Source organism: Denitratimonas organivorans (genome assembly GCF_037478135.1).
In the GTDB taxonomy this organism is placed as follows: Bacteria; Pseudomonadota; Gammaproteobacteria; order Xanthomonadales; family Xanthomonadaceae; genus Denitratimonas.
In genome coordinates this window covers 56,588-171,930 of record NZ_JBBHDV010000002.1, presented here as the reverse complement: position 1 = coordinate 171,930, position 115,343 = coordinate 56,588, and the positions used below count along the sequence as shown (strand labels likewise).

Sequence of the window (115,343 nt, the reverse complement as noted above, 5' to 3'; positions counted from 1 at the left end):
CGCCGTTGGCCAGATAATGCACGGTGCCGAACGATCCATCGGCGAACTGCAAAGTAATCGTGGCCTTGTCGTCGGCAATTTCCACCGCCGGATGCGCACCCATCGCCACCGCGTGATGCCCCACGATCGGCGCCCCGGCCAGATGCCGCAGCAGGTCGATGAAGTGGCAGCCCTCGCCCACGATGCGCCCGCCGCCCACGGCCTTGTCCTGGGTCCAATGGTCGGCTGGAATCGCACCGGCGTTGACGGTCATGACGAAGCTCTTGGGCTCGGCCACGGTGGCCAGCAGCTGTTTGATCTTCACCACCTGCGGGGCGAAGCGGCGGTTGAAGCCCACCATCAGCAGCGGTCTTTCGCTCCCTCTCCCGCCTGCGGGGGAGGGTTGGGGTGGGGGTCCGCTTTTTGCTGCGACCTCAATCTCCACCAGTTCCTCAAGTGTCAAACACAACGGCTTCTCGCAGAACACATGCTTGCCCGCGCGCAGCGCCGCCAATACCTGGCGCGCATGCGCATCGTGCCGGGTGGCCACCACTACGGTGTCGATGGCAGGATCTTCCAGCACCGCCGCCGCATCGGTCGAAGCCTGGGCAAAGCCATGCTTCTTCCCGTAGTGCACCGCACTCACACCGCCGCTGCTCACCACGGTGCGCAATGACGCACCGGCCGCCTTGAACGCCGGAATCAGCACCCGCCCTGCATAGTTGCCCGCGCCCAAAAACGCCACGGATGCAGAGCCCCTCTCCCCCCGGGAGAGGGGTTGGGGTGAGGATTCGCCACCCAACTGAACCGTCCTGCGCCCCAACCCCGCCGCATCATCTCGTGGGTACTGCAACACAATCCCGAGCGAAGGCTCGCCGCTGGACAGCAGCTCGTACGCTTCCACCGCCTGCTCCAGCCTGAAGCGATGCGAGACCAGCGGCGCCACGTCCAGTTGGCCCGAGGCCATCAGATCCAGCACGGCCTCGAAGTTGCGCTGCTCGGTCCAGCGCACGAAGCCCACCGGATAGTCGTTGCCGCCCTCCTCGTAGGAAGGGTCGTAGCGGCCCGGGCCGTAGCTGCAGCTGACCTGAAACGTCAGTTCTTTCTCGTAGAAATCGGCACGCGACAGCTCCAGCCCCACCACGCCCACCAGCACTATGCGGCCACGCTTGCGGCACATCTGCGCGGCCTGGCTGACCGGCTCGTTGCTCTTGGTGGAGGCGGTGATGATCACCGCGTCCACGCCGCGGCCGCGGGAGAAAGCCTGGGCTGCGGCCAGCACGTCTTCGCCCGCGCCGGGATTGACCACCTCGGCACCGAACTGGCGTGCCAGCGCCAGCCGCGCCGGATCGAAGTCGATGCCCAGCACCCGGCAGCCCTGCGCGCGCAGCATCTGCACGGTGACCAGGCCGATCAGGCCCAGACCCGTGACCACCACGCACTCGCCCATGGTCGGATTTACCAGTCGGATGCCCTGCAGGCCGATGGCCGCGAGCACGGTGAACGAGGCGGCCTCGTCCGACACGCCGTCCGGGATCTTGGCGCACAGGTTCTTCGGCACGCACACCACCTCGGCGTGCTTGCCGTTGCTGACCACGCGCTCGCCCACGGCGAAGCCTTCAACACCCCGGCCCAGCTCTGCCACCACGCCGACATTGCAGTAGCCCAGCGCCAGCGGCTGATCGAGCTTGCTCTGCACCGCTTCGATCGTGGTAGCCAGCCCATCGGTGCGTACCTTGTCCAGCACCATGCGCACCTTGTCCGGTTGCTGGCGCACCTTGTTCAACAGATTGGCCTTGCCGAAATCCACCAGCATGCGCTCGGTGCCGGCGGAGACCAGCGTGGTCGAGGTATGGATGAGCAGGCTGCCGGTAGATACCTGCGGAGTGGGGACATCAGCCAGCTGGGTGGTGCCGTCCTTGAGGCTTTGGAGGATCTGTTTCATCAAATGCTCAATCGAATTGTGCGACGCGGCTATCAGCAGCCCCAGTTCCGCTGGCAACTTTGGTGTAGGAACTCTGGCCAAGGCGATCCATCTCTACTGCCTTGAAGTGGCGCATCATGTAGACGTGCGACCGCAATCGAGACCATGCGTATCCAGTCCACCCTGCTCGCCAAAGGCCACGGAACAGGTAGTAGTACACAAAAACACCGAAGAACCTGAAGGGAACGCGGTCAAACCACTTCTTCACCCACATACGACGCTGCAGCGGGGTTCCCAATAGCGCGGGCGTTTGTGCAAATCCGGACTTCGCCACAATCCGAGCAGCCTCTGCCGACGAGTACTGATTCTGCTTGTGGTACCAGTGATGAAGGTTCGGGCTGTCGTGATGCTCCATTACTCCCGAAACCTTCAAGACCCGCCCCTCAACAATCGGATGCTCATTGACAGCAACATCGGTAAACCTGCACTGCCCGGTTTTCCACACTCGCAGAATGTTCTGCCGCACAGGCAACGCCTTGCCCATGAACCACAGCCTTCGATCCAGCGAGAAGCCATCCGCGCGCCCTTCTGCGACCGCTTCTTCAATTGAACTCTTCAGTTCCGCAGTCAACCGCTCATCTGGATCCAGCTTCATCGTCCATGGTGCAGTAATCGGCAGGCTCTTCAGTGCAAAGTTCCACTGGTCACCGAACCCACGGAATTTCCTCTGAACCACATGCACACCATTAGCCAAAGCGATATCCACCGTGTCGTCGGCGCTGTAACTGTCTACCAGGAACACCTCCTGTGCCCAACCTTTAAGGTTATCCAAAACCGCTGCCATATTATGGGCCTCATTCAGTGAGATCATAATTACAGCAATCGGAACAGGCCATTTTTCTTCTCGGACTGCCATTGCCACTACTTTCCTTCTTTCTTCAGAACAAAGTAGAGACATGATTGACGTCCGGTCAAGCGACCCACCCACTTAAATGGAAGTGAAAATACGGCCAGAGCTATCCGAAGCGTCGAACTCAGCGTCGATTGCTTTGTAGATGAGGCATGTCCAGTAGATTCCACATTCGCAACTTCCGGACGAAGGAAAGTACGAATTGCGGAGATCAAGTGTGCGGCAAACTCTCCACTCCATTCATTCGTACGGATCAATTCAAGGCTCGTTCCGTTTGGAACAAGGTATTCAACAGCCGAGCTCCCAATCATCGTGACATGATCGATCGGCTTGTACATTGACCAGTATCTTCCGCATAGCTTTGCAGTCAGTGCCTGAGCATTTGGCGTTATCACAAGAAGCCTTCCACCAGGGGCAAGTGCGTCCACAACACATTCAAGAAACTCACCAGGCTGATAGATATGCTCGATTACATGCGACAAAATTACAATGTCAAACTTTTCCTCAAACATCCCCTTTTTATAGTATCCGGAGACCACGTCCAAATCGAACAACTCAGTTGCCGCTTTGCTATGAGAGGCGCTCGGCTCCACCCCTCTTACTTTAAGCCCTGCACGCATCCCCGCAAGCAGGAACCCCCCCATCCCACAGCCTATATCGAGCAGTCGCCCCCCCGCCCTCACCTCAGGAAAAAACTTCCTAAGCAGCTTCTCCTTTCCATCTACATCCATGCGCACAAGTAAGTCCGATAAATCAGTGTTACCAGACTGATAGCCGGGATCATACGAAGGATTGAGATTCCAATACTCCAATTCACTGATGATTTTTTGAACAGAACAGCAAATCCCACATCTTCCCCATTTAAATGATAACCAAGGGCGTCGCCACTCGAGCAACGCACTTCCGCATACACGACAGGTGCCTCCCATACCGCTCATCACATACTCCCCACCTCGTGAACACAGGGCGGACGCGTCCCACCTTCACCAATCCATTGATAGGCAGCCTCCATACTCGCGGCGATCGCATCCCACGAAAAGTCCCGTTGCATCCAAAGGCGACCTTTCGCACCCATGTCGTGGAGTTGACTTCTGGGGAGCGACATGGCGATATCCAGGGTGGCACGCAGACTGTCCACGTCGTTGGGAATCCACCAGCCACATCCTTCAGTTTCCAGCCCCGACCATGGCGCACCGCGAGCCACTATGGCAGGGCATTCGTATGCAAGCGACTCGGCCACGGCCATACCGAAATTTTCCGAGTGTGTGGGCAGCACAAACAGGTCCGCATTGCGGTAGGCGGCTGCCTTGTCCTGTCCGTACAGAGGTCCTGGAAACACGACTCGACGTGCACCGATACGTTCGACCTGCGCCTGTAGCCCAGCGATGTAGTCGGCTTCCCCTGGGCCTACGATCTTCAGTTGCCAATCCTGATGGCGGTGTTCAAGTGGTGCCCAGGCATCCAGAAGCCGCTCAATGCCTTTCGTGGGGTGGATGCGAGACAGGAATAATAGAGTTCGCACGCCCTCACTCTGTATCCGAGTGGCGAGCATTGGGGGAAGGTCGATCCCATTTGGGATGATGGCCACGGGCGCAGTGAAACCGGCTCGACGGATGTCGGCGTATTCTTCCCCGCTGGTCGCGTGCAACAGATCAGCCCTCGAAAGCGCGCGCTTCTGCACCGGCCACAGCAGTTGCTTGCGCCGCTTGCTGAGCGAAAGCGCCCATTCGGACAAGGTGCCGCGAGGCGAAGTCACCAGTTTTGCCCGCTTTCCAGGCACCACCCAACCCGAAGCAACATTCACCATCGACCACAGGCTGTGGTTGTGCACGATATCTACCTGCCTCGCTGCCCCCGCCAATGCCCGGGCATGGCCAGGCGAAATAGCAAAACGACGCAGCACAGGCCACTGTGGGTGCACGGACAGCTCTACCCCTGGGATCTCCCGCCCGGCATGCAGGCACGACAACGTCACTTGGTGACCGCGCCCGGCAAGCGATTGACAAAGGCGCGGTACTGAGTAGGACGGGCCGGAGGCTTCGACGTTGATATGGGGCAAAACGTGAATCAGCTTCATGACGCAATGCTTCGGTATATCGAAGCATAGTGCTCAGCTACTCGCCGAGATGAGAATCGTTTCGCATTGTGGAAGCCCGCTGCCACCAATCTGTCCCGGAGCGCAGCATCTCGCATCAGCGCAATAACGCTTTGGCGAATACTTTGTACGTCAAACGGATCCACAAACAGAGCAGCATCTCCGGCAACTTCGGGCATTGGCGAAAGACTACTGGTAATGACAGGGCGGCCCACAGCATTTGCTTCTACAATTGGAAGACCAAAACCCTCATACAGAGAAGCGAACATCAGCAGGTCTGCCTGCTCATACTGACTCAACAACTCCCCTCGGCTCAAACCAACATGATTCTCAATCGTGACCCTGTGTTGGGCCAGAACAGCTTCCTGTTGTGCTGTCAGCTTGCCGACTATGACCAAGGTGCAGGGCAAGCCAGCGAGAGCTTCCGCTACACGCTCCAAATTCTTGTTCGGCTTGGTACCGATCTGCAAAATGCGCGGATGCGTGACGTTGAAGGCTTTGGGCAAAGGCCTGAACTCGTCGGATACTGGGTTGTGAATTACGACAACCTTCCCCGGGTCACAGCGAACAGCTGATAGAAGAGACTGCTTGGTCTTCACGGAAATGGTGACCACCAGCCGGCTACGCTTGATCGGAAGCCAGTACCAGAACAACCACAGTAGGAATCGTTTCAGTCCACGCGACCTGTCCAGTGCCACTAGGTCGTGGACCGTCAACAGGGTTCGCTGGCGGTTGAGGAAGTAGGTTAAGTAATGGGTGTCACCAGTGACGTGATTCACATCAGCTTGCACCTTGCGCGCAGCCCATGCGTCGCGCAAGCGTGGCAATAATCCTGAAGATGGCTCCCTGCATATCCAGACGTTTGCGTGAATATCGCCAGGAAGCGCCTCCCGCACGTCGTCGTATAGGCGTTCAATGCTGAACACATTGGACCGCGGCTGGCGCATGTAGTGGGTAACGTTCAAAGTCACTTCCGATGACTATTAGTCACTACGTCACAAACGGCCTTCTCGATGACGGCTGCTGCGCTAGGAATGTCGTGCTCTTGTGCGATCTCACGGCTGGCTTGCTGCATTCTGATCAATGTGCCCTTCTCCGTCAGCAGTCTGAGCATCGCCCGGGAAAGAGCGTCTATGTTGCCCGGCGGATAGATCAGTGCATTCACATTAGGCTGCGCTAACACCGTATCCCCAACACACCCGATACCTTCGGCCACGATTAACGCCAGGCCGGCAGCGGCAGCTTCCGTTGCAATTAGTCCGTATGGCTCCGATTCCGATGTAAAGGCAAAAGCATGCGCCTGCTGCAGCATCTGTGGCATAGCCGATTGATTCACAAAACCAGCAAATTGCACGCGCACATTTGAAGGAAGTTCGATCGCCATCTCCTTGACCGAATCAAGCAGCGGACCATCTCCCGCAAGTACTGCATTGATTTTCACATCAGACCCTTTTGCAACAGCATCAAGGGCTAGGATAAAATCCTGCGGGCGTTTGCGATGCATAAACTTTCCGGCCCAAATAAAATCGAACTCTCTGTCCGATTCCGGATCAGGCGCCTCTGCTGAGAACCGAGAAACATCGACAGAAAAAGGTTGTCGGAAGATCGTTTTTTCAGGGGCCCCATACCGCTTAACGTACTCAACGTTTGCCTCGCTAGTGCAGAGAAAGGCATCAACGTTCACGAAGAATTTCCTGACGATAAAATACTTCGCACATGCCTTCAGTCGATCTCGTGGGTTGTTGGCGTTTGAATCGCTTGTGTAAAGGACTCGAGTGCGATTCTTGGCTGCCCAGCGCACCGCCTCCCAGTTCATCCGGCTTGCATACCCGTACACTAAAAGAGCGTCAGGACTCAGGTTTTGCAGAGTTTCCTTGAGCCCTGGTGAGCTCTTTTGGATAAACGAAAGCCCTTGAAGGTCAATCCCGGGTTGAAGGATGCTATGCGGATAACCATCTAGAAGCGGGATATCCCAAGAGATGGTTCGACCAAAATTGACGTCGTGGTAGGCGTTGGCTCCCGTGTCGCTCAGGTAAACCACATGCACATCAATATTATCTCGTGCGACCAACTCTCTATAGAGTGGCGCATAGTACTGAATAGGGTGGCTGACAAGGATCACCAATCTATACTTCATGAGTCGCCAGCCCTACTGAGAAATTGTAGATGAAATCATTCCTTTCTCGACCATTGCTTCTGTTATCGCCATTGCGCGATTAACGTGGCCGTATGCCGGAACACAGCGAGTGTAGGCACGCTCCGTCATTCGCTCTCGAATAGATGGATTTGCCAAATAGTACTTAACTTTATCGCTCAACTCTTCTTTCGACGAAAAGACGTCGATCTCAGTTCCTACGTCAAATAGGTTACGAACCTCATCATTATCTATGTGCAACATGAAGCCCTTGCATGCCGGAATTTCAAACGTCCGCCTGGATACCAGATCCTGCCACTGGGAGTCCGTCTTTCCGAAATGGAGTGCAATATTTATCTTGGTCATCTGAATTGACTTGGCATAGCCAACGCCCGAGACCTCGCCAAGAAATGACTCTTTCGGTAGATCAAGCTCAGATTCCCACCTGTTGCCAATTATTATAAATCTCGCATCTCGATTATCTTCTATCAATCCCGACATCCATTCCTTCTTGTATTCCGAGAAATTCCCCGCATACAGAACATCGGAATCCCTGCTATCGTCATTTAGGTGGGAATAGATTGGAGAGTGAAGTCTATCCGTGTATCCGTGAGGCACCCATACGGTTTTTTCTCTTCCTATACGCTCTTGTAGCCATTCAACATGGAAAGATTTGGTTGTCGCAAATAAGTCATAGCCCGAAAGTGAGTCCAAGTGCAGTTGAGGGTGATTGAATGATACGTCTGGATAATAGACAGCAGCGTGGGATGAATGCAATTTCAGATCCCTAAGAAACCCATTTGTCACCCCTTGGCCTTTTACAAAGAACACGACGTCTGGCCGTAAAAATTTACATTCCTTGAGAACCGCCTCTCGATAGGACTTTTCCCACCCCATAGTGGCAACACGAGAAGCAATTCGCGAAATTATTGACTTTCGCGATCCTGATGAAAATTGACGAATATCTACTTCTTGCACGGCCCATCCGGCCCGTCGAAAGCCATCCGCCAATCCACTTTCGGTTGAGCCAAGGCGAAAGTTACCGGCAAATACCATGACCGGCTTTCGCATCATACCGTTATTCTCATTACTCATATTATATTTGGCCTCCTCGGGATCTGACTCTCTACTGGCCGTGTGCGGCGTAACCCCATTGCCTTGGTGGCCGCCCCCAGCATCCAGATAAAAACAACCGTAAAAATGATGGCTGTGTAGGCATACACCACATGGTTTTCATCAAAACGGAGTGTCCAGTACAGGGTGATGAAGCAGAGTGCCTGGTGCGAAAATCCAGAGTCGGTGCGTAATACCCATTTCTGCGCCCCCGCCAACATGACGCCGTAGATAATGCTGCCAAGGACCACACCCAACCACCAACCACCCAAGTACATCTCCGTAAAGAAGCCGGCGGCAGTGGCAGAAGTTATCTGAGACAAGGGGATGTGCCCCCCAAGAATGCGCGCGGTATGCATGGCCCCAGGTTGCAACACTGGTTTGCCCCGCCATAACGCTCGAGGGATCACGCTCGCAGGAATTGGACCAAATACCTCCATAGGTTCATGACCTTTATTATCGGCCAAAGTTGTCGTTGTGGCGTGTGCAATAGTTTGGTTGATTCTGGAACTGATGCTATTTATCGCATCCGTGGATTGTTCAGTGTCAACCTGGTCACTAAAACCCTCAATCAACTCTCCTCTTGATACATCCAACTGCCCTGCGCTTCCCCAAGTTGCCTCCCGCACGTATTGCACATATAACTGTGAAAAAGCCAGCAGAACGAATCCCATTATTATTGCCGCCACTCGAGCCACAACATTATTGAAACCCATCCAATACAGAACTGCGGCAGGGATGAAGGGAAACAACATCTCCTCTTTCATCCCGCTTCCAATAGCTAAAATGAACATCGGCAATGCCAGCAAACTAGCTGTCACTACTTGGCGCACCACCTGCTCCTTGACTCTTGCGATGAAGTAGATGGCGGCGACACCAAAGCCAAACAGCAAAGAAAGTATCTGACTAAATGGGCCAAAACTTATTCCAAACAATTTATCGGTGACATCAACCATCATCGCCGAAATATAAACCAGCCATGCCACCCTGACAGGTACTTGGCGAACATTTTCAAGGAACGAGAACTGCTCGACCCGACTCCCAACACTGAGTCGCCAGCTGCATGCCACCAGCAGCATGCCTGTCACCGTGATCAACTCCCCTTTCAATAGAAGGTCGATTACTGGATCAGATATTGGAATCGCCCAGTACCGGTACATGTTTTCAACACGAGTCCCATAAACCACCGCATCAACTGCAGCGTGCAGTCTGAAAGCCGTCCCGATCAATAGCAGCGCCGCACCAAAACTAACCACCCTTGCCCGCCCCCAACGCCCAAACCGCCAACAGGTCAGCAACGCCGCAGCTCCTCCCAGGTGCACCACGGCAAGGCTCAGGTGGTCGGCTATTCCTACTCTAGAAAAAAGAAATGCCAACAGCAGAAAGGATCCGTAGACAACTCCCGAAAGCAGCAGCGTCTCAATGAGGTGCCTAGCATTGAAGTGGATGGACTTAAAAGTCGGCCCCATCGACTTCTGCAAGGGGCTGCTTGACATTACACCTGCCATAGCAACCCCATAAATATTCTCACAGAACCCCTCACAGGAGTACCTACGTAGTGCACAATCCCTCACCCCTCAATTTGTCTCGCCCCGTATTGCACATGTGCTTTCCGCTTCCCATAAGCTGATTAGCCCTATCCCTCACATCCGAGGACTCCCTGAAAGCGAAGCAGACAGACGCTCTCCGGTCGAAGTAACACTCTTGCCGTTCTACCATCAACCATTTTTCGATCTGAGACGCTACAAGCCTTATTTGGAAGGGGTTCTGTGCTTGACGAGCAATCCTCATAGCTAAGAGATAGGGCTAACCAGATCCCATGAATCCAATTGATAGATTGGATTCAACAAGTACCGGAGTCATGGTCATGCCCATGTCCTCGCCATACCGTAAGTGCTTTCGTTGTCATGACCGCTATATTTGTGATGCGCTACAACATCGACTATACGCAACCGACGCTCTTTTCGACCCCACAATTCCACGTACCCAGCTATGACATACGCTGCTCTCGTCCCGTTTGAACGAGGCTAGCAAAAAACTTTTCAAGTTCAACGGAGAAATCATCCCAACGCCAAGCAGGCAACTGATTTGACGCCGTCGGAGCCGCTCGCTCCTTCCATAGCGTATCGAAAGCCGTCACCAGTTCATCGAGAGTCGCACATTCATGGAACCCGGTAGTGCTACCCCCAGCCAATTGCCTGCTCTCCGGATGTTCACGGGGGAAACACACCACCGGTCGACCCGCGACCAAAAGCTCTAGTAACTTGTGATGAAAAGACACATCACTAGTAAGATAACAATTCATTAACGATTGTTGCGTCATTCGTGCTAGTTCCTCCAGCGGTCGTTGCCCCATGTTCATCACAGTACACGGCAGCAGAATTTGATGCACAGCCTCATTGAATTGCCGGGAATCCGTACCCGCGTACACTAGTCGAAGGCGCTCCTGACCACATACCGGCAGTGCTTCTGCCCACTGCTTCAATGCTGAGAGGAGCACATGCAGCTTCGTAGTTGAGCGGATACTTCCAACCAGCAAAACATCGCGAAATCGATCACTCTGATCATTCGCTGGAACCTGGTAGAATGCCTCGGCAACACCACTATAGATGACTTTTTTAGGCTTCGACTTGCCCCAGGACTCGGCAGCTTGCAGATGCAGCCACGCATTTGAAGTCATGCCCGCTGCGTCCCGGAAACGCCATGCCACCGCGTGGCGCAAACCCTTCGGAATATATCCGTACCAATTGTCCTTGATGTCAGCCACCCAAGGGCAACCCACCCGCTGCGCCAGCCACTGCCCAAGTTGGAGATTGCTGGTGTTGCCGAATGTGGCCCAGGCCAGGTCGGGATCGAATGCCTCGGCTATCTTTTCGAGAATGGGCCATGCGTTGGCCACCCACTGACCGTGAACACCATCGCCACCCAATAGACGCCAAGCGGTCCTTATCCTTCGTATCAGCGGTGGCAGACTCTCCGCCCCTTGTGGGCGGGTAGACACGGCGTGTTCGCCTACCGACAGTACCAGCGGCTTGGTCCAGTTGTGGGTGACGATCACCGACGTGATTTCACTTGCATCTAGGCAATGTCCCGGCTGTACGGGGGATTCGCCGGTTAGCAGCACGACTTGGTGCCCTCGCGAGGCCATTGCTTTGGCAAAGTAGTACATGCGCATCGCGGACACGTGTGGCGTATCTGGGTGGACATGATTGATAAAAACCAGCTTCATGGCTGTTCCTGTTGCATACGCTCCCGGCTGGCGCGCAATGGCTCCAAAAAGTGCAGTTTCCATTGCTCGACCATGAACGGATGCCATAGCGTCCAGCCCAGGCCCAGTTCGCCTTGTTCCACCCGGCCCAGCGCTCGTTGCCACCAGCCGGCAATCCAATAGGGGCTGTCACGGAAAGCCGCGCTGTTGAAGATGTCACGGACCTGCGCCAACAACGCGGGTGACTGGAACCACAGATCCTGTGGCGGGCGGAAGCCCTGCTTGTTCCAGCGCGTGCGGATGCCCTCGGGCAGGATGCCGCGCATCGACTCGCGCAACAGGCGCTTGGTCTGAATTTCACCCATCAACAGGTGCGGCGGCAAGCTGGCCACGAACTCGGCGATACGATGGTCGCAGAACGGTAACCGTACTTCACGCGAATGTGCCATGGAGTTACGGTCACCGTAGCGCAGCAAAGTGGTTAAATATCGCCCAAAGGTATCCTGGGCCAACGCACTGGCCAATGGGTTGAACGAGGACAACCGCGGCAGAGCCGCATCATTAGCGACCTGATGGGCTAGGCCCGGTCGTAGCCCATACAACAGGCTCGTGCCGATGCCCAAGCGATTGGACAACACGTGCCGGACACGGAATGGCAGCCGGTCGCGTAATGCGCGTGCCGGAGGCACCAGTGCAAGCGGGTAGCGCTCGCGAATACGCGGCAACTCCCGTGCCAGCCGGCGGCTATCACCTTGCTCCCGCAAAGCTTCCACGTAGCGCGCGAAATACTGCTCGTAGCCGCCCAGAGTCTCGTCGGCACCCTGCCCATCCAGCAGCACCGTCACTCCGTGCTGGCTGGCCAGCCGGAACACGTTCCATTGCGCGTATTGGCTGGAACTGCCCACCGGCAGTTCGTTGTACCAGACGAACGTGGGCAACTCGGCGATGAACCCGTCCACGGTCGGCTCTACTACGTGGCTGTGCACACCGGTGGCATCGACCACCTGGGAGGCGTAGACCCATTCGTCGGCGGCGGTTCCGGGGAAGCGGCCGGTGAAGGTGTGGTAGTCGGCGTCCTGGCCCAGCAACTGACGAGCAATACAGACGATAGCGCTGGAGTCCAAGCCACCGGACAGGCACGAACCCACCGGCACGTCGCTGCGCATGCGCAGCCGCACCGCGTCCACCAGCAACTCGCGAAAATGGGTGAAGACCTCGCGCTCGTCCAACACCACACCGCCACTGCCCGGCTGCAAGGCCCAGTACTGCCAGATGCGGCGCTTTAGGGTGCGGACATCCACCTCCATCGCCTCGCCGGGCAACAGTTGCTGGACATCGTTGAAAACGGTCTGACGGTCACCGTCCAGCCCAGTGCTCGGCCTATAGGCAGCGCGCACCAGGCGCAGTTCGTCATAGTCCAGCGACAACCCCGGATGCTGCAGCAACGCCTTGTACTCTGAGGCGAAGGCAAAGAAGTCGCGGCCGACACCGAACAGGAACGGTTTTTCCCCGTAGCGGTCGCGGGCACAGAACAGCACGCCGCGTAGCCGGTCATAAAGCACAAAGGCGAACATGCCATTGAAGCGCTGCAGGCAGTCCGTACCCCAGCGCTTGTAGGCCTCTAACAATACCTCGGTATCTGTGTGGGAGCGGAATACTGCTCCTAATGCCACAAGTTCTGCCCGGACTTCCAGATAGTTGTAGATTTCGCCATTATACGTCAGCACGAAGTCACCGCTGGCGTCCCTCATTGGCTGTGCGCCTGCATCGGACAGGTCGAGAATGGAGAGGCGACGGTGACCCAAAAGAATATGCTTGTCCTGATCGAGCACCATCTCCCAAACACCATACCCATCTGGACCCCGATGGATCTCGGCATCCAGCATGGCACCGAGGACGCAGCTGTCAACGGGCGAACCAATGATCCCTGCAATTCCACACATTATTAAATAATCTCAAAAAAAATAGAGGTAGTTATTGCTTGATACTGTATGCTTGCAGTGACTCCACCATTAAATACATACACTCGCGCAACTTGTACTCTCAAAACCCTGCAGTTCAGCGTTCGCTCACATTGCCCTTAGTCACGACATGTACAAAAAACGCCAGAGCACCAAAAAATGTCGAAAGGGCATACCCAAACGCTCCATACATAGGAACCAGAAGCAGCAGGCTAACAAACAGGATTGTTAGAAACGGGCCATGCATCCAGAGCTGGCGCCACATCCTCCCGGCCCCAACCAGTTCCTGCATATAGACATTGGCCACAACCATCGGAATGGTGGACAGAACGATCAGACTGAACGCCATCCGCCCTCCAGAGAATTCTTGGCCATAGAGACCCAGGATCGTTCCCCCACCAGCAATCACTGCCAACCCAACAGTCGTGGCGATCGCGAAATTGAGCAATGCAAGACGCCGGCGCAACTGGTGCGACTGCTGCCCATCGCCGGTGGCATGCAGGCGGCTGAACCTTGGGATTGCCACAGCGCTGATCGCAGACAGGAATAACAAGACCGGGCCGCGCCATTGCAATGCCGCGTTCACCACCGCCACCCCTTCAAAACCTGAATCCTGTCGCGACAGGATGAACATCCCGAACCAGGTGACTCCCCCAACCACCAAACTCACCAACATTCCCGGTAGGGCGAAGGACGACACCAACGTACTAAAGGAAACACCCTCCCCCCTCTTCGGAACCGAGAGGTCCGACCGCTTGCGACGAATCACTCCGTTCAGAAGGGCGAACTTGAGAACGACGCCTCCGAGGGTAACCAGCAACACCCCAGTGAGTCCGAAGTGGCCGCCGGCAGGAACTATGCTGAACAGCACCAGCAATGCTGTGGCGGCGTTCACCTTGGCAATTGGCCCGAACAGCTCAAGCCCCTGCGCCACACCGTTCTGAATTCCGCTGACGATGGATGCGCCGACAAATACGGCACCTAGCAATACGGCCAGTTGATAGGAAGATGATTGCAGCAGGTATTCGGATATGTTTTCTGTAAAGGGAATTGTCAAGAGCAAGATCGCTCCTGCAACCATCCAGCCGAAGCGGCTTACCACAGAGATTACGGCTGCGACCTTGGCTTGCGCATCTTGCTTGTAGCGAGCAACAAAAACGGTTGCTGTCAGACCCATCTGCAGGCCCGCCGTCGAAGCGACCAAGCCGATCGTGCCAAACAGTAGCCCGTAGACACCATATTCGGTAATCCCGAGCGCGCGGGCAATCAATATGGTCTGAACCATCGCCGCGATGCGTTGAAACCCAGTCAAGCCGGTATACCAGGCCGCGTTGCGGCGGAACTCGGACTTGAGTTGTCCTCGGACCCACGAAGAGAGACGTCTCATACTCCGTAGTATTCCCGGTACCACTCCACGAACCGTGCTATACCTTCATCCACCCCTATCTGAGGTCGGTAATCAACCATGGTGCTGAGCGCCGACACATCCGCCTCGGTATCCGGCACATCCCCCGCCTGCAACGGCAGCATCTCCATCTGCGCCTTGCGACCCAGGCACTGTTCCAACACTTCGATGTATCGCAGCAACTCCACCGGCTGTTCGTTACCGATGTTGTAGATACGGTATGAGGCGACGCCGCTGGTGGCGGGATCGGGGCTCTCGCCGCGCCAGCCTTCATCCTTGGTCGAAACCCTGTCCAGGGTGCGGATCACACCTTCGACGATGTCATCCACGTAGGTGAAGCTGCGCTTGTGGTGGCCGTGGTTGAACACCTTGATCGGTTCACCAGCCAAAATCGCCTTGGTAAACAGAAACAGCGCCATGTCCGGCCGGCCCCAAGGGCCGTAGACGGTGAAGAAGCGCAACCCGGTGCAGGGGATGTCGTACAGATGGGCGTAACTGTGCGCCATCTGCTCGTTGGCCTTCTTGGTGGCGGCGTAGAGGGTAAGCGGGTGTTCGGTAGGCTGGTGTTCGGAGAACGGCATGCTGCGGTTGGCGCCATAAACCGAGCTGGTCGAAGCGAACACCAGATGTTCCACGCCGTGATGGCGACAGCCCTCCAGCACGTGCAAGAAGCCGGTGACGTTGCTGGAGACGTACACATGCGGATTTTGTGCGGCGTAACGCACACCGGCCTGGGCAGCAAGATGGATGACACGCTGTGGTTTGTGGTGGGCGAAGACTGTTTCGATAACCTCGCGATCAGCGAGATCGGCATGCACATGCGTATAGCCGGGTTGCCCCTGGATCCGCGCCAGCCGCGCCTTCTTCAGGCTGACATCGTAGTAATCGTTGAGATTGTCGAGACCGATCACCTCGTCGCCTCGTTCAAGCAGGCGCATGGCAACGTGGGAGCCGATGAAGCCGGCAGTGCCGGTGACCAGGATTTTCATGCGTTCACCATGCCTCAGCACTCCTTGCCTGTGGCATCTGCGGCCACTTGCTGCTTTTCCATCCCGCGAAAGTCCAGGCAACGCGACCCGAGCCGGCCACATGGCGCACATGCGCAGTACGCAGCCACGCCATTTGATTGACGTGGCGCACTGCCTCCAACAGGAACTGGCTGTGAGCATGGTTGCGTTGCGCCCCACTATGCAAGCGGCGGATATCGCTGCCCAGATGACGAGCTTCCCAAGGCTGGGCGGCCCGATCCTGCTCGGGCGTGCGCAGAACCACATCGTATTCCAGCCCTATGGCACCGCAAAGCTGCCAGAGGGTTTTGAGAGTGAGGTTGGCGCCACCACCCAGTACCTTGCTCATGCGGCTGGGCTGCCAACCAAGCTTTTCGCACAACTGGACGCGGGTCATGCCTGCCTCCTCAAGTGCGCGGGCAAGATCGATGGCAACCTCTTGGGCCTTGATATCGAAATGGAAGTCGGCATCGTTCCAGACCTCCTCGAACATGGCGGCGATTTCAGCCTTGGCTTGTGTCATGGGTCGGCTCTTGGGAGGTCGTTGGGGTTATCAAATTCAGTGGGCGCAAGCGCACTGAATTTCTCTGCATCGATGAGAGCGGCAGCTTGCGTTTCGAGAGCGGACTTTTCCGCCTTCAACCGCCTGTCTTTGCGCTTAGCCATTGCGTGGAAACCGCACCGAGCGACCACGCCCAATGCCGTAGTAGGCCAGGCCGGCGTTTTCCACCAGCGTCGGGTCGTACAGGTTGCGGCCATCGAAGATCACGGCGTGGCAAGCCGGGATTTGAGGCGGGCGAAGTCGGGGCTGCGGAACTGCTTCCACTCGGTGACGATGACGAGGGCGTCGGCACAGTCCAGGGCTTGCTGGTCGGTCTCGCAGAGTTGCAGGTCGGAGCGATCACCGAAGATGCGGCGGGTTTCCTCCATCGCTTCCGGGTCGTAGGCACGGACGCGGGTGCCGGCGTCCCACAGGTGCTGGAGCAGGCGGCGGCTGGAGGCTTCGCGCATGTCGTCGGTATTGGGCTTGAAGGCCAGGCCCCAGACGGCGATGGTCTTGCCGCGCAGGGCGTCGGCGTTGCCGTAATGGCGCAGCATCAGTTCGTACAGATGGTTCTTCTGCGCATCGTTGACGGCCTCGACCGCTTCCAGCAATTGCGGGCGCATGCCGCATTGCTGGGCGGTGCGGGTGAGCGCCTGCACGTCCTTGGGGAAGCAGGAGCCGCCGTAGCCGGCACCGGGATAGATGAAGTGCCAGCCGATGCGCGGGTCCGAGCCGATGCCCTGACGCACGTTTTCCACGTCGGCGCCGACACGTTCGGCGATGTTCGCGATCTCGTTCATGAAGCTGATTTTGGTCGCCAGCATGGCGTTGGCGGCGTACTTGGTCAGCTCGGCCGAGCGCACGTCCATGGGGACGATGCGGTCGTGGTTGCGATTGAAGGGAGCATAGAGCTGGCGCAAGGTCTTGATCGCCTGCTCGTCATCACTGCCGATGACGATGCGGTCCGGGCGCATGCAATCGTTGATGGCATCGCCTTCCTTCAGGAATTCCGGATTGGATACCACGCTGAAGGCGATGTCGGTGCCGCGTGCGGTCAGTTCCTCGGCGATCGCGGCGCGGACTTTGTCGGCGGTGCCAACCGGCACGGTGGACTTGTTGACAACGAGAACCGGCTTCTGCACATGCCTGCCAATGTTGCGCGCCACAGCAAGCACGTATTGCAGATCGGCACTGCCGTCTTCGTCGGGCGGCGTTCCCACGGCAATGAAGACAATGCCACCATCCTTGACCGCGTCGACAGCGGCAGTGGTGAAATGCAGGCGCTCATCGGCATGGTTGGCTTTGACCATGGACTCCAAGCCTGGCTCGTAGATGGGGATGACGCCTCTATTGAGCCCATCGACCTTGGCCTGATCAATATCCACGCACGTAACGACATGGCCAACATCGGCCAGACATGTTCCGGTGACGAGGCCAACGTAGCCCGTACCGAAAATAGTGACTTTCATTCAAACACTCCAGTACCGGTTCGGATCACAGGCGCCCATCCACCACGTCGATAGGCAACACATATTTCACGTCGTACACGATGGAGTCGGGCTTGCCGAATGCCCTAATACCTTCACCACCGAGAGCACGAAACTGGTCGTGCCCAACAGCAACGACGACGGCATCGTAGCTTTCGGGCTGTGGCTGAATCAGATTCATGCCATATTCTTGAAGGGCTTGCTCGGCACTGACCCATGGGTCGTGGATATCCACGCTGGTATTGTAGCCACGCAGAGCCTCGATAATATCCACCACTCGAGTATTGCGCAGATCCGGGCAGTTTTCCTTGAAGGCCAGCCCGAGCACAAGAATACGTGCCCCTACCGGGTTGATTCCCTTGCGCAGCATCAGCTTGATGGTCTGGTCGGCCACGTAGCCGCCCATGCCGTCGTTGGTGCGCCGACCAGCAAGGATCACGTCCGGATGGTGGCCAACTTCCTGCGCCTTGTGGGTGAGGTAGTACGGATCCACGCTGATGCAATGGCCACCGACAAGACCAGGACGGAATGGCAGGAAGTTCCACTTGGTACCAGCAGCCTCCAGCACCTCCAGGGTATCAATGCCGAGCTTGTTGAACAGGATGGCGAGATCATTGACCAGTGCGATATTCAGGTCACGCTGGGTGTTCTCGATGACCTTGGCGGCTTCAGCGACCTTGATGCTGCGGGCCTTGTGGGTACCTGCATTGATGATGCTGGCATACAAGGCATCGACAAAATCCGCCGCTTCCGGAGTGGAACCAGAAGTCACCTTGAGGATGTTGGTGACCCGGTGTTCCTTGTCACCCGGGTTGATACGTTCCGGACTGTAGCCAACAAAGAAATCCTTGTTGAAGGTCAAACCACTCGCCTGCTCCAAAATCGGTACGCATATCTCCTCGGTGCACCCGGGAAACACGGTGCTCTCGTAGATCACCGTATCACCGGGCCGGAGCACTTTGCCAAGGGACTCGCTGGCCTTACGCAGCGGAGTCAGATCCGGACGTCGAGCGTTGTCGATGGGCGTAGGCACGGTGACGATGTAAACGTTGCAGTCGGCAATGCCATCAGGTTCGCTGGAAAAGCTGAGGCGCGCGGCCTGGGCAAGCAATTCCGGCTCCACTTCCAGGGTGCTGTCATGGCCGGCGCGCAGCTCCTGGATTCGGGCGGTGTTGATATCGAATCCGATGGTGTCGTACTGCTTGCCGAACTCCACCGCCAGTGGCAGGCCGACATAGCCCAGCCCTACGATGGCAATGCGGGTGGTCTGGGGATCAGGAATGGTGAGCGTCATTGGGTTGGCAGTTTGAGGATGAAGTGAGGTATGGAAGGGCTGTTGGCGTGACCCGGTGACAGGTCGGGCGCCAGGCTGCAATCTGGCACGCTACCGCCCTGCGATTGCAAAGGGCATTTCCGCAAGCCCGCATTATCTGGTTGTAAACCGAGCACCTGCGCTACGTCAGCCGGCAGGCATTGCTCCGAGAGGTTGCAAAAATTCCAGCGGCACCGCCACGCGCTGCTCGGCACCCAGCAGGTGCAGAAGCACGATGGCACGTTGTTGACCATTGTCATGGGCATAAGCACCGCGCAAACCCGCCAACGGGCCGTCAACGATGCCCACCCCATCACCTGGTTGAAAACTCGGTGGCATGGGTTCGATTACGCCATCCGGGCCGGTGTCCTGCTTCAGACGGCCGATGATGTCGTCAGGCACCTGCGCCAGCTGATCGGCAAAACGAACCAGCCCAAGTACACCGCGAGTGGATCGAACCGGCGCAAGGTCCTGCGCCAGCGGGTCGGCTTGCAGGAACAGGTAACGCGGGAAAAGTGGCTCCACCCGGGCTTTTGACTCGCGCTTGCGTATTCCCGATGCCATCTGGCGGATGCGTGGCAGGAAACATGCGAACTGCTGGCGTGACAGGTGCTCCAGCGCCTGCGCTTCGGCACGGGCTTTTGTGTGCACGCAGAACCATCGCAAGCCCCCCTCCCCTCCACGCATTACATCTGCTCCGGTGAAGAGGTGTCCCGAGGGGCATCAAGCTCGCTTCGAAGAGCTTCGATCTCGGCGCGCAAGCGGTCGTATTCATGCACCTTGCGGGCGAGAAAGGCGCGCGTCATTCGGGCCTTGGCCTCGATGCCGCGTGGTGTCAGCAGGTAGGCGTAGCCGAGCTTTTCCGGGTTGCGGGCAAAGCTCCCGGCCTTGACCCAGCCTTTGTCGATCAATGCGCGAAGCACGTAGTTGATCTTCCCCAGCGACACGCCTGTCTCACGTGCCAATTCACGCTGGCTTGCCTGTGGATGATCGGCAAGCCGGCGCATGATGGCGATATCGAGTTCGTCGTTGGACATGCTCGCCGGACCAGGGTGTTCAATGATTGAACGGCCAGCGCAGGCTAGCGACCAGGTGCGGATTTGGCAAGCCATGCCTGTCGTCAGTGAGGTCATTACCGGATCAATCTGCCTGTGCACCGTTGCATCCTGATTGCATCTGCCCGCCCGCTGCCTGTACGTGCAATCAGGATTGCGCTTTATCCGTATCCGCCATTCGGCACTCAACCTGTGTCTTGCGCGGCCAGCGCAGATGGCTGAAGAACGCCACTGCCCGGTCCGTGCGCGAGGTCAACCAGTAATAGCCCAGGGACATCAGCACGAAAGCCAGCGCCAGCAGCAGTTGTGGCACATGCAGCAACAGGGCCACGGCCGCCAACAGGCCAGTAGCAAGACTGAATCCAACCAGGGTGAAAACGGTAGCGGAAACACTGAAGCCGCCCTGGCGCATCAAATGGTGGATATGTCCACGGTCGGCGGCTGCGGGCGAACGCCCCGACCGGATCCGGCGCACCATCAACACCAGGCAATCCATGATCGGAATCGGGATGAGCCAGAGCGCCAGGATCGGCCCGACCGGGTGGCCGGGATTTTGAGTCAAACGGAAGGCGAAGCAGGCGATGGTGAGTCCGAGCAGTGCACTGCCGGCATTGCCCATGAAGATCCGTGCCTGCGCACGCCCAGGCAGGCGCATGTTGAAGAGCAGAAAGCCCGCCACGGCACCCATGATGAACCCGATCCGCAAGAACACGGTGTCGTTGCCGGAATAGAGCGCTGCTGCTCCCATCATGGCGAGCGCCGCCAGCACCAAGGAACCGGCCAAACCGTCCTCGCCATCGATCATGTTGACCGCGTTGATGATGCCCACCGTGGCGAACACCGTGAACGGCACCGAGAGCACACCCAGATCGAATGATCCGAACCCGAACACGTTGCCGACCTGTTCGATTCGGATTCCGCCCACATAGATCATGATGAGCGCAGCAATGATCTGGGCCACGATGCGCTGATGCCAGGGGATGTCGTACCGGTCATCAACCGCGCCTACCACGGTGATCAGGATCGCGGCCAATCCAAACCCGATCGAAGCCCGGCCAGGATCGCCAGGCAGCAGCACGAACGTCAGCGCACAGGCCAGCAACATGGCCAGACCGCCGATTACCGGAGTTGACTGTGCGTGTGCTTTACGACCAGCGGGATGATCCACCAGACCCAATCGCCCGGCATGCGGCAACAGCAGCACAATGAAAATCACTGCCAGCACAAACGTGCCCGCGCCGCCGATTGCTGTTTGCAACATCGGTGACATTTGACGCCCCCTGTTTCTGAATAGCTTCCAGGTTGGGTCAGAGCCGGCAATGCCTGTTCTGACGCCACCCAGCTCCATCTAAGCCAACTTCAGCCATGCCTTCAGGGTTAATTCGATCCCTTCCAGCGGGGCGGACTTTATCACAAGCTCGTGTGAAATCGAGAGAAACAGTGACTCGGCTCAAACTTTTACAAAGTTGCAACTGATTAGACCCAATACACCAGCTGCATGAAGCTGCTCTCCGCCAGGCGTGAGCAGGCATTTGAACGGTGCTCCTCGAACGCCAATCAGCATGCAGCCACCTGGCTTGCATGACAGGATTCGCCCTGCCCCGCGTTGGGCGTTGCTTTGCCCAGCTTGTTGCGCTTGCGGCAGGACTTGCCCGCGATGAGGTTTTCCCTGCAACCCCGCCGCCTGATCGCTGGCAAGTCAGATCCCAGCAAAGCCCACCCCAAGGGCTTGCTCCGCTGATCTTGGTGCATTGGCAGGCCTCCCAAGGAACGCCTGAACAAGCCGCCGGGATGACGTTGAAAGACTTGACCTGAGGCTTCCCAAGTGCAACTCCTCGCTGTCTGGCGGGGTCGCTCATCGCCGGAACAAAGGCCCACAGCGATTGGACACAGCAGCCTCGCCACCAAGGCTTGACCTTTTCTGGCCGAACCGATCTAATAGCCTGCTTCCCGCCACCGCGCGGGCCGGCAGCCACCACGGTTGTTCCGGCAGCAAGGCCAAGTAGCTCAGTTGGTAGAGCAGGGGATTGAAAATCCCCGTGTCGGCGGTTCGATTCCGTCCTTGGCCACCATCCCCAAAGCCTTACCCCGTAACGCTTTCAGCGATTCGCATGACATGTCGGATCGCCTCTCCGTTTTCGCGAATCCCGCACTTGGTGCACCGTTTGGTGCCCATTTGTACCACGCTATAACGGCAGTCAAGGCGAAGTTCCCTGTTGCCGTCGCATCTGCACATGTGCACTCCGTGAGTCCTCAGTGAGTACGCACGGCGGCGTCACTGCGCATCTGTGTGGCGTCCGACTCTCGCTCGGTACTGCCGTGGCATTACACCGTCATTGCCGTGGCATCGTCCAGGCGGATCAGACCGCACAGCAGGCGGAAGCCCCTTCGTAGCCCCTCAAAAGCGTTGAGCGAACGTTGAGAGGATGCACCAGCGACCCGCACCCCAGAAAAAGCCCGGCGCAGTGGCCGGGCATCGGGTGGCGTACCTGGGTGCCGGCAAGCCTCTGCGATCAGGCAGCGCCCAGGAAGCCCTGAAGCGCCGCACGGGCTCGTTCCGCATCGGACGCGGTGCCGATACTGTCCAGCGTGGTCATGGCGCTTTGCACAGTCAGCACGCTGGCATTGCCGCCCATCGCCGGCCTGTCTTCCAGCTCGCGTACTTCGTCGCGGGTCAGCGCCCGACAAGAGCGGGCGCAACATCGCCGCGTCGGTTCGCGCCCGACTGCTCAACAAGGCCCGCGCCGAAAAGCTCGACTTCAACCTACTGCTCACCCGCTACGCACTGGAGCGGATGCACTGCGGCAGTTACCCTCGGAAGGGGCTATGTTGAGCGGGTTGAAATCTCAGAAGTTCGACCTGGTGCAAGATCTGCTCACCGGCAGGATGCCGGTGAAAACCGAAGAACCCGAACCCATGGAAACCGTCGCATGAGCACCGTCGCCATCCCCGCTTGGAATCCGCATGGCTTACTGCCACCCATCGACGTGCTGAACCCGACCAGTGTCGAGCGTTCGCCGTACCGCGTGGTGCTGACGGATGTGGTGGTGCGCTTCGCCACCTTGCCGCAGCGCCGGCAAGTCCTGCGCGGCTGGCTGGTCTATCGCGCAACCTTGCACGGCATGGGCCTGACCGATGGCTTCCAATGGCTCGACGGAAGTTTTCTGGAGCAGGTGGAAATGCTGGAAAACCGCCCACCGCAGGACATGGATGTGGTCACATTCCTGAATCCACCTGCCGGTTTTACGCCAACACAACAGCAAATTGCCGCGCTGGACAATCAAGCGGCCAAGCGGGCTTTCCAAGTGGACAGCTACTTCGTTGACCTGAACCTGCCTGCCAATGAGCTGGTCGAACGCAGTGCCTACTGGTACAGCATGTGGTCGCACCGCCGCAATCAGGCCTGGAAAGGGTATCTTGAAGTCGACTTGAACCCGGCACACGACCAGCAGGCCACCGAGTATTTGAATCAGCAAGACGCTTTGGGGGCGCAGCCATGAACACAGACCAACGCAACTTCCTGCTGGCCGAGCGCGAAACCGTTAAGCGGATGCTGCCAAAAACGCCCACCACAGCGCTCCTGACCCGGATGAGCGATGAAGCGCGGCTACGTAACATCGAAGCCGAACTGGCGGCTTTGCCTGCGGACGGGCGCAGTCCTGCCCGTGCCCGCCTGACCTTCAACGGCCTGCCGGTGATCGACAGTCACGGCATCTTTGCCGACTTCGGCATGAAGGCCGTGAGCAGTTTCACCGACACGGTGGCGACCGTGGCTGCATCCTTGTCCGCACCTTTGGCGGCGATGGGCCCGATCCCCAACCGTGACCAGAACCAGTTGTTGATCACCAACACCGCTATCGGTTCGTTTGGTTTCGACCTGGAGGAATACCGCGCGCAGGAACTGCTGGATGATGAAAGCGCCGTCGCCGTCGCGCTGGATCGCACCCAGAGCCTGTTACAAGCCACGCTGGGACAGGATGACGAACTGGCCGACATCGCCTCGGAAACCGACCCTCGCGCGTTGGAGAAGGTACGTGGTTTCCTGCGCGTGCTGGCCGACAACGAAGCCATCTGCACCCTGCAATACGGCGACAAGGCCATGCGCTTCTCTGACCCTGGACAGGTGCGGCGCAGTCTGGAGCGTCTGGCCGCCGACAACCTGCACGAAAGTCTGGAAACGCTAGAGGGCGAATTCGTCGGCGTGTTGCCGGTGGCGCGCAGCTTCGAGTTCAAGCTGTCAGGCAGCAACGAAATCGTGCGCGGCAAAATTTCGCCCCAAGTGGGCAACGTTGAAATACTCAACGACCACCTGCACCAGCGTGTGCGCGTTGAGGCTATGCGAACGCAGATTGGCAATGGTCGCCCGCGCTTCCTCCTGACACAGATTCCACACTGGGCCGCAGATGCTGTGCCGGCGAGCAGTTGAGGGCGAATGACGCAAGAGCGCAGGCGCTGTCAGACAAGCAGTGACGCCAGGTTGACGGCAACGCATTCAGGTCTGAAGTCGGCTGGAAAGCCAAGCTGACCTACTGTCTGGATGCACCGCACGCAGTCATCCTGCCGCCGCTTGCCGCTATCATCCCGCGACCACATCCGTACGCGGGGGAATGGAACGATGAAGCGGCAAACCGCCTTTCCTTTGATTGTCATGGGCTTGTGCCTGGTGCTGTTGCTGGCAGCCTGCAGCAACGGCCCGCGCAAGCGCGTGTTCGCGCCCAATGCCAGCGTGCAGGAACTGGTGCTGCAGGCCGACGGCAGCTGGCTGATCCAGTTGCGCATCCAGAGTTTCAGCAATGTGCCGCACACCGTCTCGAACGTGTCGGCGCAGCTGCTGGTGGACGGCATTGAGGCCGGCGGCATGCAGCTGGTGCCGCCGGTGGCGATCGGCCCGTTCAATGCCGAGGTGGAAGAGTTGCAACTGCAACCCTCCAGCGAAGCCGCAGCGCGCGTCAGGGCCGCGCTCGATGACGGCCGCAGCGTGCGTTACGAGCTGCGCGGCACGCTGGAAAGCAGCGAGCCGGACAAGCGCCGCGACGATTTCACCTTTGAAGGCCAGCTGTGGCCGGTGCCGGGCCTGTCAGGCGTGATGCGCTGACCTTTCAACCGATCCGAGGAACCCGATGAACGCCTATTCCGCCCCGCTGCGCGACCTGCGCTTCGCGCTGCACGATGTGCTCGAACTGCCCGCCCTCTACGCCCGCCTGCCCGGCAGCCAGGACGTCACCGCCGAACTGGTCGACGCGGTGCTGGAAGAAGGCGCGCGCTTCGTCGAGGAAGTGCTGGCGCCGCTGCACCAGAGCGCCGATGCCGAAGGCTGCCATTTCGATCCGGCCGACGGCAGCGTGCGCACCCCGCAAGGCTTCAAAGCCGCCTACGAGCAGTGGGTCGAAAACGGCTGGGGCGGGCTCACCGCACCGGAAGCCTGGGGCGGACAGAATCTTCCAGAAACCATCGGTTCGGCGATCAAGGAAATGGTCGACGCGGCCAATCTTTCCTGGGGCAACTACCCGCTGCTTTCGCACGGCGCCACCGAGGCGCTCAAGCACCACGGCGAGGAATGGCAGCGCGAAGCCTTCTTGCGCCCGATTGTCGAAGGCCGCTACACCGGCACCATGTGCCTGACCGAACCGCACGCAGGTTCGGATCTGGGCATGCTGAAAACCCGTGCCGAACCGCAGGCCGACGGCAGCCACGCGGTCACCGGCACCAAGATCTTCATCACCGGCGGCGAGCACGATCTGACCGACAACATCATCCATCTGGTGCTGGCGCGTCTGCCCGATGCACCGGCCGGCACCAAGGGCATTTCGCTGTTCATCGTGCCCAAGTTCAAGGTCGGCCGCGACGGCGTACAGGGCGAACGCAACGCGGTGCGCTGCGGCAGCATCGAGCACAAGATGGGCATCCACGGCTCGGCTACCTGCGTGATGAACTTCGATGGCGCGCAAGGCTGGCTGATCGGTGAACCCAACCGTGGCCTGGCGGCCATGTTCACGATGATGAATTCGGCCCGCCTCGGCGTCGGCCTGCAGGGCCTGGGCCTGATGGACCGCGCCTACCAGAACGCCCTGGCGTACGCGAAAGACCGCCTGCAGATGCGCTCACCCACCGGCCCCAAGGCGCAGGACAAGCCGGCCGATCCGATCATCGTGCATCCGGACGTGCGGCGCATGCTGCTGACCTGCAAGGCGCTGTCCGAAGGTTCACGCGCACTGGCGCTGCACGGTGCCAGCCTGCTGGACGTGATCGAGCGCAGCGACGATGCCGCCACCCGCCAGCACGCCGATGAACTGCTCTCCTTCCTGACCCCGATCATCAAGGCCTGCCTGACCGAGTGGGCGGTGGAAGCCACCAGCCACGCGCTGCAATGCTTCGGCGGCCACGGCTATATCCGCGAATGGGGCATGGAACAGATCGTGCGCGATACCCGCATCACCACGATCTACGAGGGCACCACCGGCATCCAGGCACTCGACCTGCTCGGCCGCAAGACGCTCCAGACCCAAGGCGTCGGGCTCAAGCATTTCCTGACGATGATCGTGGAGTTCTGCACCGCGCATACGCAGAACCCGGCGATGACCGAATTCATCGCACCGCTGGCCAAATCGGCGCAGGACTGGCAGCAGCTGACGCTGGAAATCGGCAAGCGTGCCGGCCAGAACCCGGAGGAAATCGGCGCCGCCTCGGTCGATTACCTGTTCTATTCCGGCTACGTGGTGCTGGCCTACTGGTGGGCGCGCAGCGTCGCCGCCGCCGATGCTGGCAACCAGCCCGAAGCCTTCAAGCGCGCCAAACGCGACACCGCACGCTTCTACTTCCAGCGCATCCTGCCACGCACCCACTCGCACGCCGCCGCGATCCTCAGTGGTGCCGACAACTTGATGGCGATGGCGGTTGAGGATTTCTGAAAGACACTGCCTTGCCAGACCTTTGAAAACCCGGCCATGCGCCGGGTTTTTCTATTGTTGCCACCATCCATGGCGGCAACCCCAAGAGGTCCGTCGCTAACACGACACCAGAAACCTGCTCCATACAGTTTTTTGGCGCGAAGCGGCGCATAGTGATGGGGTCCCCATCACTGCCGAACCACCATGCGCCCGTCCGACGCCGATGCTTCCGACTACCTGGTCCGTGCCGCCACCGCCGCCGACGATGACGCCATCCTGGCGCTGTGCGCGCGGTTCGCGCAGGCACCGTTGCCGCGCTTCCGCCAGCGCAACAGTTATCTGGCGCATTTGCGGCGCGATATCGCGACGGATCTGGAAGAGCTTCCCGCCGGCACCGTGGTGCTGGTGGCCGAAGACGGCGGCGGCCATTGCGTCGGCTTTGCGCGGCTGCGGCTGGTGACCGATTCGGTCGATGGCACGCGCAATGCGCATCTGGCCGATCTGGCCGTGGCCGCCAACCACGAAGGCAAGGGCGCGGCACATGCGCTGCTGGAAGCGGCGGAGGACTTCGCCCGCGAACAGCATTGCGCGCATCTGCAACTGTTCGCCTTCCCGGAGCACGAGCAGGCGCTGCGGCTGTACCGGCGCGCCGGCTTTGAAACCGACATGCTGCGCCTGATCAAGCCGCTGCGCTGACCTGCGCGACGAGCCGCTGATGCCAACAGGTTGCGCCTGGCCGGGCCGCCGGGCCAAGGCTTGGTGTGGGTTGAACCACCCTTGCCACGGCATCTGGCAAAAAAATCGCCAGAAATCGATCATTTCGTAACCAGCCTGGTTTATGCTCGGGCATCAAATGGCCACTTTGAGCATCTCCAGTCCAACACCCGGCCCCAGCGCCGGAAACGTGCGCCGGTTCCCTTCCGGCAACGAACGTCATTTGCCGCGCGTGCTGTCACTGGACGCCCACGGCCGCATCCTGGACTGGATCTCCTGGCGCGAAGCCGCGCATCTGTATGCCCGCGATGCAGTCGCCTGGACCCTGGGCGACCCGTGCCTGACGCTGCGCGGCGGCATCAACCGGATTTCCGGTCAGCAGAGCCTGATGGACCTGCACCCTATCGTCGCCTCGCGCGGACGCGCCCGGGCCTGCGCGATCTCGCCGGCACCGGCGCTGACCAACATCGCGCTGTTCGCCCGCGATGCGCAGTTGTGCCTGTACTGCGGCCGCCAGCTCACCCGCTACCAGCTCACCCGCGACCACGTGGTGCCACGCTCGCAAGGCGGCAAGGACATCTGGGAAAACGTCGTCAGCGCCTGCCTGCCCTGCAATACCCGCAAGGGCGGCCGCACCCCGACCCAGGCCCATATGCCGTTGCTGGCGGTGCCGTATCGCCCGAGTTGGGTGGAGCATCTGATCCTGTCCAACCGCAACATCCTGGCCGACCAGATGGAATTCCTGCGCAGCCACCTGCCGAAGAAGAATCCACGCGGCGCGCTGCCGGGTCACTGAATCGTCGTTGCCCCGCCGCCACCTGCAACGCCACATCAAACAGGCCCGCCGACCCGGATGCGCCCCGCCGCCGACGCCATCCGCTCGCGGCGGGTAGGCACGGAAACCTCATCGCAGCACCTTGCTGATTGACGCAAACCCGCGTATCACCAACAATTTGCGTTCGCCAAGCCAGCGCGGGCCCGATCTGCGGTCCTCGTCCCGGCCACGACACAACATCTAACAAGACGTCCCCCGCTCGATCAGGCCGCATCACCGGCCGGCACGGCGCAGGGACCGCAGGGGGAAATGCGTGAGCAATCGAACGACGGTGTTCTTCACCGGCATGGATTCGTCCGACGCCGAGCAACTGGGCAAATTGTTCCAAGATGTCAGCCGGCGCGCCGGCAACCGCTGGCTGCTGGCCTCCGATGCCGATAGCGCCGACGTGCTGGTGATCGATGTCGACACGCTGTACGGCCACATGACCTGGCTGCGCTCGCACAACACCGGCCAGACCGTGGTCGCACTGACCACCGGCGAAAAGGCCGATACCGACCACGTGCTGCAGCGCCCGGTATCGCCGGATGCGATGACGCGCCTGCTGCAGAAATTGTCTGGCGGTGCGCCTGCACCTGCCGCAACTGCGTCCGCAGCACCCGCCAGGCCCGCGACGCCGCCGGCACCCGCATCCTCGCCAGCTCCTTCCGCGGCGGCACCTGCCCGTTCCACAGCTGCGGCCTCTGCCGCACCTGCCCCGGTAGCGACGGCGGCGGCGACGGCTTCAGCAGCGGCAGCGCCCGCTTCGCCATCAGCACCAGCCCGGCCGGAAACACCCGTTCCTCCGGCAGCACCGGCAGCACCGGCAGCACCGGCAGCACGCAAGCTGATCGATGTGCTGCTCGCTGGCGAGGCCGACGATGGCCCGCGCCGGCTGGAGCTGCCCGGCGTACCGCCGCTGCTGTTCGATGTTTCGCAGAAGATTTTCCTGGCCGGCAGTTCGATCAAGGGTTTGCTGCCGCACACCCAGATCAACCTGCCGCCGAATGCGCTCAAGCCGGTGCCGGCCGCCGAATTCGACGCGCAGCGCGCCAGCCTCGGCCATCAGCCGCTGGCCCGTCTGTTGTGGCTGGCGGCGCTGGGTGGTGGCGACGGCAATATCCCCGGGGGTGCGCCGGAGGCACGCTACAAGCTCGGCAAGTGGCCGCAGATTGAACGCGAATTCCCCAAGCATTTCCGCATCGCCACGACGATGATGAAAGGCTTCCAGACCCCGGCCGAGATTGCCGAGCAAAGCGGTGCGGAGCTTGCCGAAGTCAATGACTTCATCACCGCCAGTCTGGTCTCCGGCCATGCCGAGATCGAGGGCGCCGCCGGTACCGCCGAAGCACCGGCGGCGGCACAGAAAGGTCTGCTGGAACGGCTGCGCGGCGCGCGCTGATACGCATCGGAGCTGCCTGCCTGCACGCGGACGGCGCTCAACAGCGAAAAGGGCCGCGCCCGGCTTTCGACAGCGGTTTGAGCCGCTGACCCGGCTCTTTCGCAGGTTTTCGGGAAACCCGATTCCGGCGTTTTCCGGGACACCGTTGCGAGACCGGATCAGCACTTTACCTGGGCTGCAACACCCGCTCCGACATTGAAACCTTCCTGCGACCGACGCGCGACACAGGCCCGGCTCGCCGCACCATCCCAGCCACGCCGATGCGTCGCTCCCGCCCTGCCGCGCGAGGCCGGATCTGGCGCCTGCATCCAGCATCAAGCCCCATGCGGACTGCCACCAAACCACCCGTTCCTGCCCGATCCGGGCTGAACCTGTGCAGCACCGCGCCCGCTGCCGCCTTGCCCCCGCCACGCCGGGGCGTGACAATCCCGTTTCACAGTTGGGCCTGACATGATTGATTCCACCCGCTACCCGCACCTTTCGCGCATCGCCACTCCGGCTGATCTGCGCCAGTTTCCGGAAACGGACCTGCCTGCCATCGCCGCCGAACTGCGCGGCCACCTGATCGATACCGTCGCCCAGGTTGGCGGCCATTTCGGCGCCGGTCTTGGCGTCATCGAACTGACCGTGGCGCTGCATTACCTGTACGACACGCCGGAAGACCGCATCGTCTGGGATGTCGGCCACCAGACCTATCCGCACAAGATCCTGACCGGGCGCCGCGACAGCATCCACACGGTGAAGCAGAAGGACGGCGTGGCGCCGTTCCCCAAGCGCGACGAAAGCCCGTTCGACACCTTCGGCGTAGGCCATTCCAGCACCTCGATCTCGGCCGCGCTGGGCATGGCGGTGGCCGCGCAGCGTCTGGGCCAGGAGCGCCAGGTGGTGGCCGTGATCGGCGACGGCGCGATGACCGCAGGCATGGTCTACGAAGCGCTGAACCACGCCGGCGGCATGGAGCCGGAACCGGACATGCTGGTGGTGCTCAACGACAACCGCATGTCGATCTCGGAAAACGTCGGCGGCCTGACCAAGATGCTCGGCCGCCTGTCCGGCAGTCGCACCCTCAACGCCCTGCGCGAGGGCGGCAAGAAGCTGCTCGGCGACAAGCACGGTGGCCCGGCGCGCTTCGTGCGGCGCTGGGAGGAACACTGGAAGGGCATGTTCGTGCCGTCCACGCTGTTCGAACAGATGGGCTTCCACTACACCGGCCCGATCGACGGCCACGATCTGCCGGCGCTGGTCGCCACGCTGAAGACACTCAAGGGTCTGAAGGGCCCGCAGCTGCTGCACATCATCACCACCAAGGGCAAAGGTTACGAACTGGCCGAAGGCGACCAGATCCAGTACCACGCGGTCGGTCCGTTCGATCCGAGCGTCGGCGTGGTGGCCAAGCCCGGCCCCGCCAAACCCACCTACACCCAGGTCTTCGGCGACTGGCTGTGCGACATGGCCGCTGCCGATACCCGTTTGATGGGCATCACCCCGGCGATGCGGGAAGGCTCCGGCCTGGTGCGCTTCTCGCAGGAATATCCGGAACGCTATTTCGATGTCGCCATCGCCGAACAGCACGCCGTCACGCTGGCCGCCGGGATGGCTTGCGAAGGCGCCAAGCCGGTGGTGGCGATCTATTCGACCTTCCTGCAGCGCGGCTACGACCAGCTGATCCACGACGTGGCCTTGCAGGATCTGGACGTGCTGTTCGCGATCGATCGCGCCGGTCTGGTCGGTCCGGATGGCGCCACCCATGCCGGCAGCTTCGACCTGTCGTTCCTGCGCTGCATCCCGAACATGGTGGTGATGGCGCCGGCCGACGAAAACGAATGCCGTCGCCTGCTGACCACCGGTTTCCAGCACGAAGGCCCGGCCGCGGTGCGTTACCCGCGCGGCACCGGCCCCGGTGTGCCGCTGGAAGCCGGGCTGGAACCACTGCCGATCGGCCAGGCCGACGTGCGCCGTCGCGGCCGTTCGCTGGCGATCCTATCCTTCGGCACCCTGTTGCCGGTGGCCGAAACCATCGGCCGCGCGCTCGATCTGACCGTGGTCAATATGCGTTTCGTCAAACCGCTGGATGCCGAGCTGCTGCGCGAACTTTCCCGCCACCACGAAGGCTTCGTGACGCTGGAAGACAATGCTGTCGAAGGCGGTGCCGGCAGCGCCGTGGCCGAGTTCTTCGCCGCCGAAGGCATCACCACCGCGATGTTGCAGCTGGGCCTGCCGGACGCCTTCCTCGACCACGCCAGCCGTGAGCAGCTGCTGGAACAGTGCGGGCTGGATATCGATGGCGTGCAGGCCGCGATCCTGAAACGCTGGCCGCAGTTGCAGCCCACCGCGACGCAGCAGGTGGCTTCGGCCTGAGCGTCACCCGGCAAGCAGAAAAGCAGCCTCGACAAGTTAGGTCGGATCAAGCCGCGGAGCGGCGGATCCGACAGCCATCCAATATCGCCCCATCCATTGGACTACAGCCGCCCCTGCTCCGGCCCCTCATCCACCTGCGCGAACAGCGTCTCCGCATCGATCCGCACATCCAGGCAGGGGAACGCTACGCCCTGCTCCGGCGCGAACGGATGCAGCACCCACAACCCGTCGTCACCCTTGCGGTAGACATCGCTGCGGTTGCCGGATTCGGGCCGGCCGCAGCCAGTCCGGCACCGGGATGCCGCGTTCGGCCAGGAATGGCGGGTTGAACAGCTTGGCCTGATAACGCGTGCCCGGATCGGCCAGCACCGTGACGATCACGTGCCCGGGCCCCAGTTCGCGTGCCAGCCGGATCGCGCCGGCGAGGTTGACGCCGGAGGAGCCGCCCACGTTCCAGCCTTCCTCGATCAGCAGCGCATGCAGCAGCGGCACCGATTCGGCATCGGGGATCGACCAGGCCAGATCGATCGGCGCGCGCGCAAATTCGACCTTGCCCAGGATCTCGCAGCCGGTCAGTTCGGAAGCACGTTTCAGGCGGATCAGCGGGGTATGGCCGATTGCGGCGGGGAAGTCGGCAAGAATGCTCATCGGTTCACGGGGCTGGATAACGGATCGCGCCAGCGGCACAGACACTGGCGCGCAATCTTCACACGCTAGGCAGAAGCGGCGCTGCGGCCAAATAACCACTGGTAGGCGGCTTATGCCCTTTACCCTGCGCGCTCGCCCGCACGGCGACGACGACGAGCGCCACTGGTACTTTGGTACAGCATCGCCGCGCATCAAACCGGGGTAGCGTCGCATTGCGACCGGACATCCGATTCCGGCGCGATCCTGGGGAGGAAAACCGATGAAGACGATCCTGGCCGCCATCTTCGGCGCGGCGATGCTGTGGGCGGCAAGCGCGGGAGCCGCCTGTGTCGACAACGTCGTGCTGGTGCACGGCAATGCCGGCAAACCCGCCGACTTCGACAACACTTACAACGAGCTGCGTGTGCGCGGTTATGCCGCCTCGCAGATCTTCCGACCGAACTGGGGCAGCAAGACCTGCCCGGCCTGCAACGATCACAGTGGCAGCGAAGAAACTCCGATCAAGAATGCGCTGATCGACGCCATCGCCAGCTCCTGTACCGGCAAGATCGACGTGATCGGCCACTCGATGGGCGTGACGCTGGCTGCGCACCAGATCAACAAATACAGCCTCAAATCCTACGTCGACAGTTTCGTCGGCATCGCCGGCGCGTATCGCGGTCTGTGGTCGTGCGGCAGCTATCCGTGGAACGTGTGGACCTCCACCTGCGGCTCGCAGGGGTTGTCGATCAAGAGCCCGCTGCTCAACAGCCTGGCCGGCAAGAAGCCCGCTTCGCGCGCCTATTCGATCAAGTCCAACATCGACCAGATCGTCTGCTCCACCGGCGTGTGCACCGTCGGCGGCGTGCACTCATCCACCGTGCCCGGAGAAAACGCCAGCTACACCTTCGCCACCGGGCATTTCGGCGTGCTGACCAACACCGCCGTGTTGCAGGCCAACCTGATCCAATAGCGACAGCGGCATACTGTGGCCGTGCCGCTCCGGCACGGTCACGTTGCCGGAATCCGTCTTGCCATGAGCCGCGCCACACACGCCACCCGCAGCCTGGATGCCGCGCGCATCGACTACCGCCTGCACGCCTACGACTACGATCCAGACGCAGCCAACATCGGCCAGCACGCAGCTGCCGCCACCGGCATTGAGCCGGCGCGCATGTTCAAGACCCTGATGCTGGAACTGGATGGCAAACCGGCCTGCGCCATCGTGCCGGTGGCGCGCGAACTGGCGTTGAAGAAACTGGCCGCCACCCTCGGTGGCAAGCACGCCTGCCTGATGCCGGCCGCCAGCGCCGAACGCATCACCGGCTACCACGTCGGCGGCATCAGTCCATTCGGACAGAAAAAGCGCGTGCCGGTGGCGCTGGACGACAGCGCGCTGGAGTACCCGACAATCTGGTGCAATGGCGGCCAGCGCGGATTGATGATCGAACTGGATCCGCGCGTGATCGTGCAACTGCTGGATGCACGCAGCGGCGCAATCAGTAGCGGCGGCTGAAGCCGGATTACGGCGCCTCGTCGCCCATCGCGTACAGCCGCTTGCGTGGCGCACCGCTGATTTCCGCTGCCAGACGCGCGGCCTGCGAGGGCGGAAGATGTTCGCGCAGCAACGAGAACGCACGCCGGCCCAGCACCAGCACGGTATCGTCATCGCCTTCCGGCGCGCCTTCGACGATCAGCACGAATTCGCCGCGATGCTGATCCGCATCCTGTGCCAAGCGTTCGACCAGCTCCGGCAGGGTGCCGTCCAGCACGGTTTCAAAACGCTTGGTCAGCTCGCGCGCCAGCACCGCGTGGCGCTGCGGACCGAATGCGGCGGCGGCATCCTCCAGCGTGGCGGCGATGCGGTGGCTGGATTCGTAGAAGATCAGCGTGCGCAGTTCGGCCGCCAGGGCCTCCAGCCGTTCGCGCCGGGCAGTGGCCTTGTTCGGCAGAAAGCCCTCGAACACGAAGCGGTCACTGGCGATACCCGCCACCGACAGCGCCGCGATCGCGGCACAGGCACCGGGCACCGGCGTCACCACGATGCCGGCCTCGCGCGCGGCGCACACCAGACGGAAACCCGGATCGGAGATCAGCGGCGTGCCGGCATCGGATACCAGCGCGATATCGGCACCGGCCAGCATCCGTGCCACCAGCTGCGCCGATTGCGCGGCCTCGTTGTGGTCGTGCAGCGCGATCAGCGTGGCGCGGGCGCCGAACGCGGCCAGCAACTTCTGGGTGTGGCGGGTGTCTTCGGCCGCGATCGCATCGACGCTGCGCAAGGTTTCCAGCGCACGCGGGGAAAGATCGCCAAGGTTGCCGATGGGTGTGGCCACCACGTGCAATCGGCCGGGCGTGGAGTCGGACATCGGGGAAAGTTTCCTGACGACAGCGGAAGAACACCGCACAGCGGGCCGGCCTGAAGTAGCGGCACGGGCGCGACGGAACGATTGGGTATCATTCTACCCTTGCCTTCCCGATGAGCCCGCCGCCATGCCGCGAACCGCACCGCGTCTTTTCCTGCCACTGCTTGCCTTGGCCCTGCTGCTGGCCGGTTGCGATTCGATGCCCACCCGTGCCACCTCCGACGCCGTGGCCCAGGCCGAGCATGATTACGAACGCGGGGATTTCGCGCGTGCCGCGCATGGCTTCCTCGATGCCGCCGCCAGCCAGCGCAACCAGCGCGATGCCCTGCACCTGCGCGCGGCCGAAGCCTGGCGCCAGGAAGGCGATCTAAACCGCGCCGCCAGCATCCTGCAGGACATCTCCACCCGCCGCCTGGACACCGATGCACTGCAACGCCTGAGCCTGTTGCAAGCCGAAATCGCACTGCACCGGCAGCAGCCCGAACAGGCCCTGTCACTGCTGGACCAGGCCGCGCCGACGCTGGCACAACGCTACCGCCCGCGCCTGCTGGAACTGCGCGCGCGCGCCGCCGAGGCCAGCGGCAATCCGCTGTTCGCCGCGACCGCACGGGCCGAACTGGCCGCATCGCTGTCACCGGAAGAACAGGCGATCAACACGCGCGACATCCAGGCCCTGCTGATGCAGCTGGACGATGACGCGCTGGCCTTCGGCGCCGCCGCGCTGCCGGCCCGCCACCCGCTGTATCCGCATGCCGCACGCGCGCTGACCGCGCGCGGCCTGCCGCTGCCGCGCCCGTACACCGACATCGCGCTGGACGACGCCCTGCCCGGCATGGATGCCGATGGCTACCAGCCGTTCGCCCGCATCGCACTGCTGCTGCCGCTGGACGGCAATCTCGGGGCCGCCGCCCAGGCCGTGCGCGATGGCTTCATCGCCGGCTATTACGAAGAAACCCGTAGCCGCCCGAACGTGCGCATCTACGCCACCGGCAACAGCCCGGAAACCGCACTGGCGGCCTATCGCACGGCACTGGCCGACGGCGCCCAGGCCATCGTCGGCCCGCTCGGGCGCGAAGACGTGGCGGCGCTGTTCGAAGCGGATCGCGAAGGCCAGGTGCCGCTGCTGGCGCTGAACCGTGGCGGCACCACGCCACCGCCGCCGGGCAGCATGAGCTTCGCGCTGGTGCCTGAAGACGAAGGCATCGCCGCCGCCAACCGCATCGCCGAGCGCGGCGGCCTGCGGGTGCTGGTGATCCGTGGCAGCGACGAATACGGCCAGCGCGCCGCCGATGCGCTGGCACGCCGCATCGAACAGCGTGGCGGCCAGGTGGTCGCAGTTGCGCACCTGCCGGATGACCAGCCCAATTACGGCCCGGCGCTGTCCAGCGCGATCGCGCAGATCGGTGCGCAGGCGGTCGCCGCCGATGGCGATCTGCGGATCGAACAGAACCGCATCCAGATCAATGCCGATGCGATCTTCTTCACCGGCCGCGCCGAGCAGGCGCGCCTGCTGGTGCCGCAACTGCGCGTGGCCGGCATCTACAGCCTGCCGATCTACGCCACGTCGCAGATCACCGCCGGCGCCGGCAATGCACGGCTCGACCGCGAACTGGACGGCATCGAGTTCACCGAAGCACCGTGGCTGATCAGCGAAGTCGACGGCCGGCCCACGCGTGAGGCGATGAGCGGGCTGGACAGCAGCCATGGCGGCGGCGCGCGGCTGTTCGCGTTCGGGCTGGATGCGTTTCACCTGATCGGCCATTTCCGGCATCTGGCGCAATCGCCGCAGACCGTGCTGGAAGGCGCCACCGGGCAGCTGCGTTTCGACGGCTTCGGCCAGATCCTGCGCAACCCGGCCTGGGCACGTTTCCAGGGCGGCCGGGTACAGCCGGTGCGCGAAGCCGGGCTGATCGGCGATGACCTCCAGTTCCGCCAGCCCTGAGCCTGCGGAACAGCAGCAGATGGCCACGCGCGACATCGGCCAGGCCGGCGAAGCGGCCGCGCGTGAACATCTGGAACGCGCCGGACTGGTGACGCTCGCGGCCAATGTCGGCTATCGCTTCGGCGAACTGGATCTGGTGATGCGCGAGGGCCGCAGCCTGGTGTTCGTGGAAGTGCGGCTGCGCCGCAATACGCGCTTCGGCGGCGGCCTGGCCTCGGTCACCGCCACCAAGCGCCGCCGCATCGCGCTGGCGGCCAACGCCTTTCTTGCCGCCAATCCGCAGTTTTCGCAGTGGCCCTGCCGCTTCGACGTGGTCGCGCTGACCGAAGCCGGACCAGCCCCGCAGATCGAATGGATCCAGGCCGCCTTCACCCTCGACGACACCGGCTGACACCCCTCACTTCATGCCATCGCCGCCGGTCACCCCGGCGCCGCCGGAAGTGCTCCCTGCTGTGGCAGCATGGCGGTACCACCACCGGATGCCGCCATGCACGAACTCACGTTGAAACTGGATAAGGAACAGGCCGGCAGCATCGCACTGCCAGCACGCGTGGGTCCGTATCGCATCCTCGGGCTGCTGGGTGAAGGCGGCATGGGCCGGGTCTATCTGGCGCGCGAGGAACACCCGCCGCGCGAAGTCGCCCTGAAGGTGGTACGCGGCCTGTCCGGCAATGCGCTGGCCCGCTTCCAGCGTGAAATCCAGACCCTGGCCCAGCTCGAACACCCCGGCATCGCGCGGCTCTATGCCGCCGGCGAGGATGTCATCGGCGGCATGCCTATCCCGTGGCTGGCGATGGAGCTGATCCGTGGCCCGGACCTGCGCAGCCACATCGAACGCGAACGCCCCGATCCCGATGCCCGCCTGCAACTGCTGATCGCGTTGTGCCGCGCGGTGCAGCATGCCCATGCACACGGCGTCGTCCACCGCGATCTGAAACCCGGCAACATCCTGATCGATCCGCAGGGCCAGCCGCGCATTCTGGATTTCGGTGTGGCCCGCCTGCGCGACAGCGACGAGGAAATGACACAGGCCGGCCAGGTCATCGGCACCCTGCCCTACATGAGCCCGGAGCAGCTGGCCGGACGCGCTTCCGACGTCGACGCGCGCAGCGATGTCTACGCCCTGGGCGTGATCGCCTACGAACTGGTCAGCGGCCGTCTGCCGCACCCGCGCCTGACCACATCCACACTGTTCGAGGCGCTGGACATCGTGCGGCGCGAAGACCCGCCCCGGCTGTCGCAGCTCAGCCCGCAGGCACGCGGCGATCTGGACCGTGTGGTGATGAAGGCGCTGGCAAGTGATCCGGCGCAACGTTACGCCAGCGCCGGCGAGTTCGCCGACGACCTGCAGCGGCTGATCGACCACCACCCGGTGCTGGCCCGCGCCCCGACCCTGGCCTACCGCGCCAGCCGCTTCGTGCGCCGCCACCGCGCGCTCACGGTGGCGGCGGGCATCGTGTTTTTCGCACTCGTCGCCACCACGGTGATCAGCACCCTGGCGGCGCAGCGTGCACGGCTGGCCCAGGCGGACGCCGAATCGAGAGCGCTGGAACTGTCCGCGGTGAATGACTTCGTCGAACGCATGCTGACCGAGGCAGATCCTGAACTCGGTGGCTCGCCGGACATGCCCTTGCGCCAGGTTCTCGAAAGCGCTGCACTGGCGTTGGACACGGCGGCATCGCAACCCCGCACCGCAGGACAGGTCGCCCTCCTGCTGGGACGAACCTGGAGCGGATTGGGGGAAAGCGGTACCGCCCAAGGATTTTTCGATCAGGCACAGAACTGGCTGGATCAGGGTTTCGGCCCTGCCAGCCGGGAAGCAGCCGAAGCGCAATTTGCCCGCATCCAGGATTTTGCGCGTGGCGGCAAGCCCGCCGATGCGGTGGAACAAGCCTGGGCGCTGGAGGCAACCCTTGCCCAATCCAACGCGGAGTGGGCCGCGCACCTGGCTCTGCGGGTTCGTGTGGTGCGCGCCCAGGCGCTGGAAGAAGTGGGAGACGTCGAAGCTGCGGTCGAACTCGATCGCTCCCTGCTTGCCGATCCATTGCTCGCACATCTGGATGACAGCGACATCATCACCGACGTGCTCCGCCACAATCTGGCCTACGCGCTGCTGCAAACCGGTGGCTTCGTCGAGGCCGAAAGCCTGATCCGCCAGACGCTCGACTCGGAATCCACCCGTCTCGGACAAGACCACCCGCAGACGCTCTACACCAAGAAGGTGCTCGGCCAGACCCTGCATCGCCAGGGGCGACTGGAGGAAGCCGCCCAATGGTATGCCGAGGTCTACGAAAAGCGGCGCGTCCGGTATGGCGACGACCATCCGCTGACGCTGGGTTCCGGGGCACAACTGGCCGCCGCATACAATTCGCTGGATCGTCCCGCAGAAGCCGAGCCCCTGTTGCGCCGGGCACTGGACACCCGCATCGCACGCGGCGAAGGCGACTCGCATGATGCCCTGATCGATCGGGTCATGTTCATTTCGACGCTTGACAAACTCGGCCGTGCCGACGAAGCCCTGGCACTGGCCGACGAAGTCATCGCCATGGAGCGCGGCACGCCGAACCGCGACACCCTGATGGCGCGCAGTGCGCGCGGCACGCTTTTGCTCAAGGCCGGTCGAGTCGTCGAGTCACGAGCCGCTTTTGCCGAATTGCTGCGCCTGGCGCCGGACATCCTTGGCCCCAACTTCCCGAACTGGCCGGTCATGCTCTCCAGCGCCGCCGCTGCCGACCTTGCCGCCGGAGCGGCCCATGCCGCACGCGACAAACTCGAACCCGCGCTGGCCATGCTTCAGGCTCGCCAAGGCCCGGATCATCCACGCACCAGGGAGGCGTCCACACGTTTGATTGATACGTACCAACGATTGGGCATGGAAGAACAGGCCGCCGCACTTCAGGCAGAAGCCGCCACCGCCACGCAGTAGAAATGCGCGTGTGCTTCAGCCAATCCACGCCGGCATCGGCGGCATGCTGCCAGCATCGCCGCCACCCATCGCCCATCCTGCCGGCATACCGGCAGGCCCGAACTCATGGCACCGGCAGCGGCCGGCTGGCTTCGGACTGGTCGATGTGGATCAGCACGTCATACCGTTCCAGCACGGCCTCCAGGTCGTAATACGCGCTGGCCGGAAGTTCGGGCTGGTAGACCGAGCCGACCTGCAGGAAATTGCGCGGCTGCGTCAGCCAGGTACGCAGCTCTGCAGCGGGCAACAATCCGAGATCCAGGATGTATTGATCCTCCCCGGCGGAATGCAGCAGTTCATTGACCGAACCGGCCAGCGGCGGCAGCGGATGGCTGTGCTTCGCCAACCCGACACCGGGCGCCTGGGCCATGAATTCACCGTGTGTCCACGAGAAACCGATCGCCTGGTATTCGTCCCCCAGCGTCTCGCGCAGGAAGCTGCCCATGGTCGGGAAACCCTCGCCGTGGGGGCTGGTGGTCACGTGCAGATTGTGTCCCCACAGCGCCACCCGGATGCCTGGCTCGGTGAGGGATTCCAGCCGCAGGACGTTGTTGGCAAGGCTCCGTTCCCGGTGATGGGACTGATCGATCCATTCCGCGTTGTAGGCCATGAACATGGCGGCGTGGGAATCCAGCAGGTTCCCCAGCAAATACATGTGCAGCTCGAAATCCGCCTCCGAACCGACCTCTACCAGTTCAGCGCGCCGCTCCAGCAGGGTGTCCGACAGCTCTTCCAGACCGTTTCGCAAGGTGTCGTACTGGTCCTGGTCCATCCCGGCATACAGCTCCCAGGCGCCCATCATCGATACGCGCAACGGCCCGACCGCCTCCTCGGCGGCATCGAGCAGATCGGGCGCGGTCCGGGTCAGATATTCGATCAGCAGGTCGGGCTGCAAACCCACCGTGGCCGAATCCACCCCGATGTAGCGCAGCCGTTCCTGCTCCGGCCGGCCGGCGTTGTAATCGGCCATCCACTGGATCAGGTCGCGCACCTCCTCGGTGTACCAGGGCCAGTAATGCATGCGCGCCAGCATGATGGCCTCCAGATCGCCTTCGCCGCTCTGCACGTAACGGTCCAGGTAAATGCCCTCGGCCACGTCCGATTCCATCGCGAACACACGCACGCCGTGCTCCTGGACCAGCCAGCGGAAGATGCGGTGCTTCATTTGGAAGAACTGGCGTGTCCCATGCGTGCCCTCGCCCATGCCCACGACCCGCGCCTGGGCCACGCGCGACAGCGGCGCCAGATCAGCCGGATTCGCGCCCGGATCGGTGCTCTGCAACGGATGCAGGGCGCTGTCCAGTTGCGCAGTACGGACTTGTGCCGGGTTAGGCGTTGCCGGCGGCGGACTGGGCAGCGGAGGCGGGCTGGAGTTGGAAGAACCGCTGCAACCGGCCAACAGCGATAGAAATACCGGCAGCATGAACAGCACTGCCCGAATATTGCCGACAGCGACGGGATGGGAATGGCCAATCATCGTGGGACCCCGGCTTTGAGTGGATCGGGCGGCCAACGAGTGTAATGCAGGTTCCGACAAGCAAACCGGCCATTTGTCAGGCTGATTCGCGCGCTCGCTATTGGAACTGGGCCGGCGCATTCGGTTATTCCACTGCCTTGCACTGCGCGTAGAATGCGCCGTTGCCACCCTGACCAGATTCGCAGCTCACCCGGCCAGCACCCCGATCATCAGCGCATTGGCCAGGTCGATGAAGAAGCCACAGACCAGCGGCACGATCAGCATCGCTTGCGGGGCGTTGCCGTACTGGCGCGTGACCGCGCTCATATTGGCCACGGCGGTCGCAGTGGAACCCAGCGTGATGCCACCGAAACCAGCGCACACCACGACCGCCTCGTAGTCGCGCCCCATCAGGCGGAACACGACGAACACGGTGAACAGCACCACCAGCAGCACCTGCACCGTGATCACCGTGGCGACAAAGCCCAGCACGTCCTGCAGCAGCCAGACCTGCAGGCCCATCAGCGCCATCGTCAGGAACAGGCCCAGGCAGATATCGGAAATCAGCGCCACGCCGGGCTGGATCGCCGGCCAGTTCCAGAGCCGCCCGACACGCGGACGCAGCAGGTCACCGATGCTGCGGATCAGGATGCCGGCCATCAGGCAGCCAACGAAATCCGGCAGGTTCAGCCCGGTCAGATCGATCAGCGCACTGATGCCCTGCCCCACGATCAGCGCCATATTGAGCCAGAACAAGGCATGCAGCACGCCCTCGTAACGCAGGCGTGCACGCGGCTCCTGTTCGTAAGCGGTGCCGATTTCCAGCGTCGCCACGCCCGAGCCGGCGATGCCGTGGCGTTGCATCAGGAAACCGGCGATCGGGCCGCCGACCACGCAGGCGGCGATCAGCCCGAGCATGTTCGAAGCCAGCCCCAGCTCCCCGGCGTTGGCGATGCCCAGGGTGTCGGTGAAATACGGCGCCCAGGCCAGCGTGGTGCCGACCCCGCCGGTCAACGACACTGATCCGGTCATCAGGCCGGCGCGCGGGTCCATGCCGAAGGCGCTGGCCACCGCCATGCCCACGCCGTTCTGCAGCAGGATGAAACCACCGGCCAGCAGCACCAGGATCAACAGCGGCCAGCCGCCCTGGCGCAGCGTGCGCACATCCGAGTTCAACCCGATCGCGGCGAAGAAATACAGCAGCAGCACATCGCGCGCATCCAGTGTGAACTGCACTTGGCGGCCGAAGCCGTAATACAGCACGCCCACCACGATCGCGCAGAACAGCCCGCCCACCACCGGTTCGGGAATGCTGTAGCGCCGCAGCCACGCGAAGCGCTGGTTGAGCCGGCGCCCGACGAAGAACAGCAGGATCGCGATCGTAGTCGTGACCAGGCCATCGGCCTGCAAAACGTGGGGTATGTCCAGTTCGGGCATCAGTTCGGAAATCCGCGCGAAAGCGTCTGCGAATGGGTGAGCCGCGCGTCAGCGCAGGATCGAATCGGGCATCGCGCTGCAGGCGAACACCAGGAACTGCTGGAACGCATGCGGCACCTGTGGCAGGCGCTCGTCGCGGCGTGACACCAGGCCCACCTCCATCGGCGGCACCACATCGGCAATCATACGGCTGTCGATCTTGCGCCCTTCCAGCGACCAGGGCCGGTACACGATATCGGACAGGATCGTCACGCCGAAACCGTAGGCCACCAGTCCGCGCAGCGCTTCCAGCGTGGAGGTGCGGAAGGCGATGTTCGGTTCCTGCCCGGCCGCCTGCCAGTAGCGCAGGGTCGAGGCCTCGCCTTCGTCCACGGTCAACAGGATGTAGGGGTAAGCGGCGATGTCGGCCAGCCGGATCTGCGGCAGTTGCCCCAGCGGGTGTTCCTGCGCCATCCACAGCTGGCGGCGCGAGCGCGCCAGCACCTGGCGTCGCAGGCTGCCGGGCGCGGCATCCATGTTGGAGGTGATGCACAGGCCCACGTCCAGATCGCCGTCGGCCACACCCTGCTCGATGCTGGGGCGGTCCATGTCGATCAGGTCCAGTTCCACCTTCGGGTAGGCGCGGCGGAAGCGTGCCAGCAGGCCGGGCAGGAAATACCCCAGCACCGTGTACGAAGCCCCGACCCGCACCACGCCGGACAGGTCTTCACCGAAGAACAACGGTTCGCTCAGCGCATCCAGCAGCGTGTCCAGCGCGTGCCGCACATGCTGGTGGAAGCGGTGCCCGGCGGCCGTCAGTTCGACGCCATGCGGCAGCCGCTCGAACAGATCGGCACCCAGGATCGCTTCAAGCTGGGCGATCGCCGTGGTCACCACCGATTGCGAGACATGCAGCCGCCGCGCTGCCAGCGAGAACTGGCCGGACTCGGCCGCAGCGGCGAAATAGCGCAGTTGCTTGAGCGAAAGGTTGCCGGGAATGGACATCTGTTTTGCAGATACCTCGTAGGAGTTATATCAATTTTACGATAACTGGCCGTACTTCTAGACTTGGTCCCAAACGCGCCGCTTCCGGCAGGCTCCGGCCTGCCCCTGCGGATGCTCCACCCGCAGCAAAGGATCCACGCCATGAGCGATTCCGTCTCCCTGCATCTGCACGTGCCCGAGCCCAGCGCCCGGCCCGGGCAGACCACCGATTTCTCCTATCTGAAGCTCAGCCCGGCCGGCGCACTGCCCGGATTGCCGCTGGATGTAACCCCGCCGGAAACCACCGACTACACCCGCGGCCTGATCCGGGTGCTGGACGACGACGGCAACGCCGTCGGCGACTGGGCCAGGGACATTTCCGACGACATTCTGCTCAAGGGCATGCACGCCATGCTCAAGACCCGCGCCTACGATGCGCGCCTGCTGATCGCCCAGCGCCAGAAGAAAACCTCCTTCTACATGCAGTGCCTGGGCGAAGAAGCCATCGCGGTCGGCCAGACTTTGGCGCTACGCGACGGCGACATGCATTTCCCCACGTACCGGCAGCAGGGCATCCTGCTGGCCAAGGGCGTGTCGATGGTCGACATGATGTGCCAGGTGCTGTCCAACGCCGCCGATCCGCTGCGCGGGCGCCAGCTGCCGATCATGTATTCCTACAAGGAACACGGCTTCTTCTCGATCTCCGGCAACCTGACCACGCAGTACATCCAGGCGGTGGGCTGGGCGATGGCATCGGCGATCAAGGGCGATACCAAGATCGCCGCGGCCTGGGTTGGCGACGGCGCCACCGCGGAAGGTGATTTCCACGCCGCGCTGACGTTCGCCGAGGTCTACCACGCGCCGGTGATCCTCAACATCGTCAACAACCAGTGGGCGATCTCCACCTTCCAGGCGATTGCCGGCGGCGAACACACCACGCTGGCCACGCGCGGCCTGGGCTACGGTATCCCGTCACTGCGCGTGGACGGCAACGACTTCCTCGCGGTGTACGCGGTCTCACGCTGGGCTGCGGCGCGCGCCCGCGCCAGCCTCGGCCCGACGCTGATCGAATGGATCACCTACCGTGCCGGCCCGCATTCCACCTCGGATGATCCGTCCAAATACCGCCCCGCCGACGATGCCGAACGCTTCCCGCTCGGCGATCCGGTCGCACGCCTGAAGAAGCACCTGATCGCACGCGGCCTGTGGAGCGATGAGCAGCACGAAGCCACCCGCGCCGCCCTCGACGAGGAAGTGGTGCAGGCGCTGAAGGAGGCCGAACGCCACGGCATCCTCGGCAGCGATAAGCGTCCAGGCGCGGCCGACATGTTCGAGGACGTCTACAAGGACATGCCCGACCATCTCCGCCGCCAGCGCCAGCAACTTGGAGTCTGACCCGATGAGCGACAACCCGATTTCCCCGGGCGGCAGCCCGATGACGATGATCCAGTCGCTGCGTTCGGCGATGGACGTGATGCTGGAGCGCGACGACAACGTCGTGATCTTTGGCGAGGACGTGGGCTATTTCGGTGGCGTGTTCCGCTGCACCGACGGCCTCCAGGCCAAGTATGGCAAGCACCGCGTGTTCGATACGCCGATTTCCGAAAGCGGCATCGCCGGCGCGGCCATCGGCATGGGTGCCTACGGCCTGCGCCCGGTGGCCGAGATCCAGTTCGCCGACTACATCTATCCGGCCTACGACCAGATCGTGTCCGAAGCGGCGCGCCTGCGTTACCGCTCCTGCGGCATGTTCACCGCGCCCATCGTGTTCCGCACACCCTGCGGTGGCGGCATCTACGGCGGCCAGACCCACAGCCAGAGCCCGGAGGCGATCTTCACCCACGTGGCCGGCCTGCGCACCGTGATGCCGTCCAATCCGTACGATGCCAAGGGTCTGCTGATTTCCTCAATCGAATGCGAGGATCCGGTGATTTTCCTGGAGCCCAAGCGCCTCTACAACGGCCCGTTCGACGGCTACCACGACCGCCCGGTAACGTCCTGGGGCAAGCACCCGGACAACCTCGTGCCGGAAGGCTATTACAACGTGCCGCTGGACAAGGCCGCGATCGCGCGCGAAGGCAAGGCGCTGACGATCCTGACCTACGGCACCACCGTCTGGGTGGCGCTGGCCGCCGCCCGCGATGCCGGCATCGACGCCGAAGTCATCGACCTGCGCAGCCTGTGGCCGCTGGATCTGGACGCCATCGTGGATTCGGTGAAGAAGACCGGCCGCTGCATCGTGCTGCACGAAGCCACCCGCACCTGCGGCTACGGAGCCGAACTGGTCGCACTGGTGCAGGAGCACTGTTTCTACCATCTGGAAGCCCCGGTCGAGCGCGTCACCGGCTGGGACACGCCCTACCCGCACGCGCAGGAATGGGACTACTTCCCCGGGCCGGCCCGGGTCATCGACGCGATGCATCGCGTGCTGGAGGACTGAATCATGGGACAGCATGTCATCAAGATGCCCGATATCGGCGAAGGCATCGCGGAAGTGGAAGTGATCGCCTGGAAGGTCGCGGTCGGCGACAGCGTCGGTGAAGACCAGGTCGTGGCCGAGGTCATGACCGACAAGGCGATGGTCGAAATCCCCTCGCCAGTGGCCGGCACCGTGCTCTCGCTCGGCGGTGCGCCTGGCGAAATGATGGCCGTGGGCAGCGAACTGATCCGTCTGGAAGTGGAAGGTGCGGGCAATGTGGCTGGGGGGGCGGGAATCGGGAATGGAGATTCGGGAATGGCAAAAGCGGGGGCGGCTGCGGCTGATGCTGCCCCGGCTCAAGCCGTGCAAACCGTGCCTGAAACATCTCAGGCAAAGCCTGTGCCCGCACCGGCGTCCGTTGCCCCCGCCTCTACGACTCCCCATTCCCCACTCCCGATTCCCGGTTCCGCGCCCACACGCGGAACCTTGCAGCCTGGCGAACGTCCGTTGGCCTCGCCGGCGGTGCGTCGTCGCGCCTGGGATCTGGGTGTCGAACTGCGCTACGTGCCGCCCACTGGCGCCGGTGGGCGCATCACCCATGCCGATCTGGATGCCTATGCCGCCAGTGGCGGGCAGACCCGCAGCGGTGGCAACAGCGGCAGCGGTTACGCGCGTCGCGGTGGTGAAACGCAGATTCCGGTGATCGGCCTGCGCCGTCGCATCGCGCAGAAGATGCAGGATTCCTGGACCCGCATTCCGCACATCACCTACGTCGAAGAAATCGACGTGACCGAGGTCGAGGCGCTGCGCGCCACGCTCAATACGCGCCATGGCGCCGAGCGCGGCAAGCTCACGCTGTTGCCGTTCCTGGCCCGCGCCATCGTGCTGGCGCTGCGCGATTTTCCGCAGATGAATGCGCGTTTCGACGACGAGGCCAACATCGTCACCCGCTACGGCGGCGTGCAGCTGGGCATCGCGACGCAAAGCGAGGTCGGGTTATCGGTGCCGGTGGTGGCCCATGCCGAAGCGCTGGACCTGTGGCAGACCGCCGCCGAAATCGCACGCCTTGCCAACGCGGTACGCACCGGCAAGGCCACGCGCGAGGAACTGAGTGGTTCGACCATCACCATTTCCAGCCTCGGCCCGATCGGCGGCATCGCCTCCACCCCGATCATCAACCACCCGGAAGTGGCCATCGTCGGCGTCAACCGCATCATCGAGCGGCCCTGCTTCCGCGGCGGCCACGTGGTCGCGCGCAAGCTGATGAACCTCTCGTCCTCGTTCGACCACCGCATCGTCGACGGCATGGAAGCGGCCGAGTTCGTGCAGGCGATCCGCGCCCTGCTGGAAAACCCGACCCTGCTGTTTGTGGAGTAACCGGATATTCAAACGAACGCCGGATAACAATCCCCTCTCCCCCGCCGGCGGGGGAGGGGGAGCCCCAACTTTCAGGTAGTCCCAACGTCATGGCACACACAATCGAAACCCAACTTCTTGTCCTCGGCGGCGGCCCCGGCGGCTACGTCGCGGCGATCCGCGCCGGCCAGCTCGGCATTCCCGCCGTGCTGGTGGAAGCGGCCACGCCCGGCGGCACCTGCCTCAACATCGGCTGCATTCCGTCCAAGGCGCTGATCCACGCCGCCGAGGAATTCGCGAAAGTTGCCGCGTTCGCGGCCGGCGATTCGGCACTGGGCATCAGCGTGCAGGCACCGGCCCTGGACATAGGCAAGACCGTGGCCTGGAAGGACGGCATCGTGCGCCGTCTGACCGGCGGCGTGGCGGCGTTGTTGAAGAAGAACGGCGTGCGCGTGGTGTCCGGCCTGGGCAAGGTGGTCGACGGCAAGACGGTCGAAGTGGCAGGTGCCGGCGATGGCGGCCAGCTGCTGCGCATCCGCTGCGAACACCTGCTGCTGGCGACCGGTTCAGTGCCGGTGGAGCTGCCGTTCCTGCCGTTCGGCGGCAAGGTGATTTCCTCCACCGAAGCGCTCTCGCCCAAGGCCTTGCCGAAGAAGCTGATCGTCGTCGGCGGTGGCTACATTGGTCTGGAACTGGGCAGCGTCTACCGCAAGCTCGGCTGCGATGTGCTCGTGGTCGAAGCACAGGACCGCATCCTGCCGGCCTACGATGCCGAGCTGACCCGCCCGGTCGCACAGCATCTGGAAAAATCCGGCGTCGCCCTGCTCACCGGCCACAGCGTGCTGGGGCTTTCCGATTCCGGCGCGCTGCGCGTGCGCAGTCCGGACGGCAAGGAACTGGCGCTGGATGCCGACCAGATCCTGGTCGCCGTCGGCCGTCGCCCCAAGACCGATGGCTTCAATCTGGAATCGCTGCACCTGGACATGGCCGGCCGCGCCATCAAGATCGACGACCAGTGCCGCACTTCGATGCGCAATGTCTGGGCCATCGGCGATGTCGCCGGCGAGCCGATGCTGGCGCACCGCGCGATGGCGCAGGGCGAAATGGTGGCCGAGATCGTCAGCGGCAAAAAACGCCGTTTCGAACCGGCCGCGATCCCGGCGGTGTGCTTCACCGATCCGGAAGTGGTCGTGGTCGGCCTGTCACCGGACGAGGCCAAGGCCCACGGCATCACGATCAAGACCGCGCTGTTCCCGTTCGCCGCCAATGGCCGCGCGATGACGCTGGAATCCTCCGACGGCTTCGTGCGCGTGGTCGCACGCGAGGACGACCACCGCATCCTCGGCTGGCAGGCCGTGGGCGCGCAGGTGTCCGAGCTGTCCATCGCCTTCGTGCAGTCCATCGAAATGGGCGCGTCGCTGGAAGACATCGCCGCCACGATCCACCCGCACCCGACCCTGGGCGAGGCCGTGCAGGAAGCTGCACTGCGAGCCCTCGGCCACGCGCTGCACATCTGAACCGGGCGTCGCAGCGCTGATCCACGCCCGCCGCTGCCGCAGCGGCGGTGCTGATTCCCCGGCCGGCCGGCAGTTACCATGGGCCGGCCGGATATCCGGATCGCGGCCTGCGGCTCGCAGTTGCCCGACGCATTCCCTTCTTCCGCATCGAGTTTTCCCATGAGCATCGACTTCCAGGTTTCCCCTTCCGCCCATCCCCGCAGCCAGGCCGAGCGCGACGCGATCCTCGCCAATCCCGGCTTCGGCACCCATTTCACCGACCACATGGTCGCCATCGACTGGACCCAGGCCGACGGCTGGCACGATGCCCAGGTCCGCGCCTACGGCCCGCTCAGCCTGTCGCCGGCCTCGGCGGTGCTGCACTACGCGCAGGAAATTTTTGAAGGGCTGAAGGCCTTCCGCCACGCCGACGGCTCGATCTGGTCGTTCCGCCCGGAAGCCAACGGCGCCCGCATGCAGCATTCCGCGCGCCGCCTGGCGCTGCCGGAACTGCCGGTCGAAACCTTCGTCGAATCGATCCGCCAACTGGTATCCATCGACAAGGACTGGGTGCCCAGCGGCGGTGAGGCCAGCCTCTATCTGCGCCCGTTCATGATCGCCAACGAGGATTTTCTCGGCGTGCGCGCGGCCCAGCGAGCAGCCTACTACGTCATCGCCAGCCCGGCCGGCGCGTACTTCAAGGGCGGCGTCAAGCCGGTATCGATCTGGCTCTCGCGCGACTACTCGCGCGCCGGCAAGGGCGGCACCGGATCGGCCAAGTGCGGTGGCAACTACGCCTCCTCGCTGCTGCCGCAGCAGCAGGCCATGGCCAACGGCTGCGCCCAGGTGCTGTTCCTGGATTCGCAGGAAGGCCGCTACATCGAAGAACTGGGCGGCATGAACGTGTTCCTGGTGCAGCGCGATGGCAGCGTCATCACTCCGGAACTGAGCGGCAGCATTCTGGAAGGCATCACCCGCCTGTCGGTGATCCAGCTGCTGCGCGACCGCGGCGTCAGCGTCACCGAGCGCCGCATCGACGTGCAGGAATGGATCGACGGCATGCGCTCGGGCGACATCGTGGAAACCTTCGCCTGCGGCACCGCCGCCAGCATCTCGCCCATCGGCGTACTCAAGGGCACGGACTTCTCGGTCGGCAACGCCGACGCCGAACCGGGTGAACTCACCATGTCGATCCGCAAGGAACTGACCGACATCCAGTACGGCCGCAGCGAAGACCGCCACGGCTGGCTGACCAAGCTGGCCTGAAGCTGTCCGCAGCGTGTTTCCCGAATGCCAGCCGGAAGCTTCCGGCTGGCATTTCTGTTTCAGGACCGCACATTTGCCAGCGTCCACTCCGTCGATCCGTCGATCCAAAACGAAGTTTGATCCTGCTCAACCTCGCCGTCAGGCTTTGCACCTAGTCTGCGATTGATGGCGAGCAGCGCGGCATTCCGGGCTGGCATCATGCCGGATCGCGGTGACGAAACCGGATGTCGGCAGCATGACTGGCACCGGATATTCGCCGGCAACCGCAGACCGCTTCCATCCGAGCCATCCAAGGAGTTCCAGTGACCTCACCCGCCCCGTCTCCCGATGACCTGACATTGCTGCGCAACCGCACTTTCGACGAACTGGCCGTGGGCGATGCCGCCAGCGTCGAACGCGTGTTGACGCGCGAAGATGTCCACGCTTTTGCCGCGCTGGCCGGAGTCGCCGTCGAGCGGCAGCAGGCAGCGTCACAGGACAACGTGGCGCGCGGCACCTGGGGCGGCGCCCTGATCGGCACGCTGATCGACACCCGCCTGCCGGGCCCGGGCAGCGTGCATCTGGAACAGGCGCTGGCTTTCCACGCGGCGTTGAAGGTCGGTGACCGCCTCAAGGTCAAGGTGCAGGTGGAAGTGCTGGATGCCGCCACGCGCCAGGTCGTACTGGCCTGCACCTGCGTCAACCAGGACGGCATCGTCGTGATCGACGGCAAGGCACGTGTGATTGCGCCGAGCGAGCGCATCGAACTGCCGCGCGCCGGCCTGCCCGAGATCCGCCGCGACAGCAACGGCAACGATGGTCTCGGCCGCCTGCTGGCGCATGTCGCGCCGCTGGCCGCGATCCGCGTCGCCGTGGTGCATCCCTGCGATGCGCCAAGCCTGAAGGGCGCACTGGATGCGCGCAGCGCCGGGCTGATCGAGCCGGTGCTGGTCGGCCCGCGTGCGCGCATCGAGGCCGTGGCGCAACAGGAAGGTTTCGACCTGTCCGGCGTCGTGATCGAAGACGCCGCGCACAGCCACGCCGCCGCCGCGCGCGCCTCGCAACTGGCCTGCGAAGGCAAGGTCGAGGCGCTGATGAAAGGCAGCCTGCACACCGACGAACTGATGACCGCCGTGGTCGCGCGCGATGCCGGCCTGCGCACCAAGCGCCGCGTCAGCCATTGCTTCGTGTTGCAGACACCGCATTATCCACGCCCGTTCATCGTCACCGATGCGGCGATCAATCTCGCGCCGGATCTGATGCAGAAGGCTGACATCGTGCAGAACGCGATCGACCTGGCGCACGTGATCGGCGTGCCGGACCCGAAGGTCGCGATCCTGGCGGCGGTGGAAACGGTGATGCCTTCGATGCCGGCCACGCTGGATGCCGCCGCGCTGTGCAAGATGGCCGACCGTGGCCAGATCGTTGGTGGCACGCTGGATGGCCCGCTCGCGTTCGACAACGCCGTCTCGCCCGCCGCCGCGCGCACCAAGGGCATTGTCTCGCCCGTCGCCGGCCAGGCCGACATCCTGGTCGTACCCGATCTTGAAAGCGGCAATATGCTCGCCAAGCAGCTGATGTATCTGGGCCAGGCCGCCAGCGCCGGTATCGTGATGGGGGCCAAGGTGCCAGTGATCCTGACCAGCCGCGCCGATACCCACGAAGCCCGCATCGCCTCCTGCGCGATCGCGCTGATGCTGGCGCACCGCTATCGCGTCAGCCCGCCGTAAGCAGGTTCAACTTTCTTTCCAGACCCGAGGACACCGCAATGAAATACAGCTTCAAGGGCGACACCGCACTGGTCACTGGTGCCGGCTCCGGCATCGGCGCGGCGACGGCGAAACTGCTGGCTGAAAACGACGTGCGCGTCGTGGTCTCGGACATCGACGCCGACACCGTGGCGCGTGTTGTGGCCGAGATCATCGCCGCCGGCGGCGACGCGGTGGCGCATGTGGGCGACGTTTCGCGCCCGGAAGACGCGCAGTCCGCCGTGGTGTTGGCGCAGGAATCATTCGGCGCGCTGCACCTGGCGTTCAACAACGCCGGCATCGGCGGCACATTGAAGCCGGCCGGCGAGCTGGAACCGGCCGAGTGGCAGCGCGTCATCGACATCAACCTCAGCGGCGTGCAGTACGGCCTGCGTTATCAGATCCCGGCGATGCTGGCGGCCGGCGGCGGCGCCATCGTCAACATGTCCTCGATCCTGGGCGTGGTCGGCGATGCCAACGCCACCGCGTATGTGGCCGCCAAGCACGGCGTCACCGGCCTGACCCGCGCCGCCGCGCTGGCCTATTCGGCGAAGGGTGTGCGGATCAATTCGATCCACCCGGGTTATGTCGAAACTCCGATCCTGGATGGGCTGGATGCCGATACCCGTGGCGCGCTGGTCGGCCTGCACGCCATCGGCCGCCTTGGCCGCCCGGAAGAAATCGCGCATGCCGCCGCTTTCCTGCTGTCGGAAGCGGCCAGCTTCATGACCGGCGCAGGGCTGGTCGTGGATGGCGGCTACACCGCGCGCTAGAAAACACCTCCCATAGAAAATACCTTCCACCGTAGGAGCGCACCCGCAGGGGGCGCGAATGGGTCTGCCCCGGAAATCATCATCGCGCCCCCTGCGGGTGCGCTCCTACAACCAGATTGCGGGGTGTTGCGGCACTCCGATCCACCCGACACAGGCTTTGCCATGCCTTCCAACGAAGATCTGATCCTCGTCCTCAACTGCGGCTCCTCCAGCATCAAGTTCGCGCTGTTTCCCGCCGCCGAGCCGCTGCCGCGCATCCCGCTGTGGAGCGGCAAGGTGCAGGGCATCGGCGGGCCGACACCCGATTTTGGCGAGACTGGCATTGAACCTTTCCCGGTGACACTGGATGCCGAGCACCCGCACACCGCCGCGCTGGCGCTGATCCGCGAACGCGTCATGCAGCGGCTGTCCGGGCGCCGCATCGCCGCCGTCGCGCATCGCGTGGTGCATGGCAGCAGCAAATACTTCACACCCACCCGGGTCGATGCGGCGCTGATTGCCGAACTGCGCGAACTGATTCCGCTCGCGCCGCTGCACCAGCCCTTCCCGCTGAAAGCCATGAGCCTGCTGCTGGAACAGTACCCGCGCATGACCCAGGTGGCCTGCTTTGACACCGGCTTTCATCACAGCTTGCCACTGGTGGAGCAGGTCTTGCCGCTGCCGTACTCGGCCTTCGAACGCGGGGTTCGGCGCTACGGCTTCCACGGCCTGTCCTACGCCTACATGGCCACCGCGTTGCCCGAGCGTCACGGCGACATCGCACGCGGACGCACCATCGTCGCGCACCTGGGCAGCGGCGCCAGCCTGTGCGCGATGCGGAACCTGGAAAGCGTCGCGACCACGATGGGTTTTTCCGCGCTCGACGGTCTGATGATGGGCACCCGTACCGGCGCACTGGATCCGGGCGCGCTGCTGTACCTGATGGAAATCGAGAAGCTCTCGCTCGAAGAAGTCGGCCGGATGCTCTACCACCGCTCCGGCCTGCTCGGCGTTTCCGGCATTTCCGCCGAGCCGCGCGTGATCGTGCGGCACGAGAATGACGAAGGCGAAACCGGCGAACGCGCGCGCCTGGCGCTGGCGCTGTACGTGCGCCGCATCGTGCGCGAAATCGGCGCGCTGGCCGCTGTGCTCGGCGGGTTGGACCTGCTGGTGTTCACCGCCGGCGTCGGCGAACACAATGCCTTCATCCGCGAACGCGTCTGCCGCGACCTGGCCTTCCTCGGCATCGAACTGGACGATGCCGCCAACAGCGCGAATGCCACGACGATTTCGTCGGCCGTCAGCCGCGTCCTGGTCGGTGTGGAACCAACCAACGAGGAATGGATCGCGGCGCGTCAGGCGCAATCGCTGCTCGTTGGTTGAAGTCGTCTCGTTCTGCAGGTGATGGATCGGGAAGCATCCCGCCGTTGGGGTTCGCTGTGCTCACCGCCAACCTGTGCACAGGACCGGCAAGCTGTGCACACAAAAGCGCGCCGGATTTCCTGGCCGCACCGGGTTTTCCATAGGTCGGGCTGAGCGCAGCGATGCCGGACGCGGGAAACGTCACAGCGCTCGTCACTCCGGTTTCTTCTGCGCCCTGGCCTGCTCGCGTGCGATGCGCAGGGCGTCGAGCTTTTCCTTCAGCTTGATCTCCAGGCCACGCTCCACCGGGTGGTAATACTGGCGTTCGCCCAGTTCGTCGGGGAAGCCTGTCTGGTCCAGCGCGATGCCGCCTTCCGCATCATGGTCGTACTGGTAGTTCTTGCCGTAGCCGATCTGTTTCATCAGCTTGGTCGGCGCGTTGCGCAGGTGTAGCGGCACCGGCAGCGTGCCGCTGCTGCGCACCTCGGCGCGGGCCTGGTTGTAGGCGCTGTAGACGGCGTTGGATTTGGCGGTGGCGGCCAGATAGATCGCGACCTGGGCCAGCGCCAATTCGCCTTCCGGGCTGCCGAGGCGGTCGAAGGTGTTCCAGGCGTCGATCGCCATCGGCAACGCGCGCGGGTCGGCCAGACCGATGTCTTCGACCGCCATGCGGGTCAGCCGCCGCGCCAGATAGACCGGATCGCAGCCACCATCGAGCATGCGCGTGAGCCAGTACAGCGCGGCGTCCGGGTTGGAGCTGCGCACGGACTTGTGCAGTGCCGAAATCTGGTCGTAGAACTGCTCGCCCTGCTTGTCGAAGCGCCGGCTGCGGTCGGCCAGCACCTGCGCCAGCAGGGCTTCATCGATATGGCCATCACCGGTGCCGGCCAGCTCGGCGGCGATTTCCAGCAGCGTCAGCGCGCGCCGCACATCGCCATCGGCGGCCTGCGCGATCAGCATCAGATTGTCTGGGGAAATCATGATGTCCTGCCCGCCAAGGCCGCGTTCGGCATCGGCCAGCGCGCGTTGCAGCGCCTGCACGATGTCCTCTGGCGAAACCCCTTCCATCACATGCACACGGCAGCGCGAGAGCAGTGCCGAGTTAAGTTCAAAGCTGGGATTTTCGGTGGTGGCGCCGACGAAAACGATGCTGCCGCGTTCGATATGCGGCAGGAAGGCATCCTGCTGCACCTTGTTGAAGCGGTGCACCTCGTCCACGAACAGCAGCGTGCGCTGTCCGGCCTGGAACGCGCGCTCGGCCTCGGCCAGCACTTCGCGCACCTGTGGCAGGCCGGACAGCACGGCCGAAATCGCATGGAAACGGGCCTCGCCATACTGCGCCAGAAGCAGCGAAAGCGTGGTCTTGCCGCAGCCCGGCGGCCCCCACAGGATCATCGAATGCAGGCGGCCGGATTCGATCGCGCGGCGCAGCGCCGATCCTTCCGACAACAGGCGCCGTTGCCCGACCATATCGTCCAGCGAACGCGGCCGCATGCGCTCGGCCAATGGTTTGAGCGCGGCAGGCGCATCGAACAGGGAAGGCGTGTTGCTCATGCGGGGGATTCTATTGGCTCCGCGCATCGGCGGGGTGCTGGGCGATGTCGGGACGGCGCATCTTCTCCGGTGGTGGACGCGATACGCATGGGATGGCCAAGCAAGTCGAACCTCCGGTTGTTGGGGTTCGCTGCACTCACCGCGAGCCTATGCGTTCGGATGCCGGAGTCGATATAGGTCAGGCTGAACGCAGCGATGCCCGACAGCGGGACTCAGGCCGTACTCGCCTTGTTCACCACGTCGCCCAGCGCATCCAGCACGGCGGTGGCATAGCAGCCGGGCGGCAGCATGAACGCCAGTTTCAGCACATCATCGCCTTGCCACTGCCAGCGCAGTTCGCGTACCGGCAGGCGCAGGGCGCGGCGTTCCTGTTTCAGGCGCGCGGCAACAAGACCGGCGGCAAGATCGGGCACCTCCGCGACAACGGCTTCCTCGATCTCGCGCACCTGTTCCTGACTGCGCAGTTCGCCCTCGCCCCACAGCGCACCGCCGGGATGGATGTCCTGCGCTTCAAGCCGCGCGACCAGAGTATCGTCCAGCGGTTCCGGCCCGAACACGCTGTTGCTGCCATCCAGCACGAACACTTCGCCCGGCAATGCGCGATCCCAGGCACCGAGGCGCACGCGTTCGGCCAGGATGCGGTTGAAGATGTCCGAGCGCGCCGCCGACAGCAGGATCGATCGCTTCTCGCGCGGCATCCGGCGCCCGGCGAACATCGCGCGCGCCGCCGCTATATTGCCGCCTTCACGCCCGAAACGCTGCTCCCCGAACCAGTTGGGCACGCCGCGCGCAGCGATCTGTTCCAGCCGCGCATTGATCGCCTCCGGATCACCGGCAAGCTCGCGCAGCAGCAGTTCGAAACGGTTGCCGCGCAGTGCGCCACGCGGCAGTTTGCGCCCGTGCCAGGTTTCTTCCAGCACGCGGAAATCCGGATGTTCCAGCCCTTCCAGCGCCGGCCGCACGCGCTTGGGCAGGTGCACGCTGAACATCTGGCGGGTCACTGCGTGGCGGTCCTTGATGCCGGCCCAGCTCACCGCGTGATCGGCCACGCCGGCCCAGCGCGCCAGTTGCTGCGCCACCCAGAAGGTGTTGGCACCACGCTTCTCCACCCACAGAAACAGGTGTTCACCCTGCCCGTCCGGCGTGAATCCGGGGATTTCCTCGACGATGAAATCCGCCGGCGTGCTGCGGATTGCGGCGCTCAGCAGCGGTGGGCCGAAGGCATCCGGGCGCGGCACCGGGGCGGGGTTCTGGTCAGACATGGAAGTCACACGGCAAAAGGCAGCCGGCAATGATGACACGCGGCGGCGGGTTGGCAATGGTGTGGCCGATGCAGGGGTTGGCCGGTGTTTTCCGGTTGCGTGGCAAAACATGTGGTCTGGGCAAGCCCTTGACCGATCCCAGCGCATCGGAGGTCCGGATCATTGGGAAGGTCTGGATTCATGGGGAAGGCCACACCCGGATACGGCTTCGCCTTACCCGGGCTACCGCATGCTCAGAATGCCGGCAGCACGGCGCCCTGGTAGCGGCTCTGGATGAAGGCGCGCACGTCTTCGCTGGTCAGGGCCTTGGCCAAGGCCTGCACGCGCGGGTCGTCGCGGCTTTCCGCGTGGCCGACGAGGAAGTTCACATACGGCGAATCACTGTCCTCGATCGCCAGCGCGTCTTCGGTCGGGTTCAGTCCGGCATCCAGCGCATAGTTGGTGTTGATCAGCGCCAGATCTACCTGATCCAGCACACGCGGCAGCATCGCCGCGTCCAGTTCGCGGAACTTCAACTGCTTCGGGTTGGCGGTGATGTCGCGCAGCGTGGCCAGCGCGTTGGTCGGATCAGCCAGCTGGATCACGCCGGCGTGGTGCAGCAGGATCAGCGCGCGGCTGTTGTTGCTCGGGTCGTTCGGGATCACCACATCGGCGCCTTCCGGCAGTGCATCGAGCGCATCGAAACGGCGCGAATAGGCGCCGAAGGGTTCGATATGAACGCCGGTCAGCGTCACCAGCTGCGTGCCGCGATCGCGGTTGTAGGCGTCCAGATAGGGTTCGGTCTGGAAGTAGTTGACGTCGATGCGCTTCTGCACGACCTGGTCATTGGGCTGCACATAGTCGCTGAAGATGCGCACCTCCAGCGTCACGCCCTGCTCGGCCAGCAGCGGCTTGACCACCTCCAGGATCTCGGCGTGCGGGATCGCGGTCGCGGCCACGCTCAGACGCGTATCCGCGCCATCGCGTTGACCGCCACCGCAGGCCGTCAATGCCAGTGCCGCGCCGGCCAGGACCAGACTGACGAGAATCGGGCCGGCGAGAAGCAGGGAACGCGGGGAATGTTTCATGTCAATTCATCCAGTTAACGTGAGTCCCAGGACCTGCCCAGGAAATGCAAAAAAAACCGCTCCCTCTCCCCTGCCAACGGCGGGGGAGAGGGCTGGGGTGAGGGGGGCAGTTCGCGATAGCAATAAACAAAAGCACCCGCGCCTGTGGCGCTCGCCCCCTCACCCTGACCCTCTCCCCCGCAAGCGAGGGAGAGGGGAATGCTATTGAATTCATGATCTCGGGCGATTTTCGACTCGCGGGCGTTGAAGCAAATCAACGCCGGCTGAAGCGCGCCACGAGGCGGTCGCCAACGAACTGCAGCGCCTGCACCAGTATCAGCAGCAGCACCACGGTGACCAGCGCGACATCGGTATGCGAGCGCAGGTAGCCGTCGCGGTAAGCCAGATCGCCGAGGCCGCCGGAACCGATGGCGCCGCCCATCGCGGTGAAGCCGATCAGTGCAATCGCGGTCACCGTCGCGCCGGCCACCAGCGCCGGCAGGGCTTCGGGCAGCAACACGCGCCACACCAGCTGCCAGGTGGTCGCGCCCATCGCCAGGCTGGCCTCGATCACGCCGCGATCCACTTCGCGCAGCGCGGCTTCCACCAGCCGTGCGTAGAACGGTGCTGCGCCGACCACCAGCGGCAGGATCGCGCCACGCACCCCGAGCGAGGTGCCGACGATCCACAGCGTCAGCGGAATCATCGCGATCATCAGGATGATGAAAGGCACTGAACGCAGCAGGTTCACCACCGCCGCCAGCACGCCGTGCAGCACCGGCTGCGCATGCAGCTGGCGCGGCGCACTGAGGAACAGCAGCACCCCCAGCGGCAGGCCGAACAGGATCGTCAGCGGCAGCGAGGCGCCGAGCATCAGCAGCGTATCGACCGTGGCCCAGCCGATCTCGCCCCATTTGGCAACGGAAAGATGCTGGAAGAAACCGTCGCCGTTCATGCCCGCAATACCTGCACATGGACCCCGGCTGCCGTCAATTGCGCCTGCGCCGCGTCGATATCCCCGCCCAGCAGCGCCACGGTCAGCTGCCCATACGGGGTTTCACGGATGCGGTCGATGCGGCCGGACAGCAGGCTGTAATCGATGCCGGTGGCGCGTGCGACCTGCGCCAGCAGTGGCTTGTGCGTGTCTTCCCCGAGGAAGGTCAGGCGCAGGATGCGGCCCTGCACCTGGGCGAAGGCTCGCGTCTGGGCTTCTTCATCAACGTGCTCGGCCTCGGCGACGAAACGGCGCGTGGTGGGATGCTGCGGGTGCAGGAAAACATCGGTGACCGCGCCGCTTTCGACCAGCCGGCCGGCATCCAGCACCGCGACCTTGTCGCAGACCCGGCGCACCACATCCATCTCGTGCGTGATCAGCACGATGGTCAGGCCCAGTTCGCGGTTCAGGCGCGCCAGCAGATCCAGCACCGCGGCCGTGGTCTGCGGATCAAGCGCGCTGGTGGCCTCATCGCAGAGCAGGATCTTCGGCCCTGTCGCCAGCGCCCGCGCGATGCCCACGCGCTGTTTCTGTCCGCCGGACAGCTGCGCCGGGTATTTGTCGGCCTGGCTTTCCAGCCCGACCAGCGCCAGCAGTTCGCGCACCCGCGCATCGGCCTGCTGCGGCGTGCGACCGGCCAGCTGCAACGGAAAGGCGATGTTCTGCGCCACCGTTCTGGCCGAGAGCAGGTTGAAGTGCTGGAAGATCATGCCGACGCGCCGACGCAGCGCGCGCAGGCCGGCCGCGTCCAACGCGCCGACCTCTTCGCCATCGACCAGCAGGCGGCCGCCGCTGTGCGGCTCAAGCCGGTTGATCAGCCGAACCAGGGTCGATTTGCCGGCACCGGAATGCCCGATCACGCCGAACACCTCGCCGGCACCGATGTCCAGATCCAGCGGCTGCAGCGCGACGAATTCGCCCTGCGGCCCGGAATAGGATTTGTGTACCGCCCGGAACTGGATCACGCCGGCTTCACCTGCGCCCGGAAAAGCCGTGCAGCGTAACAGCGCACGACGTTTGTGCCTTGTTCCCGGAAGCCAGCTGCTTATGCGAACGCGTCATGAGCTGCGCCCGGCAGCCGGCCCGAGCACGGCCACCGCCTGCGCCGCGATGCCTTCGCCGCGACCGGTGAAACCAAGCTTTTCCGACGTGGTGGCCTTGACTCCGACCGCATCGGGCTCGACACCCAGATCGGCGGCCAGATGTTCACGCATCGCATCGATATGCGGCGCCAGTTTCGGCCGCTCGCAGATCACCACCGCGTCGATATTGCCGACCCGCCAGCCGCGTTCGTGCAGCATCGCCACCACCGCGCGCAGCAGTTCGCGGCTGTCCACGCCGGCCCAGCGCGCGTCCGAAGGCGGAAAATGCCGGCCGATGTCGCCCAGCGCCAGCGCGCCCAGCAGCGCATCGCACAGCGCGTGGATCAGCACATCGCCATCGGAATGGGCCAGAAGACCATGGCTGTGCGCGATGCGCACGCCGCCGATGACGACATGGTCGCCAGGGCCGAAGGCGTGCACGTCGTAGCCGATGCCGATGCGGGGCAGATTCATGATTGCGGGTTCCTCAGCAGGAATTCGGCCAGCGCCACGTCCTGCGGTGTGGTGACCTTGATATTGTCGGCGGCGCCAGCCACCAGGCGGACGGGGACGCCGGACCTTTCCATTGCCATGGCCTCGTCGGTGACCTGTACGCCGGCCGCGGCGGCATCGCGCAACGCGGTGGACAGTACGCCACGGCGGAACATCTGCGGGGTCAGTGCACGCCACAGTCCTTCGCGCGGCACCGTGGCTTCGACATGGCCGTTGTGATCGGCGCGCTTGAGGGTGTCGCTCAGCGGTTGCGCCAGCAGTGCGCCTTCACCATGGCCGGCGGCATCCAGCAGCGCGTCCAGATCCGCATGGCGCAGGCACGGGCGCGCGGCGTCATGCACCAGCACGAAATCGGTTGCGGCCACATCCTGCGGCAAGGCTTCCAGGCCAGCCAGCACCGAATCGGCGCGTTCGGCACCGCCAGCGGTGGTCAGCAGCGGCGTGCCTTCCAGTTCCTTCCAGCCGGGCCAGTCGCGGTCACCGGGCGAGAGCACCACCATCAGGCCGGCCACGCGCGGATGCGCGGCCAGACGCCGCAGCGTGTGTTCGATCAGCGGTTTGCCGGCCAGCGCCAGATACTGCTTGGGCAACGGCGCGCCGATGCGGGTGCCGCGCCCGGCAGCCGGCACCACCACCCAGAAGCGCTGCTGCATCATCGCCGAGGTTCCGGTTCGGGCGGCACCGGCTCGACCACGCGGTAGAAGGTTTCGCCCGGCTTGATCAGGCCCAGTTCGGCGCGCGCGCGCTCTTCCATCGCGGCCTGGCCTTCGCGCAGTTCTTCGACCTCGGCCGCGAGCGCGGCATTGCGCCGTTCCAGTTCCTCGTTCTCGCGCGCCTGCGCCTCAACGCGGGCGCGCAGATCTTCAACCTCGCGCACCCCGCCGCTGCCGACCCAGTATTTGATCTGGAGCAGCACGATCAGGGCCAGCAGCACGAGGGCAGTCAGGCGCGCCATGCGTCATCGTTCAACCGTTCGCCAGGCTGACGAAGGCATTGAGGCCAGCGTAGCGGGCACCGGCGCCGAGGGCTTCCTCGATGCGCAACAGCTGGTTGTACTTGGCGACGCGGTCCGAACGGCAGAGCGAACCTGTCTTGATCTGACTGGCGCTGGTGGCCACCGCGATATCGGCGATGGTGGTGTCCTCGGTTTCGCCGGAACGGTGAGAGACCACGGCGGCGTAGCGGTGCGCATCGGCCATCGCGATGGCTTCCAGGGTTTCGCTCAGCGTGCCGATCTGGTTGACCTTGATCAGGATCGCGTTGCCGATGCGCTTGTCGATGCCTTCGCGGAAGATCTTCGGGTTGGTGACGAACAGGTCGTCGCCCACCAGCTGGACGCGTTCACCCAGGCGCCGGGTCAGCAGTTCCCAACCGTCCCAGTCGTCCTCAGCCATGCCGTCCTCGATCGTGATGATCGGGTACTGGCGCGCCCAGTCGGCCAGGAAGTCGACGAACTGCTCGGCCGACAGGCGCTTGCCTTCGCCGGTCAGCAGATACTTGCCGCTGTCGTAGAACTCCGAGCTGGCCACATCCAGCCCGAGCAGCACATCGTCACCGGCCCGGCAGCCGGCCTTGTTGATGGCTTCCAGAATGGTGTCGATCGCCTCGACATTGGATTCCAGATCCGGCGCGAAACCGCCTTCATCGCCCACTGCAGTGGACAGGCCGCGACCCTTCAGCACTGATTTGAGCGCGTGGAAGATTTCGGTGCCGGCGCGCAGCGCTTCGGAGAACGAATCAAAACCGACCGGCAGGATCATGAATTCCTGCATGTCAACGTTGTTGTCGGCATGCGCACCGCCGTTGATGATGTTCATCATCGGCACCGGCAGCGTGACTTCGCGGCCCTGCGCCAGGTGCTGCCACAGCGGCATGCGGCGCGAGGCGGCGACCGCATGCGCATTGGCCAGCGAAACGCCGAGCAGCGCATTGGCGCCGAGCTCGCTCTTGTTGTCGGTGCCGTCCAGATCGATCAGGCGCGCATCCAGGCCGGCCTGATCGGCTGCATCGAAACCGGTCAGTGCCGCTGCGATGGTTTCATTGACGTTGGCCACCGCCTTGCGCACGCCCTTGCCCAGATAGCGGGTCTTGTCGCCGTCGCGCAGTTCCACCGCCTCGCGCATGCCGGTGGAGGCACCGGACGGCACCGCGGCGCGGCCGAAGCTGCCATCGGCCAGTGTCACTTCGGCTTCGAGCGTGGGATTGCCGCGGGAGTCGAGGATTTCGCGGGCGTGGATGGTCTTGATCGTGGTCATGGATTGAATACGTCGGGTCGAATGGAAAGGTAGATCTGTTGCCGCCGCTGCGCGAGAGCGCGTGCTTCACGGCGTTCGCGCCGCCAGGCCGGGATGCCGACCAGCAACGCCGCCAGCGCCACCGAGAGCGCCAGCACCGGCACCGTGGTCAGCGTCGGCACCAGCCATTGCAGCAGCAGCGGGAAAACAAGCAGGGACAATGCCACAAACACCAGCACATCGCGGACGAAGGCCTGGAAGCGCCGTTCCAGCGCCGAGGTTTTCAGTTCCAGCAGGGCCAGGTGGGTGTCGCGGCCTGTGGGAGGCTCCATGTCATTGTCCTCGAATCGGAAAGTCCAGCCGGCCTTCGCCGTGCCTCAGGCCAGCTCCAGCAAACCACCGCGCTTCACCACCGCATCCAGTTCCTGCATCGTGGCCAGCAGGTCTTCCATGCGGCCCAGCGGCCAGGCGTTGGGGCCATCGGACAGGGCCTTGTCCGGGTCCGGATGGGTTTCCATGAAGACACCGGCCACGCCCACCGCGATCGCGGCGCGTGCCAGCACCGGCACGAACTCGCGCTGGCCGCCGGACTTGCCATCGGCGCCGCCGGGCAATTGCACCGAATGGGTGGCATCGAACACCACCGGGCAGCCGGTATCACGCATCACCGCCAGCGAGCGCATGTCCGAGACCAGGTTGTTGTAGCCGAAGCTGGTGCCGCGTTCGCACACCATGATCGCCTCGTTGCCGGTGGCCTGGGCCTTGGCCGAGACGTGCTTCATTTCCCACGGGCTCAGGAACTGGCCCTTCTTGATGTTGACCGGACGTCCGGCGGCGGCGACCTTCTGGATGAAGTCGGTCTGGCGGCACAGGAAGGCCGGCGTCTGCAACACATCCACGACGGCGGCCACTTCATCCATCGGGGTGTATTCGTGCACATCGGTCAGCACCGGCACGCCGATCTGGCGCTTGACCTCGTCCAGGATCTTCAGGCCAGCTTCCATGCCGGGGCCGCGGAAGCTGGCGCCGGAGGTGCGGTTGGCCTTGTCGAAACTGGATTTGAAGATGAAGGGAATGCCGAGCCGGCTGGTGATTTCCTTCAGCGTGCCGGCGGTATCCAGTTGCAGCTGCAACGACTCGATCACGCAGGGCCCGGCGATCAGGAAGAACGGCCGCTCAAGGCCGACATCGAATCCACACAGCTTCATGGTGTCTGCTCCACAGCGGCGACGGCGCCAGCGCCGGCCGTTTCAACATCGCCCTGCCCGGCCTTGTGGCGGCGCGCGGCACGGATGAAATCCACAAACAACGGATGCCCATCGCGCGGCGTGGACAGGAATTCCGGATGGAACTGCGCCGCGATGAACCAGGGGTGGGCGGGAATCTCGACCACTTCCACCAGCAGATCGTCCATCGACTTGCCCGAGAACGACAGCCCGGCTTCCTTCAGCGCGGTGCGGTAGTGGTTGTTGAATTCGTAGCGGTGGCGATGGCGTTCGACGATGACATCGCTGCCATAGATTTCGCGTACCCGCGAGCCGGGCTTGAGCCGGCACTGCTGCGCGCCCAGGCGCATCGTGCCGCCCAGATCCGAAGCTTCGTCGCGCTGCTCCAGCACGCCGCTGGAGGTACGCCATTCGGTGATCAGGCCGATCACCGGATGCGGGGCCTGCGGATCGTTCTCGGTGCTGTTGGCGCCTTCCAGCCCGGCCACGTTGCGCGCGTATTCGACCACCGCCGCCTGCATGCCGTAGCAGATGCCGAAATACGGCACCTGCTGCTCGCGCGCATATTGCGCCGCCAGCACCTTGCCCTCGAAACCGCGATCACCGAAACCACCGGGCACCAGCACGCCATCGGCGTCTTCCAGCAGGCCCAGCCCTTCGGTTTCCAGTTGCGCCGCCTCGACCCACTTGAGCCGGACCCGCGTGCGCTGTTGCAGGCCGCCGTGGCGCAGGGCCTCGGCCAGCGATTTGTAGGCATCGTGGTGATCGACGTACTTGCCGACGATGGCGATGGTGACTTCGTCCTGCGGATGCTCCATCGCATCCACCACCGCGCTCCATTCGGACAGATCGGCCGGGCCGGCCGAGGCCAGGTTGAAACGCTCGACCACGATCCGGTCCAGCCCCTGGCTGTGCAGCCACAGCGGAATCCTGTAGATGTTGTCCAGATCGATGACGTTGATCACCGCCTCTTCCGGCACGTTGGTGAACAGCGCGATCTTGCGCCGCTCGGCCTCGGGCAGCGGCTGCTCACTGCGGCACAGCAGCACATCGGGCTGGATGCCGATGGAGCGCAGCTCCTTCACCGAATGCTGGGTCGGCTTGGTCTTCAGCTCACCGGCCGCCGCGATCCACGGCACCAGGGTCAGATGCACGAACAGCACCTTGCCGGCGCCACGCTTGGTGCGGATCTGGCGGATCGCCTCCAGGAACGGCAGCGACTCGATGTCGCCCACGGTACCGCCGATCTCCACCAGCGCCACGTCGTAGCCTTCGGTGGCCACATCGATGCTGCGCTGGATCTCGTCGGTGATGTGCGGGATCACCTGCACCGTGCCGCCAAGGTAGTCGCCCCGGCGCTCGCGCCGGATCACGTTGTCGTAGATGCGCCCGGTGGTGACCGAGTTGCGCCGCGCCATGCGGGTGCGCACAAAGCGCTCGTAATGGCCCAGATCCAGATCGGTTTCGGCACCGTCATCGGTGACGTAGACCTCGCCGTGCTGGAACGGGCTCATCGTGCCCGGATCGACATTGATGTACGGGTCCAGCTTCATCAGCGTGACCTTCAGGCCACGCGACTCGAGCACAGACGCAAGCGAAGCGGCGGCGATGCCCTTGCCAAGCGAGGACACAACGCCACCGGTAACAAATATGAGGGGAGTCATGGGGTATGGATGCAGCCGGAAAGCGCAATTCTACCGGGTAGCGATGACCGGGGCGAGGTGCAGGCTGAATGCCTGCATGCGCGGCATGCATTCCGGCCCGCCCGAAAACTGCCACGGGGCTTGATTCCTGCGGCGAATCCGTGACCCGATTGCTGTATTCGCACCGGTAATGGCGCGGACACCACGTTGAGAAACTCCGGCAACAAAAAAGCGGGCCGAAGCCCGCTTTTTCTTCAACAGCCTGCGAAGTGTGGAACTCAGCCTTCGCCGCCGTCTTCGTTCACGGCCTTCATGGACAGGCGGATGCGGCCCTGCTTGTCCACTTCCAGCACCTTGACCTTGACCACGTCGCCTTCCTTGAGCACGTCGCTGACCTTTTCCACGCGCTCGTCGGAGATCTGCGAAACGTGCACCAGGCCGTCCTTGCCGGGGGCGATGGTGACGAAGGCGCCGAAGTCCATGATCTTGGCAACCTTGCCTTCGTAGACGCGGCCGGGCTCGACATCGGAGGTGATCTGCTCGATGCGGGCCTTGGCGGCCTGCGCGGCGGCGGCGTTGACCGAGGCGATGACGATGGTGCCATCGTCCTGGATGTCGATCTGGGTGCCGGTTTCCTTGGTGATGCCCTGGATCGTGGCGCCGCCCTTGCCGATCACTTCGCGGATCTTGTCCGGGTGGATCTTGATCGTCAGCAGGCGCGGGGCGTAGTCGGACAGCTCCTGGCGCGGTGCGGTCAGGCCCTTGGCCATTTCATCCAGGATGTGCAGACGACCGGCCTTGGCCTGGTTCAGCGCCACCTGCATGATTTCGCTGGTGATGCCTTCGATCTTGATATCCATCTGCAGCGCCGAGATGCCCTCGGAGGTGCCGGCCACCTTGAAGTCCATGTCGCCGAGGTGATCTTCATCACCCAGGATGTCGGACAGCACGACGTAGTCGCCGCCCTCCTTGACCAGACCCATCGCGATACCGGCCACCGGGGCCTTGATCGGCACGCCGGCATCCATCAGCGCCAGCGAGCTGCCGCAGACCGAGGCCATCGAGGAGGAGCCGTTGGACTCGGTGATTTCCGAGACGATGCGGATGGTGTACGGGAACTCTTCCAGCGACGGCATCACCGCCAGCACGCCACGCTTGGCCAGACGGCCGTGGCCGATTTCGCGGCGCTTGGGACCCATCATGCGGCCGACTTCACCGACCGAATATGGCGGGAAGTTGTAGTGAAACAGGAAGTTGTCCTTGGACTCGCCTTCCACCGCGTCGATGATCTGACCATCGCGCGCGGTGCCCAGCGTGGTGATGACCAGCGCCTGGGTTTCGCCACGGGTGAACAGGGCCGAGCCGTGGGTACGCGGCAGCGTGCTGACGCGCACCGCGATCGGGCGCACGGTGTCCAGCGCTCGGCCGTCGATGCGCACCTTGGTGCTGAGCACCGACTGGCGCATGGTCTGGTATTCCAGCTCGCCGAATTCGGCGGAAAGCTCGGCCGCATTCCAGGCGTTGGCCTCGATCTGCGGGGTCAGCTCTTCCAGCACCGTCTTCTTCAGCGCGGAAATCGCGTCGCGGCGCGCAAGCTTGTCGCGGATCGCAAAGGCCTGCGTCAGGCGATCACCGATGGCGCCCTTGAGCGCATCGATCACGCCCTGGTTACGGGCCGGTGCCTGCCATTCCCAACGCGGCTTGCCGGCTTCGGCTGCGAACTCGTTGATCGCGTTGATCACGGTCTGCATCTGCTCGTGGCCGAAGGTCACCGCGCCGAGCATGACGTCTTCGCTCAGCAGCTTGGCTTCGGATTCGACCATCAACACCGCCTTGGCGGTACCGGCCACGACCAGTTCCAGATCGGACGATTCCAGTTCGGTTCTGGTCGGGTTCAGCAGGTACTGGCCGTTGGCGTAACCGACCTTGGCGGCACCGATCGGGCCGTTGAACGGGATGCCCGACAGCGCCAGCGCGGCCGAGGTGCCGATCAGGGCCGGGATGTCGCCCTCCACTTCCGGATTCAGCGAAACCACGGTGGCGACCACCTGGACTTCGTTGCGGAAGCCTTCCGGGAACAGCGGGCGGATCGGACGGTCGATCAGGCGCGAGTTCAGGGTTTCACGCTCGGAGGGACGCGCCTCGCGCTTGAAGAAGCCGCCGGGGATGCGGCCGCCCGCGTAGAACTTTTCCTGGTAGTCCACGGTGAGCGGGAAGAAGTCGACGCCTTCGCGTGCCGTCTTGCTGCCCACCACGGAAACCAGCACCACGGTGTCGGACATCTTGACGATGACCGCACCGCCGGCCTGACGGGCAATTTCACCCGTTTCCAGCGTGACCTGATGATTCCCGTACTGGAATGTCTTGGTTACTTTCGCCACGTTTCTATATCCTTGCGCGCTTAACGACGGAGGCCAAGGCGCTCGATCAGCGTCTTGTAACGGTCCACGTCCTTGCCCTTGAGGTAAGCCAGCAGGCTGCGACGCTGGTTGACCAGCATCAGGAGTCCGCGGCGGCTGTGATGATCCTGCTTGTGGGTCTTGAAGTGCTCGGTGAGCTGTTCGATGCGCGCCGAGAGCAAGGCGACCTGGACTTCCGGAGAGCCGGTGTCGTTCGGGCCGCGCTTGAAATCTTCAATGATCTTCTGGGTGTCGATTGCCATGGGGTAAACCACCTTGTGTTGATGCGAGACCGGCAGGAACACAGGGCCCCATAGCCATGTGCACCGCGTGGATCGCCGCTGGGAAACGCCCTGGAAAGGGACGAAATGAAATGGTAAAGCCTGAGAATTATAACTGGCTGCCTGGCTTCACGCCACCGCTGCCGCCATCGCCGTGGACCACCGCCCAGCGGAACAGACGCTGGATGCGCAGCTTGCCGGCGGCATCGGCGGATGCCAGCCCCAGCGCGCGGGCGTGCGTATCGCAGACCACCACGAGCTGGTCGGGTGGCAATTGCGGCGCGCGCAGAACCTGACCCTGACCGAAACGGCGTACATCGGCGGCATCCAGCTTCAGAGTCGGATAGCCGGCCAAGCCGGCTTCAACCGGCAACAGCACCGCATCCAGCGCTTCCCGCCCCTGTCCGGCCAGGGATTTCAGTTCCTCCAGGGTTTGCATCTGCGGCTGGCGGAACGGTTCGACCCAGAGCCGGCGCAGCACCGTCACATGGCCGCCGCAGCCCAGTGCATCGCCGATATCGCGCGCCAGGCTGCGGACATAGGTGCCCGAACCGCATTCGACTTCCAGTTCCAGCCAGTCCGGGCCGGTGTCTGTCAGCGTCAGCGAGAACACCTCGACCTCGCGCGCCGGCACTTCGAATTCCTCGCCGCGGCGGGCACGCAGATACAGCGGCTCGCCATCGCGCTTGAGCGCCGAATAGCGCGGAGGCACCTGACGGATACGGCCACGGAACTGGGCCAGCACCTGCTCGATGATTTCGTCACTGAGCGGCGGCACCGGGCGCTCGCGGGTGACGTGGCCTTCGGCATCATCGGTATCTGTCTCGATGCCGAGCTGCACACGAGTGTGATAGGCCTTGGCTTCCGAGAGCAGCAGGCCGGCGATCTTGGTGGCCTCGCCCAGGCAGATCGGCAGCAGGCCGGTGGCCAGTGGATCGAGGGCGCCGGTATGACCGGCCTTCTCCGCTTCGAACAGCGTGCGCACCTGCTGCAGCGCCTGGTTGGAGCTCAGGCCCAGCGGCTTGTCCAGCAGCACGATGCCATGGATGTCGCGCGCAGGCGGACGGCGGTATTGCGGGGGACGGCGAGCCATGGGGAACCTGTACGTTGCGACAGGCGGCTCAGCGGTCCTCGCGCAGCAGTTGCTCGATGCGCTCGCCCCGGTCGACCGAGTCGTCGTAGTGGAAATGCAGCTCCGGCACGGCACGCATGCGCACGCGACGGCCCAGTTCGAAACGCAGTTCGCGCCCCAGTTCCTTCAGTGCCGCCAACGCTTCGGCCGCCCGTGCCGGATCCAGCGCGGTGACGAAGACCTTGGCATGCGCCAGATCGCGCGTGACCTCGACATCGGACACGCTGACCGACGGCAACCCATGCTCGCGCACGGCGGCGTGCACCAGCTCACCCACATCACGGCGGAGCTGGGCGGAAACACGATCGGTGCGCAGGAAGGATTTGGTCATTGGGAGAGATCGGGATTTGGAATTGGGGATTCGGGAAAGCGGGGCGGGATCTGGGGCGGAAATGCTCTTTCCAATCCCCAATCCCGAACCCCCAATCCCGGCCTCACAGCGTCCTTGCCACCTCGATGCGTTCGAAGCACTCGATCTGGTCACCCGGCTGCACGTCGTTGTACTGCTTGACCGCGATGCCGCACTCGGTGCCGGAACGCACTTCGTCCACGATATCCTTGAAGCGGCGCAGCGATTCCAGTTCGCCCTCGAAGATCACGGTGTTGTCGCGCAGCACGCGGATCGGCTTGTTGCGCTTGACCACACCCTCGGTGACCATCGAACCGGCTACGGCGCCGAACTTGGAGCTGCGGAACACCTCGCGCACCTCGGCGATGCCGATGATCTCCTCGCGCACTTCCATGCCCAGCAGGCCGGATGCCACCTGCTTCACCTGGTCGATCACGTCGTAGATGATCGAGAAGTAGCGCAGATCCAGATTGTTGGCCTCGATCACCTTGCGCGCCGATGCGTCGGCACGCACGTTGAAGCCGATGATCGTGGCCTTGGAGGTGGCGGCCGAATTGGCGTCGGACTCGGTGATGCCGCCCACGCCGGCGATGATGACATTGATCCGGATCAGGTCGTTGGACAGAGCCGTCAGCGATTGGCGCAGCGCTTCCACCGAACCCTGCACATCAGCCTTGATCACCAGGTTCAGCTGCTGCGGCTGGCCTTCGCTCTGGCCCATCTGCGCCAGCACGTCTTCCATGCGGTTGCCGGCCTGTTTGACCAGGCGCGATTCACGCTGCTTGGTTTCACGCTGCTGCGCGACATCCTTGGCCAGGCGCTCGTCCTCGACCACGACGAAATCATCGCCCGCGCCCGGCACGCCGGACAGGCCCAGCACCACCACCGGAATCGATGGTGTGGCCTCGGGCACCTGACTGCCGGTTTCGTCGAACAGTGCGCGCACGCGACCGTACTGGATGCCGCAGACCAGGTAGTCGCCCTTCTTGAGCGTGCCCTGTTGCACCAGCACCGTGGCGACCGGGCCGCGACCCTTGTCGAGCGCGGATTCGATGACGACACCGCTGGCGCGTGCATCGCGCACCGCGCGCAGTTCCAGCACTTCGGCCTGCAGCAGGATGGCGTCGAGCAGATCGTCGATGCCGGTGCCCTGCTTGGCAGAAACCGGCACCATCTGCACATCGCCGCCGAATTCTTCGGCCAGCACGTCGTGCTGGATCAGTTCCTGCTTGACCTTGTCGGGATTGGCGTCGGACTTGTCGATCTTGTTGATCGCCACCACCAGCGGCACGCCGGACGAGCGCGCGTGCTGGATCGCTTCCACCGTCTGCGGCTTGACGCCGTCATCGGCGGCAACCACCAGCACGATCACGTCGGTCAGCTTGGCACCGCGGGCACGCATCGCGGAGAACGCGGCGTGGCCCGGGGTGTCCAGGAAGCTGATCACGCCCTTCGGGGTGTCTACATGGTAGGCGCCGATGTGCTGGGTGATGCCGCCAGCCTCGCCAGTGGCGATCTTGGTGCGGCGCAGGTAGTCCAGCAGCGAGGTCTTGCCGTGGTCGACGTGGCCCATGATGGTGACCACCGGCGGACGCACTTCGCCTTCGCCCTGGATTTCCTCGACCAGCGCGGTCAGTGCCGATTCGGCATCGTTGTCGCTGGCGCGCACGGCCGTATGGCCCAGTTCCTCGACCACCAGCACTGCGGTGTCGTGGTCGATGGTCTGGTTGATCGTGGCCATCACGCCCATCTTGAACAGCGCCTTGACCACCTCGCCGCCCTTGAGCGCGAGCTTGTTGGCCAGTTCAGCCACCACGATGGAATCGCCGATCGCCACTTCACGCACCACCGGTGCGCTGGGGCGCGAGAAGCTGTGCTGGCCACTGGCGGCGCCACGTCCTGCTTCACGCCGGGTCGGCTTGCGGTTGCGTGCGCCACGGCGTGCGCTGCCGGTATCGGACAGATGCAGCTCGCCGCGCGAGAAACGCCCGCCTTCCGAATCGCGTGCCGCACCAGCGCCACGCGCCGGCCGGGCCGGCCGCGCGCCCGGCTTGTCAGTGCGCGGCGGAGGCGGCGGAGGCGGCGTTTCGACACGCGGCTCGCGCTTCGGGGTCAGGGTTTCGACGATGCGCTTGCGCTTGGGCGGATCCAGGGTTTCGATGATGCGTTCGCGCTTCGGCGCCGCCGGCACCTCGTCCTCGACCTCAGCCACGGGCTCGGCCACAACTTCTTCCACCACGACCGGCTCGGCCGCCTGACGTGCGGCTTCCTCGGCTTCCTGGCGGGCGCGCTCGGCGGCCTCGGCCTCCTCGCGTTCGCGGGCGGCGGCTTCGTCCTTGCGCTTCTGGTCGGCATCTTCCAGCGCGGCCTTCTCGGCCTCGTTGCGGGCCTGGGACTCGGCCAGCTTGCGCTGCGCCTCTTCACGCTCCTCGTCGACCGGCGCTTCGATTTCGGCGCGCTTGACGTAGGTGCGCTTCTGCCGGACCTCGACGTTGACCGTGGCCTTGCCCTTGCCGGCGGGCACGGTCAGCTCCTCGATCTTGCGGCGCTTGAGCGTGATCTGGCGCGGTGCGGCCGCGTCGGTGGCCGGATCGGCCTTGCCCTGGGCGCGGCGCAGAAAGCCGAGCAGCTTCATCTTCTCGGTGGGGGTGACCACCTGATCGGGGCTGTTGAAGCTCATGCCGGCCTCCGCCAGCTGCTCCAGCAGCCTGTCGACCGGGGTGCCGACCAACTTGGCGAGGGATCGTACGGTGACTTCAGACATGCGACTTCCTATGGCTTTGGCCCGCGCAGCAGCGCTGCGGGCGCGTGAATTATCGGTGAGCGGCGCGATCTGCGCGCGTTCACTCGAACCAGTGCTTGCGTGCCTGCATGATCAGCGCGGCGGCGGACTCTTCGTCGAGGCCTTCGACATCGAGGATTTCATCAACGGCCATGTCGGCCAGATCATCGCGCGTGACGATGCCGCGACGTGCCAGTTCATAGGCGAGCTCTTCGGTGATGCCCTCCAGTGCGAGCAGATCCTCGGCCGGTTGGTTGCCGGCCAGTTCCTCCTCGACCGCCAGCGCTTCATGCAGCAGCGCATCGCGGGCCCGGGCGCGCAGTTCCTCGACGATGTCCTCGTCGAAACCCTCGATCGCCAGCAATTCGGCGGCCGGAACGTAGGCGATCTCCTCGATCGTGGAGAAGCCTTCCACCACCAGAATCCCGGCGATTTCCTGATCCACTTCCAGCTTGTCGATGAAGACCTGACGCGCCACGGCCTGTTCGGCCTCGCTCTTGGCGGTGACCTGGTCCTGGGTCATCACGTTGAGCTGCCAGCCGGTCAGCTTGCTGGCCAGACGCACGTTCTGGCCACCGCGCCCGATGGCCTGGGCGAGCTTGTCCTCGGCCACGGCGATGTCCATCGAGTGCTTTTCCTCGTCGACGATGATCGACTGCACTTCGGCCGGCGCCATCGCATTGATGACGAACTGGGCCGGGTTGTCGGACCACAGCACGATGTCGATGCGCTCACCGTTGAGTTCGTTGCTGACCGCCTGCACGCGCGATCCGCGCATGCCGATGCAGGCGCCGATCGGATCGGTGCGGCTGTCGTGCGCCAGCACCGCGATCTTGGCGCGGTCGCCCGGATCACGTGCAGCCGCCTTGATCTCGACCAGGCCCTGGCCCACTTCCGGCACTTCGAGCTTGAACAGTTCGATCATGAATTCCGGCGCGGTGCGCGACATGAACAGCTGCGGGCCGCGCACTTCCGAACGCACCTCGGCCAGATAGCCGCGAACCCGGTCACCGGCGCGCATGGTGTCGCGCGGGATCGCCTTGTCCTTGCTGATATAGGCCTCGGCGTTGTCGCCCAGGTCGATGAACACGCTGCCGCGCTCGACCCGCTTGACCACGCCGGTCAGCAGCTCACCGACGCGGTCGGCATAGGCTTCCACCACCTGGGCGCGCTCGGCCTCGCGCACGCGCTGCACGATCACCTGCTTGGCGGCCTGTGCGGCGATGCGGCCGAACTCGGCGTTTTCGACCTGTTCTTCGATGAATTCCTCGACCTGCGCATCGGCGCGCACATCGAGCGCATCCATCAGGCGGATCTGGCGCGAGGGCGATTCCATCACCACATCGTCGGCCACGATTTCCCAGCGACGGAAGGTTTCGTATTCGCCACTGCGCGGATCGATCTTGACCCGCATCGTCACTTCTTCGTCCGGATAGCGCTTCTTGGCGGCGGACGCGAGCGCGGCCTCCATCGCCTCGACGATGACCTGGCGCGCAACGCCTTTCTCGTGCGCCACGGCCTCAATGACGTTCAACAATTCCTTGCTCATCTGCATCGCTCCGGCGGGCCGACTGCGGCCCCGTAGAGTTGACGGAAAATTCGGGGCGGCCGATCAGGCACCGCGTTTGTTTGAACCGGCAGCGGCCGCAGCGCGCCCGGGCTTGGCCGGCTTTTCGAAGACCGGTACCAGTCGTGCTTTCTGGATCGCCTCGCAGGCCAGCTCAACCGGCTGACCGTCCTGTTCCAGCGTCACGCGGGCATCGGCCACGGCAAGGATACGCCCTTGGAAACGGCGCCGCCCGTCCTGCGGAAACTCCAGCGTGACCTTGGCCTGCTCGCCGATGAAACGGGCGAAATGCTCCGGCTTGAACAGCGGCCGGTCAAGACCGGGTGAGGAGACTTCCAGCGTGTAATGGCTGTCGATCGGGTCGTTCACATCCAGCAGCGCGCTGACCTCGCGGCTGACCGCCTCACAGTCTTCCAGCGTCACCGCGCGGCCGTCCACATCGATATACAGGCGCAGCACGGCATTGCCGCTGCCGGCATTGAATTCGATACCCAGCAGTTCCAGCTCCAGCGCATTCACGACCGGGGCCAGCAGGGCTTCGATCTGGTTTTCGATCTGCGACATGCAATGCACTCAAAGACCCGGCACCTGGGTGCCGAACAAAAAAAAGGGGCACAAGGCCCCATTTTGATTCCAGTCCGGATTCATGGAAGCCGCGTTGCCGCGGACTTCTGTGAAAACCCGTGAACGGGCTTTCCTGGGTCCAGAAAATGTGAAGAGCCTCCGCAGAGGCTCATCACATTACCGAACTGGTAGCGGGGGCAGGATTTGAACCTGCGACCTTCGGGTTATGAGCCCGACGAGCTGCCAGACTGCTCCACCCCGCAGCAGCGAGACAGGCATTCTAGGCTGACATCACCGCGATTGCAAGCCATGCGAAGATGGAGAGTCTGCCGGCTTAGACATGGGCCGGATACCGTCGTGCTTGTAAGCGGATACCGTTTCAGCTTTGCTTGACCACCCCGACGAGCGCGCATGCATGTCCGAAAGCCCTGAAATCCCTTATGCACAGCTGGGTCCGGACACGGTCATCGATGCGGTGCAGTCGCTCGGCCATGACTGCGATGGCCACATCCTGCCGCTGAACAGTTACGAAAACCGGGTTTACCGGGTCGGCATCGAGGATGCGGCACCGCTGGTGGCCAAGTTCTATCGCCCGGGCCGCTGGAGCGATGCAGCCATTCAAGAGGAACACCATTTCACGCAGGAACTGGCCGGCGCGGATCTTTCCGTGGTGGCGCCATTGCTGCATGACGGACAAAGCCTGTTCCATTGGCAGGGCTTCGGCTTCGCGCTGTTCCCCTGCCAGGGCGGCCGCGCACCGGAGCTGTCCAGCGATGACACCCTGCGGCAACTGGGCCGCACTCTGGCGCGCCTGCATGTGGTCGGCGCGCGCCAGCGCTTCCACCATCGCCCGCAACTGGACAGCGAACGTTTCGGCCACGAGCCGCTGCGTTTCCTGGCCGCTTCAGGCTGGCTGCAGGACAGCGTGCGCGACAATTTCCTGTGCGTGGGCCGCGCACTGCTGGCCGAAATCGACGCGGTGTTAGGACGCCACGGCCCGATCACACCCCTGCGCCTGCACGGCGACTGCCACCCGGGCAACATCCTGTGGCGCGACGGGGTGGCGCATTTCGTCGATTTGGACGACTGCATGGGCGGCCCGGCGATCCAGGATCTCTGGATGTTCCTGTCCGGCGGCGCCGCCGAGCAGCGATGGCAACTGGAACGGCTGCTGGAAGGCTACGACGAGTTCCGCGACGCGCCCTGGCACGAGCGCCACCTGATCGAAGCTTTGCGCAGCCTGCGCCTGCTGCATTACCACGCCTGGATCGCACGGCGCTGGAGCGATCCGGCCTTCCCGCGCGCATTCCCGTGGTTTGCCGAAGCGCGCCACTGGGAGGATGTGCTGGTGCAGATGCAGGAACAACTGGCCGCGATGCGTGAGCCGATGTTCGAATGAGTCGCCGCCCACGCACCCCATCAAAGACAGCAACAAGGAGAGCCCCACCGATGCGCCTTTCCATAATCCTGCCCGCGCTGCTGCTCGTCACCGCCAGCGCCGCCCGTGCCGACGACACCCCGCCCGCCGCACCGGTGCTGGCCCAGGTGCTGGCCGAATCCACCACCTTCGACTGGCGCCAGCCGAAGGCGGAAGACACCTTGTATATGGACCTGCCCGGCGGGCGCGTGGTGATCGAACTGGCGCCGCGCTTCGCGCCCGAACACACGGCCAATATCCGCACCCTGGCGCGCGAGGGCTACTGGAACGGGCTGGCCATCGTGCGGGTGCAGGACAACTACGTTGTGCAATGGGCCGATCCGGGCGCCGGCGATGCCACCACACGCAAGCCGCTGGGCACCGCCAAAGCCCGCCTTCCGGCCGAATTCGAACACACCGGCACTCTGCCCGGTCTTGCGCTGATCGACAGCCGCGATGCCTACGCCGAACGGGTCGGCTTCGTCGAAGGCTTTCCGGTCGGACACGATCCGCAGCGCGGCGCGACCTGGCTTGCGCATTGCTACGGCATCGTCGGCGCCGGCCGCGACAATGCCGCCGACAGCAGCAGCGGCGCGGAACTGTATGTGGTGATCGGCCACGCCCCGCGCCATCTGGACCGCAACATCACGCCGGTCGGGCGCGTACTTTCCGGCATGGAACTGCTTTCCGCATTGCCGCGCGGCCCGGCGCCGATGGGCTTCCACGCCGATGCGGCGCACCACGTGCCGATCACTGCCATCACCCTGGCCTCGGAAATCCCGGCCGCCGAGCGCCTGCCGATCGAAGTCTTCCGCACCGACACGCCCGCCTTCCAGCGCCTGGTGCAGGCACGGCGCGAGCGGCATGAGGAATGGTTCGTGGATCCGGTCGGGCGGATCGAACTGTGCAATGTGCCGCTGCCGGTCAGGTTGCGGGCCGATAGTGCGAAATAGCCGGTCAAACCAACAGGCTGCCAGACAGGGCGGACCGGGGCACGCCGACGTGCACGCCCCGGCCCATGCCGTGATGCTGCCGGCTCAGAACGGCTTGGCCAGCACCAGCCAGACGATGGCCACCAGCGCCAGCACCGGCAGTTCGTTGATGATCCGCATCGCGCCCGGGCGCGGCAATGCGCCACCGGCACCAATGGACTTCAGGCGCCGGCCGCAGACGATGTAGTAGACGAAGACCGCCACCACCAGCGCCAGCTTGGCGTGCATCCAGCCCGTGCCCATCGCCACCATCGTCGGGAAATCCGGCAGCACCCGGTAGCCGAACCACAGCACCAGCCCAAGGATGAGGGACAAGCCGAACATCACATGCCCGAAGCGGTACAGCCGCCGCCCCATCAGCACCAGACGCTCGCGCACCGGCGCCTGGTTGCCGGCCTCGCCGAGGTTGACCAGGATGCGTGGCAGGTAGAACACCGCCGCCATGAACGCGATCACGAACACCAGATGAAAGGTCTTGATCCACAGGTACAGGGTCATGGCGTCGGCCTCCGGGCAAAGGGAGGCAGTGTATCCCATTGCCGGCGGCGCCAGATGCCGCTACAATTGGCGGTCTTTGTTGCTTGTCTCCGAGGGTTTCGTCATGAAAGTGCTGTCTTCGCTGAAGTCGGCCAAGTCCCGGCACCGCGACTGCAAGGTCGTCCGTCGCCGCGGCAAGGTCTTTGTGATCTGCAAGAGCAATCCGCGCTTCAAGGCGCGTCAGCGCTGAGATCGCACGCGTCCGCCGCAAGGCGGGTCGCTCTGAAAGGGCCGCAGATTGCGGCCTTTTTCATTGCTGCGCCAGAACGGAAGAACAGTGGCGGCTTTCACCCGGCGCGAATTGCGACATAATGTGACAGCGACGCATCATCCCGACCTGCGAACCGGAGTTCTCCCATGAAACTCGCGCTGCCTCTTCTCCCCGCCCTTGCCCTGCTTGCAACCTGTCTGGCGCTACCGGCACAGGCACAACGTGCCGACACCTTGCTGGTGGACCGGGCCAAAGCCAGCAAGTCCCTGGACAACGCGCCGGTACGCGGCACCACGATGGCGCAGGTCGAAGCCCGCTTCGGTGCACCGACGCAGAAGCTGGAGCCGCGCGGCGGCCAGCAGCCGCAGTGGCCGGTGATCCACCGCTGGGTCTACCCGGACTACACCGTCTACTTCGAGCGTTCGCACGTGATCGACGTGGTCGCGCGCCAGGCCTCGCCGCGCGAGATCGGACCCAAGCCGGTCGAATAAGTATCATGTCCGGCTGGCGCCGAGCGCTTGCCGGACCCGCCCAGCGCGGACCCTTTCCGGCCACGGATGCCTGTGCATCCGTGGCTGTTTCGTTTTCATCTGGAGCATTTTATGCCGCATTGGCGTTTTCCTGCCGAATGGGAACCGCAGGCCGCGATCCTGCTGGCCTGGCCGCACGCTGGCACCGACTGGGCGCAGCGTCTGGCGCAGGTCGAAACCACGTACTTGGCGCTGGTCGGCGCGATCACCCGCTTCCAGCCGGTATTGCTGTGCGTGGCCGGGGAACAGGTCGAACAGCGCGCGCGCGAATTGCTGACCCAGGCCGACGCCGACATCACTGCGATCCGCTTCATCCGGATCGACTACGACGACACCTGGCTGCGCGATTCCGGCCCGATCACGCTGCTCGATGACTCCGGTGCGCCGCGCTTCCTGGATTTCCGCTTCACCGGCTGGGGCGGCAAGTTCGAAGCTGGCCGTGACGATGCGCTGATCGCCGGTCTGGCCGAACGCGGCGTGCTGCGCGCCGACGCGGTGCAGCGCGTCGACTTCGCGCTGGAAGGCGGCGCGATCGAAACCGACGGCCGCGGCACCCTGCTCAGCACCTGGCGCTGCCTGGCCGAACGCCACGGCGAGGATGCGCGTGAGCACGTCACCACCGTGCTGCGCGATTCGCTGCGCCAGCAACGCGTGCTGTGGCTGGAACACGGTTATCTGGAAGGCGACGACACCGACGCCCATATCGACACCCTGGCGCGACTGGCACCGGATGACGCCATCGTGTTCCAGAGCTGCGACGATCCGGCCGATTCGCACTACGCCGAACTGGGCGCGATGGCCGACGAAATCGCCGCGCTGCGCACGGATGAAGGCCAGCCCTACCGGCTGTTCCCGCTGCCGTGGCCGCAACCGGTGCTGGACGAAGGCCGTCGCCTCGCCGCTTCGTATGCCAACTTCCTGATCATCAATGGCGCGGTACTGATGCCGGCCTACGGTGATCCGGCCGACGAGCGCGCCGCAGCGGTACTTGCGAACGCCTTTTCCGATCGCCAGATCATCCAGGTGCCGTGCCGGCCGTTGATCTGGCAGAACGGCAGCCTCCATTGTCTGACCATGCAAATCCCGGAAGGAGCCCTTGCCGATGTCTGATTCCCGCACACTGCGCGTGGCCCTGGTGCAGGAAAGCAACCAGGGCGACGCCAACGCCAACCTGACCCTGGTCGAATCCCGTGTCGCACAGGCGGCGCAGGCCGGCGCCAAACTGGTGCTGTTGCAGGAACTGCACAACGGACCGTATTTCTGTCAGCACGAATCGGTCGATGAATTCGACTTGGCCGAACCGATCCCCGGCCCCAGCACCGAGCGTCTTGGTGCGCTGGCGAAAAAGCATGGCGTGGTGATCGTGGCCTCGCTGTTCGAGCGCCGCGCCGCCGGCCTTTACCACAACACCGCCGTGGTGCTGGAAAGCGACGGTACGCTGGCCGGCAAGTACCGCAAGATGCATATCCCGGACGATCCGGGCTTCTACGAAAAGTTCTATTTCACCCCCGGCGATCTGGGTTTTGAACCCATCGACACCAGCGTCGGCCGCCTCGGCCTGCTGGTGTGCTGGGACCAGTGGTATCCGGAAGCCGCGCGCCTGATGGCGCTGGCCGGCGCGGAACTGCTGCTGTACCCGACCGCCATCGGCTGGGACCCGAACGACGACCAGGCCGAAAAAGACCGCCAGCGTGATGCCTGGATCCTCAGCCATCGCGGCCACGCCGTAGCCAATGGCCTGCCGGTGCTCAGCTGCAACCGCATCGGGCACGAACCCTCGCCCCTCGGCGCGGCGGGCATCGACTTCTGGGGTCACAGCCATGTGCTTGGGCCGCAAGGTGAATTCCTCGCGCAGGCCGGCACCGGCGCCGAACTGCTGGTCTGCGATGTGGATCTTGCCCGCAGTGAAAACGTGCGCCGCTGGTGGCCGTTCCTGCGTGACCGCCGCATCGATGCCTACGGCGACCTGCTGCGCCGCTACCGCGATTGAGATTGTTGATGACTTCCCTGCCCGACGCTCCTGACGACAACACCTCCGACACCACCGCAGCCACCCGTTCCGGCATGGATTCATCGGCGGCACTGGACCCGCTCGACGGTCAGCCGATCATCGAACTGGAACGCGATGGCGTGCACTACACCCTGCTGGGCACCGCGCATGTCTCGCGCGCCAGCATCGAGGCGGTGATCGCGTTGATCCAGCAGCGCGAGTTCGACGCGGTTGCAGTCGAGCTGTGCGAACCGCGCTACCAGGCCATGACCGCGCCCGAATCGATGGCGCAGCTGGATGTCTTCCAAGTCATCCGACAGGGCAAGATCGGTCTGGTCGCGGCGAACCTGGCGCTGTCGGCCTATCAGCGCCGTCTGGCCGAACAATTGGGCGTGGAACCAGGTGCGGAAATGCGCGCCGCGATCGAACAGGCACGGGGCCGGGAACTGCCGGTCTGGCGCATCGACCGCGATGTCGGCGTCACCCTGCGCCGCACCTCGGCCGCAGTCGGCTTCTGGCGCCGGATGACGCTGATGAGTGGGCTGGCGATGAGCCTGATCATCAAGGACGACGTGGACGAGGCCGAAATCGAGCGGCTCAAGCACGGCGACATTCTGGAAAGCAGCTTCCACGAGTTCGCCAGCCGCGATGAAACCCTGTTCAAAGCCCTGATCGACGAACGCGACCGCTACATGGCCGCGCGCCTGCGGGCCGAATCAGACGCGCGCCCGGGCCTGCGCGTGCTGGCCGTTGTCGGTGCCGGCCATCTGGCCGGACTGGCGCGCTATCTGGCCGAAGACAGCACCCCGCCTGATGCCGAAACCGCCGCGCTCAGCGTGGTGCCGCCGCCCAAGCCCTGGGGCGCGTGGTTCGGCGCGGCGCTGACGATCTTTTTGCTGGGCGGATTCGCCTGGGGTTTCTGGCAGGGCGCCGATGTCGGCACCGAATTCGTATTGCGCTGGGTGCTTTTCACCGGCATCGGCGGCCTGATCGGCTGCCTGCTGGCCGGCGGCCACCCGTTCAGCCTGATCACCGCCTTCGTGGTCTCGCCGCTCACGCCCTTCCATCCGGCCCTGTCCTCGGGCATGGCCAGCGCCTGGACGGAAGCCTGGCTGCGGCGCCCGACGGTCGCGGACTTTTCGCGTTTGCGCGATGATGTCGGCAGCCTGTCGGGCTGGTGGAAGAATCGCGTGGCGCGCGTGTTCGTCAACTTCTTCCTGACCAACCTGGGCACGGTCGCCGGCGTCTATCTGGCCGGCTGGGGTATGCTCAAGCGCCTGCTGTAACCCCGCATCCACACCTTCCCCGGCACGAGGAATGTCAGGGAATGTCGATGCCGGACAGCACGGGGAACGGGGGACATCCAGCGATGGCAACGACATGAAATCGGTACTGGTGGCGGAAGCCTCGCCCACACGGCGGCGCGCGCTGGCGATGCTGCTGGGCCAGCGCGGCTGGGACGTGATCGCACCGGCATCGGCGCAGGACAGCCATCGGGTGCTGTCGCAGGCGCAGAACCGTGCCGTGCCGATCGAGGCCGTGGTGCTGGGCTGGCCGGAAAAACTCGAAGCCGCCGACCGCGACCTGCGCCAACTGCTGCACGAAGAGCGCTGGCAGCACGTACCGGTGGTGCTGCTGACCGATGTCGGCAGCGACGCCATCGCGCAATGGCGCATGTCGCGCCTGCGCACCTCGCTGCTGATGTGGAGCGAATACACCCAGGTCGGGCAGCAGATCGAACACGCCGGCACCCAGCAGCTCCTGCCGGCGGTACCGCCCGAGCCGCCGCGCGGCCCGCAGCGCGTATTGCTGGTGGACGACTCGCCCACCGTGCTGACCGCCTTCACCCGCCTGATGCAGCGCCACGGCTATCAGGTGGAAACCGCGTCCAGCGCCGAGGAAGGACTGAAACTGGCGTTGTCGCGACCATTCGACATCGCCATCGTTGATTACTTCATGCCCGGCCGCAACGGCACCGCGCTGATCGCCGCGCTGCGTCGCCATCCGCAGACCCGGCACATCCTGGCGGCGATCATCACCGGCACCTATTCGGACGAGGTCATCGTCGAATCGCTGGCATCAGGCGCGGTGGAGTGCCTGTTCAAGAGCGAAACCAGGGATCTGTTCCTGGCGCGCCTGGCCTCGCTGGCGCGCACCGTGCACGACCGCAAGGCCATCGATGCCGAACGCCGCCGCCTGGAAGGCATCCTGGCGGCGGTGGGCGACGGCGTATTCGGGGTCGAGGCCGATGGCACGATTCTGTTCATGAATCCGGCGGCGGTGCAGATCCTGGGCTATCCCGATGCCAGCCTGCTGATCGGTAAACAGGCCGCCGAAGCCATCCATCCAGGCGCCAGCGGCGAATGGAATCCGGAGCTGCCCGGCGAGCTGTCGCTGTCCTACCGCAACGGCGAAATCCTGCCGCACTGGCAATCGGTGTTCTGGACCGCCTCGCGCCTGCCGATTCCGGTGGAAGGCACAGTCTATCCGTTGCATGTGGACGGCACCCGGCGCGGCTCGGTCGTGGCCTTCCGCGATGTCTCCGCGCAGCGCAAACTGGAGGAGCAGCTGCGCTGGCAGGCCGAGCACGACAGCCTGACGCAGCTGCACAACCGCGCCTGGTTCGAGCGCCAGCTCGATCTGGAACTGCAACGCCTGCGCCAGAACAATGAAACCGCGGCGCTGCTGTTCGTCGATCTGGACCGCTTCAAATACATCAACGACACCGCCGGCCATGGCGCCGGCGACGAACTGCTGATCGAAGTCAGCAAGCGCATCCGCTCGCAGCTGCGCCCCGGCGATCAGATCGCGCGCATGGGCGGCGACGAATACGCGATCCTGCTGCGCAACGTGCCGGCCGAGGACATCGCGCCGCTGGCCGACAGCATCCGCACCGCGATCAGCAATGCGCCCTTCACCCACGCCGGCAAGGCCTACCGCATCACGCTGTCGATCGGCGCCACCTCACTCGACCGCCTCACCACCTCGCCCGAGACGGCGATGGCGCAGGCCGATCTGGCCTGCTACCAGTCCAAGAACGCCGGCCGCGCGCGTTGCCATGTCTACAACCCCGAGCGCGACGACCTGGCCACGATGACCGAGGAACTGGGCTGGTCCACGCGCCTGCAGGACGCGCTGCTGCAGGACCGTTTCGAACTGGTGTTCCAGCCCATCGTGCCGTTGCGCGGCATCGAGAATGAAACCGGCCAGCACCCGCCTTCCGAGCTGTGGCAGCGCCAGTTCCTGCGCAATCCGGACGAGCCGATGATCTTCGAGGCGCTGCTGCGCCTGCACGGCACCGACGGCGATCTGATCCTGCCATCGGTGTTCCTGCCGGCGGCCGAACGCTTCGGCCTGATGGCCGACATCGACCGCTGGGTGATCCGCCGCGCGATCGGCGCATTGCACGAGGTGCGCAACTACCACCGCATGCTGTCGCTGACGATCAACCTGTCGGCCGACAGCCTGGCCGACGATTCGCTGGTGGATTTCGTCACCGATTGCCTGGTGCTGCACAACGTCGATCCGGCCGCACTGATCTTCGAGATCACCGAGTCGCGCACGCTGGATGACATCGTCGGCGTACGCGCGCTGCTCAAGCGCCTGCGCATGCTCGGCTGCCATATCGCGATCGACGACTTCGGCACCGGTTTCTCCACCTTCGCCTACCTGCGCCAGCTGGATGCCGATTTCCTCAAGATCGACGGCAGCATCGTGCAGGGCCTGCCGGATGATCCGCTCGACCGCACCGTGATCGCGGCGCTGGCCAGCATTGCCGAGACCACCGGCAAGCGCACCGTGGCCGAATGGGTCGAGAATCTGGAAACGCTGCACGTGCTGCACGAATGCGGCGTGGATTTCGCCCAGGGCTTCGCCATCGGCTATCCGCGCCTGCAACTGCTGGCCCAGGGTCCGGCCACCGCGCGCATCACTGGCCAGCTGCCGGCGGTTCCGGCAGCACCCACCGCGCGCCCGGCAGGCACGCCTGCGGTGGCGGCTCAAGCCGGACCCGACAGCGTCGATCTTCCCGTGACCGACAACGTGATCCGGCTCGATGCCGCGCGCGGCGGCTGAGTCTGCTGCCCGATGTCCCGGCACTTCCTCTGGTACGACCTGGAAACCTTCGGCCGCGACGCGCGCCGCAGCCGCATCGCGCAATTCGGCGCGCAGCGCACCGATGAAAACCTGGAACCGGTGGAAGAAGCGCAGATGTTCTTCTGCCGTCCCGCCGACGATCTGCTGCCCTCGCCCGGCGCCTGCCTGATCACCGGCATCACCCCGCAGCAGGCGCAGGCCGAAGGGCTGCCGGAAGCCGAATTCGCCGCCCGCATCTTTGATGAAATGTGCCGCCCGGACACCTGCGTGGCGGGCTACAACAGCTACCGCTTCGACGACGAATTCATCCGCAACCTGTTCTACCGCAACTTCCTCGATCCCTACGAACGCGAATGGCGCAACGGCAACTCGCGCTGGGATCTGATCGATGCGGTGCGCATGGCGCGCGCGCTGCGTCCGGGCGGCATCGTCTGGCCACTGCGCGACGACGGCGCGCCCGGCTTCAAGCTCGAACAGCTGGCCGGCGCCAACGGTCTGGTCCACAGCCGCGCGCACGATGCGCTGTCCGATGTGGAAGCCACGATCGCGCTGGCACGCCTGCTGCGCCAGACCCAGCCCAAGCTGTTCGACTACGCGCTGGATCTGCGCGACAAACGCCGCGCCGCCGCCCTGCTCGACTACGCCAACATGACCCCGGTGCTGCATATCTCGCAGCGCTATCCGGCCGCGCAGGGCTGCGGAAGACTGGTGCTGCCGCTGTGCCCGCACCCGCAGATTTCCAACCAGATCATCGTCTGCGACCTGGCCGACGACCCCACGCCGCTGATCGAACTGCCGGCCGAAGACATCCTCGGCCGTCTCTACACCCCGCGCGCCGATCTGCCCGAAGGCGTGGCCCGCATCGGCCTGAAACAGGTGCATCTGAACCGCGCACCGATCCTGATCGAACTGCGCCACCTGAGCCCGGAACAGCAAACCGTGTTCGGCATCGATCTGGAACGCGAACTGGCCCACGCCCAGCGCCTGCGCGACACCCCCCGGCTGGCGGAAAAAGTGCGTCAGGTCTTCGGCCAATCGCGCCCGGACGATATCGAACTGGACCCGGATCTGGCGATCTACACCGGCTTCCCCGATCACCACGACAAACGCCTGTTCGGCCAGGTGCGACGGCAGCGGGAACAGGCGCCCGCCGGCGGGCAATTCGGCTTCAACGATCCGCGCTACGAAGAGCTGGCTTTCCGCTTCCGCGCCCGCAACTGGCCCGACGCCCTGCCGGCCGACGACCACGCCCGCTGGCAGCAGCATCGCCGCGAACGTCTTGCCAGCGGCAGCGAACTGTCCGAATACGATTTCGACACCTATTTCGCCGAAATCGCTCAGCTGCGCACCACACCCGATGCCGGCCCCGACGCGCACCGCATCCTCGATGCGCTGGAAGACTGGGGCAGGCAGGTGCGGCGCTCGTTGTAAGCTCGTCCCGGCCCCGTACGCGACACCGGAATGTCGCCGCCCGACAACAGCCGCACGTCCCGGTCACCCCCGTACAGGAACGGTGGCCACCACGGTTTCAACTCCTGAAGGATCGATTCGTACATGGATGACACACACGTAAACGAGTTCTTCAACCAGACCCGCCTGCTGTCTGAAAGCAGCGGGTTTTCCGAACTGGTTTCACGCATCGCCCACCATTGCGCCGGCATGGCCGAGCCGCCGGACGCGCCCGTGGTCACCACCATCGATCCCAACGACCAGATGCTGCTGCATTCGGTGGCCGGACACCGGGATGCCGGGGCCGCGCTGGCGCAATACCATTCGATCGGCATCCAGCAGCATGCGCTGTTGAGCCAGATCATCCGGCTGACGCGCAAAGGGCAGGACACCCTGCGCGTCCTTGATTTCGCCTGCGGCCATGGCCGTGGCCTGCGTTTCATGACGGCGGGCCTGAAAAACATCGAACTTCATGCCTCGGAAATCCAGCTCGATGCGCTGGACTTCATCGAGCGTGAACTCGGCATCGACACCATCGCCTCCACCACGCACCCGTCCGACTTCAAGCATGAAGGCGATTTCGACCTGATCTGGGCCGCGTCGCTGTTCTCGCATCTGCCGGCCGAACTGTTCGCACCGTGGCTGGAGAAACTGCTGTCGATGCTGACGCCCACCGGCGTGCTGTGTTTCAGCACCAAGCCGATGGGCGATGCCGTGCCGGACGCCGACGGACTCCAGTTCGTGGGTGAAAGCGAGGTCACGCCACTGGATGCGGACAGCTACGGCACCACGCATGTCAGCGGCAATTACGTCGAACAGCTGGTGCGGCGTTACCGCCAGGATCTGACCTGTGTGCGGCTGGAACGCTGCCTTGCGCACGAACAGGATCTTTATCTGGTGAGCGGCGATGCGTCCCTCGATCTGCCATCAATCAAGAACAAGCTCGTGCGCGGGGCATGGGGCTGGCTGGATGTCCGCAAGGCCGATACGCACGGCAAACTCACGCTGGAAGGCTGGGCCGTGTCCTTCGATGAGAGCCATCCGTTGAACCATGTCCGGATCGCGCTGGGCGGCAATGAATTCCAGATCAGCACCGGCATTCCCCGGCCGGACGTGGCCGAAGCCTTCGGGCGACCGGATTTCGCCAACTGCGGCTGGCGCTGCGAACTGCGGATCGACGCGCCCGATTCCAGCAACCTGACGGTTCTGGCCGAAACCGACGCCTATTGGCATCTCATTTATTTCGGCCCGCTGGCGTCGTTGACGGGCTGAGTTCACGCCACAACCGCGGCCGCGCCAGACGCTCGTAGCGCGGCACCGCCGGAACATCGACATCGGCATCGGCATCGAGCAGCAGGTGAATGGCACCGTGCCGTGCGGTGTCGTCGAGCGCGATGCCGCGTTCGACATAGCGCGCCAGCACGTCCTCGCGCGGCAGGCCGAAGCGGTTGCGGTGACCGACACCGATCAGCGCGCGCTGCGGTGCCACCGCATCGATGAAAGCTTCCGATGACGAGGTCCGGCTGCCGTGGTGCGGCATCACCAGCACCTGCGCCGGCAGCGCGGATGGTTGTTCGCGCACCAGGCGCTGCTCGATCAGCTGGCCGATATCGCCGGGCAGCAACAGCAGGCCGCGCCCATCGGCCTCCAGCCGCAGCACGCAGGAACTGTCGTTGCCCAGATACGGGAAGTGCTCGGGCGGATGCAGTATCCGCAGTTGCAGGCCATCCAGCTCCCACGCCATGCCGGCCTCGCACGAGCGCTCACCTTGCTGCGGCTGGCCGCGCATCACCACCACCTGTTCCGGCGCATAGGCCCGCTTGACCGCATCCACACCACCGCTGTGGTCGTTGTCATCGTGACTGACGATCAACAGATTCAGCCGCGTCACGCCCAGCGCGCGCAGGGCCGGCACCACCGCCGCTTCGCCCATGTCCAGGCCGCCGGGAAAGGCCGGGCCGGCGTCGTACAGCACCGTGTGATCGGCGGTGCGCAACAACACCGAGAGCCCCTGCCCGACATCCAGCACGCTGACCATCACCTGCCCCGGCGCCGGACGTGGCAGCGCGGGGAACAGCAAGGGCGCGAACAGCAGCAACGCCAGCAGCTTGCCCGGCATGCCGCGTGGCAGCAGCAGCCAGAACGCACCGGCCAAAGCCAGCGCAAACGCCAGCGGGCCGGGTTCGGGCAGGTAGACCAGCGAGCCATGCAGGCCCGCGACCGGATCCAACAGCGCCCACACCGCCTGCATCAGCCAGGCCGACAGCTGGAACAGCCAGGCACCGGCACCCGCATGCACCAGTTCCAGCAGTGTCCCGGCCAGCGCCACCGGCACCACCCCCAGGCTCACCCCCGGCACCGCCAGCAGATTGCAGAGCGGCCCTGCCACCGACGCCTGACCGAAGAACCACACCGTCAGCGGCAACAGCCCCAGCGTCATCACGCCCTGCGCCGACACCAGACTGCGCCACCACCTGACTTCGACCAATGCGCGCGGCAGGCACCACAACAGCCAGGCCACGCCGAGGAACGACAGCCAGAATCCGGCATTGAGCACCGCCAGCGGATCGACCAGCAGCACCACGATCCAGGCCAGCGCAAAGGCCTGCACCGGATCGAAACGACGCCGCCACAACACCGCCAGCAACGCCGCGCCGATCATCAGCAGGGTGCGCACCGTCGGCAAGGCGAAGCCGGCCAGCGCGGTGTAGCCAGTCGCCGCCAGCAACGCCGCGAAAGCCGCCGCCTGCGGCAATGGCAGGCGCAGGCCAAGTGAAGGAAACAGCCGGTACGCAAGCCGTATCAGCAACGCGCCAAAGCCGGCCACCATGCCCACATGCAGACCGGAAATCGCGATCAGATGGGCGATGCCGGTGGCACGCAGCACATGCCAGTCATCGCCATCCAGCCCGCGCACATCACCCACCGCCAGCGCCTGCACGAAGCGCGCGCGTGGCGCATCGACCGCTTGCGCAATTGCATCGGAAATACGCAAGCGCAGTAGGTCAATACCGCCGCCGGGCGAAAGTTCGCGGTTGTCATCGCCATCGCGCACATAGCCGATCGCCGCGATGCGGTAATCCAGCGCATAACGCTCGTAATCGAAACCGCCCGGATTCAGGCTGCCACGCGGACGCTTGAGCCGCACCGCCAGCCGCCAGTGGCTGCCCGGTGCCGGAACGATTTCGCTGCGATACCAACCCAACCGCAGGCGTGCCCCTTCCAGCACCTGCGCGGCACCCTCGCCGCGCGTGACCACGAACTGGAAACGCAGCTGCCCCGGCGCGGCTTCCGGCAGATCGCGCACCCGGCCCTCGATAACCAGATCCTCGCCCTCCAGCTCCGGCGGCAGGCGCGCATCCATCACCCCGACTGCTACCAGCACCGCCCAGCCCAAGCCGATGCCCACGCCGGCCGGCAAGCGCCAGCGCGGACGCCACAGTAGCAGCACGATGCCCAGCGCCACAGCGCACCAGCACAGCCATCCCGGCAACGCCTGCGGCAGCGCCATCGCGGCCACAGCACCGGCACACAGACCGATGCCGAAGATGAGATCAAGACGTGGGGTCATGCCTGCATCGTCGGACACCTTGCCGATGCGGGCAATCCGTTTCACCCAGAACGTCCCGACTTGCTATAGGTCGGGCTGAGCAAAGCAATGCCCGATAGCGGAATCCCGGCACCGGCAATCACGCTCTCACGCAAACACCCTTGTGGCGTTGGGGTTCGCTGCGCTCACCCCGACCTATTCACAATTCGCCCGGAAACCACCCAGCTTCCCATAAGTCGGGCTGAGCGAAGCGATGTCCGACACCGGAATCCCGGCTGGCGCATTACACCTCGTCGGCTGCCAACTCTCTCAGGCGGCCGTTGGCCAGTTCCAGCGCGCGGTCCATGGTGCGTGCCAGGCGGCGGTCGTGGGTGACGAGCACGAAGCTGGTGCCGGCTTCGCGGTTCAGTTCCAGCATCAGCGCGTAGACCTGCGCGGCGGTCTTTTCGTCGAGATTGCCGGTCGGTTCGTCGCCGAGCACGCAGGCCGGGCGTGTGACCAGGGCGCGGGCCACCGCGCAGCGCTGGCGTTCGCCACCGGAAAGCTCGCCCGGCTTGTGCCCCAGCCGCGCGCCCAGGCCGACGCGCTCCAGCAACACGCGGGCGGCTTCTGCGGCTTCATGCTGCGGAGTGCGCCGGATCAGCAGCGGCATCATCACGTTTTCCAGCGCGGTGAACTCAGGCAGCAGGTGATGGAACTGGTAGATGAAACCCAGCGCGCGGTTGCGCAGCCGGCCGCGTGCGGCATTGGACAGCCGGCTCATTTCCTCGCCCTGCACGAACACATCGCCGCTGCTGGGCGTGTCCAGCCCGCCGAGGATATGCAGCAGCGTGCTCTTGCCGGCACCCGAGGCACCGACGATGGCGACGGTTTCGCCACGCGCCACCTGCAATTCCAGCCCATCGAACACCGGCGTGCGCAGATCGCCTTCGGCATAGATCTTGGAAAGCCCGTGGCACGCGAGCACGATCCCAGCCTGATCCGGTTCCCGATTCCCCATTCCCGATTCCCGGTTCTTATTCATAGCGCAGCGCCGCGGCAGGATCGGTGCGCGAGGCACGCCAGGCCGGGTACAGCGTGGCCAGCATGCACATCACGAACGCAATCGCGGTGATCGCCAGCAGGTTGTCGCTGCGCAGTTCGGTCGGCACCCCGCCGCTGATGTAGTAGACATCGGCCGGCATCAGCTCGAAGCCGAGGATGCGTTCGATGAAGTGCATCACGTGGTTGAGGTTCTTCGTCAGCACGATGCCACCGATGACGCCGGCGACGATGCCGATGACGCCGATCAGCGCCCCCTGCACCACGAACACCGCCATCACCGAACCCGGCGACAGGCCGAGCGTGCGCAGGATCGCAATATCGGCCTGCTTGTCGGTCACCAGCATGATCAGCGAGGACACCAGGTTGAACGCGGCCACCGCGACGATCAGCGACAGGATCACGAACATCACGCTCTTTTCCATCTGGATCGCGCGGAAGAAATTGGTGTGGTCACGCGCCCAGTCGCGCACCCGGTAGAAATCGCCCATGCGGTCGGCCAGATCGCGCGCCACATGCCAGGCCTGGAACATGTCGGTGAGTTTCAGGCGCACGCCGGTCACGCCCTCGCCCATGCGCAGCAGGCGTTGCGCGTCGGACAGATGGATGATCGCCATCTGCATGTCGTATTCCTGCATGCCGGCTTCGAAAATGCCGACCACGGTGAAGCGTTTCATCTGCGGTACCACGCCAACCGGCGTGCTGCGCGCCTCGGGCACCAGCACCGTCACCGCGTCCCCGATGTCCGCACCCAGCACCATCGCAAGTTCGGTGCCGATGACGATGCCGAAACCGCCGGGGGTCAGGTCATCCAGCGCGCCGGCCTTCATCTTTTCGCCCAGCTCGGACACCGTCGGTTCCAGCGCCGGCTCGACGCCGCGCAACAGCGCGCCCTGGCTGCGCAGGCCGGTGATCAGCGATTCGCGTTCGATATAGGGCGCTGCACCCAGCACGCGCGGATCGGACTGCGCCAGCTCCAGCGCGCGTGGCCAGTCGCGCAGATCTTCGCCGGCGCCGCTGATCGTGGCGTGCGCCACCATGCCCAGGATGCGGCTGCGCAATTCGGTCTCGAAGCCGTTCATCACCGAGATCGTCGCGACCAGCGCCACCACACCCAGCGCGATACCCAGCATCGACACCAGCGAGATGAAGGAAATAAAGCGGTTGCGTCGTTTGGCGCGGGTGTAGCGCAGCCCGATCGCCAGTTCCAGCGGTCTGATCATCCAGAACCCGTCATGCCAGTGGAGGAAGCGGCAGGGCGGCGCCCTGCCGGGTCGCGCAGTGTAGCGGCATGTCGCCGCAACCAGAGCCGGATATCACGCCGCAGCGCTCGCGGCAGGCTGTCGCCGGCCCAGGGCAGGTGTATTCGGCGGCCATCGCTTTCCAGAACCAGCACCCCGAGCGGACCACGCTCGTGCAGCGCCAGCAGCTCGACCGGCCGCGAATTTCCGTTCACATCCTGCTGCACCGCAGTGCCATCACCGCGCAATACCAGCTCCAGCGGCAGGCCACGACGCAGCCCGCGCCAGCCCAGCACGGCAAACAGTGGCAGCAGCATCAAAACCCAGCGCGGCAGGGCAGAAAGCCACAGCGCCACCCCTGCTGCCAGTACCAGCAACAGCAAGACCACCGTCAGAACCGATGAAGGCGGCAACAGGAAACGGATCGGCGGTGCGGACGAGCGGATCATGTGGAATACCGGCATTCCAGTCCGTGCGGCAGCCGCTCTTTCAGCAATATGCGCTGTGATCGCAGGCGGTCATGCGTGTTCGTCAGCCGGGCTGCACCGCCGCTGCGGGCGGTTACGCCGCTCACATTGTGAAGGTGGGTTTTTCGCCGCTGAGCATGCCGGCCAGATGCGTCTCGATCTTGCCGCGTACCATTTCGCCTTCAGGCGAATCGTTGAACTGCACCCCGATGCCGGCGGTGCGGTTGCCCTGCGCGCCGGCAGGCGTGACCCAGACCACGCGCCCGGCCACCGGCAGGCGTTCCTTGTCGTCCAGCAGGGTCAGCATCACGAAGATTTCATCGCCCAAGCTGTAGCGCTTGGGCGTGGGCACGAAAATGCCGCCGCCTTTCAGGAACGGCATATAGGCTCCGTAAAGCTGGCTTTTTTCCTTGATCGCCAACGACAGGACACCCTGTCGGGCAGAGCCGGCGCCTGGCAACATGGCAAGGTCCCCTGAACGCGTGAGTGCGGCATCTTAGAGCGGAGCGGCGGCATCGGTCCAGCGATATGCTGCGCGATCAGTCCGCCAGACGTTGCCAGCCGATCAGCAATTCGGCCAGTTGCAGATCCTGCCGCAACGGGCTGTCCAGGCCGCGCAGGGTGCGGGCGCAGGCATCGAACCAGTCGCCCAGCGCTTCAACCGGCGGCAGCACGGAAAGACCAGCCGCCGCCAGTGCATCCGGGCGCGGCGCACCGGCGCGTTGCGCCAGATGGTCGCGCACCAGTTCGCCGGAAAAACGCAGGCGCAGCGCCGGCCGATCCTCCATCCAGGCGGCGGCCAGCTCGGCCACACCGGCGCGCTGCTGCGCCAAGGCCGCCAGATCCGCAGCCACGGCCTGGCGCAGCCTGATGCCGTCTTCGGCCAGATACTGTTCGGCCAGGCCGGGATTTCCCTGCGCTGCTTCCAGCGCCTGCTGCGCCACGACGGGCGCATGACCCTGCGCCTGCAACCAAGCCAGCGCTTCAGCCACAGGCGGAATTTCCAGCCGCAGCCATTGGCAACGGCTGCGGATCGTGGCCGGAAGGCGCTGCGGCCGATCCGCGATCAGGATCAGGGTGCGGCCGGCAGGCGGTTCTTCCAGGGTTTTCAGCAATGCATTGAAGGCATTGCGGTTCATCGCCTCGGCCGGATACACCAGCGCCACCTGGCCAGCGGCGATCTGCGGCGTCAGCACCAGTTTTTCACCCAGCCGCCGTACCTGCGTGATCAGGATTTCCTTGCGCAGTTCCTTGGTTTTTTCGTTGATCTCGAAAGTTTCTTCGATCAGGTCCGGGTGCGTACCCGCGGCGATCAGCGTGCAATTTCGGCACTGGCCGCAGGCATCGCCGCCAGCCGGCGTGCTGCACATCAGCCGATGGGCAAGACGACGTGCCAGTGCCAGCTTCCCCAGCCCGGCCGGACCGCCCACCAGCAGCGCATGCGGCAGCCGTCCTGCATCCAGCGCAACGATGGCCTGGGCGTAGGCGCGCTGCTGCCAGGGCGTCGGCATGTCGGCACTCATGCCCCTGCTCCGAACCAGCCATCCAGCGCCGCATCCAGCGCCGCGCGCACCTGCTCGACCGGCTGCGAGGCATCGATCACGCGCCAGCGCGCCGGTTCTTCCGCGACGCGACGGCGATAAGCACTGCGCACGCGTTCGAAGAATCCATCACTTTCATTCTCGATCCGGTCCGCCGGGCCGCGCCCCCGTGCGCGCGCCAGACCCTGGTCGATCGGCAGATCCAGCAGCAGGCTCAGATCCGGCTTGATGCCGCAGGCCCAGCGTTCAAGTTCGGCGATGCGGCCGGCATCGATGCCACGCCCGCCGCCCTGATAGGCGAAGCTGGCATCGGTGAAACGGTCGCTCAGCACCACCGCGCCGCGCGCCAGCGCCGGCCGGATGGTTTCACGCACCAGTTGCGCGCGCGAGGCGAACATCAGCAGCAGCTCGGTTTCGGCGCACAGGCCGGCATGGGCCGGGTCCAGCAGTACCTTGCGGATCGCTTCACCGGTCGCGGTACCGCCGGGTTCACGCACCTGCACCAGTTCCACGCCACGCGCCGCGATACGCGCGGCCAGATGCGCCATCGCGGTCGACTTGCCCGCACCCTCGCCGCCTTCCAGCGTGATCAGCCGGCCCGTCATTGCCCGCGCATCCTGCGGCGGTATTCGGCCACTGCACGGTTGTGCTCCTGCAATGTGCGCGAAAACACGTGCCCGCCGGTGCCGCGCGCGACGAAATACAGCGTGTCGCCCGGCGCCGGATCCAGCGCGGCCTTGATCGAGGCCCGCCCCGGCAGCGCGATCGGCGTCGGCGGCAGGCCGGCGCGGGTATAGGTGTTGTGCGGCGTGTCTGCATCCAGATGACGGCGCAGCAGCGGACCGGAGAAATCCGGGCCCAGGCCATAGATCACGGTGGGGTCGGTCTGCAGCCGCATACCCAGCTTGAGCCGGCGCACGAACACACCGGCAACTTCGCCACGTTCCTCCGGCAGGCCGGTTTCCTTTTCGATGATCGAAGCCAGCACCAGCGCCTCGTAGGGCGACGCCAGCGGCAGGCCGGCCTGGCGCGCATCCCAGGCATCTCCCAGCGCCTTGCGCAGGGCATCGTGGGCGCGCCGTAGCAGTTGCGCATCGGTGGTGCCGCGGGTGAAGTGGTAGGTCTCGGGCAGGAAAAGCCCTTCCGGCGACACCTGTCCGCTGGCACCTTCAATCATGCTGTCGATGCCAGCCTGGGCCAGCAGTTCGTTTTCGGATACGCCGGCCAGGGTCTGCACCAGCACCGGGTCCTGCGCCAGCGCCAGGCGCAATTCGTGAACGGTCCAGCCTTCGACCAGGGTGAAGCGATGCTGGATGACCTGCCCGCGCGCGAGTTTTTCCAGCAATGTCAGCGGCGTCAGTCGCGGCCCGACTTCGTATTCGCCAGCCTGGATCGTGGCCTTGTGCTGCCATGCCAGCGCCCGCCAGTAGAGCTCGTGCACGCCACCGTCGACGCCCTGCTGCTGCAATTGCCCGACCACGCCGCGGAAGCCCTGCCCACGCGGGATGTCGATGATGCGCACCTGCCCGTCAGTGGCCAGCGGGGCATGGGTGAAGCGCTGGTAATCCTGGTACAGCCAGGCGCCGGCCGCCGCTGCAGCAAGCAGCGCGAGCAGCAGGAACAGCAGCAGCAGGCGCCAGATGCGGCGGCCTCCGGTGGAGGACGCGGAACTCATCGGCGGCTCCGATCAGGCGCGGGCGCAAACGCCGGCAACAGCAAAAAGACGGGGAAAGGCATGATGCAAGGATACCCGAGGCTCAGCCTTGCAGCCCGAAGGCACGCATCAATCCGCGCGCCTTGGCCCGGGTTTCGGCCAGTTCTTCTTCCGGCTGCGAATCGGCCACGATGCCGGCGCCGGCGCGGAACGTCGCGTGCCCATCCTGCAGCGTGAGGGTGCGGATCAGGATGTTCAGATCCATCCTGCCGTCATGGCCCAGCCAGCCGAATGATCCGGTATAGGCGCCACGGCCCTGGCCTTCCAGCTCGGCAATGATCTGCATGCAGCGCACCTTGGGGCAGCCGGTGATGGTGCCGCCGGGGAATACCGCGCGCAGCACCTGGCCCGGCGTCACCTCCGGCCGCAGCCGGCCGCGCACATTGGACACGATGTGATGCACGTGGGTGTAGCTTTCCACCGCCATCAGCTCATCGACTTCAACGCTGCCGGGCTGGCAGATGCGGCCCAGATCGTTGCGTTCCAGATCGATCAGCATGATGTGCTCGGCACGCTCCTTCGGGTGCTCGACCAACTCGCGGATGCGTGCGTCCTCGTCATCGCCGGACAGGCGCGGCCGGGTGCCGGCAATCGGGCGGGTTTCCACGTATCCGCCCTGCACCGCCGCCAGCCGTTCGGGCGAGGAGCTGGCGATGGCCCAGTCATCCCAGACCAGCAGGCCGGCAAACGGTGCCGGATTGGCGCGGCGCAGCGCCGCATAGACATCGGCCGCGCTGCACTGCGGGGCCAGTTGCAGTTCCCAGCGACGCGACAGGTTGACCTGGAAGACGTCGCCGGCGGCGATGTAATCCAGCGCGTGGCGCACCGCACCGAGAAACTCCGTATCCGGCGCCTCATGCACGGCCAGCACCACCGGCTGCGTGGCATCGCTGGCCGATGCGGCCGTGTCGCAATCTGCATCAAGCGCCACGATATCGGCCTGCATCTGCTCCAGCAGCGCCTGCTGCCCGGCCTCGGCCACCAGCCACGCCGCGCCTTCACGCCGGTCCACGATCAGCGCCGCAGGGCAACGCAACGCCAGCGCCAGCGGCAAACGGTCAGGCGCCGGCGGCAATTCCAGCACCGGTTCGACCACGGCAGCGAATTCGTAGGAAAAATACAGCGCCCAGCCCCCGGTGAACGGCAGGTCAGCAGCTTCATCCGCTGCCGCATTGCGGCCCGCACGCCAGGCGGCATCCAGCACTTCGGCAAAATCACCAACCTGCGCTTCACCTTCCAGATCACGGACCACGCCATCGCGATCCAGGCGCAACCCGGATTGCGGGAACGCCAGCAACAGGTCGTATCGCCCACGCACCGGCTCGAACGCGGCGCTTTCCATCAGCAATGGATAGCGGCCTGGATTGCGACGCTGCAAGGCGAGCGGATCGATGGGACGTGGGAGCCGGACACTCAACACGATGCTATTCCCCGGCTCCATATCTGCAGGCGTATCCGCAGCAGTGCAAGGATCAATGCAATCGCAGGGACCAACCAGATCAGCGTCATGACCACCACGATCATGATGGTGCCCGGAGAATCGACATATATCGGGTCATCCACCACGAACGCGATCAGATTGGCAAGGATGCGCGGCCCCATGAAACCGAGCACCGCCAGTGGCGGAATAAAGGAAAGCAGCCAACTGACTCGTGATTTCATCGCCACGCCCAGCGTCGCCGCGCAGTACAACAAGGTGATCACCCAGAAGGAAAGCGCAGCGCCCACAGGCATCCGCCCTGCCCCGAACATCGCAAACACAAGCCAGCACAGACACCAAAGCCCCTGGAGCCAGAGCAGGAGTCTCATCCGATCTGAACCTCACAAAGTAACGCCACGGATACCTGTGCCTTCGGGCTGCATGCGGCGAAAGTCCTCTCCCCCGTGCACGGGGGAGAGGGAGCACATCATGCGGGTGCCATTGAAGAGCCGCACCACAGCGGGAGAGCAGGGAATCCTCAGATCCGCCGGAACACCAGCGATCCGTTGGTGCCACCAAAACCGAAGCCGTTGGACATCGCCGCCTCGACCTTTGCTTCGCGTGCCTGGTTCGGCACGTAGTCCAGATCGCAACCTTCGCCCGGCTCGTCCAGATTGATGGTCGGCGGGATCAGCCCGTGGTGCAGTGCCAGCACGGTGAAGATCGCTTCCACGCCGCCGGCGGCACCCAGCAGATGGCCGGTCATCGACTTGGTCGAGGACACCATCAAGCGCTGCGCGTGATCGCCGAAGGCGCTCTTGATCGCCAGGGTTTCACCCAGATCGCCCAGCGGCGTGGAGGTGCCGTGCGCGTTGAGGTAACCGATGGCCTCGGGCGCCAGACCGGCATCGCGCAGCGCCAACACCATGCAGCGCGCCGCGCCCTCGCCGCTCTCGGCCGGCGCGGTCATGTGGTAAGCGTCGGAACTGGCGCCGAAGCCGGCCAGTTCGCAGTAGATGCGCGCGCCACGCGCCTTGGCGTGTTCGTATTCTTCAAGGATCAGGATGCCGGCGCCATCGCCCAGCACGAAGCCGTCGCGCTCGCGGTCCCACGGGCGCGAAGCGCGCGTCGGCTCATCGTTGCGCGTGGACATCGCCTTCATCGCGCAGAAGCCGCCCATCGAGGTCGGCGAGGAGCCGCGCTCGGCGCCGCCGGCGACCATGACATCGGCATCGCCGTGCTGGATCAGGCGCATCGCGGTGCCGATGGAATGATTGGACGTGGCACAGGCCGACACCGCCGAAAAATTCGGCCCCTTGATGCCATTCAGGATGCTGATCTGGCCCGGCAGCATGTTGATGATGGTGCTGGGCACATAGAACGGGGAAATCTTGCGGACACCCCCTTCGTGATATTTGATCGAGGTTTCCTCGATGCCGAGGATGCCGCCGATGCCCGAGCCGACAATCGCGCCGATGCGTTCGGCGTTGGCTTCGGTGATCTCCAGACCCGAATCGGCCAGCGCCATCGCGGAGGCGGCCACACCGTAGTGGATGAACGGGTCCATCTTTTTCGCGTCCTTCGGTGAAACGAAGGCGCTGATATCGAAATCCCGCACTTCGCCGGCAATGCGCGTGGCGAAGCTGGATGCGTCGAAACCGGTAACCGGCCCGATGCCGGAGCGGCCCTGGGTGATGGACTCCCAGGCGGCGGCGACGGTGTTGCCGACGGGTGAAACGATGCCAAGGCCGGTGACGACGACACGACGCTGGGTCATGGGGCTCTCCTCAATAGGGCTGGGATGCCGGCTTTCCGGGGCCGCCACGGCCGGCACGGGGCCGGTACAAGCGGCCCCGGACTGGCTTGCTGGATCAGGACTTGACGTGGGCCGTCACGTAGTCGATCGCCTGCTGCACGCTGGTGATCTTCTCCGCTTCCTCATCCGGAATCTCGCACTCGAACTCTTCTTCCAGCGCCATCACGAGTTCGACCGTGTCGAGGGAATCCGCGCCCAGATCGTCGACGAACGAGGCGTTGGCGGTGACGTCTTCCTCCTTCACGCCCAGCTGGTCCACGACAATCTTCTTGACACGCTCTTCGATGCTGCTCATTGGTTCTAAACCTCCGGGAAAAAGCCCGCGCATTGTAGTGGACGCCGACGAGGCGAGCCAGCCGCCGGCGCATTGGAACTGTGGCCGGGCGCACGGGGTGCGCCCGCGCCGGTAAATCAGGGCATGTACATGCCGCCATTGACGTGCAGGGTTTCACCGGTGACATACGCTGCCGCCGGGGATACCAGGAACAACACCGCATTGGCCACGTCCTGCGGCGCACCCAGACGGCCCAGCGCGATCTGGCCCAGCATCGCCTGGCGCGCGTCCTCGGGCAGGTCGCGGGTCATGTCGGTTTCGATGAAGCCCGGCGCCACCACGTTGACGGTGACGCCACGGCTGCCGATTTCCTTGGCCAGCGACTTGGAGAAGCCGATGATGCCGGCCTTGGCCGCAGCGTAATTGGCCTGGCCGGCATTGCCGGTCACACCGATCACCGAGGCGATGTTGACGATACGGCCATGGCGCGCCTTCATCATGCCGCGCATCACCGCCTTGGACGTGCGGTAGACGCTGGTCAGGTTGGTGTCGATGATCGCCTGCCAGTCCTCGTCCTTCATCCGCATCAGCAGATTGTCGCGGGTGATGCCGGCGTTGTTGACCAGGATTGACAGCGTGCCGAACTCCTTGCCGATGTCGGCCAGCAGCGCCTCCACGGCGGCCGCGTCGTTGACATCCAGCACACGGCCGGCGCCGTCATGCGCCGCCAGACGTGCGGAAATGGCCTGCGCCCCGGCTTCGGACGTGGCGGTGCCGATCACGCGCGCGCCTTGCGCCGCCAGCGTGTCGGCGATCGCCGCACCAATGCCGCGGCTGGCACCGGTGACCAGTGCGATCTCGCCTTTCAGTACATCACTCATTGCACCCACGCCTCCAAAGCTGCATCAAAATCGGCCGGTTCGCCCAGCGCCCGTACCTCGATCTGCTTGTCGATGCGTCGTGCCAGGCCGGTCAGCACCTTGCCCGGACCGCATTCGGCGATACGGGTGGTACCGGCGGCGGCCAGCGCCTGGACGCAGGCAGTCCATTGCACCGGCTGGTACAGCTGCCGCACCAATGCGTCCAGGATCGACCCGATGCCGTCATGCACCCGGGCATCGACATTCTGCACCACCGGGATGTTCGGCGTTTGCCAGGACAGCCCGCGCATCGCTTCCATCAGGCGGTTGGCCTCGTCGCGCATCAGCGGCGTATGCGAAGGCACGCTGACCGCCAGTTTGACGGTCTTGCGCACGCCGCGCTCGGCCAGCAGGGCCAGCGCGCGGTCGACCGCTTCGACATGGCCGCCAATGACGATCTGTCCGGGCGAGTTGAAATTGGCCGGTACCACCACCTGGGACTGAGCGGCGGCTTCGCAGACTTCGCGCACCAGTTCCTCTTCGGCACCGATCACCGCCGCCATCGCGCCACTGCCATCCGGCGTGGCGCCCTGCATCAGCTGGCCGCGCAGGCGTACCAGATGCGCACCCTGGCCGAGCGACAACGCGCCCGCGGCCACCAGCGCGCTGTATTCGCCCAGGCTATGCCCGGCAAGACGCGCCGGACGCTCTCCACCGCAGGCCAGCCACACACGCCACAGCGCGATGCTGGCCGCGAGCAGCGCCGGCTGGGTGTATTCAGTTCGGTTCAACTGCGCTTCCGGCCCCTGCTGCGACAGCGCCCACAGGTCCACGCCGGCGCCTTCGGACGCTTCGGCGAAGGTCTCGCGGATCACCGGGTACAGGTCGGCAAAGCCCGACAGCATGCCCAGCGACTGCGAGCCCTGGCCTGGAAACACGAATGCCAGCGAATCAGACATGACGACCCCGTTGCCAAAGGGCGGCGATGATAAGGCAGACCGCGCACGAACGTCTGTACTGCGGCGTAGGGTACAGCCCGGAACATGCATCCTGACGGTGGCCGGAACCCGCTGCGACAGGTGCCCGAAGCACCTTGAAAACAGCGCATCAACCGTGCAGCCGTTGTGCAGCGTACACGCTCGCGGCACCGCCATCGATTAACATATCCGGTTGCCCAGCCCACCTGCCAGAGCCATGTCCCCCCAAGCATCCAGCGCCACCCCCATGCCCGGCGACGACGAGAGCCGGATCCTCGTGGACGACTGGCGCGCCAGTCTGCGTGCCAGCTGTCCGGCGGCACGTGAACTGCTGGCGGGGCTGGCCAGTGCCTCACTGACACCGCTGGCGGATCTGTTCTACGAGGTGATGCTGGGCGATGCGCGGGCGGCGCGCTTCCTGACCCACAGCCAGGTCAGCCAGCGCCTGAAACCCTCGATGCAACGCTGGATCCGCAGCCTGCTGGAAGCCACCGAGGGCAGCATCCAGGAGTTGGTACTCAGCAACCAGCACGTGGGCCGGGTGCACGCACGGATCAATGTGCCGGTGGACCTGGTGGCGCGCGGCATCCGCGTGCTGCGCCTGCGCCTGTCGCAGACTATCGCTGCAACCGATGCCGACGCCCGCACGCGCATGGACGCGATCGCCGTGCTCAACACCTCGATGGACATCGCGATCGAGAGCATGTCACTGGCCTATGCCGACGCGAACGAGCGCACCTCGCGCACCGATGCAGCTTTCCGCCTGTTCTCGCTGGTGCAGAACGTCGGCGCCGAACGCGAACGCCAGCGCGCCCTGCTGCTGGACTGGGAAAACACCCTGCTCTACACCATCGCCGGTCACGGCGGCACCAACGGCGAGAACCCGCATCTGGCGGCCTCGGAGTTCGGCCTGTGGTTCGTGCACAAGGGCCTGCCGAGCTTCGGTGACAACACCGAAACCGCGCGCATCGTGCAGCTGATCGCACAGGTCGACCATGGCCTGGACCAGATCAGCGCCGGGCCCGGCGACGCCGCCGCACAGGCCGCCGTGCTGCGCGACATCCGTACCGACCTGGCCTCGATCCGTCACCTGCTGGGCATGCTGTTCGAGCGCGTGGGCGAACTGGATGCCGGCTCGGATGCGCTGACCAACCTGCTCAACCGCCGTTTCCTGCCGCCGGTGCTGCGCCGCGAAATCGAACTGTCGAGCCGTACCCGGCGCCCGTTCGCGCTGTTGCTGCTGGATCTGGACCACTTCAAGCAGATCAACGACAGCCACGGCCACGACGCCGGCGACCGCGCGCTACAGCACGTGGCCACGCTGCTGGGCCAGAACACCCGCGGCAGTGATTACCTGTTCCGCCTGGGCGGCGAAGAATTCCTGATCGTTGCCGTCTCGATCGGCGACCGCCAGGCGGTGGATCTGGCCGAAAGCCTGCGCGAGCGCATCGCCGCATCACCGCTGACCCTGGCCAATGGCGAATCGCTGACGATCACCGCCAGCATCGGGGTCGCGATCCACGATGGCGATCCGGATTACGAGCGTCTGATCGCACGCGCCGATGCCGCGATGTACGCCGCCAAGCATGAAGGCCGCAACCGCGTGGCCTTGGCCAGCGCGGAAAACTCCGGCAACGCGCAGCGGCGCGCGATCAGCGAGCGCTGACGGGAAGAAAGTATCGGTTTGCTTGTCGGCTCCGGGCGGCCGTTGCCGCCGCCACGCCATCCGTGAACCCGGACTCAGTAGCGGATCAGCGCCGAGCCCCAGGTGAAGCCGCCACCGAAGGCTTCCAGCAACAGCAGCTCACCGCGCTGCACCTTGCCCGAGCGCACCGCTTCATCCAATGCCAGCGGCACCGAGGCGGCCGAGGTGTTGCCATGCCGGTCGACGGTCACCACGACGCGGTCCATCGGCATCTGCAGGCGCTTGGCGGTGGCGGTGATGATGCGCAGATTGGCCTGATGCGGAATCAGCCAGTCCAGATCGGCACGTGTCAGATTGTTGGCGTCCAGGGTTTCATCGACCACCGCGTCCAGGGTCTTGACCGCGACCTTGAACACCTCGTTGCCGGTCATGTGGACCTTGATGCCATGGTTGGGCGCACCCTCGATGAATCCGCGCGAAGGCCCCACCGGATTGTGCAGCAGATGCTCGTAGCCGCCATCGGCATGCAGATGGGTGGACAGGATGCCGGCCTGTTCATCGGCCTTCAGCACCACCGCGCCGGCACCGTCACCGAACAGCACGCAGGTGCCGCGATCTTCCCAGTCGATGATCCGCGACAGGGTTTCAGCACCCACCACCAGCGCGGTTTTTGCCGCACCGGAACGGATGAACTTGTCGGCCACGCCAAGCGCGTAGACAAAGCCCGAGCAGGCCGCATTGACGTCGAACGCCGGGCAGCCGTTGGCGCCCAGCCGATGCTGCAGCAGGCAGGCGGTGGACGGGAAAATGATATCGGGCGTGGTGGTGCCGACGATCAGCAGATCGATCTCGGAGGCCTCGACACCGGCAGCTTCCAACGCGCGGGTGGCGGCTTCGAAAGCCAGATCACTGGTGGTCTGGCCCGGCAGGGCGATGTGGCGCTGGCGGATGCCGGTACGCTCGCGGATCCACTGGTCGCTGGTATCGACCCGCTTCTCCAGATCGGCATTGGTGACGATATTTTCCGGCAGATAACTGCCGGTACCGGCAATGCGTGCGTAAACCTGCGCCATCGCCCGCTCCCTGTGTGATGAGTGATCGAAAGACGAAAACGCGACGTACCCCGGGGCACGTCGCGTCATATTCGCCTTGCTGCCGGGACCGCGCGGGTGCGGTTCGGCGGATTGATCGCGCGCGGCCTTCAGGCCGCTGTCGCGTCAGTCTTCGGCGGCGACGTCGCTCTTGACGTCGATGACCTTGCGGCCCCGGTAGTAGCCATCGCGCGTGATGTGGTGGCGCAGATGGGTTTCACCGGTGGTCGGATCGGTGGCGAGCTGCTTGGCCGTCAGTGCGTCGTGGGAACGGCGCATGCCGCGGCGGGAAGGGGTTTTGCGACTTTTCTGGACAGCCATTGGAGAATCCTCGGGATCAACATCTACGCGCGCGGAGCGGTCACTGCTCCGGACGCTGCTTCAAACCGGCCAATACCGAGAACGGATTGACCCGTGTTTCATTGTCGCCAGCCGCCTGCCCGGCGTCTGTTGCCTGCACCATGCCATCGGGCATCGCTACCGCAACATCGCTCACCGGCACCACCGGAACGGCCAGGATGAGTTCATCCTCGATCGCTTCGGCCAGTGCCAGCGCGCCGTCATCCGGCAACAGGATCGCCTCGTAGCCTTCCGGCAGGCCAGCCTCATCGCGCTCATCGCGGATCAGGCCCAGCCGCTGGTACAGCTCCACCGGCAACTCGAAGCGTTCCAGCGTTCTCTGGCAAATCAGCGGCAGATGCGCGCGGACGTTGATATCCAAAAAGGCGATGCCCAGGGCATCGTTTCCGAACTCCAGCGTGTAGTCGCACTTGCCGGCCGTATCGGCCAGATAGCCCTGCAATCGCGGGAGCTCCGCCAGTTGCAGGGTGCCTTCGAAGATGCGCCGGGACGAGACCATCCGCCACGCATCAACCACTTCGGGCAGGTCTTTCGACATAAGCGCAGAATCATAGCCAGAACCGATACGCACGTCAATTGGATTGCGTCGGAAGATCAGCAGCAGCCGGCCGTTACGGCGCAATCGCCCGCGCCTGCCGACCACTGCCACGCCCGAAGATACGCAGGCAACAGTCTTGAACCCGCCCGGGCTGGCGATGGATCGCTATGATCGCGGGCATGAATCTTCCCCGCAAACGCACCGGGACACCGCAGCGCTGGATCTGGCTGATCGCCGGCCTGTTGCTGCTGATCGCCCTGCAGCTGCTGGAACGCGGCAACGATCCGGCCCCGATACCTGCACCCGACAACACTCCGGCGGCCCGGCAACACGCCCCACGCAGTGATCCAGCATTGGCCTTCCTGCCGCGCGAAGCCCACGCCACGCTGGCGCTGATCGACCGGGGCGGGCCTTTCCCGCATCGCCAGGACGGCACCGTGTTCCAGAACCGGGAGCGCCTGCTGCCGCAGCGCGCCCGTGGCCATTACCGCGAGTACACCGTCGCAACACCGGGCCTGAACCACCGTGGCGCACGCCGCATCGTCACCGGTGGCGACCCGCCGCGCGAGTGGTATTACACCGACGACCACTACCGCAGTTTCCGCGCCTTCCAGCGCCAGGAACAGCCATGACCGATATCGAACTTGCCGCCCTGCTGGCCGATGCACGTCGCGCCGGAACCTGCCACGTCCAGGCACATGAACGCACGGCGATGATCGAAGCCGCCACCACACTGGATTTCGCCATCATCACGCTGGATCTGGCCCCGGTGCGGGGCAAGTCCACGCTGCTGGACGCCATCGCGACCGCACTCGAATTCCCGCACGATTTCGGCCACAACTGGGACGCGCTGGCCGACAGCCTGGGCGATCTTTCCTGGCGGCCGGCGCCGGGCTACATGCTGCTGATGGAGCACGCCGACACCCTGCGCGAAATCGCACCACGGGACTTCACCACTCTGCTGGAGATCCTTGACGAGGCACGCCGAAGCCACGCCCGCGCCGATGTGCCGTTCTGGATCCTGCTTGCCCACGCCGCAACCGATGAACCCTGCCAGAAGGCTCCCGCCCCGTCGCAGGATCCGCCATGATCACACCGATGTTCCAGGCCACGCAGTTCCCGCCGCGCATCGCCAACTCCCGCGCGTTCCATGCTACCGTTCCCCACCGTACTGCAAGCCTAGGGGGAGCGCCGGTACGATCCGCGCGCGAGCGTCGCTGACGCACTGCCTGCCAGCGGGTTCCGAACGCACGCCACCACCATCAAATCAGGGGACTCAAGCATGTCGAAACTGTTGGAGCTGATGCGCGAACTCGGGCGCAACGCCGCGCTTGCAGAAGAATACAAGGCCAATCCGGATGTCGTGATGCAGAACGCGAGCCTCTCGGACGAAGAAGCACGCGCGCTGCGCGAGAAGGACTACGACGCGATCAAGCGCCTGACCGGGTTGAGCGACGGCCAGTTCGCCACCAACCAGGTCGTCCTGGCCTACGACGAGTAGTCGTCCCCCGCGCGGGCTTTCGCATGGCACGTCTTCCACATGCCGTGGGCGCGGTATTGCTGGCAGCCGCCGCGGTTGCAGCCAGCACCCAGGCGTGTGCAACACTTCTGGCCGGCAGCGTGCCCATCCATCACACTGAGCAAGGGCTGAATCCGCCGCTGCCCCCCACCTCCGGGCAGCCGCCCGTCGAGCAGGCGGAAACTTCCCTCGACGAAGCCCACCTCGAGGACCAGTATTCACGCCTGCGCGATCTGGCCATCGCCGGTGACCAGGTCGGCGCGTTGCGCGGTCTGGTGGATTTGCTTGAACTGGAGCTGCCGGTACAGCTCCGCCTGCGCACCTATGTCACCGCCATCAGCGTGTCCACCAATCTCGAGGACTGGCACAGCGCCTTCACGTTGCTCAACGATGCGCTGGAATACCTGCCTGCGGCACCGGACCACACCGCCTGGCTGCTGGCCGCGGCCAGCCATCTGCACACCCAGGTCGACGATATGGAACGTGCGGTCGAACTGGCGCGCAGCGCGATGCGTGCAGCAGAGGAAAGCAATAACGACTTCCAGATGTGCCGTGCCGCCTCGGCCCTGGCCTTCGCGCATGAAACCACCGAAGCCCCGACGCTGGGCAAGCAATGGCGCGAGCGCCAGGTCGATTACTGCACCCGCGCCGACGATGGCCTGTTCGTCGCCAACGGCCAGTTCGGCCTGGCCAAGACCCTCGCCATGCAAGGGCAGTACGCACAGGCACTGGAATGGGGCGAGAAAGCCCTGGCCGGCCATCTTGCCCATGGCTACGAAGCCGGTGCCAACAACACCCGGGAAATCATCGCCCAGTGCCTGATCGCATTGCGAAGGGACCTGCCACGGGCTGAAGCCATACTGGCCAGCTTGGCGATCGTCTACCGCGAAAACCGTTTCATCCGCAGCCTGGCCAATGTCGAGCTGATGTCAGCCGACCTGGCCGAACTGCATGGCGACCTCGCCACCAGCGCAAAGCATCTGCGCGAGGCGATGCGGTTCGATCGGGAAGCCGAACGCGCGATGCGCGCGCGGCAGCTGGCCTACTTCCAGATCCAGTTCAATACCCAGCTCAAGGAGCAGCAGATTTCCCTGCTGGAAGCCGAAAAGGCGCTGGCTGAAGCCACGTCGATGGCGGCCCATCGACGCCAGCTGCTGCTGGGCATCAGCGCTGCAGGTCTACTGATCACCGCGATCCTGCTGTCGCTGCTGCTGCGCCACACCCTGCGCGAGCGCCAGCGCTACCGCTGGGAATCCGAACACGACGGCCTCACCGGCCTGGTCAACCAGCAGCACCTTTACAAACTGGGCAACGAGGCTTTCGAGAAATCGCGCCGTCAGGCGACGCCCTTCACTGCCGTGGCGCTGGATATCGACCTGTTCAAACAGATCAACGACAGCCATGGCCATGCCGCCGGCGACAGCGCTCTGCAGGCCCTGGGCGGCTGGATCAGCAGTGCGGTCGGAAGCCGCGGCATCGCAGCCCGGCGCGGCGGCGATGAATTCATGATCCTGCTCAACGGCGACATCCGGCAAGCCAGAACCATGCTGCAGCGCTTGCGCGAGCGGATCGCCCCGATCACCGCGCACGACCAGACCTTCCGCATCACCGTCAGCGCCGGCCTGTGTCAGGCCGAGGAAAGCACCTCGTCGCTGGCCAAGCTGCTGCATCAGGCCGATCAGGCGCTGTACCGCGCCAAACAGCAAGGCCGTGACCGCTCGGTCAACTGGCATGAGCTGGTGCCGGACGAAACCGATTCGGTGGGCAGCCTGGTGGTGGTGGGCAGCGGCATCCAGTTCGGGCGCCACGTCAGCGAACGCACGCTGTCGGAGATCCAGATAGCGCAGGTGGTGTTCTGCCTGGCCGATCCTTTCGCGCTGGCGATGATCAGCAATCTGCGCCCGGATGCGATCAACCTCGGCGCCCATTACGCACCTGGCAAGGACAGGCGCGAAACCTACCGCGACATCGACACCGCGATCATGCGCGAAGTACTGTCCGGCAAATCCGTCTGCGCGGTGTTCTATGGCCATCCTGGTGTCTTCGCCGACGTCCCGCACCGGGTGGTCCGCAAAACCCGCGCCGCCGGACTCAAGGCGCGCATGGAGCCCGGCATCTCGGCCGAAGCCTGCCTCTACGCCGATCTGGGCATCGACCCGGGCCAACGCGGCGTGCAATCACTGGAAGCCACCCACTTCCTGTATTACGACCGCCACCTGGATCCGCAGGGACTGGTGCTGCTTTGGCAGGTGGCGCTGGCCGGCGACTGGACCTGCACCCGGCTGCATGCCGAACGCGACGGCCTGCAGGCGCTGGTGACCAAACTGCTGCGCTGGTACCCGGCCGACCACGAAGTGATCCTGTACGAAGCCGCGCAACTGCCAATCGACACCTTCCGCGCCGAAACCCTGCGCCTGAGCGACCTGCCCAACGCGCACTACAAGGAATTCACCACGCTGGTGATTCCGGCGCTGGACGTGGAACTGCGGCGCGACAAGACGTTCACGCCGGTTACGGCATAGGTGCGGGCCAGCGGCGAGCACCCTGGCACAGCGTCACTTTTGCCGATCAGCCCAGTCCCTCACCGCCCCATCCGGGATAAGGTGAAACCGGCAACGAACCGGGCACATCATGAGCACACGATCCGTAGCCAGGCCCGTCACTTCCACATATTGAACATGATCGGCTGATCGACATTGGTCATGCAGCGGTTGCAACCACATCGACAGTTGCACTATCCGCCCCTTCGCCCGGACATGCCCCTCCCTGAGCAATCAGGACTTCACCACAACCCTTGCTGCACAGGCATCGTATCCGCACGCGCCAGCACGAACGCACGCTCAAGGGTCTTGTCGCCGATTCCGGGAGTTGCCGCCAACTGGTTGAGTTGATGGATATGCGGGCTCGCCACGGCGGCTCGAAGCAAGCCAATGCGGCGGGAATCCAGCCCAGTGGCATCCTTGATGCCCTGCTCGTCGCTTTCCAGCAGGCGCTGGCGGAAACGCCCATACAGATCGTCCGGGGCCTTCGGGTCGTAGTGGTGGATTTCCACCGGGATACGACACTGCTCCAGATGCCTGGTCATCACATCCAGTACATGCTGTCGATCCAGCCCACCGTGCTGGGCACCAAGCAGCGGGAAGGCCACCGATTCGATGCCCCTTTCCTCATAGGTGTCCAGAAACCTCTCCAGCCCCTCGCGCAGGTAGCTTGCGCGCGAGGGATGGCGCCAGTGCTGCTTCGTGGGGAAGTTGAGCACCCAGCGATCTTCCCCGCGGTACAGCCACAAGCGGCCAACCTGCAAACTGCCGTCGGCGCACAACTGCACATAACGCTCGAACATCCGGGGCCAGCGCAAACGGCATTCCAGAGCCATCCCAGCGCCCATGACGCCAACGCAATTGACCGTATTCACCAAGGTCTGGCAAGTACTGGTGAAGATGTTTCCAGTAAGAATTTTGATCACGCTCATCCTCAGAAGAAGAGGCCAGGATTGACCACGGTTGGCAGGCCCAGCACCTCGTCCGCATACGCCTGCACGTGTTGATTCTTGCTGACCACCATCTCGATCATCTCGACCGGGATCGTGGCAGGCAGCAGGACTTCGGCGCAACGCTGACGCTTGCCGTCAGGCAGCCAGTTCCACCTGTCGGCGCGCAGCACTTCATCAGCACGATAGGACGTGGCAATGGTCTTGCCAAAGAGGGTGCCGCCACTGGCAGCATTGCCATCGGTAAAAAGCGGCTCGAGGTCACTGGCCTGCTCGATATCCAGCACCAGAAGCGCGAAGTCCTGGCTGTGATAGCGCTTGCAATACATCATCGGATTCCGCGGATTGAGGTAGAACGGCACGTAATCGTGCACGCAGCGCCCATGGAAAGGATCAGCCATGCCTGCGCGCCGCGCCTGAACCTCGGGATTGGAGATATCCTCAATATTGATGTCGTGCGAGCGCACACGGCTGTGCGACAGCAGCCCATGGCTTGCGATCGACCGCAAGTTCCGCGCATGCGTGATGTGATACGCCTTGCGGTAGAGCTCCAATCCCTGCACCACACTCTCCTGCACCCGTCCGGCCAATTGCCGAGCGCCAGTGTCTGCGGACAGCCCAGTCAGGGGTCGGTTGCAAGCTTGTAACCGCGAGCGCCTTGCGAATCCGACGCACCCTGCAATTGGACAAAAAGCAGGGGACGCTTCATGTACGCCGTGGGATATGACATCGCCAATTCATCGCGCCGCACGCGGATACGCTCCGTGCTGCGTCAGGCAACACCGCTCTGGCAGAAACCCTTCTTTGTGCTGGACCAAAGTCGGCACGATGCCCTTGCGCTCTGGCGCGAGTTGCTCCCGCATCTTGACGAGGACCACGATGGCCTGGCGTTAGTCGCCATCGCATCACCCCGGCCCCGGCACGGCCTGAGCGTGACGGCCGCACCTGCCGGAAGCGGCATCTTCCTTTTCGGCTGAGGAGCACAGACGATGTCCACCCTCCTGATCGACCGACGCAATGTCAGCCTGGATTACGAAGGCCAGTGCCTGATCGTCCGGCACCCTGAACTGCCTACGCGCAGCATCCCCATCAATCGCCTGCAGAAAGTCGTGTGCATGCACGGCGTGGATCTGCACACCCGGGTACTGGGCCAGTGCCAAAGCCGCGGCATCGACTTCATCACACTGAACGCGCGCCACAGCGACAGCAGCTTTGCAATCCACGCCTCGCATCAGCAACAGGCCAGGCGGCGGCTGGTGCAATACGAATTGAATGCCCAGCCCGAACACGCCCTGCCCATCGCCCGCCGCCTGGTACACCTGAAGCTGGCCAACGGGCTGCGGCTGCTGCGGCGCGATGCCGACAGCTTGCATATCGACATGCTGGGCCAACTACTACAACGCGTGCGTCGCAGCCCTGATGCCGACAGCTTGCGCGGGCTGGAAGGCAGCGCGCAGCGCATCCTGTTCGCACACTGGCGTCGCCTGTTGCCCGAATCTCTGGGTTTTGAGCAACGCCGTCGCCGGCCACCGCCGGATCCGGTCAATGCCCTGCTCTCACTCACCTACACCTTGGTGTACCACGAGGCCATCCGACAATGCCTGGTCTTCGGGCTCGACTCCTGGCTGGGTTTCTATCATCGCCTTGCGCATGGCCGTCACTCATTGGCATGCGACCTGATGGAACCACTGCGTCCCCGGATCGAGCTGTGGGTTGTGAACCTGTGCCGCGAAAAACTGCTGGACAACCGGCATTTTTCCAACGCCAGCGGGCAGTGCCTGCTGGGCAAGGCCGGGCGTGAACTCTACTACCAGCAGTGGTATCCGATGCAGCAACAATGGGGCCGTCACCTGCGCCGCCACGCTGGCGTACTGGCACGCCACCTTGACAGCCTGCCACCGCAATCACCCGTGGAACAGGCAGCATGACCCCGTTCTGGTATCTGGTGGCCTATGACATCCACCAGCCACGTCGCGGCCAGCGTGTATACCGGGAAATCCGCAAACACGGCACGATGCTGCTGGAATCACTCTATCTGTGCCACGGCACCGGGCAGGAGTTGAACCAGCGCCTGGCACGGTTGCGTCATCTTGCCGGCCCTTCCGCCTCCGATGTGGTCGCCTACCGCCTGCGGCCAAGTCAGCCAATCCACCTGGCCGGCACGGCACGACCAACCGCCGGCATACATGAATTCGGATTGCCGAGCATGAGCGCATGGTCGGCGTGCGATAACGAGGATGGCCACTGAAGATTGTGCTGAATCGTGCCAGCGCATATGGCCTGAACCGTCAAAACGATTGGCAGTGAGACGTGATCCGCGATCTCCGGGGCGACCCTGCCTGACGGTGAATATGAGGTGCCTTAATCCCATTATTTGCTGGGCAGTTCCGGAACGCAAGCAAGCTGCGGGAAATCCCTGCTGAATAGTCTTAATCCCATTATTTGCTGGGCAGTTCCGGAACTTCCGCCGCGATGGAAGAAATCCCGGAATGGGCGGTCTTAATCCCATTATTTGCTGGGCAGTTCCGGAACACTGGAGGGGTACATCATCCTCTCCGAAAAGAAGTCTTAATCCCATTATTTGCTGGGCAGTTCCGGAACGCTCGGTGGATCGACACCCGCGGCATGGGCAACGTCTTAATCCCATTATTTGCTGGGCAGTTCCGGAACGTTGATGAAGTCCTCTGGGCCTTCGAGGAAGAAGTCTTAATCCCATTATTTGCTGGGCAGTTCCGGAACGCGGAAGAGCTGGGAAGCCTGCCCGATCCCGTAGGTCTTAATCCCATTATTTGCTGGGCAGTTCCGGAACAACGGCCAGCAGCTTGAGGGCTACATCGTCCTGTCTTAATCCCATTATTTGCTGGGCAGTTCCGGAACCCATCCCGGTGTTGAAGATCATCGCCATCACGGGTCTTAATCCCATTATTTGCTGGGCAGTTCCGGAACTGTGGCCGCTTCCACCGCACGTCGCCTGCATACGGTCTTAATCCCATTATTTGCTGGGCAGTTCCGGAACTCCAAGCCCGGAAACATTCTTTCCACATCAACAGCTTGCAACCCACTTCCGGATGATCGTTTTTTGACCACTTCGTTGGCTAAAATTTGACCACCCTGTACATGAGCCGGCCTCAGTCTACGCCAGCCATCACTCGGACGCCAGCCCCTGCCTGAAGCCCGGCTTCGGCCTTGATGAGCGCCTTGCAGCGGCATCGTGGCACGCCCCAACAAGCAGGGCCAGGCTTAGGCATGATCCGCCTGGAGTTGATCCGGCGCGATCACGGTGAAGTGATCCTCGAAGTTGGCAAAGCCGTATTCAGCCTTGCCATATGGCCCAAAGTTCTGGGGAATGAACTGACTGGCTGTACGCTCTCCGAAAATGGCCTTGAGGCGTTTCCCCAGATTGCTGCGGCGGTACTCGAAATCACCACTGCCGGAAAAGTCACCCACCTGCATGGCATTGATCGATTTGGCCAGCTCGGGAAACTTGCGCTCGACAGCCGCGCCTTGTTTTTGGGCTGTGCGCATCAGCGACTCATCCCGGCTCTGCAGATACTCACAGAACCTGCCATATTCCATGCCCAATTGGCGGCCGGACTCCTCCAGTTCCGCCCGACGCAGGTTGTCCTTGCCCTGATGTTGTCGCCAGGCCATCCAGCACAGCAGGGACAAATCCGCGGCACCCAGGCCTTCCAGCGGCTGGTCATCAAGCTGGAACACCAGTTGTTGCAGATCGAGTGTGAGCCTGTGGGTCTTGCGGCCCGCTTCTGCGGCGTTCACCGCCGCACTGAAGGATTGACGGCCGGCGAGAAGATTGCTCTTGCGACGTACCGCTTCCGGCAGTTCATCGCGCAGGCGCACGAACGGGATGTTGGCAAGGTCCACCCGCGCCTGGCTGGCGTCCAGATCGAAACCGTTCCTGCCTTCGATCCGTGCACGGGTGGGCGTGGGGTAATAAAACGCGGGATGGTTCTCGAACCCTTCCGATACCAGCACATGCGACAAGCGATCCTGGTCGCGGCCGTAAAGCGACAGTGCGTATCCGGCGTAGTAACCCATGGTCTTTCGCCCACCCGCCATCGAGACATGCAGCGCGGCATCGGGCTGATCCGTGCGCTCGCGTATGAAGCCGGTGATGAAATCTGCGGCAGCCTCGTTGTCAGCCGGACTGCGGATATCGGTCAGAGCCTGGCCTTCCGAATCGCTGATGACATGGATACGCGAGGCATCAAAGATCTCCGGATCAAGCTGGTAGTCGCGACATAAGCGCAAAAACCAGCCGTTGTCACCCAGCAGATTGAGGCTGGCATGGCGTGCCCCTTCCGCCGTGCTGATCAGATGGACTTCGGTGGGCACGAAGGCCGGCTCCTGATGGATCAACGCGTACAGGGTTTCGGTGAGGATCTGCGCGGACTTGCCGCTGACGGCAATCAATACGCGGTGAGGGAATTGTTCCGGACTCATTGTTGTTTCTGGGTGTGCACGAATTCACCATCATGCAGCTTCAGGCGGGCGGCAGGGCGGTGGCAAGCTTGCTTCAAGAACTTTGTGCCACAGGCTGGATGCCGAACGACAATTTTCCTTCGTCTCACTGTTGCCTGGCCCAAGCACAAAGATCCAGTTGGCTGTCATCGCCGCCCTCGCTGGAGCTGTAATCACTACTGGTCGCCAGCAACGTTCATCATGCGACGGACACAACAAAGAGCCGCTAGCGCGGGGCTCCTTGACTGCAGAGCGCGAACTCCCGGCCCAGCCAACCGCCATGTGGGCAATGAAGCTCGAGCGCGTCTCGCCAGCAGCAGCGGCCTTCGCATCGATGCGCTTGAGGACACGGCGCTGGAAGACGCACCGCCCAGCCGATGATAGGTCAGCAGCAGGCTGTCGTCGGGCTGGCGGATCATGTAGGGATTGATTTCGCCGCTGTTGACCCAGCCCAGGTCGATCGGCGAGGAAGGCGAAAAGGTTTCGCCGTCGGCAGACGTGGCGCGGTGGATGCGGTAGCCGCCGCTGGCGTTGCTGAGGTGGAACAGGGACCAGGCTTTCTCGCCCGTCTGCACCAGCGCGGCATGGTGCTCGTTGCCGGAAGTGGCGACGACTGACACCAGTATGCTCCAACTGTCGCCGCCATCGTCCGAGCGGGTCAACCACAGATCGCCGCTGAACGAAGCATCGAGGCGCTCGAACACCAGCACCCGCTGCTGCGGCTGTTGCCACGGCACGGCGACGCTGGCCTGGTAGTCGTTGCCGGGGCCGGAGACTACCGCCTGCTGCGCAAAAGCGATGGCGCACCATGGCAGGCTGGCAAGGAGTGCAGCTGTTCGGCGCATGGAAGCCTCGTTGTGGACGGTTGGAACAGGCGGTCAGGATCCTTCGCGGCTCGGGCCTTGCGCAAGAAGCAGTGTGTTCTGGACAGCGACCGCAGCCGAACCCATACAGCGTGGGTCGTCTCCATGCAGCTTGCGGGTGCCGCAACGGACTCATCTGGACTCGACTGCCCAGGTGGAAATGAA

General features: G+C 64.1%; 102 protein-coding genes, 2 tRNA genes, 2 pseudogenes and 1 CRISPR repeat array (1 of these 107 cut by a window edge). Of the genes and pseudogenes, 40 read left to right on the top strand and 66 right to left on the bottom strand.

From position 1 onward, the window contains the following. The 18 genes and pseudogenes from WDB66_RS03070 to WDB66_RS02985 form a co-directional block, all read right to left on the bottom strand. On the bottom strand, positions 1–1,924 hold the 5' portion of the coding sequence (locus WDB66_RS03070; RefSeq protein WP_339397059.1) for a bi-domain-containing oxidoreductase. 257 nt of this gene lie to the left of the window's left edge; the window shows 1,924 of its 2,181 coding nt (coding positions 1–1,924); the start codon lies at positions 1,922–1,924; its stop codon lies off the left edge, out of view. Positions 1,925–1,931: 7 nt separating this feature from the next. Next, entirely contained in the window at positions 1,932–2,819 is an 888-nt protein-coding gene (locus WDB66_RS03065) for a glycosyltransferase family 2 protein (RefSeq protein ID WP_339397058.1), read from the bottom strand. A gap of 5 nt (positions 2,820–2,824) precedes the next feature. Then, positions 2,825–3,751, bottom strand: coding sequence for a class I SAM-dependent methyltransferase (locus WDB66_RS03060; protein ID WP_339397057.1), 927 nt, complete (start codon positions 3,749–3,751; stop codon positions 2,825–2,827). After that, a complete protein-coding gene (locus WDB66_RS03055; protein WP_339397056.1) occupies positions 3,751–4,890 on the bottom strand; it encodes a glycosyltransferase in 1,140 nt (379 codons plus the stop codon). The genes WDB66_RS03060 and WDB66_RS03055 overlap by 1 nt, the downstream gene beginning before the upstream one ends. After that, complete coding sequence (locus WDB66_RS03050; protein WP_339397055.1) at positions 4,887–5,873, bottom strand: glycosyltransferase family 4 protein; 987 nt, start codon at positions 5,871–5,873, stop codon at positions 4,887–4,889. Before WDB66_RS03050 ends, WDB66_RS03055 begins: the two co-directional genes overlap by 4 nt. A gap of 2 nt (positions 5,874–5,875) precedes the next feature. Beyond that, positions 5,876–7,045, bottom strand: a complete 1,170-nt coding sequence (locus WDB66_RS03045) for a glycosyltransferase family 4 protein (RefSeq protein WP_339397054.1) — start codon at positions 7,043–7,045, stop codon at positions 5,876–5,878. Between the two features lie 12 nt (positions 7,046–7,057). Further along, positions 7,058–8,137, bottom strand: coding sequence for a CgeB family protein (locus WDB66_RS03040; RefSeq protein WP_339397053.1), 1,080 nt, complete (start codon positions 8,135–8,137; stop codon positions 7,058–7,060). Continuing rightward, positions 8,134–9,651, bottom strand: coding sequence for a DUF8712 domain-containing protein (locus WDB66_RS03035; RefSeq protein ID WP_339397052.1), 1,518 nt, complete (start codon positions 9,649–9,651; stop codon positions 8,134–8,136). Before WDB66_RS03035 ends, WDB66_RS03040 begins: the two co-directional genes overlap by 4 nt. A 494-nt stretch (positions 9,652–10,145) precedes the next feature. Further along, complete coding sequence (locus tag WDB66_RS03030) at positions 10,146–11,384, bottom strand: glycosyltransferase family protein (RefSeq protein WP_339397051.1); 1,239 nt, start codon at positions 11,382–11,384, stop codon at positions 10,146–10,148. Next, a complete protein-coding gene (gene asnB / locus WDB66_RS03025) occupies positions 11,381–13,306 on the bottom strand; it encodes an asparagine synthase (glutamine-hydrolyzing) (RefSeq protein ID WP_339397050.1) in 1,926 nt (641 codons plus the stop codon). Before asnB ends, WDB66_RS03030 begins: the two co-directional genes overlap by 4 nt. Positions 13,307–13,421: 115 nt before the next feature. Then, on the bottom strand, positions 13,422–14,711 hold the full coding sequence (locus WDB66_RS03020) for an oligosaccharide flippase family protein (RefSeq protein WP_339397048.1): 1,290 nt from the start codon (positions 14,709–14,711) through the stop codon (positions 13,422–13,424). Beyond that, a complete protein-coding gene (locus WDB66_RS03015; protein WP_339397046.1) occupies positions 14,708–15,718 on the bottom strand; it encodes an NAD-dependent epimerase in 1,011 nt (336 codons plus the stop codon). Before WDB66_RS03015 ends, WDB66_RS03020 begins: the two co-directional genes overlap by 4 nt. Positions 15,719–15,722: 4 nt before the next feature. Further along, positions 15,723–16,259 (bottom strand): helix-turn-helix domain-containing protein, encoded by a 537-nt coding sequence (locus tag WDB66_RS03010; protein ID WP_339397044.1) that lies wholly within the window; start codon positions 16,257–16,259, stop codon positions 15,723–15,725. A 135-nt stretch (positions 16,260–16,394) separates the two neighbouring features. Further along, positions 16,395–17,749 (bottom strand): annotated as a pseudogene (locus WDB66_RS03005) (UDP-glucose dehydrogenase family protein). Between the two features lie 25 nt (positions 17,750–17,774). Then, positions 17,775–19,061, bottom strand: coding sequence for a Vi polysaccharide biosynthesis UDP-N-acetylglucosamine C-6 dehydrogenase TviB (gene tviB, locus WDB66_RS03000; protein WP_339397042.1), 1,287 nt, complete (start codon positions 19,059–19,061; stop codon positions 17,775–17,777). Positions 19,062–19,226: 165 nt separating this feature from the next. After that, on the bottom strand, positions 19,227–19,745 hold the full coding sequence (gene nusG / locus WDB66_RS02995; protein ID WP_339397040.1) for a transcription termination/antitermination protein NusG: 519 nt from the start codon (positions 19,743–19,745) through the stop codon (positions 19,227–19,229). A gap of 20 nt (positions 19,746–19,765) precedes the next feature. Then, the gene (locus tag WDB66_RS02990; RefSeq protein ID WP_339397038.1) at positions 19,766–20,116 is read right to left on the bottom strand and encodes a MarR family EPS-associated transcriptional regulator; all 351 of its coding nucleotides are present in this window, start codon (positions 20,114–20,116) and stop codon (positions 19,766–19,768) included. A 166-nt stretch (positions 20,117–20,282) separates the two neighbouring features. Continuing rightward, positions 20,283–21,404: an MraY family glycosyltransferase gene (locus tag WDB66_RS02985; protein WP_339397036.1), complete on the bottom strand. Its 1,122-nt coding sequence runs from the start codon at positions 21,402–21,404 to the stop codon at positions 20,283–20,285. Between the two features lie 726 nt (positions 21,405–22,130). Between WDB66_RS02985 and WDB66_RS02980 the strand changes: the two genes are divergently transcribed. Then, positions 22,131–22,206: transfer RNA gene (locus WDB66_RS02980), tRNA-Phe, on the top strand. A 441-nt stretch (positions 22,207–22,647) separates the two neighbouring features. Here WDB66_RS02980 and WDB66_RS02975 read toward each other — a convergent pair. Then, on the bottom strand, positions 22,648–22,770 hold the full coding sequence (locus WDB66_RS02975) for a hypothetical protein (RefSeq protein WP_339397034.1): 123 nt from the start codon (positions 22,768–22,770) through the stop codon (positions 22,648–22,650). A gap of 294 nt (positions 22,771–23,064) precedes the next feature. Between WDB66_RS02975 and WDB66_RS02970 the strand changes: the two genes are divergently transcribed. The 8 genes from WDB66_RS02970 to dxs all read left to right on the top strand — a co-directional run bounded on the left by WDB66_RS02970 (position 23,065) and on the right by dxs (position 32,309). Beyond that, positions 23,065–23,634: a DUF6932 family protein gene (locus WDB66_RS02970; RefSeq protein WP_339397032.1), complete on the top strand. Its 570-nt coding sequence runs from the start codon at positions 23,065–23,067 to the stop codon at positions 23,632–23,634. Further along, positions 23,631–24,560, top strand: coding sequence for a hypothetical protein (locus WDB66_RS02965; protein WP_339397030.1), 930 nt, complete (start codon positions 23,631–23,633; stop codon positions 24,558–24,560). Before WDB66_RS02970 ends, WDB66_RS02965 begins: the two co-directional genes overlap by 4 nt. Positions 24,561–24,749: 189 nt before the next feature. Continuing rightward, positions 24,750–25,229 (top strand): hypothetical protein, encoded by a 480-nt coding sequence (locus tag WDB66_RS02960; protein ID WP_339397028.1) that lies wholly within the window; start codon positions 24,750–24,752, stop codon positions 25,227–25,229. Positions 25,230–25,254: 25 nt separating this feature from the next. After that, positions 25,255–27,042 (top strand): acyl-CoA dehydrogenase C-terminal domain-containing protein, encoded by a 1,788-nt coding sequence (locus tag WDB66_RS02955; RefSeq protein WP_339397026.1) that lies wholly within the window; start codon positions 25,255–25,257, stop codon positions 27,040–27,042. Between the two features lie 183 nt (positions 27,043–27,225). Then, positions 27,226–27,717, top strand: a complete 492-nt coding sequence (locus WDB66_RS02950; RefSeq protein WP_339397024.1) for a GNAT family N-acetyltransferase — start codon at positions 27,226–27,228, stop codon at positions 27,715–27,717. A 157-nt stretch (positions 27,718–27,874) separates the two neighbouring features. Beyond that, on the top strand, positions 27,875–28,531 hold the full coding sequence (locus tag WDB66_RS02945; protein WP_487930692.1) for an HNH endonuclease: 657 nt from the start codon (positions 27,875–27,877) through the stop codon (positions 28,529–28,531). Positions 28,532–28,823: 292 nt separating this feature from the next. Beyond that, positions 28,824–29,951 carry a hypothetical protein gene (locus WDB66_RS02940; RefSeq protein WP_339397020.1) on the top strand — a complete coding sequence of 376 codons (1,128 nt, stop codon included), beginning with the start codon at positions 28,824–28,826 and terminating at the stop codon, positions 29,949–29,951. Between the two features lie 450 nt (positions 29,952–30,401). After that, a complete protein-coding gene (gene dxs / locus WDB66_RS02935) occupies positions 30,402–32,309 on the top strand; it encodes a 1-deoxy-D-xylulose-5-phosphate synthase (RefSeq protein WP_339397018.1) in 1,908 nt (635 codons plus the stop codon). Between the two features lie 231 nt (positions 32,310–32,540). Here the strand turns inward: dxs and WDB66_RS02930 are convergent. Further along, positions 32,541–32,852: pseudogene (locus WDB66_RS02930) on the bottom strand (hypothetical protein); the annotation flags it as partial. Between the two features lie 364 nt (positions 32,853–33,216). Here WDB66_RS02930 and WDB66_RS02925 point away from each other — a divergent pair. Both WDB66_RS02925 and ybaK read left to right on the top strand, forming a co-directional pair. Next, on the top strand, positions 33,217–33,909 hold the full coding sequence (locus WDB66_RS02925) for an alpha/beta hydrolase family protein (protein ID WP_339397016.1): 693 nt from the start codon (positions 33,217–33,219) through the stop codon (positions 33,907–33,909). Positions 33,910–33,972: 63 nt separating this feature from the next. Beyond that, on the top strand, positions 33,973–34,452 hold the full coding sequence (ybaK, locus tag WDB66_RS02920) for a Cys-tRNA(Pro) deacylase (protein WP_339397015.1): 480 nt from the start codon (positions 33,973–33,975) through the stop codon (positions 34,450–34,452). 7 nt (positions 34,453–34,459) lie between these two features. Here ybaK and rsmI read toward each other — a convergent pair whose 3' ends face one another. Next, positions 34,460–35,305 (bottom strand): 16S rRNA (cytidine(1402)-2'-O)-methyltransferase, encoded by an 846-nt coding sequence (rsmI, locus tag WDB66_RS02915; RefSeq protein ID WP_339397013.1) that lies wholly within the window; start codon positions 35,303–35,305, stop codon positions 34,460–34,462. 124 nt (positions 35,306–35,429) lie between these two features. On the opposite strand from rsmI, the gene WDB66_RS02910 reads away from it, so the two are divergent. The 3 genes from WDB66_RS02910 to WDB66_RS02900 all read left to right on the top strand — a co-directional run bounded on the left by WDB66_RS02910 (position 35,430) and on the right by WDB66_RS02900 (position 40,170). Then, entirely contained in the window at positions 35,430–37,244 is a 1,815-nt protein-coding gene (locus WDB66_RS02910) for a penicillin-binding protein activator (RefSeq protein WP_339397011.1), read from the top strand. Continuing rightward, positions 37,219–37,635, top strand: a complete 417-nt coding sequence (locus WDB66_RS02905; RefSeq protein ID WP_489670810.1) for a YraN family protein — start codon at positions 37,219–37,221, stop codon at positions 37,633–37,635. Before WDB66_RS02910 ends, WDB66_RS02905 begins: the two co-directional genes overlap by 26 nt. 96 nt (positions 37,636–37,731) lie before the next feature. Continuing rightward, complete coding sequence (locus WDB66_RS02900; protein ID WP_339397009.1) at positions 37,732–40,170, top strand: serine/threonine-protein kinase; 2,439 nt, start codon at positions 37,732–37,734, stop codon at positions 40,168–40,170. A 103-nt stretch (positions 40,171–40,273) separates the two neighbouring features. Here the strand turns inward: WDB66_RS02900 and WDB66_RS02895 are convergent, their stop codons facing one another. From WDB66_RS02895 to WDB66_RS02885, 3 genes are all read right to left on the bottom strand, one after another. Continuing rightward, positions 40,274–41,686 carry an erythromycin esterase family protein gene (locus tag WDB66_RS02895; RefSeq protein WP_339397007.1) on the bottom strand — a complete coding sequence of 471 codons (1,413 nt, stop codon included), beginning with the start codon at positions 41,684–41,686 and terminating at the stop codon, positions 40,274–40,276. 186 nt (positions 41,687–41,872) lie between these two features. Beyond that, positions 41,873–43,102, bottom strand: a complete 1,230-nt coding sequence (gene gltS, locus WDB66_RS02890; protein ID WP_339397005.1) for a sodium/glutamate symporter — start codon at positions 43,100–43,102, stop codon at positions 41,873–41,875. Between the two features lie 48 nt (positions 43,103–43,150). After that, entirely contained in the window at positions 43,151–44,086 is a 936-nt protein-coding gene (locus WDB66_RS02885; RefSeq protein ID WP_339397003.1) for a LysR family transcriptional regulator, read from the bottom strand. A gap of 141 nt (positions 44,087–44,227) precedes the next feature. Here WDB66_RS02885 and WDB66_RS02880 point away from each other — a divergent pair, with 141 nt between their 5' ends. The 8 genes from WDB66_RS02880 to WDB66_RS02845 all read left to right on the top strand — a co-directional run bounded on the left by WDB66_RS02880 (position 44,228) and on the right by WDB66_RS02845 (position 54,464). Beyond that, entirely contained in the window at positions 44,228–45,460 is a 1,233-nt protein-coding gene (locus tag WDB66_RS02880) for a thiamine pyrophosphate-dependent enzyme (RefSeq protein WP_339397001.1), read from the top strand. A 4-nt stretch (positions 45,461–45,464) separates the two neighbouring features. Continuing rightward, a complete protein-coding gene (locus WDB66_RS02875) occupies positions 45,465–46,505 on the top strand; it encodes an alpha-ketoacid dehydrogenase subunit beta (protein ID WP_339396999.1) in 1,041 nt (346 codons plus the stop codon). A 3-nt stretch (positions 46,506–46,508) separates the two neighbouring features. After that, positions 46,509–47,861, top strand: coding sequence for a dihydrolipoamide acetyltransferase family protein (locus tag WDB66_RS02870; RefSeq protein WP_339396997.1), 1,353 nt, complete (start codon positions 46,509–46,511; stop codon positions 47,859–47,861). An 89-nt stretch (positions 47,862–47,950) separates the two neighbouring features. After that, positions 47,951–49,357 carry a dihydrolipoyl dehydrogenase gene (gene lpdA / locus WDB66_RS02865; protein WP_339396995.1) on the top strand — a complete coding sequence of 469 codons (1,407 nt, stop codon included), beginning with the start codon at positions 47,951–47,953 and terminating at the stop codon, positions 49,355–49,357. 159 nt (positions 49,358–49,516) lie between these two features. After that, positions 49,517–50,602, top strand: coding sequence for a branched-chain amino acid aminotransferase (locus WDB66_RS02860; protein ID WP_339396993.1), 1,086 nt, complete (start codon positions 49,517–49,519; stop codon positions 50,600–50,602). A 302-nt stretch (positions 50,603–50,904) separates the two neighbouring features. Then, on the top strand, positions 50,905–52,311 hold the full coding sequence (locus tag WDB66_RS02855) for a bifunctional enoyl-CoA hydratase/phosphate acetyltransferase (RefSeq protein WP_339396991.1): 1,407 nt from the start codon (positions 50,905–50,907) through the stop codon (positions 52,309–52,311). A 38-nt stretch (positions 52,312–52,349) separates the two neighbouring features. Next, positions 52,350–53,102 (top strand): SDR family NAD(P)-dependent oxidoreductase, encoded by a 753-nt coding sequence (locus WDB66_RS02850; protein ID WP_339396989.1) that lies wholly within the window; start codon positions 52,350–52,352, stop codon positions 53,100–53,102. Between the two features lie 162 nt (positions 53,103–53,264). Continuing rightward, positions 53,265–54,464 carry an acetate/propionate family kinase gene (locus tag WDB66_RS02845; RefSeq protein ID WP_339396987.1) on the top strand — a complete coding sequence of 400 codons (1,200 nt, stop codon included), beginning with the start codon at positions 53,265–53,267 and terminating at the stop codon, positions 54,462–54,464. Positions 54,465–54,656: 192 nt separating this feature from the next. Here WDB66_RS02845 and WDB66_RS02840 read toward each other — a convergent pair whose 3' ends face one another. The 20 genes from WDB66_RS02840 to WDB66_RS02745 all read right to left on the bottom strand — a co-directional run bounded on the left by WDB66_RS02840 (position 54,657) and on the right by WDB66_RS02745 (position 75,334). Beyond that, a complete protein-coding gene (locus WDB66_RS02840; RefSeq protein ID WP_339396985.1) occupies positions 54,657–55,997 on the bottom strand; it encodes a replication-associated recombination protein A in 1,341 nt (446 codons plus the stop codon). A gap of 212 nt (positions 55,998–56,209) precedes the next feature. Then, positions 56,210–57,259, bottom strand: a complete 1,050-nt coding sequence (gene truD / locus WDB66_RS02835; RefSeq protein ID WP_339396983.1) for a tRNA pseudouridine(13) synthase TruD — start codon at positions 57,257–57,259, stop codon at positions 56,210–56,212. 233 nt (positions 57,260–57,492) lie between these two features. Beyond that, positions 57,493–58,326 (bottom strand): MetQ/NlpA family ABC transporter substrate-binding protein, encoded by an 834-nt coding sequence (locus tag WDB66_RS02830; protein WP_339396981.1) that lies wholly within the window; start codon positions 58,324–58,326, stop codon positions 57,493–57,495. Positions 58,327–58,579: 253 nt separating this feature from the next. Then, positions 58,580–59,260: a methionine ABC transporter permease gene (locus tag WDB66_RS02825; protein WP_339396979.1), complete on the bottom strand. Its 681-nt coding sequence runs from the start codon at positions 59,258–59,260 to the stop codon at positions 58,580–58,582. Continuing rightward, positions 59,257–60,264, bottom strand: a complete 1,008-nt coding sequence (locus WDB66_RS02820) for a methionine ABC transporter ATP-binding protein (protein WP_339396977.1) — start codon at positions 60,262–60,264, stop codon at positions 59,257–59,259. Before WDB66_RS02820 ends, WDB66_RS02825 begins: the two co-directional genes overlap by 4 nt. Positions 60,265–60,357: 93 nt before the next feature. Next, positions 60,358–60,855, bottom strand: a complete 498-nt coding sequence (gene ispF / locus WDB66_RS02815) for a 2-C-methyl-D-erythritol 2,4-cyclodiphosphate synthase (RefSeq protein ID WP_339396975.1) — start codon at positions 60,853–60,855, stop codon at positions 60,358–60,360. Beyond that, the gene (gene ispD, locus WDB66_RS02810; RefSeq protein WP_339397231.1) at positions 60,852–61,547 is read right to left on the bottom strand and encodes a 2-C-methyl-D-erythritol 4-phosphate cytidylyltransferase; all 696 of its coding nucleotides are present in this window, start codon (positions 61,545–61,547) and stop codon (positions 60,852–60,854) included. Before ispD ends, ispF begins: the two co-directional genes overlap by 4 nt. Beyond that, positions 61,547–61,849: a cell division protein FtsB gene (gene ftsB / locus WDB66_RS02805; protein WP_339396973.1), complete on the bottom strand. Its 303-nt coding sequence runs from the start codon at positions 61,847–61,849 to the stop codon at positions 61,547–61,549. Before ftsB ends, ispD begins: the two co-directional genes overlap by 1 nt. Before the next feature lie 10 nt (positions 61,850–61,859). Then, positions 61,860–63,149, bottom strand: a complete 1,290-nt coding sequence (eno, locus tag WDB66_RS02800; RefSeq protein ID WP_339396971.1) for a phosphopyruvate hydratase — start codon at positions 63,147–63,149, stop codon at positions 61,860–61,862. After that, on the bottom strand, positions 63,146–63,460 hold the full coding sequence (locus WDB66_RS02795; protein WP_339396969.1) for a hypothetical protein: 315 nt from the start codon (positions 63,458–63,460) through the stop codon (positions 63,146–63,148). The genes eno and WDB66_RS02795 overlap by 4 nt, the downstream gene beginning before the upstream one ends. A 45-nt stretch (positions 63,461–63,505) precedes the next feature. Next, the gene (gene kdsA / locus WDB66_RS02790; RefSeq protein ID WP_339396967.1) at positions 63,506–64,336 is read right to left on the bottom strand and encodes a 3-deoxy-8-phosphooctulonate synthase; all 831 of its coding nucleotides are present in this window, start codon (positions 64,334–64,336) and stop codon (positions 63,506–63,508) included. Then, entirely contained in the window at positions 64,333–66,018 is a 1,686-nt protein-coding gene (pyrG, locus tag WDB66_RS02785; RefSeq protein WP_339396965.1) for a CTP synthase, read from the bottom strand. The genes kdsA and pyrG overlap by 4 nt, the downstream gene beginning before the upstream one ends. 257 nt (positions 66,019–66,275) lie before the next feature. Continuing rightward, positions 66,276–68,378, bottom strand: a complete 2,103-nt coding sequence (gene pnp / locus WDB66_RS02780) for a polyribonucleotide nucleotidyltransferase (protein WP_339396963.1) — start codon at positions 68,376–68,378, stop codon at positions 66,276–66,278. 20 nt (positions 68,379–68,398) lie between these two features. Then, on the bottom strand, positions 68,399–68,659 hold the full coding sequence (gene rpsO, locus WDB66_RS02775) for a 30S ribosomal protein S15 (RefSeq protein WP_339396961.1): 261 nt from the start codon (positions 68,657–68,659) through the stop codon (positions 68,399–68,401). 127 nt (positions 68,660–68,786) lie between these two features. Further along, the gene (gene truB, locus WDB66_RS02770; protein WP_339396959.1) at positions 68,787–69,770 is read right to left on the bottom strand and encodes a tRNA pseudouridine(55) synthase TruB; all 984 of its coding nucleotides are present in this window, start codon (positions 69,768–69,770) and stop codon (positions 68,787–68,789) included. 28 nt (positions 69,771–69,798) lie between these two features. Continuing rightward, positions 69,799–70,140 carry a 30S ribosome-binding factor RbfA gene (gene rbfA, locus WDB66_RS02765; RefSeq protein ID WP_339396957.1) on the bottom strand — a complete coding sequence of 114 codons (342 nt, stop codon included), beginning with the start codon at positions 70,138–70,140 and terminating at the stop codon, positions 69,799–69,801. Positions 70,141–70,243: 103 nt separating this feature from the next. Then, on the bottom strand, positions 70,244–72,922 hold the full coding sequence (gene infB, locus WDB66_RS02760; RefSeq protein WP_339396955.1) for a translation initiation factor IF-2: 2,679 nt from the start codon (positions 72,920–72,922) through the stop codon (positions 70,244–70,246). A 79-nt stretch (positions 72,923–73,001) separates the two neighbouring features. After that, positions 73,002–74,489: a transcription termination factor NusA gene (gene nusA / locus WDB66_RS02755; protein ID WP_339396953.1), complete on the bottom strand. Its 1,488-nt coding sequence runs from the start codon at positions 74,487–74,489 to the stop codon at positions 73,002–73,004. 63 nt (positions 74,490–74,552) lie between these two features. Next, the gene (gene rimP, locus WDB66_RS02750) at positions 74,553–75,071 is read right to left on the bottom strand and encodes a ribosome maturation factor RimP (RefSeq protein WP_339396951.1); all 519 of its coding nucleotides are present in this window, start codon (positions 75,069–75,071) and stop codon (positions 74,553–74,555) included. A gap of 186 nt (positions 75,072–75,257) precedes the next feature. Further along, a tRNA-Met gene (locus tag WDB66_RS02745) sits at positions 75,258–75,334 on the bottom strand. 152 nt (positions 75,335–75,486) lie between these two features. Here WDB66_RS02745 and WDB66_RS02740 point away from each other — a divergent pair. Beyond that, positions 75,487–76,470 (top strand): serine/threonine protein kinase, encoded by a 984-nt coding sequence (locus tag WDB66_RS02740; RefSeq protein WP_339396949.1) that lies wholly within the window; start codon positions 75,487–75,489, stop codon positions 76,468–76,470. Positions 76,471–76,520: 50 nt separating this feature from the next. Next, a complete protein-coding gene (locus tag WDB66_RS02735; RefSeq protein ID WP_339396947.1) occupies positions 76,521–77,441 on the top strand; it encodes a peptidylprolyl isomerase in 921 nt (306 codons plus the stop codon). Between the two features lie 84 nt (positions 77,442–77,525). Here WDB66_RS02735 and WDB66_RS02730 read toward each other — a convergent pair whose 3' ends face one another. Further along, positions 77,526–77,978 carry a CopD family protein gene (locus WDB66_RS02730; protein WP_339396945.1) on the bottom strand — a complete coding sequence of 151 codons (453 nt, stop codon included), beginning with the start codon at positions 77,976–77,978 and terminating at the stop codon, positions 77,526–77,528. A gap of 103 nt (positions 77,979–78,081) precedes the next feature. On the opposite strand from WDB66_RS02730, the gene ykgO reads away from it, so the two are divergent. The 8 genes from ykgO (at position 78,082) to WDB66_RS02690 (ending at position 87,564) form a co-directional block, all read left to right on the top strand. Further along, positions 78,082–78,207, top strand: coding sequence for a type B 50S ribosomal protein L36 (ykgO, locus tag WDB66_RS02725; protein ID WP_029213509.1), 126 nt, complete (start codon positions 78,082–78,084; stop codon positions 78,205–78,207). 167 nt (positions 78,208–78,374) lie between these two features. After that, positions 78,375–78,719: a hypothetical protein gene (locus WDB66_RS02720; RefSeq protein WP_339396941.1), complete on the top strand. Its 345-nt coding sequence runs from the start codon at positions 78,375–78,377 to the stop codon at positions 78,717–78,719. 111 nt (positions 78,720–78,830) lie between these two features. Further along, positions 78,831–79,868 carry an agmatine deiminase family protein gene (locus WDB66_RS02715; RefSeq protein WP_339396939.1) on the top strand — a complete coding sequence of 346 codons (1,038 nt, stop codon included), beginning with the start codon at positions 78,831–78,833 and terminating at the stop codon, positions 79,866–79,868. Beyond that, a complete protein-coding gene (locus WDB66_RS02710) occupies positions 79,861–80,748 on the top strand; it encodes a carbon-nitrogen hydrolase (protein WP_339396937.1) in 888 nt (295 codons plus the stop codon). Before WDB66_RS02715 ends, WDB66_RS02710 begins: the two co-directional genes overlap by 8 nt. Positions 80,749–80,756: 8 nt before the next feature. After that, positions 80,757–82,034, top strand: a complete 1,278-nt coding sequence (locus tag WDB66_RS02705) for a TraB/GumN family protein (RefSeq protein ID WP_339396935.1) — start codon at positions 80,757–80,759, stop codon at positions 82,032–82,034. Positions 82,035–82,128: 94 nt separating this feature from the next. After that, positions 82,129–84,822, top strand: a complete 2,694-nt coding sequence (locus tag WDB66_RS02700) for a GGDEF/EAL domain-containing response regulator (protein ID WP_339396933.1) — start codon at positions 82,129–82,131, stop codon at positions 84,820–84,822. Between the two features lie 12 nt (positions 84,823–84,834). After that, positions 84,835–86,274 carry an exodeoxyribonuclease I gene (sbcB, locus tag WDB66_RS02695; protein WP_339396931.1) on the top strand — a complete coding sequence of 480 codons (1,440 nt, stop codon included), beginning with the start codon at positions 84,835–84,837 and terminating at the stop codon, positions 86,272–86,274. A 123-nt stretch (positions 86,275–86,397) separates the two neighbouring features. Then, entirely contained in the window at positions 86,398–87,564 is a 1,167-nt protein-coding gene (locus WDB66_RS02690; RefSeq protein WP_339396929.1) for a class I SAM-dependent methyltransferase, read from the top strand. On the opposite strand, the gene WDB66_RS02685 is transcribed toward WDB66_RS02690, so the two are convergent. The 14 genes from WDB66_RS02685 to fabD form a co-directional block, all read right to left on the bottom strand. After that, complete coding sequence (locus tag WDB66_RS02685; RefSeq protein WP_339396927.1) at positions 87,527–89,908, bottom strand: DNA internalization-related competence protein ComEC/Rec2; 2,382 nt, start codon at positions 89,906–89,908, stop codon at positions 87,527–87,529. The two genes, WDB66_RS02690 and WDB66_RS02685, sit on opposite strands and share 38 nt — an antisense overlap. Before the next feature lie 217 nt (positions 89,909–90,125). Next, positions 90,126–90,842, bottom strand: a complete 717-nt coding sequence (lolD, locus tag WDB66_RS02680; RefSeq protein WP_489670809.1) for a lipoprotein-releasing ABC transporter ATP-binding protein LolD — start codon at positions 90,840–90,842, stop codon at positions 90,126–90,128. Positions 90,843–90,858: 16 nt separating this feature from the next. Further along, a complete protein-coding gene (locus tag WDB66_RS02675) occupies positions 90,859–92,106 on the bottom strand; it encodes a lipoprotein-releasing ABC transporter permease subunit (protein WP_339396923.1) in 1,248 nt (415 codons plus the stop codon). Beyond that, a complete protein-coding gene (locus tag WDB66_RS02670) occupies positions 92,103–92,573 on the bottom strand; it encodes a hypothetical protein (RefSeq protein WP_339396921.1) in 471 nt (156 codons plus the stop codon). The genes WDB66_RS02675 and WDB66_RS02670 overlap by 4 nt, the downstream gene beginning before the upstream one ends. 121 nt (positions 92,574–92,694) lie before the next feature. Then, positions 92,695–93,054: a PilZ domain-containing protein gene (locus tag WDB66_RS02665; RefSeq protein ID WP_339396919.1), complete on the bottom strand. Its 360-nt coding sequence runs from the start codon at positions 93,052–93,054 to the stop codon at positions 92,695–92,697. Positions 93,055–93,130: 76 nt separating this feature from the next. Then, the gene (holB, locus tag WDB66_RS02660) at positions 93,131–94,114 is read right to left on the bottom strand and encodes a DNA polymerase III subunit delta' (RefSeq protein ID WP_339396917.1); all 984 of its coding nucleotides are present in this window, start codon (positions 94,112–94,114) and stop codon (positions 93,131–93,133) included. After that, positions 94,111–94,737: a dTMP kinase gene (gene tmk, locus WDB66_RS02655; protein WP_339396915.1), complete on the bottom strand. Its 627-nt coding sequence runs from the start codon at positions 94,735–94,737 to the stop codon at positions 94,111–94,113. The genes holB and tmk overlap by 4 nt, the downstream gene beginning before the upstream one ends. Further along, positions 94,734–95,807, bottom strand: a complete 1,074-nt coding sequence (mltG, locus tag WDB66_RS02650; RefSeq protein ID WP_339396913.1) for an endolytic transglycosylase MltG — start codon at positions 95,805–95,807, stop codon at positions 94,734–94,736. Before mltG ends, tmk begins: the two co-directional genes overlap by 4 nt. 82 nt (positions 95,808–95,889) lie before the next feature. Beyond that, positions 95,890–97,287, bottom strand: a complete 1,398-nt coding sequence (locus WDB66_RS02645) for an aminodeoxychorismate synthase component I (protein ID WP_339396911.1) — start codon at positions 97,285–97,287, stop codon at positions 95,890–95,892. Next, positions 97,260–97,655 (bottom strand): hypothetical protein, encoded by a 396-nt coding sequence (locus WDB66_RS02640; RefSeq protein WP_339396909.1) that lies wholly within the window; start codon positions 97,653–97,655, stop codon positions 97,260–97,262. The genes WDB66_RS02645 and WDB66_RS02640 overlap by 28 nt, the downstream gene beginning before the upstream one ends. Positions 97,656–97,804: 149 nt before the next feature. After that, positions 97,805–99,043, bottom strand: a complete 1,239-nt coding sequence (gene fabF, locus WDB66_RS02635) for a beta-ketoacyl-ACP synthase II (protein ID WP_339396907.1) — start codon at positions 99,041–99,043, stop codon at positions 97,805–97,807. Positions 99,044–99,137: 94 nt separating this feature from the next. Then, positions 99,138–99,377, bottom strand: a complete 240-nt coding sequence (gene acpP / locus WDB66_RS02630; protein ID WP_339396905.1) for an acyl carrier protein — start codon at positions 99,375–99,377, stop codon at positions 99,138–99,140. Positions 99,378–99,493: 116 nt separating this feature from the next. Then, positions 99,494–100,237 (bottom strand): 3-oxoacyl-ACP reductase FabG, encoded by a 744-nt coding sequence (gene fabG, locus WDB66_RS02625; protein ID WP_339396903.1) that lies wholly within the window; start codon positions 100,235–100,237, stop codon positions 99,494–99,496. Further along, on the bottom strand, positions 100,234–101,175 hold the full coding sequence (fabD, locus tag WDB66_RS02620; RefSeq protein ID WP_339396901.1) for an ACP S-malonyltransferase: 942 nt from the start codon (positions 101,173–101,175) through the stop codon (positions 100,234–100,236). Before fabD ends, fabG begins: the two co-directional genes overlap by 4 nt. Before the next feature lie 235 nt (positions 101,176–101,410). Between fabD and WDB66_RS02615 the strand changes: the two genes are divergently transcribed. Further along, on the top strand, positions 101,411–102,859 hold the full coding sequence (locus WDB66_RS02615) for a GGDEF domain-containing protein (protein ID WP_339396899.1): 1,449 nt from the start codon (positions 101,411–101,413) through the stop codon (positions 102,857–102,859). Positions 102,860–102,933: 74 nt separating this feature from the next. Here WDB66_RS02615 and WDB66_RS02610 read toward each other — a convergent pair whose 3' ends face one another. From WDB66_RS02610 to WDB66_RS02600, 3 genes are all read right to left on the bottom strand, one after another. Continuing rightward, on the bottom strand, positions 102,934–103,911 hold the full coding sequence (locus WDB66_RS02610) for a beta-ketoacyl-ACP synthase III (RefSeq protein WP_339396897.1): 978 nt from the start codon (positions 103,909–103,911) through the stop codon (positions 102,934–102,936). Between the two features lie 144 nt (positions 103,912–104,055). Then, positions 104,056–104,250, bottom strand: a complete 195-nt coding sequence (gene rpmF, locus WDB66_RS02605; protein ID WP_339396895.1) for a 50S ribosomal protein L32 — start codon at positions 104,248–104,250, stop codon at positions 104,056–104,058. Positions 104,251–104,290: 40 nt separating this feature from the next. Then, positions 104,291–104,827 carry a YceD family protein gene (locus WDB66_RS02600; protein WP_339397230.1) on the bottom strand — a complete coding sequence of 179 codons (537 nt, stop codon included), beginning with the start codon at positions 104,825–104,827 and terminating at the stop codon, positions 104,291–104,293. Positions 104,828–105,006: 179 nt separating this feature from the next. Between WDB66_RS02600 and WDB66_RS02595 the strand changes: the two genes are divergently transcribed. The 4 genes from WDB66_RS02595 (at position 105,007) to WDB66_RS02580 (ending at position 108,868) form a co-directional block, all read left to right on the top strand. Further along, positions 105,007–105,459, top strand: a complete 453-nt coding sequence (locus WDB66_RS02595) for a guanyl-specific ribonuclease (protein WP_339396893.1) — start codon at positions 105,007–105,009, stop codon at positions 105,457–105,459. After that, complete coding sequence (locus tag WDB66_RS02590; protein WP_339396891.1) at positions 105,456–105,917, top strand: barstar family protein; 462 nt, start codon at positions 105,456–105,458, stop codon at positions 105,915–105,917. Before WDB66_RS02595 ends, WDB66_RS02590 begins: the two co-directional genes overlap by 4 nt. 192 nt (positions 105,918–106,109) lie before the next feature. Continuing rightward, a complete protein-coding gene (locus WDB66_RS02585) occupies positions 106,110–106,328 on the top strand; it encodes a hypothetical protein (protein WP_339396889.1) in 219 nt (72 codons plus the stop codon). Between the two features lie 23 nt (positions 106,329–106,351). After that, entirely contained in the window at positions 106,352–108,868 is a 2,517-nt protein-coding gene (locus WDB66_RS02580) for a diguanylate cyclase (RefSeq protein WP_339396887.1), read from the top strand. A 260-nt stretch (positions 108,869–109,128) separates the two neighbouring features. Here the strand turns inward: WDB66_RS02580 and WDB66_RS02575 are convergent, their stop codons facing one another. Further along, complete coding sequence (locus WDB66_RS02575) at positions 109,129–109,818, bottom strand: macro domain-containing protein (RefSeq protein ID WP_339396885.1); 690 nt, start codon at positions 109,816–109,818, stop codon at positions 109,129–109,131. 2 nt (positions 109,819–109,820) lie between these two features. Then, the gene (locus WDB66_RS02570; RefSeq protein WP_339396883.1) at positions 109,821–110,399 is read right to left on the bottom strand and encodes a DUF4433 domain-containing protein; all 579 of its coding nucleotides are present in this window, start codon (positions 110,397–110,399) and stop codon (positions 109,821–109,823) included. A gap of 144 nt (positions 110,400–110,543) precedes the next feature. On the opposite strand from WDB66_RS02570, the gene WDB66_RS02565 reads away from it, so the two are divergent. The 3 genes from WDB66_RS02565 to WDB66_RS02555 are packed head-to-tail and all read left to right on the top strand — an operon-like array spanning position 110,544 to position 112,084. Further along, positions 110,544–110,813, top strand: a complete 270-nt coding sequence (locus WDB66_RS02565) for a CRISPR-associated endonuclease Cas2 (RefSeq protein WP_339396881.1) — start codon at positions 110,544–110,546, stop codon at positions 110,811–110,813. A gap of 12 nt (positions 110,814–110,825) precedes the next feature. Next, positions 110,826–111,764: a CRISPR-associated endonuclease Cas1 gene (gene cas1 / locus WDB66_RS02560; RefSeq protein ID WP_339396879.1), complete on the top strand. Its 939-nt coding sequence runs from the start codon at positions 110,826–110,828 to the stop codon at positions 111,762–111,764. Beyond that, a complete protein-coding gene (locus WDB66_RS02555) occupies positions 111,761–112,084 on the top strand; it encodes a CRISPR-associated endonuclease Cas2 (RefSeq protein WP_339396877.1) in 324 nt (107 codons plus the stop codon). The genes cas1 and WDB66_RS02555 overlap by 4 nt, the downstream gene beginning before the upstream one ends. 110 nt (positions 112,085–112,194) lie before the next feature. Beyond that, positions 112,195–112,852: a CRISPR direct-repeat array (repeat unit 36 nt; unit sequence GTCTTAATCCCATTATTTGCTGGGCAGTTCCGGAAC). Between the two features lie 224 nt (positions 112,853–113,076). On the opposite strand, the gene csm6 is transcribed toward WDB66_RS02555, so the two are convergent. Beyond that, entirely contained in the window at positions 113,077–114,297 is a 1,221-nt protein-coding gene (gene csm6 / locus WDB66_RS02550) for a CRISPR-associated ring nuclease Csm6 (RefSeq protein WP_339396875.1), read from the bottom strand. Positions 114,298–114,491: 194 nt separating this feature from the next. After that, a complete protein-coding gene (locus WDB66_RS02545; RefSeq protein WP_339396873.1) occupies positions 114,492–115,160 on the bottom strand; it encodes a sialidase family protein in 669 nt (222 codons plus the stop codon). Between the last annotated feature and the right edge of the window lie 183 nt (positions 115,161–115,343).

Bases quoted from the DNA above. Each gene is read 5' to 3' on its own strand.
- WDB66_RS03065 (WP_339397058.1), bottom strand. From the start codon at position 2,819: ATGGCAGTCCGAGAAGAAAAATGGCCTGTTCCGATTGCTGTAATTATG.
- WDB66_RS03060 (WP_339397057.1), bottom strand. From the start codon at position 3,751: ATGAGCGGTATGGGAGGCACCTGTCGTGTATGCGGAAGTGCGTTGCTC.
- WDB66_RS03055 (WP_339397056.1), bottom strand. From the start codon at position 4,890: ATGAAGCTGATTCACGTTTTGCCCCATATCAACGTCGAAGCCTCCGGC.
- WDB66_RS03045 (WP_339397054.1), bottom strand. From the start codon at position 7,045: ATGAAGTATAGATTGGTGATCCTTGTCAGCCACCCTATTCAGTACTAT.
- WDB66_RS03040 (WP_339397053.1), bottom strand. From the start codon at position 8,137: ATGAGTAATGAGAATAACGGTATGATGCGAAAGCCGGTCATGGTATTT.
- WDB66_RS03035 (WP_339397052.1), bottom strand. From the start codon at position 9,651: ATGTCAAGCAGCCCCTTGCAGAAGTCGATGGGGCCGACTTTTAAGTCC.
- WDB66_RS03030 (WP_339397051.1), bottom strand. From the start codon at position 11,384: ATGAAGCTGGTTTTTATCAATCATGTCCACCCAGATACGCCACACGTG.
- asnB (WP_339397050.1), bottom strand. From the start codon at position 13,306: ATGTGTGGAATTGCAGGGATCATTGGTTCGCCCGTTGACAGCTGCGTC.
- WDB66_RS03020 (WP_339397048.1), bottom strand. From the start codon at position 14,711: ATGAGACGTCTCTCTTCGTGGGTCCGAGGACAACTCAAGTCCGAGTTC.
- WDB66_RS03015 (WP_339397046.1), bottom strand. From the start codon at position 15,718: ATGAAAATCCTGGTCACCGGCACTGCCGGCTTCATCGGCTCCCACGTT.
- WDB66_RS03010 (WP_339397044.1), bottom strand. From the start codon at position 16,259: ATGACACAAGCCAAGGCTGAAATCGCCGCCATGTTCGAGGAGGTCTGG.
- tviB (WP_339397042.1), bottom strand. From the start codon at position 19,061: ATGACGCTCACCATTCCTGATCCCCAGACCACCCGCATTGCCATCGTA.
- WDB66_RS02990 (WP_339397038.1), bottom strand. From the start codon at position 20,116: ATGTCCAACGACGAACTCGATATCGCCATCATGCGCCGGCTTGCCGAT.
- WDB66_RS02985 (WP_339397036.1), bottom strand. From the start codon at position 21,404: ATGTCACCGATGTTGCAAACAGCAATCGGCGGCGCGGGCACGTTTGTG.
- WDB66_RS02975 (WP_339397034.1), bottom strand. From the start codon at position 22,770: ATGGGCGGCAATGCCAGCGTGCTGACTGTGCAAAGCGCCATGACCACG.
- WDB66_RS02970 (WP_339397032.1), top strand. From the start codon at position 23,065: ATGAGCACCGTCGCCATCCCCGCTTGGAATCCGCATGGCTTACTGCCA.
- WDB66_RS02965 (WP_339397030.1), top strand. From the start codon at position 23,631: ATGAACACAGACCAACGCAACTTCCTGCTGGCCGAGCGCGAAACCGTT.
- WDB66_RS02960 (WP_339397028.1), top strand. From the start codon at position 24,750: ATGAAGCGGCAAACCGCCTTTCCTTTGATTGTCATGGGCTTGTGCCTG.
- WDB66_RS02955 (WP_339397026.1), top strand. From the start codon at position 25,255: ATGAACGCCTATTCCGCCCCGCTGCGCGACCTGCGCTTCGCGCTGCAC.
- WDB66_RS02950 (WP_339397024.1), top strand. From the start codon at position 27,226: ATGCGCCCGTCCGACGCCGATGCTTCCGACTACCTGGTCCGTGCCGCC.
- WDB66_RS02945 (WP_487930692.1), top strand. From the start codon at position 27,875: ATGGCCACTTTGAGCATCTCCAGTCCAACACCCGGCCCCAGCGCCGGA.
- dxs (WP_339397018.1), top strand. From the start codon at position 30,402: ATGATTGATTCCACCCGCTACCCGCACCTTTCGCGCATCGCCACTCCG.
- WDB66_RS02925 (WP_339397016.1), top strand. From the start codon at position 33,217: ATGAAGACGATCCTGGCCGCCATCTTCGGCGCGGCGATGCTGTGGGCG.
- ybaK (WP_339397015.1), top strand. From the start codon at position 33,973: ATGAGCCGCGCCACACACGCCACCCGCAGCCTGGATGCCGCGCGCATC.
- rsmI (WP_339397013.1), bottom strand. From the start codon at position 35,305: ATGTCCGACTCCACGCCCGGCCGATTGCACGTGGTGGCCACACCCATC.
- WDB66_RS02910 (WP_339397011.1), top strand. From the start codon at position 35,430: ATGCCGCGAACCGCACCGCGTCTTTTCCTGCCACTGCTTGCCTTGGCC.
- WDB66_RS02905 (WP_489670810.1), top strand. From the start codon at position 37,219: ATGACCTCCAGTTCCGCCAGCCCTGAGCCTGCGGAACAGCAGCAGATG.
- WDB66_RS02900 (WP_339397009.1), top strand. From the start codon at position 37,732: ATGCACGAACTCACGTTGAAACTGGATAAGGAACAGGCCGGCAGCATC.
- WDB66_RS02895 (WP_339397007.1), bottom strand. From the start codon at position 41,686: ATGATTGGCCATTCCCATCCCGTCGCTGTCGGCAATATTCGGGCAGTG.
- gltS (WP_339397005.1), bottom strand. From the start codon at position 43,102: ATGCCCGAACTGGACATACCCCACGTTTTGCAGGCCGATGGCCTGGTC.
- WDB66_RS02885 (WP_339397003.1), bottom strand. From the start codon at position 44,086: ATGTCCATTCCCGGCAACCTTTCGCTCAAGCAACTGCGCTATTTCGCC.
- WDB66_RS02880 (WP_339397001.1), top strand. From the start codon at position 44,228: ATGAGCGATTCCGTCTCCCTGCATCTGCACGTGCCCGAGCCCAGCGCC.
- WDB66_RS02875 (WP_339396999.1), top strand. From the start codon at position 45,465: ATGAGCGACAACCCGATTTCCCCGGGCGGCAGCCCGATGACGATGATC.
- WDB66_RS02870 (WP_339396997.1), top strand. From the start codon at position 46,509: ATGGGACAGCATGTCATCAAGATGCCCGATATCGGCGAAGGCATCGCG.
- lpdA (WP_339396995.1), top strand. From the start codon at position 47,951: ATGGCACACACAATCGAAACCCAACTTCTTGTCCTCGGCGGCGGCCCC.
- WDB66_RS02860 (WP_339396993.1), top strand. From the start codon at position 49,517: ATGAGCATCGACTTCCAGGTTTCCCCTTCCGCCCATCCCCGCAGCCAG.
- WDB66_RS02850 (WP_339396989.1), top strand. From the start codon at position 52,350: ATGAAATACAGCTTCAAGGGCGACACCGCACTGGTCACTGGTGCCGGC.
- WDB66_RS02845 (WP_339396987.1), top strand. From the start codon at position 53,265: ATGCCTTCCAACGAAGATCTGATCCTCGTCCTCAACTGCGGCTCCTCC.
- WDB66_RS02840 (WP_339396985.1), bottom strand. From the start codon at position 55,997: ATGAGCAACACGCCTTCCCTGTTCGATGCGCCTGCCGCGCTCAAACCA.
- truD (WP_339396983.1), bottom strand. From the start codon at position 57,259: ATGTCTGACCAGAACCCCGCCCCGGTGCCGCGCCCGGATGCCTTCGGC.
- WDB66_RS02830 (WP_339396981.1), bottom strand. From the start codon at position 58,326: ATGAAACATTCCCCGCGTTCCCTGCTTCTCGCCGGCCCGATTCTCGTC.
- WDB66_RS02825 (WP_339396979.1), bottom strand. From the start codon at position 59,260: ATGAACGGCGACGGTTTCTTCCAGCATCTTTCCGTTGCCAAATGGGGC.
- ispF (WP_339396975.1), bottom strand. From the start codon at position 60,855: ATGAATCTGCCCCGCATCGGCATCGGCTACGACGTGCACGCCTTCGGC.
- ispD (WP_339397231.1), bottom strand. From the start codon at position 61,547: ATGCAGCAGCGCTTCTGGGTGGTGGTGCCGGCTGCCGGGCGCGGCACC.
- ftsB (WP_339396973.1), bottom strand. From the start codon at position 61,849: ATGGCGCGCCTGACTGCCCTCGTGCTGCTGGCCCTGATCGTGCTGCTC.
- eno (WP_339396971.1), bottom strand. From the start codon at position 63,149: ATGACCACGATCAAGACCATCCACGCCCGCGAAATCCTCGACTCCCGC.
- WDB66_RS02795 (WP_339396969.1), bottom strand. From the start codon at position 63,460: ATGGAGCCTCCCACAGGCCGCGACACCCACCTGGCCCTGCTGGAACTG.
- kdsA (WP_339396967.1), bottom strand. From the start codon at position 64,336: ATGAAGCTGTGTGGATTCGATGTCGGCCTTGAGCGGCCGTTCTTCCTG.
- pyrG (WP_339396965.1), bottom strand. From the start codon at position 66,018: ATGACTCCCCTCATATTTGTTACCGGTGGCGTTGTGTCCTCGCTTGGC.
- rpsO (WP_339396961.1), bottom strand. From the start codon at position 68,659: ATGGCAATCGACACCCAGAAGATCATTGAAGATTTCAAGCGCGGCCCG.
- truB (WP_339396959.1), bottom strand. From the start codon at position 69,770: ATGGCTCGCCGTCCCCCGCAATACCGCCGTCCGCCTGCGCGCGACATC.
- rbfA (WP_339396957.1), bottom strand. From the start codon at position 70,140: ATGACCAAATCCTTCCTGCGCACCGATCGTGTTTCCGCCCAGCTCCGC.
- infB (WP_339396955.1), bottom strand. From the start codon at position 72,922: ATGTCTGAAGTCACCGTACGATCCCTCGCCAAGTTGGTCGGCACCCCG.
- nusA (WP_339396953.1), bottom strand. From the start codon at position 74,489: ATGAGCAAGGAATTGTTGAACGTCATTGAGGCCGTGGCGCACGAGAAA.
- rimP (WP_339396951.1), bottom strand. From the start codon at position 75,071: ATGTCGCAGATCGAAAACCAGATCGAAGCCCTGCTGGCCCCGGTCGTG.
- WDB66_RS02740 (WP_339396949.1), top strand. From the start codon at position 75,487: ATGTCCGAAAGCCCTGAAATCCCTTATGCACAGCTGGGTCCGGACACG.
- WDB66_RS02735 (WP_339396947.1), top strand. From the start codon at position 76,521: ATGCGCCTTTCCATAATCCTGCCCGCGCTGCTGCTCGTCACCGCCAGC.
- WDB66_RS02730 (WP_339396945.1), bottom strand. From the start codon at position 77,978: ATGACCCTGTACCTGTGGATCAAGACCTTTCATCTGGTGTTCGTGATC.
- ykgO (WP_029213509.1), top strand. From the start codon at position 78,082: ATGAAAGTGCTGTCTTCGCTGAAGTCGGCCAAGTCCCGGCACCGCGAC.
- WDB66_RS02720 (WP_339396941.1), top strand. From the start codon at position 78,375: ATGAAACTCGCGCTGCCTCTTCTCCCCGCCCTTGCCCTGCTTGCAACC.
- WDB66_RS02715 (WP_339396939.1), top strand. From the start codon at position 78,831: ATGCCGCATTGGCGTTTTCCTGCCGAATGGGAACCGCAGGCCGCGATC.
- WDB66_RS02710 (WP_339396937.1), top strand. From the start codon at position 79,861: ATGTCTGATTCCCGCACACTGCGCGTGGCCCTGGTGCAGGAAAGCAAC.
- WDB66_RS02705 (WP_339396935.1), top strand. From the start codon at position 80,757: ATGACTTCCCTGCCCGACGCTCCTGACGACAACACCTCCGACACCACC.
- WDB66_RS02700 (WP_339396933.1), top strand. From the start codon at position 82,129: ATGAAATCGGTACTGGTGGCGGAAGCCTCGCCCACACGGCGGCGCGCG.
- sbcB (WP_339396931.1), top strand. From the start codon at position 84,835: ATGTCCCGGCACTTCCTCTGGTACGACCTGGAAACCTTCGGCCGCGAC.
- WDB66_RS02690 (WP_339396929.1), top strand. From the start codon at position 86,398: ATGGATGACACACACGTAAACGAGTTCTTCAACCAGACCCGCCTGCTG.
- lolD (WP_489670809.1), bottom strand. From the start codon at position 90,842: ATGGGGAATCGGGAACCGGATCAGGCTGGGATCGTGCTCGCGTGCCAC.
- WDB66_RS02675 (WP_339396923.1), bottom strand. From the start codon at position 92,106: ATGATCAGACCGCTGGAACTGGCGATCGGGCTGCGCTACACCCGCGCC.
- WDB66_RS02670 (WP_339396921.1), bottom strand. From the start codon at position 92,573: ATGATCCGCTCGTCCGCACCGCCGATCCGTTTCCTGTTGCCGCCTTCA.
- WDB66_RS02665 (WP_339396919.1), bottom strand. From the start codon at position 93,054: ATGTTGCCAGGCGCCGGCTCTGCCCGACAGGGTGTCCTGTCGTTGGCG.
- holB (WP_339396917.1), bottom strand. From the start codon at position 94,114: ATGAGTGCCGACATGCCGACGCCCTGGCAGCAGCGCGCCTACGCCCAG.
- tmk (WP_339396915.1), bottom strand. From the start codon at position 94,737: ATGACGGGCCGGCTGATCACGCTGGAAGGCGGCGAGGGTGCGGGCAAG.
- mltG (WP_339396913.1), bottom strand. From the start codon at position 95,807: ATGAGTTCCGCGTCCTCCACCGGAGGCCGCCGCATCTGGCGCCTGCTG.
- WDB66_RS02645 (WP_339396911.1), bottom strand. From the start codon at position 97,287: ATGGAGCCGGGGAATAGCATCGTGTTGAGTGTCCGGCTCCCACGTCCC.
- WDB66_RS02640 (WP_339396909.1), bottom strand. From the start codon at position 97,655: ATGAGACTCCTGCTCTGGCTCCAGGGGCTTTGGTGTCTGTGCTGGCTT.
- fabF (WP_339396907.1), bottom strand. From the start codon at position 99,043: ATGACCCAGCGTCGTGTCGTCGTCACCGGCCTTGGCATCGTTTCACCC.
- acpP (WP_339396905.1), bottom strand. From the start codon at position 99,377: ATGAGCAGCATCGAAGAGCGTGTCAAGAAGATTGTCGTGGACCAGCTG.
- fabG (WP_339396903.1), bottom strand. From the start codon at position 100,237: ATGAGTGATGTACTGAAAGGCGAGATCGCACTGGTCACCGGTGCCAGC.
- fabD (WP_339396901.1), bottom strand. From the start codon at position 101,175: ATGTCTGATTCGCTGGCATTCGTGTTTCCAGGCCAGGGCTCGCAGTCG.
- WDB66_RS02615 (WP_339396899.1), top strand. From the start codon at position 101,411: ATGTCCCCCCAAGCATCCAGCGCCACCCCCATGCCCGGCGACGACGAG.
- WDB66_RS02610 (WP_339396897.1), bottom strand. From the start codon at position 103,911: ATGGCGCAGGTTTACGCACGCATTGCCGGTACCGGCAGTTATCTGCCG.
- rpmF (WP_339396895.1), bottom strand. From the start codon at position 104,250: ATGGCTGTCCAGAAAAGTCGCAAAACCCCTTCCCGCCGCGGCATGCGC.
- WDB66_RS02600 (WP_339397230.1), bottom strand. From the start codon at position 104,827: ATGTCGAAAGACCTGCCCGAAGTGGTTGATGCGTGGCGGATGGTCTCG.
- WDB66_RS02595 (WP_339396893.1), top strand. From the start codon at position 105,007: ATGAATCTTCCCCGCAAACGCACCGGGACACCGCAGCGCTGGATCTGG.
- WDB66_RS02590 (WP_339396891.1), top strand. From the start codon at position 105,456: ATGACCGATATCGAACTTGCCGCCCTGCTGGCCGATGCACGTCGCGCC.
- WDB66_RS02585 (WP_339396889.1), top strand. From the start codon at position 106,110: ATGTCGAAACTGTTGGAGCTGATGCGCGAACTCGGGCGCAACGCCGCG.
- WDB66_RS02580 (WP_339396887.1), top strand. From the start codon at position 106,352: ATGGCACGTCTTCCACATGCCGTGGGCGCGGTATTGCTGGCAGCCGCC.
- WDB66_RS02575 (WP_339396885.1), bottom strand. From the start codon at position 109,818: ATGAGCGTGATCAAAATTCTTACTGGAAACATCTTCACCAGTACTTGC.
- WDB66_RS02565 (WP_339396881.1), top strand. From the start codon at position 110,544: ATGTACGCCGTGGGATATGACATCGCCAATTCATCGCGCCGCACGCGG.
- cas1 (WP_339396879.1), top strand. From the start codon at position 110,826: ATGTCCACCCTCCTGATCGACCGACGCAATGTCAGCCTGGATTACGAA.
- WDB66_RS02555 (WP_339396877.1), top strand. From the start codon at position 111,761: ATGACCCCGTTCTGGTATCTGGTGGCCTATGACATCCACCAGCCACGT.
- csm6 (WP_339396875.1), bottom strand. From the start codon at position 114,297: ATGAGTCCGGAACAATTCCCTCACCGCGTATTGATTGCCGTCAGCGGC.
- WDB66_RS02545 (WP_339396873.1), bottom strand. From the start codon at position 115,160: ATGCGCCGAACAGCTGCACTCCTTGCCAGCCTGCCATGGTGCGCCATC.